The organism is Algibacter sp. L4_22 (assembly GCF_023473045.1).
Classification (GTDB): domain Bacteria; phylum Bacteroidota; class Bacteroidia; order Flavobacteriales; family Flavobacteriaceae; genus Algibacter.
In genome coordinates, this window is the sequence record NZ_JAMCOK010000005.1 from 230,687 (window position 1) to 346,029 (window position 115,343).

Below are 115,343 nucleotides of genomic sequence, written 5' to 3' on the forward strand. Positions count from 1 at the left end.
GGAGGTTACTCCTAAATCTTTAAAACCTCAAGCAGATGTTCAAGTTACATTCAAAGTTAAAAATACTGGTAAGCGAGCAGGGGATGAGGTTGTGCAAATGTATATTAAAGATAAGATAAGCAGTGTAACTACTTACGAATCTATCTTGCGTGGTTTCGATCGTATTCATCTAAAACCAAACGAAACTAAAACGATAAAATTCACATTACATCCAGAAGATTTAGAAATTTTGGATATAAATATGAATTGGACGGTGGAACCTGGTGATTTTGAGGTTTTAATAGGAAGTTCTTCGGAAGATATTAAGCTGAAAGATGGTTTTAAAGTTGAAGCTATTGGTAATTAAATTATCGTTTTTATAGGGTACATAAACTCTGTATATACTTACAATTAGATTTTAAAATTGCTTTTTATGAAGATATGCATAACTGAAATGCAAAAATAGTATTAGTATTGGTCAAATATTTGGAAGATTTCACTCTTTTCTTGTAGTACTATTGTAAACCGAATATCAATACACAAGTATAAAAATCCACAATTTTATTTTATCAGTATTTATGGAAGCAAAACAAAACGTACTTAAAATACATGAAAAGGACAATGTTATTGTCGCACTAACAGATTTAAAAAAGGGAGATAAAATTACCTTTGAGAATCAAGTGTATGAACTTCAAAATGATATTTCTGCGAAGCATAAATTTGTTACCGAATCTTTATCGGAAGGAGATCCTGTATATATGTACGGCGTATTAGTGGGTAAAGCTAAAAAAACTATTGTAAAAGGTGATTTAATTAGTACAACAAACCTTATTCATGATACTGAAACTTACGATGTAGATGATTCCAAAGAAAAAGAAGTTTGGCAATCTCCCGATGTTTCTAAATTTATAAATAAAACATTTAACGGGTATCACAGAGCCGATGGTAAAGTAGGAACCGAAAATAATTGGTTAATAATTCCATTAGTTTTTTGTCAGAATAGAAATGTAGAAGTTTTAAAACAGGCCTTAGTAGAAAAACTAGGTTATGGTAAAAAACAACATTTAGGTTTAGATGTTGATGCTTTAATTAATGATTATAAATCTGGCGTTTCCGCGGAAGCGATACTAGAAAAAAATATATTAAAAGAAGGAGAAGATACGAGTAAAAACTTGTTATTTCCTAATGTAGATGGTGTTAAGTTTTTAACACATGATGGTGGTTGTGGTGGTGCAACATCAGATTCTGTAGCGCTTTGTACACTTTTAGCCGGTTATATTAATAATCCAAATGTGGCGGGTGCAACAGTTTTAAGTTTAGGTTGCCAACATGCACAAGCTAGTATTTTACAAGATGCTTTATCTAAAATGGCAAAGGAAAACGCTAAGCCAGTTTTTGTTTTAGAACAGCAACAAAGTGTATCGGAAAAAGAATTACTTGCCGATGCTGTAAAGAAAACTTTTGTTGGTTTAATGGAAGCTAATAAAGCAGAGCGTAAACCAGCCAATTTATCTAAACTTGTAATAGGTTTAGAATGTGGTGGGTCGGATGGATTTTCAGGAATCTCTGCAAATCCAACTTTAGGTTATGTGTCCGATTTAATCGTCGGTTTAGGAGGAGCAACGGTACTGTCTGAATTCCCTGAATTGAATGGTGTAGAGCAGGAGTTAATTAATCGCTGTACAAGTGCCGATAAGGCCAAAAAGTTTTCGCATATTATGTCTACTTATAATTCTAAAGCAGAAGCTTTAGGAGCGGCATTTTCAATGAATCCTTCACCTGGAAATATAAAAGATGGTTTAATTACCGATGCTATAAAATCTGCGGGAGCTGCTAAAAAAGGCGGAACATCTCCAGTACAAGATGTTTTAGATTATACGGAGCAAGTTGTAACTTCAGGTTTAAACCTATTATGCACACCTGGTAACGATGTAGAATCTACAACAGGTTTAGCAGGTTCAGGTTGTAACGTTATTTTATTTACTACAGGCTTAGGTACTCCAACAGGAAACCCAATTACTCCAGTTATTAAAGTATCGAGTAATACCAAACTTTTTGATAAAATGAGTGATATCATTGATTTTAATACGGGGTCAATTATTGAAGGCTCAAAAACAATTGAAGAGGTTGGCGAAGAGCTTTTAGACTTTGTAATTGAAGTAGCTAGTGGTAAACAAACAAAAGCAAGACAATTACGTCAAGACGATTTTATTCCGTGGAAACGTGGTATGTCTTTATAAAAAATAAACAACAAAAATTAAGCATATAAAAATGACAAAATTCAGTTTAAAAAATAAAGTAGCCCTTGTAACAGGTGGCGGTAGCGGTATAGGTAAAGCTATATCTTTAACTTTTGCTGAGCAAGGTGCAGAAGTGCATATTCTAGATTTTAACCTTGAATCTGCGCAAGAAACTGTCAAAGAAATTGAAGCATTAGGGGCAAAAGCAACAGCACATAAATGTGATGTTGCTAACCAAACTAATGTGGAAACTATTGTAAATACCATTACCGAAAACGGAGCTATTGATATTTTAATTAATAATGCGGGTATTGCACATGTTGGAAATATTGAAGGTGTAGAAGAGGCCGATTTAGACCGTTTGTACAACGTAAATATCAAAGGTGTTTACAATTGCATTAAAGCATGTTTACCTGCTTTGAAGAAAACAGGTAACGGTGTTATTTTAAACCTAGCATCTATTGCATCTACGGTTGGTATTAACGATCGTTTTGCATATTCTATGACAAAAGGTGCGGTATTAACCATGACGTATTCTATTGCAAAAGATTTCATAAAAGATGGTATTCGTTGTAACTGTATTGCACCAGGACGTGTACATACACCTTTTGTAGATGGGTTTATTAAAAATAACTACCCAGGTAAAGAAGAGGAGATGTTCGAGAAATTATCGGCAACTCAACCAATTGGGCGTATGGGGAAACCTCAAGAAATGGCAGATTTAGTGCTGTTTTTATGTTCGGATGAAGCTGGCTTTATCACAGGATCTAATTATGCTATCGATGGTGGTTTTGTAACACTAAACGGTAATTAAAAATATATATTTACAAACATAAAATAACTTATACAGATGAAATTAATAAGATTTGGAGCAGTAGGAAGCGAGCAACCAGGTGTTCAATTAGAAGATGGGACAATAATCGATGTATCGGCATTTGGAACAGATTATAATGAAGAGTTTTTTGGAAACGATGGTATTGGAAAACTAAAAACTTGGTTAAAAGATAACCAACAAAGTTGTCCTTTAGTAGGTGATGATGTACGTTTAGGTGTGCCTTTAACAAGACCATCAAAAATTGTTTGTGTTGGGTTGAATTATGCACAACACGCGGCAGAAGCTGGTATGGATATTCCTAAAGAACCTGTTTTGTTTTTTAAATCAACAACGGCATTAGTTGGCCCAAATGATGATGTAATTATTCCTAAGAATAGTGAAAAATCAGATTGGGAAGTAGAGTTAGCTATCGTTATTGGTAAAAAAGCATCTTATGTAGAAGAGGCAGACGCTATTGATCATATTGCAGGTTACGTTTTGCATAACGATGTAAGTGAGCGCGCTTTTCAAATAGAAAAATCTGGACAATGGTGTAAAGGTAAAGGTTGTGATACATTCGCGCCAGTTGGACCTTTTATTGCTACAACAGACGAAATTAAAGATCCGAATAATTTAAACCTTTGGTTGAAAATTAACGGAGAAATGATGCAGAATAGCTCAACATCCGATTTTATTTTTAACGTACAACACGTAGTAAGTCATATTAGTCAATTCATGACATTACTTCCTGGAGATATTATTTCTACGGGTACGCCATTTGGTGTTGGTTTAGGTTTAACACCTCCAACATACTTAAAACCTGGCGATGTTATGGAATTAGGTATTGAAGGTTTAGGTGTTTCTAAGCAATCGGTAAAAGCATACAAAAAATAATGAAAATAGATGCCCATCAGCATTTTTGGAGTTACAATCCAGTTAGAGATAGCTGGATTGATGCTTCTATGGAAGTAATAAGAAAAGATTTTCTTCCTAAGGATTTAAAACCTATTTTAGAAGCCAATGCTATTGATGGCTGCATTGTGGTAGAAGCCAATCCGTCGGAAGCCGAAACCAATTTTTTATTAGATTTAGCTCATAAAAATCCTTTTATAAAAGGTGTTGTAGGTTGGGTAGATTTATGTGCAGATGATGTAGAAGAACGCTTAAAGCACTTTTCTGAAAACAAGATTTTTAAAGGGGTTCGTTATTTACTACAAGTAGAAAATGAAGACTTTGTTTTACGAGAAGATTTTCAGCATGGCATTAGTAAATTAAGTCAATTAAACTTAGCTTACGATGTTTTAATTTTTCCGAAACATTTGGCAAATGTGATAAAGTTGGTCGAGAAATTTCCAAACCAGCAATTTGTGATAGATCATATTGCAAAACCACAAATTTCAAAAGGATTAGACCCTAGTTGGGTAAAAGATATTAAGAAACTAGGGACATTTAAAAATGTGGCTTGTAAAATTTCTGGTATGGTTACCGAAACAGAGAATTTTAATTTTGAACCAAAGGATTTTACACCGTTTTTAGATACTATGGTTGCCGCTTTTGGAACCGATAGGTTGTTATTTGGCTCCGATTGGCCCGTATGTTTATTAGCGAGTGAGTATAAAAGTGTTTTACAAATAATTGAAAATTATTTTATTGATTTTTCGGAAGAAGAACAACGCCAAATTATGGGCGGAAATGCCATAAAAATGTATAATTTGTAAATTAAAACTAAAATTTAAGATGGATTTAAATTTAAAAGATAAAGTCATTATAGTTACCGGTGGTTCTAAAGGTATCGGGTTGGGGATTGTTGAGTCCTTAATACATGAAGGAGCCAATCCTGTAATTATTACGCGTAACAAAGCTAGCGCGATTGATGCTATTGAAGATTTTAAAAAGAAGGGAATTGAAGTTTTTTATGCACTTGCAGAACTTACCGATCCTGAACAATGTAAAAATGCTATAAACGAGGTCGTGAAGAAGTATGGGCGTATTGATGGTTTAGTCAATAATGCAGGAGTTAATGATAGTGTTGGTTTAGAAACCGGAAATTATAACGATTTTATTCAGTCTTTAAAACGTAACGTAGGACATTATTATTCAATGGCACAGTATGTACTTCCTGAACTTAAAAAAACTAAAGGAGCTATAGTAAATATAGGCTCTAAAACAGCAGATACAGGCCAAGGCGGTACATCTGGATATGCTGCAGCAAATGGCGGGCGTAATGCATTAACTAGAGAATGGGCGGTAGAGTTGTTACCATATAGTATTCGTGTAAATGCTCTAATAGTTGCTGAATGTTATACACCGCTTTATGATAAATGGATAAGCACTTTTCCTGATAAAGAACAACGATTATTAGATATTACAAAAAATATACCTTTTGGAAATAGAATGACAACAGCCGAAGAAATTGGAGATACTGTCGCTTTTTTATTATCGAGTAAATCAAGCCATACTACAGGTCAATTACTTTATGTAGATGGTGGTTATGCACATCTCGATCGCTCTCTATAAAAACCTATAGCCAATACACTTAAACTAACTAAATTTATGAACAATACAACCAAAACACCCTTAGTTTCTAAGAAAGTACTTATTCCTTTTATTTTAGTAACATCATTATTCGCCCTTTGGGGATTTGCCAATGCGGTAACCGACCCTATGGTAAATGCCTTTAAAAAAGTATTAGAATTATCAAATACACAGGCGTCTTGGGTACAAATGGCTTTTTACGGTGGTTATTTTTGCATGGCTTTACCGGCAGCGATGTTTATGCGTAAATATTCGTATAAAGTAGGCGTTTTAATAGGTCTGGGTTTATATGCCGTAGGAGCCTTACTATTTTATCCGGCAGCTATTACCGAGCAATTTTGGTTTTTCTGCTTAGGGTTATATGTATTAACGTTTGGTTTAGCCTTTTTAGAAACTGCTGCAAATCCATATATTTTAGCAATGGGATCTAAAGAAACTGCGACCCAACGTTTAAATTTAGCACAATCTGTAAACCCTATTGGATTAACCGCAGGATTGTTGGTTGCAAAATATTTTGTTTACGATAGATTACAATCGGATGATATTGCCGATTTCTCAGCTTTAGATGATGCTAAGAGAGCTATGATTAGAGTGGCAGATTTAGCGGTTATTCGTGATCCATACGTCGCTTTAGGTTTGGTTATTTCTGCTGTATTCGTATTGTTTTTGGTTAGTAAAATGCCACAAACTAAAGAAGAGGGAAATATGCCGAGTTTGGGAGATACTTTTAAAAAATTAGGAACAAATAGTAAATATGTATTAGGAGTAGTTGCACAAATATTATATGTTGGTGGTCAAATTATGACATGGACTTATATTTACCAATATGCGGAAGCAATTGATTTAGCTAACGTAGATGTGGTAGGTTACGAAAAAATAGACGTTTTTGCTTATCAGTTTGTTGCATTTGTATTATTTACAGTCGGTCGTATTGTTGGTACAGGTATGTTACGCTTTATGAGTCCGGGTAAATTATTAATGTCTTTTGCTTTATTAGCAGGCGCATTTGTTTTAGGAGCTATGTTTATTGAAAGTATTTACGGCTTGTATTGTGTTGTAGGTATTTCTTTTAGTATGTCGTTAATGTTTCCAACAATTTATGGTATTGCTTTAAACGATTTAACAGAAGAACAATCTAAAGTAGGTTCTGCAGGATTAGTAATGGCCATTGTTGGTGGTGCATTGTTACCTATGTTACAAGGGATGATTATTGATGCCGGAGGAAGTGGTGTTTCTGATACAACCATAATGGGTGTTGCCGAAGTTAATTTTTCTTTTGTATTGCCTTTATTATGCTTTGTTTATATTGCTTGGTATGGTGCGCATGTATTTAGAAAGCACGAAAATAAAGTAGATTAAATTTAATGAAATTTTATTATGAAAAAACATTGTTTCGCTTTAGATTTAGTAGATAATGCTAATTTAATTGAAGAATATAAGGCTTATCACCGAGCTGTTTGGCCGGAAATTATAAAAAGTATTAAAGATTCTGGTATTGAGGATTTAGAAATTTTTCAAGTCGGAAATCGCTTGTTTATGATAATGAAAGTAAACGAAAGTTTTTCTTTTGAAAAGAAGAACGATACGGACGCTAATAATCCTAAAGTTCAAGAATGGGAAACGCTTATGTGGAAGTATCAACAAGCGTTGCCGATAGCTAAAAAAGGAGAAAAATGGATGTTGATGGAGAAAATATTTCAGCTTTAGAAATAGACTTCGTTTTAATATTCAATAAAAATTATTATAAAACAAATGCGACTTTGATATTAATTCAAAGTCGCATTTGTTTTTCTTTAAAGGTTTTTTCTTCCAGTTTTTTACTTCAAAAATAAAGTAAAACTTAAAGCACCCTGTGCTCCAATTACTAGAGACTGTTCAATATCTGCTGTTTTTGAAGGTCCTGCAATAAAAACTCCAAAATCGTTAGATGTTTCACTTAGTTTAGCATAGGCTTGGTGCATGTATGGTACTATGCTTTCTTTTGAAACTATAACAACTAAATGCTTTGTTATAAAAGGAAGCGCCCGCATTGGTAGCTGTTTGTCACTTACCCAAACGGCACCATTTTCGGCTACTGCCAAATCACTTTCTAGAATTAAAATATCAAGATCTTCTAAATCCTGAGAGTTTTTAATAGTCGTTAAATCTAGAGTATTAAAGGATTCTGTATTAACTAAAGTTGAATATTTAACTTTAGCATCAGGAAATAAAGTTTCCATTTGAGAAATTACCGCATCATTAGATATTGTTTTGATGACATTTCCGCCAACAACTTCAATTTTTTTGGTGAATTCTTTTATTAAATCTAAGCCTTCATCAAAAATAGACATATCAATATCTGGAAGGTGTAAAAGCTCTGGTTTATTTGCGCTAATTTTGCTTAATATTTGATCTCTGCTACTCATTCCTTAGTCTTTTTTATCTTTATTAGCTTCTCTCTTTTTGTACCAATCATCAAAACTTTCTTTTGGTCCTAATGGTAAATCTCTAGCTTTTCCCCAAGCATTTGGTTTGGAGTTTATTAACGATTTTGGTAGTGTTCTTAGCGACCAACGTGCTATTTTTCCAACCTTTTCAAATTGAGATGGTTTAGCAAAAACTTGTCCCATAATTTCCATCGATTTCTTTTTGATGAAAGGTTGTGGCGTTTCTTTTGTAATAATTTGACGCCATTTATAAAGTTGCGTATGTATGTCAATTTTCACCGGACAAACATCAGAACAAGATCCGCAAAGCGTAGAGGCAAAGGGTAATGTACTATATTTTTTTAAATCTTTTCCAGGAGATAGAATAGAGCCAATTGGTCCAGGGATTGTCGCATCGTAACTATGGCCACCACTGCGTCTGTAAATTGGGCAAGTGTTCATACAAGCACCACAACGAATACAATGTAGAGAGGCTCTAAAATCGGGTCTAGCCAATTGTTCTGAGCGTCCGTTATCAACAATTATAATGTGCATTTTTTTGCGATCGGCTGGTTTTTTAAAATGCGACGAATAGGTGGTTATCGGTTGTCCAGTTGCAGAACGTGCTAATAATCTTAAAAACACACCTAGATGTTCTTGTCTTGGGATAATTTTTTCGACACCCATACAAGCAATATGCACTGGAGCTAAATGCGCACCCATATCGGCGTTACCTTCATTAGTGCAAACAACAAACCCTCCTGTTTCAGCAATGGCGAAATTCACACCTGTAAGAGCTGCATCTGCTTCTATAAATTTTTGTCTTAAATGTTTTCTAGCTTCTCCTGTTAAATATTGTGGGTCACCATCACAAGGTTTTGTTCCTAAATGCTCCTGAAACAATTCATCAACTTCGTGTCTGTTTTTATGTATGGCTGGCAGTACAATATGGCTTGGCGGCTCTTTGGCTAACTGTACAATACGCTCACCCAAATCTGTATCAATCACTTCAATACCATCGGCTTCCAAATATGGGTTTAGATGACATTCTTCCGTTAACATCGACTTACTTTTAACTACTTTTTTAGCGTTATTTTCTTTTAATATTTTAAGAACAATTTGGTTATGTTCCTCGGCATCTGCTGCCCAATGGACTTCAATGCCGTTTTTATTGGCATTGGCTTCAAATTCTTGTAAATAAACATCTAAATTAGAAAGCATGTGGGCTTTTATACCGTGACCAAGATTACGGAGTTCTTCCCAACCTTTTACTTCGTGTACAGATTTATCACGTTTATGGCGAACAAACCAAAGGGCTTTATCATGCCAATCGACTTTTTTTTCGTCTTTATTAAAAATGCTAGCTAGTTTAGAATGACTCATAATGTTTTGTTTTATGAAACTTTTGGCGGTTTAAATTAAATTGTGCTGTTTAAAATTTCGGCAATATGCAGAATTTTTAGTGGCTGTTTATTTCTGTTTATTAAGCCTTCTAAATGCATTAAGCATGAGGTATCAGTAGCTGTTATTACTTCAACACCACTTTCTAAATGATCTTTAATTTTATCTTTTCCCATTTTAACAGAAATGGCTTCTTCTGTCACTGCAAATGTGCCACCAAAACCACAACATTCATCACTTCTTTTTATAGGCATAATTTCTACCCCTTTTACTTCTTTTAGTAATTCTTCAATGTATGAAAAATATGGACCAACCACTTCAGAACATGAGCCTAAACGTAAGCCTCGTAAACCATGACAGCTTTTATGAACTCCAACTTTATAAGGGAATGAAGCACCTATATCTTTTATTTTTAAAATATTCAATATAAAATCACATAGTTCGTAAACATTATTTCGAACATTAATAACATCATCGGTTTGTGGAATAATATCGTAATGTTTTTTTACATGATATGCGCAACTTCCAGAAGGTGTAACAATGTAATCAAAGTCTTTAAAATTTTCTACAAAATTGTTGCAAGCTCCAACAGATTCATACTCGAAACCAGAATTTGCCATGGGTTGTCCACAGCAGGTTTGTCCCGAAGGGTAAACAACATCTACCTTTAGCTTTTCTAGAAGTTCTAGGGTTGCTTGACCAACTTGCGGATAGAGTTGATTGATATAACAGGGAATAAATAAACCTACTTTCATAAAATTTTTAATTTAAATGACTTTGGCTTTTAAAATGTTTCAAATGTGGTATTGAAGCTATTTAATTGCGTTGCACAAAATTAGGAGGAAAAAGAATACCAGTCTTCCTAAATTTTGATCGTGTATGATACTATTTTTGCTTTGTTTTTATTAATCTTTATATAAACAGCAAATTAATCGTGCTTTGTTTTATGTTTTTCAAGATATTCTGAAGGTGTGTAGTTCATGACTAATTTAAACTGCCTGTTGAAATTTGAAATATTATTAAAACCCGATTCGTAGCAAATTTTTGATATATTGAATCTGTTTTCTAAAAGGAGTTTACAAGCATAACCAATTCGAATTTCGGTAACATAACGAGAAAATGTTTTTTTATTCACCCGTTTAAAATAGCGACTAAAAGCAGATGGATTCATGTGCGCAATTTCAGCGGCTTTGTTTAGTGTAATGTTTTGGTTGAAATTTTTAAAAATATAAGCCTGCACATTATCTTGAGTATTACTTTTAGCCGCTTTAAACGAATTAATAAAACCTTGACTTGATAGTTTTTTAGTGTTGGTGTGCTTGGCCAAAGCATGTAGAATATTTAAAAAAGCCATAGTTTTTTCGAAACCTTCCAATTCGAGCATGTTTTTAATATCGTTAATCAGTTTTTTGTTAACATTTAAAAACTTGATACCGTAGCGAGCCCGTCGAAATAATTCTAGAATATGAATCATTTCGGGTGTTTCAAAAAATTTAGGTCCTAAATAATTTTCTTTAAAATGGATAGCAATCGCTTTTGCTGCTTGTTCCGAGGTATGTTCAAAGTAACCATCGTCATTAAGCCACATGTGTGGTAAATTTTCTCCAATAAGCACCACGTCTCCAATACCAAACTTTTCAACACTATCGCCAATAAAGCAAGTACCTTCACTTTTTAAAACCACAACAAGTTCTAGCTCGGGATGGTAATGCCATATTTTTAAAAAATAAGGATATTCGTTAATTTTTGTGGTAAACGAACTATTGGTTAGGTTACTACGATCTAAAAGATGAAGTTTCATTTTTAAACTGGTATGGTTAGTATTTAATAAACCCAAAATAACAAAAAAGGATTAATAAGGCAAAAATAATATTGCTATTGTTTTGTTGATTATGATTTTGAAGGAGAAACTACAGTTTGTTTAGAGTGTTGTTAAATATCCTAATTGTTGATAATAATTAAAAATACAATGCTTTTACCAAGGTTTTTTAGAGATAACGCCAAAAGCCGTTTTATAACGACTAGCTATTGTATTATAAAAACTGTTGATAACTTCTATGTAAGGATTCAATCAAAAATTCTACTTTTGTTGTACCAATTTCATAGTTAAATTGGTCTTAATCAAAATTTAATAGTAATTATGTCTGATACAATAGAAAAAGTAAAGTGCTTAATTATAGGATCGGGACCTGCGGGATATACAGCAGCAATTTATGCCGCTAGAGCTAATATGAGTCCTGTGTTATATCAAGGAATACAACCAGGAGGTCAATTAACAACAACAAACGAAGTTGAAAATTTCCCAGGTTATCCAGAAGGAGTTACAGGACCTCAAATGATGATGGAATTACAAAAACAAGCAGAACGTTTTGAAACAGATGTGCGTGATGGTTGGGTTACTAAAGTTGATTTCTCTGGTGATGTACATAAAGTTTGGGTAAATGATACTAAAGAAATACACTGCGATACTGTAATTATTTCAACAGGAGCTTCGGCTAAATATTTAGGTATAGAATCTGAACAAAAATATTTAAAGCTAGGTGGAGGTGTTTCTGCTTGTGCTGTTTGCGATGGGTTTTTCTATAGAAACCATGAGGTTGTTATTGTAGGAGCAGGAGATTCTGCTTGTGAAGAAGCTCACTATTTATCTAAACTTTGTAAAAAAGTTACAATGTTAGTGCGTAGAGACGAATTTAGAGCGTCTAAAATTATGGCTGCTCGTGTTAAAAACACAGAAAATATTGAAATTTTATTCAATACGGAAACAGAAGAAGTTTTAGGTGACGGACAAGTAGTTACTGGAGTAAGAGTTTCAAATAATAAAACGAAAGAAACTCAAGATATTCCTGCAACAGGATTTTTCGTAGCTATTGGGCATAAACCTAATACAGATATCTTTAAAGACTTTATTGATATGGACGAAACAGGATACATTAAAAATGTACCAGGTCGTGCTTTAACAAATGTTGAAGGAGTCTTTGTTTGTGGAGATGCTGCAGATCACGTATACCGCCAAGCTGTTACAGCTGCAGGTACGGGATGTATGGCTGCTTTAGATGCAGAACGTTATTTAGCGGCTAAAGATTCTACTTTTGAAGTAAGCACTTCAAACTATAACTAAGAGTCTTTCAAAATAATTTTTTTAAAACCGAAGCTATTAGCTTCGGTTTTTTTATTCCTTGAGAGTTTTAGAATGAAGTTTTTATTCGAAAGAATTCGGGATTTGTTATATGGTGCTTAGTATTCTCAAGATATGGCTAACATGCTTTTAGAAGAGGGTATTTATGTTATAGGGTTCTTTTATCCTGTAGTACCAAAAGATAAGGCTCGAATAAGAGTACACTTATCTGCAGCACATACTAAAGCCCATATGGATAAAGCTGTAAATGCTTTTATAAAAGTTGGTAAAAACTTAGGTGTGATAGATTAAATTATAATTTTTAAATAGTGGGAGCTTTTTATAATTAGCGTTTCAAAGCAAAATGACCTCGCAAATCAAAAGCATTTCCATTCTGAATTATTTGAGCCAAATACCAGTAATCATCCGATGGCATATTATAGCCATTAAAAGTCCCATCCCAACCATCGGATGAATGGGTGAGTGTTTTTAATAGTTTGCCATAACGATTATAAATATATACAACGGTTCCTGGTAATTGATTTGCTCCAACTACGTGCCAAGTATCATTAAATAAATCGTTGTTTGGTGTAAAGAATTTAGGTATATCAAAAATAAATACACTTCTAGTTTCGTCCATGCAACCATTTAAATCTCGGACGGTTACAAGGTGCTCACCATAAGGCACATCTGTAAAAACGTTAGAGGTTTGTGATTCACCATCGTCTAGAATATAAACATAATCGCCAATTCCTCCAGAACGAATATTTACTGTTATGCTATTAGGGTCTGTAAAATTTGTTGTTGGTGGTGCAATATCAATAATAGCAGAATCTGATTCTGCAACTATAAAATCAGCGCTGTTAGAACAAGAATTACCTATAGGATAAGATCTTGTTACGGTTACACTGTAATTTCCAGGAGCATTTGGTTGAATAATAATTTCTGATGTTGTTTCTCCAGTAGACCATAAATAAGTATCGCTAGATTGACCTGTATTAGCACTAACAGTAATAGGGGAATCGTTACAGATAGGAATAATTTTATCTATATCAATAAGAGGTAAAGGATTAATATATGTGTTAAATTGAGTAATGTCGTAACATTTAGTAACACTAGACTCTAATCTAGCATAAATTGTTTCTCCATTTTCTGCGGTATATAAACTACTTATAGTATTTATCTTTTCGTCGGCATCGGTAACATTATTGTAATAGGTAATTACGTGCGTACTTGGGTCTTGACTGCCAAGAATAATTGAATTAGCATTCGTTAAATCGAATTCAAAAAGACCATCGAAATCATCATCACATTCTATTAAATCCGCAGGAGTACTTGAGGCCCGTGGATTAACATAGACTCTTAAGTTAAAGGACGTAACAATGTGGCAGCTGTTAGCAATATCAGTCACTCGTGCAAAAAGTGTTTGATTTAAATTAGTGTATTTATACATGCTTTCCAGAGGTAATTCATTTCTTTCCGCTGCTTCTTCGGTTTCATGGTATGAAATAGTAACGGTGCTTGTATCATCTACTAGGTGCAAATCTACTTGTGATAAATCGTAAGTATCAGTTGTATTATCGCAAATCGAGATTGTACCTATGTTTAATATTTCTGGCGGAGGATTTACATTCAAATCCTGCGGAATAACACTAAAACACCCTGTTAATGTATTCGTTACTTTTATGTATACTGTTTGTGTATTGGAATCAAATGCTGTTGGATCTAAAATTTCATTTGTGTTATCAAAACCATTATCATTTATATCATTAAGATTTTCATAATAATTAATTACAAGGTTTGATTGAATTCTATCGTAAATTTCAAACTCGGCATCTTCTAAATTAAAAGATGTAATGCCATCATAATCTTCATCACAACTTATTAATGGTCCTGTAACTTCAGATATATCTGGTGCAGAAATGATATTTAAACTAAGTGTTTCTACTACAAAACATAAGGAATCATCACTTTCAATTCGCACATATATAGTTTGTGGGTTTACAGCGTTGGTGTAATTCGAGTCCGTTAAGGCATTCGTATTGTTTTCAGCTTCTAACTCGGTTAAGTGATAGGAAATGTTTAATGCATCTGGTATATCTTTTGTTATTTCTTCTGTTTTTGTATCAAGGTCGAATACTGCAATTTCGTCGTTGCTAATATCATCACATATTAAATATTGAACTGGTGCATTGTAAACTGGTTCAGGGGCTACTTGAATAGTAAACGATGTTGTTTTAAAGCAATTGGCATCTGTGATATTCTGAACGCTAACATAAATGGTTTGCGATGGTGTTGTGTTGTTGTAAATACTGTTTTTATCAATAGGCATTGTAAGTGCAATATCTTCAAAATAATAGACTTCTTTTCCGAGTTGCCCATTTAAAATTTCGGTGTCCTTTTCAACTAATAAAAAGTCCGCCGTTCTATCTCCGTCTACTTCGCATATTTCATAGTTTGTAATTTCTGGAGGGTTGGGTAATGTATTAACAATAATTTGTTGTTCAACAATATTATAACAACCAGAGCTACTAGTGCTACTTTCTACTCTAACGTATACGGTTTGCGATTCAGCATTATATGATGTTGGCGTTTCTATTGGATTTGTTAAATTATTTGCATCTTCTAAGCTGGTATAATAGCTGAAGATGAGTATCGAAGGATCTACAACTATTTCGCCATTTTTATCTTCTAGATTAATAATAGAAAAAGCATCGTCATCGTCGTCGCAAATTACAAAGTCGGAAGGGGTTGTAGCGGCTGGAGCTAGTAGTATTTCAATTTGGAAAGGATTAATTGTTGCGCATCCTGTTGCTACATGTTCTATACGAGCATATATTGTTTCTAAACTATTTGTATTCGTGTAGAAAGGTGGTAGTTGGTTTGTGTTGTTTTCAGCATGCGAAAGTTCGCCAAAATAAGTTGCTTCAAAATTAGGGTTATCATTTAATACAATGTTGTCTAATGAATGTAGATCAATACTAACAAAACCATCATCGTCGGAATCACAATATGGTAAAGGTACGGATGGTTCAAATAATAAAACGGGATTAATAACTAATGTAATATCCGAAAACTCAGAACAACCACTGTCGGTATCTTCTATAGTAATAAAAAGTGTGGTAGGACTTTCAGCAGTAAATAAAGCTGTTTTGTCAAGCGCATTTATATTGGCATCCCTATCTGTTTCTTCTTCAAAAAAGCTAACAACAATGGGGTTAGGTAATTCGTTTGCAATATAAGTTTCTACAGAGTTTAGATTGAATTGTATTATGTCGTCTGGGTCTTCATTTGTATCACAAATTGCGAAGAACCCCGTGTCCGTTCCAGTTAAAAGTAAATTTGTATGCACTTCTAGCGGAACAATTGTTGGACAACCGGTTGAATCGTCAACAATACGAACATATAGAATTCTATATCCAGGTTCGGCTACTGCATTTGTGTATTGATAGTTCGTTTCGTCTGCTATAGGATTACTACCAGTTTGTGCATTATTAAGACTTTCGTGGAATGTAACTGTAACACCTGTTAGACCTCCTAGAATATCTGCTATAGATTGTGTTAAATCGAAACTGGCAGAACCATCTAGATCACTATCACAAGCATTTAAAAATTGTGTATCTCTATTTACAACAGGGCTTATGGTGATATTAATATTAAGTTCTGTGTAGTTTAAACAACCTGTTTCAGGGTTAAGTATTCTAGCATAAACGCGTTCGTTTGGAGTATTTATGTTTTGATAAGGCGTTGGTATTGGGTTTGCACCAGTATCCGCATCTGGTTGGCTGTAATGATAGGTTACCAATAAAGCGCTGTTTCCTTGGGTTATTTCGGTGTCTTTTTGAGTTAAATCAATTATGGCATAACCATCAGATAAATTATCTGTATCACAAACTTCTAAATCTGTAGGTTCAGTTATTATTGGTAATGGATTAACAATAAGATCGAAGTTAGTATAAGCAAAGCAACCAGAGCTTGTATCTTCAATACGAACAAAAATATTTTGTGGGTTTGATAAGGAATTCGGTATTGGTGTTAATATTCTGTTGGTGTTAGTTCGTGCTTCCGTTTCAGAATAGTGATACGAGAAGGTATAGTTTGTAAACGGAATATTAGCAATTAATTCAGCCGATTTTGTTGATAGATCGAAAATTTCAATTTCATCACCACTGCTGTCATCGCATAATTCGTAATCTGTAATTGGTGTAATTGCTTCTTCAGTATTTAAAACGACAACTATTTCATCTTCTTCAATACAGTTACTTCCATTTAAAGTGACAGTTACTTCAACTCTATATGTCCCACTTTCAATAGCAGTGTAGGTTGGCATTAAGGCTCCAGTGATTTCAATATTATCCTTAAACCATTTATAAGAAGCAAAAGAATTATTAATATCACCATTCAAAAGCGCCGAGCTTTCACAGCTAGTAATATCATCTCCTAAATCGAGTATTTTAAAACTGTCTCCTTCAATAAATACAGCAGAATCAAAAGTACCATCTGTTTGATCTGCAATAACCAGTTTTACATGGTAAGATACATAAGGTGTAATTGTTGTAGATGCAGTTAAAACGGTTGTTCTACCTATATAATTTGTGTCTCCATTATTATAACCTGCAAAATATTCCTCATTTTCGGCAGCACATGCGGGTAATAAATTAGGGTGAACGGTGCTTGTGTTTACAGGTGTTGTTGTACCAGGAATAATGGCTATGTTTTCGTAAGGAGCAGCACTTCCTGTTTCTTTTATTAGAAAAGCAAAACCATCGGAAACTTGACATGGATTTATACCATCATAATCTTCGGAAGCAAATAGATAGTTAAATTGAAATTGTCCAGAAATTGAAACAATATCAAACTCAATTGATGTTGCATTTTGCGTGTTTGATGTTCCTAAGGCAGTTTCTAGATCGGGATCTGTTCCCCAAACGGAAGAGCCTTCACTTAGTGGAGGTGTAATAAGTTCGTTTCCACCAGAATTTGCAGCTCCAGTAGATAGCATAATGCCACGTTCAAAAGGGAAGTTAGAGCCCGCACGCTCAAAATAACCATAACTTTCAAAACCATACGAAGACCCGTTTATAACGGATTGAATATTTGAAATATCAACACAGCCATCTACTAAATTATCTTCAACTAGAGATTGTAATCCTACACTACTGTCTACAGATATTTTTTGTGCATTAGAAAATTGACTAAAACATAAGACTGAAATTAAGAAAGAATAGAAAAACCTCATGTTTAGAAAGCTGTTATCAGGATTTGAATAGTTGCTATTAATGTATCAAAAGTATTCGTTTTTCAATTGAAATTTTAAAAATTAAGGTAAACTGCAATTTAATAAGGTTTTAGGGCTGCTAGGTTAATACTTTAACGTAAAATGATCTTTAAATATTCTACCATCTTCAAGTTTAATTGAAAACCAATAATCATCACTTGGTAATTTGTGACCATTAAATAATCCGTTCCAACCATTTTCCAAAGGGCTTAATGTCTTAATTAATTTACCAAACCTGTTATAAATTGTAATCTCGGAGTTGGGTTGGTTTTGGCTCGAAATACCGTAAACTTGCCAAGTATCATTAAAGCCATCATTGTTTGGTGTGAAAAATTTAGGAAACCCTATAACAAATACCTTTTCATTTACAACACCACAATCGTTTTTTGCGTCTTTAACAGATACGTTATAAACACCTGGACGGACGTTTTCAAACACAAATTCACTTTGGTATGGAACCACCACCACATTATTACTGTCAATTAATCGATACTCATAAATGCCTTCACCAGAAGTTGATACGGTAATGGTGTTGTTGTTAGAAACATCTTCTACTTTTATATCGTTAATTTCCGCAATGCCAGAAGCTTCAACGGTTATTGTTTTCGTTTTTGAGCAACCCGTGGAGTTTGTTACAGTAACATTATAAACACCAACTTCATTAACGTTTATTGTATAAGTGGTTTCTCCTGTAGACCAATTGTAGCTATAATTATTAGGCGAATCGTTTACTATACTGGCATTAAGTTCTATGTACTCAGGGTATGTGTTTAAGCAATAATATAAAAGAGCATCTGAGTCAATTTCTGGTAATTTAGCCACTGTAAGTTCAACCTCACTAATACCATAGCAATTATTGGCATTTTCTACTCTAGCAAAAATAGTTTGGTTGTAGGCTACTGTATTGGTGTAGTTTGAATTTAATTCATTTGTTTCTAGTAGAGCATCATCATAGGTTTTATAATAAAAGATATTTAAACCAGCTGGAAGTCCATTAATAACTTGGTTATCGGCATCGTTTAAGTTGAAAGTTTCCAAGCCATCTTCTACACCATCATTATCGCATAAAGCAAGCGCCGCATTGTTTGAATTTGTTGTGCTTACTGCCAATGTTAATTCAGAAAAACTAAAACATCCAGTTAGTGTATTAGTGACTTCAACATAAATAATTTGTGGATTTTGGCTGTTTAAAAAAGCATCACCATTTATTTCTAACGCTTTAGCATTATCTGTAAAAAAACGTACAGATCTATCCGGTGTGTTACCTGTTAAATTTGCTTCAGCCTCAGTTAAATTGAAATTTGTAAAACCATCAGCCGTGCCATCTTCATCACATTGAAGTAAAGTATCGTTATATGCTTCCGGATTAGGATTTGCAATTAAATTGAAAGAGGTTATACTTCTACATAACGGATTTATTTTATCTTCAATACGAACAAATATAACTTCGTTAAAAGCCGTTGTATTGTAATATGAATCAGGATGCGGATCTGTTTTTGATTCAGCATCAGCTGAAGATTCATAATAAGTAAGATTGAAATTATTAGGGTCTTGTCCATCTAAAATTTCACCGTTTTTTGAAGATAAGGTGAAAGTTATGCGTCCGTTTTTATCATTTCCATCGTCTAGATTATCACAAAGAACATAATCTGATGGTTCTACAAAACGTGGTCCTGTGTTTACAATTAGGTCAAATTCTGATATTTCGAAACAGCCCGTAGAATTGTTTGTAATTCTAGCGTATACGGTTTGCGGATTGGAAGTATTTGTATAAGGCGAGCTCAGTGGATTAATGCCTATTATAGCATCGCTTTCAGAATCATGATATGTAATGATAGCATCCGTTTGGGTTCCTGTAATTAAAGGTGTATTTTCTTCTAAGTTGAAGGCTGTAAAACCGTCATTATAAGGTAAGGTAACATCGCAATTTTCAATATTTTTTGAGATAGAACTTGCTGTTGAAGCATCTGTCGGTGGGTCTGAAAACTCGGCAGTTCCTGTCCATTCTAAATTAAAGGCACTATTACCAATAGGTCTATCTATAACTATAAAATAGGTATCTCCAGCTGTTACATTAAGCCAACTTACAAAACTGTTACCGTTAGCGCCTGGTCCTTCAGAAGTATCACTAGCGGTGCCATCCATACCTGTGTAATTATTGGTGGCTCCAGAAGAAGATGGGTTGGTGGTAGAGCATCTAATTGCTAATCCTAAATTATTACAGTCGGCATTTGGACCAAATACAAAAAAATCGTAATCTTCGTTTATAGAACTGCTAGAGGGTTTTAGTGTAAAGCCAAGTGTACCATCGGTTATTGGGGTAACTTTTAGCCAAACACTATTGTTTTCTTGACTGCTACAGTTTTGTCCAAAACCGAGTTCTTGAGTACCAATTCCGTTTACATTTAAGTTAATGTTAGAATTACCACATACTATAACAGCATCGCTACAATCTGTAGGGTTTTGAGCAGAAATGTTTATTTGAAAAGCAAAGCTTATCAGTATAACAAGGGAGAATTTATTTATTTTCAAAAGTTAATATTTTAAAGTGAAATGGTCTTTGTATATACGGCCATCTTCCAATTGAATAGCAAACCAATAATCATCGGCAGGTAATAATGCGCCATTAAAACGACCGTTCCATCCGGTGTCTTCAGGGCTTAATGTTTTTAATAATTTTCCGTAGCGGTTATAAATTAAAATTTCCGAGTTGGGTTGATTGTCACTTGATACACCGTAGATTTTCCATGTATCATGAAAACCATCATTATTAGGTGTGAAAAACTTTGGAAATCCTATAACATGTGCTTTTTGATTAACAGCACCACAATCGTTTTTTGTATCCTTTACCGAAATGGTATAAACACCAGGGAAAACATTTTCAAAAACGGGTTCACTTTGGTATGGAGCAATTACCACATTATTACTATCTAATAGTCTATACTCATAATCACCTTCACCGGAAGCTATAACAGTAATACTATTGTTTTTAGATACATCTTTAATTTCAATATTATCTATGGTTGCAATATTGGCTCCTTCAATAGTAATTATTCTACTTTTAGAACATCCAGCAGCATTTGTAACGGTAACATTATACGTGCCTGTTTCATTGATATTTATGGTGTATGTATTCTCAGATGTCGACCAATTGTATGTGTAATTGTTAGGAGTATCGTTTATTAAACCTGCACTAATAGCAATGGTTTCTGGGAATTTATTAATGCAATAATAAAATAAAGCTTCGGTTTCTATTTCGGGAAGGTTATTAACTGTAAGTACAATTTCGCTTATGCCATAACAGTTATTAGCATTTTCTATACGTGCATAAAGGGTTTGTGAGTAAGCTGTTATATTGGTGTAAATGTTGTTTAGGTTGTTTTCTTCTAATAAGGCATCCGTATAATTTTCAAAATACAAAATAGTTAAACCAGCAGGTAATCCATCTGTAAGTTGTATATCGGCATCATTTAAATCAAAGGTTTGAAAACCATCTTCAGTTCCATCATCATCGCATAAAATTAACTCGGCATCTTTAGAATCGGTGGAGCTTACAGCAATGGTTAATTCAGAATAATCAAAACAAGTGGTTGCTGTATTATAGACTTCAGCATAAATAATTTGTGGGTTAGATGTGTTATTATAGCTCGTACCATCTATTTCTATAGTTCTGGCGCTATCTGAATAAAAACGAGTTTCTAAGTCTGCCACATTTCCTGCTACAGCTTCGTTGGCTTCGTTTAAAACAAAGGTAGTTCTGTCGTCTTTTAATCCATCTTCATCACATTGTAATAAAGTGTAATTGAAGGCTACGGGATTTTCGTTAAAATTCACATAAGCTTCTCCTTCTAAAGCACAGTCGCCGTTATTCGGGTCGATATAAACTTCGTAATGTCCGCTGGTATCTATAAATAGGTTAGCACTAGTTTCAGCAAGCGGTAAACCATCTACAGACCAAGTATATGTGGCGTCAGTAATATCATCGGCTGCTAGGGTATAAGTATCGTTTTCGCACAAATCTAAATTAACAGTGCTTTTTTCATTTTGAATAATATCAATTTTTGTATTGAAAAAAGACTGAATAAAAGGAGGTAAACCTTGCGAGGATAAGTTAGGCGATAAGTTTACGGCATTATGCTGATAATTACTTGCTACTCCTAATTCGTTTGGATTGTTTATTACCGCTAAATATGGTAAACCTTGTCTGTAAGTAGAACTTAGTGCCCTATAGATTTTTCCGTTTGGAGCAAGTTGTAAACCACCTCGAAAAAGTTGTCTATCATCCAGAACTACAGCAGAATTTATAATATCTGGTGCGAGTAAATTATATTGAATAAGCTTCGATTCATGGTTGGCAGGGTTTTCATTGTTTTGGGGATTACTGTTATCCGAGAAATCGTTATATGTGCTAGCATAAAGTAACTCACTATTAGGAGAAAATTCTAGACCATAGGCTTTATTTGCAGAACCTGATATAGGTATAAGTACCTGGTTGCTAACAATTCCTGTCGCTACATCAAAATCGTATAAATACATACCGTTTTGTACGTTACTGCATGCCATCTTAGTGCCATCTGGAGATAGTTTTAAATAGCCTCGATAATCTATAAAAATGGAAGACGGTAATTTAAATGTCGATTTAATAGGAGCGTTTTGTACGCCAGTGTTATCAACTTCGTAAGCATAAAAAGTGTCTAAATCTCCCTCGTTTCCATCGACCGATGCAAAAGCAATAACCCAAATAGAATTGGTGATACAATCTTTTAAAACGGCGGTTATTTTCTCAGAACAATCGTTTAATAAATTAACGTTTTTAGTAGTAACTTCTCCCAAGCCACCATCTAGTGTAATATCAACTTCAGAATAATTTAATCCAAAATGGGTTTCGTTATTATTGTGGTCGTCTACAGTAAAAATGTAGTAAATATTTTCATCGTCTGGTTTGGGAACAATAATAGCCGATTGCGTACTCGAAGGATCTCCAAATAAACCACTACCATTGTTCATGATATCGTGGTTTCTATTCCAAACAGTTGTTCCATCTGTATAGAAAAGTAAATCTCCAAATTCATCAGAAATAGTTGCACAACCTTCATATGTGTTTAATTTTCCATCGGATAAAGTTGAAATACTATTAGAGGCTAAATCAAATTTAATGCCGCTGTTGTAACCAAAATACCAGGTAGATGCTTCACTTTGAGCGTAGATGTTAAATCCAACTAAAAAGAATAATGCGAGTAGTATGTTTTTTTTCATCTAGATAATAGCAATAGCTATCAAATATATTACAAATCGCGCTTTTTTAATAATTTAAACGATAAAAATACAAATAGTGCGGTCCAGCCAAGAACAATAGCGATTTCATACCAATGGACTAAATAATCGTAAGCTAGTTCTGCCTTTTCAGGGAATTTGGACATTGCCACGCGTTGAAAAGGTTGTTCTATTAAATTATACATAGATTGTAAAGGGAAGAAGTTTTGGATTTTAGTAGCCACATGATGATCGAATTGCCATGTAATTAATCCGAAAATAATCCATTCAGAAATAAACAAAATAAATAAGAATGCTAATGCAAAAGCAGAACGTTTTACGAGCATTCCTAAAAATAAACACAAGCTGAAAAAACCTAATAATTTTACGAAATAAGCCAATAGAAAATTGGTTTCTCTAATAATAATTCCGAATTCGGTATAGCTAGAATAATACAAGCCAATACAAAGTGATATAAGCCCAATTAACACTGTAGAAATTAAGGAGAAAAAAGCAATAGCATAGAATTTGGATAAAATAAATTCCTTTTTGCTTAAGCCGTCAATTAAGTTTTGTTTTATGGTTTTGTTACTGTATTCGTTACCAATCATGCTTACCACTACAATAGCGAAAAAGAACTTAAACTGCGAAGCAAAAAAGGTGGTTAAATGCCAAATTATTGGAAAGTTAAAAACACCTAGTTCTCCAAGCTCTAAGGTGAAGAAACCAAAAACATTTATTTTTATAGATGATAAAAGAATTACGAAAAAAGGTAAAATAAACGAAACAAAAATTAAAATTTTGCTAGTTCTATTTAATAAAAGCTTTTGTAATTCTAGGTTTAAAAGTCGTAACATGTGCTTTGCTTTTGGATGTATTAGTTGTTGTCGGTTAATTGTAAAAATTGTTCTTCTAAACTTTCTTTACGCTGCACTAAATGTGTGAGGATAATACCGTTTTCAAAAAGTTGTTTATTGAAATCTTCAGAACTTAAAGGTTCTTTTAGAAAAGCAGTAATCAAACCATCTTCAGTTTTTGTATGCGTAAATGATGGATGGTTTTCAATAAAGGCTAATAATTCATTTGGTTTATTACATTTCAATTCAAAAAAACCATGACTAGAAATCATTTCATCTACACGGCCAGAATATAGTTTTACACCTTTACGTAAAACAACTACATGCGAGCATACTTTTTCAACTTCATCTAATAGATGTGAAGCCAATAAAATAGTGGTGCCTTTAGATGCTATTTCTTTAATGATTTCTCTAATTTGATGAATACCCTGCGGGTCCAATCCGTTTGTAGGTTCATCTAAAATTAAAATTTCAGGATCGTTTAATAGGGCAGAAGCAATAGCTAAGCGTTGTTTCATTCCTAAAGAAAACGTACTGAATTTATGATCTTTTCTATCTAAAAGGCCAACAACTTCAAGTTTTTCTTCAATTTTATTTAAACCAACACCTTTTATTTTACAAACCAATTTCAGGTTTTGTGCAGCCGTCATGTATGGGTAAAAATTAGGGCGCTCAATAATGGCTCCTACCTTTTTTAAAGCATCGTGTGTTGAGGTGTTGCCATCGAACCAGTGAAAACTACCTTCTGTTTTGTTTACTACATTTAAAACAATGCCTAAAGTGGTCGATTTTCCGCTACCATTTGGGCCCAGAATGCCGTAGACATTGCCTTTGTTAATGGTGAAAGATAAATCTTTAACGGCTGTTAAATAACCGAATTTTTTGGTGAGATTCTTGATGGTTAATATAGATTCCAAACTATGTAGTTTTTAAAGCCTGAGTTTTTAAACGTTGGCATGTGTTAGTTTTTTAGTACGACGACCCGTTTTCTAATTTGTTACAAGAAAAGAAATAAAAGCTTTAAAATATATTGAATCGCATCATAAATTAATGATTTCAATTTTTAATTAAAAAATAATAATCAGATTAGATCACTTTAATTAATAGAAAAATATTTTATTTTTAGATATATTTACATTCTATGGAAGATTTAAAAATATCGAAAAGGAAACCATCATATCCGATAACGCCAAAATTGCATGATTATCTCTCGGAATATAATAGGAATACAAAAATCCCTATTTTTTACGACGATTTATTGCGTTTTCAAGGCTCGATAGTGGTTTATGATAAGGATGATAATGATACGCTCTGGATTCGGGTGTATTACAATGAGTTTGAGCGTGAAGAAATTGAGCATTCTCTAAAAAAAGTATATACCATTTTACATTCTGATGGAAACGAAAATATTTTTCAGTTTTTAAGTGTGGATGCTATAGATTTTTGCACCTTCGGAAACTCTAAGCCTTTCCGTATAAAAGTTCGTAATATTTTAAACGATAATTACACTTATTTTTATATAAAAATAGCAGATGCATCACGAATTTACGGGCTAGAATTAGAGCATATGCTTTCGCCTTATAATTTGAATTTTCTAATTTACGAAAACACGTTAATTGAAGAGCATATTGTTGGAATTCCAGGCGATGAGTTTATAAAAAACTTTTTACCAAAATGCAGTAAATCGGAGAAAACGCAGATAGCTAAAGAGTTTGTAAAGTTTAACGAACGTTGTATGATAAGGCTTTTAGGCGATATGAGATCTTATAATTACGTAATTGTGCCTACACACGATTTTGATCATGTAGTTTATAATATTCGCGCAATAGATTTCGATCAGCAATGTTATGAAGGAAAACTTAATATTTACAGGCCACAATTTTTTAAAGAAAATTTAAAAATGGTAGAGCTGGTTACCGAGAGGGTACAAAAACTCTCTATCGATCAATATAAAATAGAAGAGCGTTCCATATTAGTAAAAAGGTTCAAAAGTTTTCGTGATAGAATAGAGGCATTATTGACTTGTATGGATGAAGATACCATTTCTAACGAGGAGAATATCACTTTATTAAAAACTAAAATTTTCGATTATACCCAGGATATCGAATTTAGAAATTGTAAAAATATGGGAGATATTTTAAGGCATACTTTAAGGTTTTTAACCCATAATTACGAGAATGTAAACATAAAAGGCTTTTATAACTAAGTTGCAGCTAGGTCGTGTAAACTTGTCCGCGGTGCGGTTTTAAAGCATCACGAATCGGTTTCATATCCGCCTCATCAACTACTAAAAAAGCAATGCAATGCATTTCACTTAAAACCTCAATACCCGTAATGGTTATGTCGAGTTTTTCGAGTTTGATATATTCTTTTAAATGGATTACGTGGTGTTCTGCTATTTTTTGACCATTCGGCCCTCTAAAATCCCAGATAAGTTTAAGTTTACGCATGCTTATTAGTGTGCTAAATTAGTTTCAAATATACTTTAAAAAGTGTAATATATTTCTTTTTTAAACGTTTGTTAAAGCAACTTGCTTTATAGCTATATATTACTATTTTTGTTTTTATTAAAAATTTATATTTTCAGATGAAGTTTAAATATTTTTTTATTCTAGTTTCGTTCTTTTTATGTTTTTTATCAAATGCACAAACAACGGGTGAAGAAGTTTTATTTGAGGTTGGTGGCGATCCGGTTTATGTATCTGAGTTTATGAATGTTTATAATAAAAACTTGGATTTAGTACAAGATGAATCAAAGAAAAATGTAGATGAGTATCTCAAACTTTTCACAAATTATAAGCTTAAATTAAAGGAAGCTAAAACTCTTGGGTTAGACGAAAAACGAACTTACAAACGTGAGTTGCTAAGTTATAGAAAGCAGTTGGCTAAAAATTTTATGACGGATAATACGGTTACCGAAGCTTTAGTAGAAGAGGCTTACAATCGTATTTCTAACGAGGTTAAGGCACAACATATTTTAGTGTTATTAGCCGAAGACGCTAATCCTACAGATACTTTGGCTGCTTATAATAAAATAAACAAATTACGTGAAGCAACTTTAGCTGAAGGTTTTGCAAATACAATGAAGCAAAAAGCCGATGGAAAAACAATAATTGCAGAACAATTGGGCTGGTTTAACGGTTTTAAAATGGTTTATGCTTTTGAAAATGCAGCGTTTAATACTGCAGTTGGAGAAACTTCTCAGCCATTTAGAACGCGTTTTGGATACCATATTGTTAATGTACAGGATAAACGTAAATCTCGTGGCGAGCTTACCGTAGCGCATATTATGATCGTAAAAAAGGAAGGCGATGTAGGAGCAGAAGATCCTGAAACTAGAATTCAAGATATTTATAAAAAAATAAATCAAGGTGAAGATTTTGAGGCTTTGGCTAAGCAATTTTCTGATGATAAAAGTTCGGCTTCAAAAGGCGGATTAATGCCTGCGTTTTCTGGCGGACAATTAAGTGCTACAGAATTTGAAGATGTTGCCTTTGGATTAAAGGAAATAGGCGAAGTATCCAAACCTTTTAAAACCCAATACGGTTGGCATATTGTTAAATTATACAATAAAAAGCCAGTTGCAGATTTTAAGGAATTAAAAACAGAATTGGTTCAGAAAGTAAAACGTGACGAGCGTTCTAAGCGTATTGATAATGCGTTGTACAGTAAACTAAAAGAAACGTATAAAGTAAGTGGTGAGCAACCAAATCTTGATTATTTTGTATCGGTTTTAAATGAAGATTATTATAAACGCAAATGGAAATTACCATCGAGTTTTGAAGCAACAAAAACCTTGTTTACAATAGGCGAGAAGGAATTTAAATATAAAGATTTTGGTGATTTTTTAGTAAAAACCCAACGTAATCTACGTAATAACACACCTTTTAAAGCTATTGTAGAAGAAAAGTATATAGAATTTTTTAACATGAGTTTAGTGGATTATCACGAAGAAAATTTGGAGAATGTAAATCCAGAATTTGCAAATATTATTATGGAGTATCGTGATGGTTTATTGCTTTTCGACTTAATGGAAAACACCATTTGGAATGCTGCAAAAACAGATTCTGTTGCGATTCAAGAATTCTACGATTTAAATAGAAGTAATTATATTTCACCAAAACGAATAGATGCCGTAGTCGCTTCTTCATCGAAACAAAAAACATTGAAAAAAGTTTCGAAATTACTTTCTGAAGATATGAGTTTAGAGCGTATTAAAAACTTAGTGAATAGTAACGATGCCGTTGAAGTTATTTTTACTTCAGGAATTATGGATGCAGAGCATCAAACAATACCAAAAGGGTTTAAGTTTAAAAAAGGTGTTTCTAAAATTTTCAAGCATAACGATGCTTTCGAAGTTATTCAGGTTAAAGAAATTTTACCAAAAGCTCAAAAAACTCTAGAAGAGGCAAAAGGCTCTGTTATTTCAGATTATCAAAACGATAAAGAAGAAAAATGGGTAAAAACTTTAGCCGATAAGTATAAAGTGGTTATAAATAAGGACGTATTGAAAAAGGTGAAATCTCAAATAGAAAAACAATAGATGCAAAGAATAATCATTTTTATAATTTTAGCGTCATTAATGGTATCCTGCGATTTTTTTAGAAACGAGGAAGATAATCGCACACCAATTGCCAGAGTTAATAATTCGTATCTATACGAAGAGGATGTCTCACAATTAGTTTCCGAAGCCACTACAAAAGAAGATAGTGCAGTTTTAGTTGATAACTATATTAAAAATTGGGCTACAAAGCAACTGCTTTTAGATGGCGCTTTGCTTAATTTAAGTGAGGAGAAACAAGCAAGATTTGATAAATTGGTGAAACAATATAAAACAGATTTATACACTAAGGCATATATTGAGGCTTTAGTTAATAGAAGTATTGATACTGTAGTTGATCGAAATAAGGCAGAAGCTTATTATGACCTAAATAAAGATGTTTTTAAGTTGAATGAAGAATTAATTAAATTTAGATATATTCATGTAGATGAAAATATTATTGATTACAGTGGTATTGTAAAAAGATTTAAGCGTTTCACTGAAACCGATAAAAAGGAGTTAGATTCTATGTCTATTCAATTTAAATCCTATTCGTTAAACGATTCTATTTGGATAAAAGTAAGTCAGGTTGTTAGTAAAATTCCTGCTATTACACCCGAAAATAAAAATCAACTGTTAAAAAAATCTAATTTTGTACAGCTCAAAGATTCATTAGGAGTATATTTGATGCAAATTAATGATGTTTTAGGAAGAAATGATACGGCGCCGCTGGAATTTGTAACGCCAACAATTAACCAAATTGTTAAAAATAAGCGTAAATTAGAACTGATTAAAAAATTAGAAAAAGACATTACTAAGGATGCTATTAAAAATAAAGAATTTGAAATTTATAAATAACTTGAAATTTATTACTGTTGCTTTACTATGTATAGGAAATGCAGCATTTGCACAAGAAATTATTGAAGAAGAAGTTGACGTAAAAGTGGACTCTACGAGTTTAGCTCAAAACGTGAAAAGCGAGGTGCAAAGCGATTACAAAAAGCAAAAAGTAGATGCGGTTGCTGCGGTTGTTGGAGATTTTATTGTTTTAGAATCTGATGTTGATAAAACGTATTTGCAATTAGAAGCACAAGGTGTTAGTGTAAAAGACATTGAGCCGTGCCAGTTATTTGGAAAACTATTAGAAGATAAATTGTATGCACACCATGCTATACAAGATAGTATTATAGTTTCTGATGCGGAAATACGCAGTATGGTGGATTACCAAATGGAGCAGTTTTTAGCTGAATTAAATGGTGATATGACACGTTTGTTAGCGCTTTATGAAAAAGATAGCGAGAAAGCGGTTCGAGAAGAAATGTTCGAAATCAATAAGAAGAATAAGTTAGCTAAGGAAATGCAAGCTAAAATTGTTTCGGAAATTGAGGTGACTCCAGAAGAAGTTCGTTTATTTTTCTCAAAAATATCTAAAGAAGATCGTCCAACGTTTGGAACAGAACTTAAAGTAGCTCAAATTGTTTCGGAACCTAAAGTATCAGAAGATGAAGAGCAACGTGTAATAGACAGATTAAAACAGTTTAAGGCCGATATTGTTGAAAAAGGTGCAAGTTTCCGTTCTAAAGCGGTATTGTATTCTGAAGATCCTGGTTCTGCTAGTCGTGGTGGTAAATATACCTTGAATAAGAAAAAACCTAGAATGGTTAAGGAATTTAGACAAGTGGCATTTGCACTTCAAGAAGGTGAAATTTCTGAGCCATTTAAATCTGATTTTGGTTACCATATTATAACGGTAGATAAAATTAGAGGTCAAGAATACGATGTAAGTCATATTTTATTAACGCCTAAGGTTTCAGATGAAGCTATAGCGGAAGCTAAAGAACGTCTTGAAAAAGTTAGAGATCGTATTGAAAAAGGTGATATTACTTTTGCAGAAGCGGCTCGCGAAGCAAGTGACGAAAAAGAGACACGTAATGATGGCGGACAATTAATAAACCCTGCAACACAGGATTATAATTTCGAATTAACTAAAATGGATCCTGAGTTATATTCTCAGATTCAAGATTTAAAAGAAGGCGAAGTTAGTTTAGTTTTAACAGAGCAAGATAGAACAGGGAATATTAAGTATAAAATATTAAGAGTAACCGATAGAATAGATGAGCATGAAGCTAATTATGCTAGAGATTACTTAAAAATTAGAGAACTTGCTTTAGACGAAAAGAAAATTAAGGCCATCGAAGATTGGCAAAAAGAAAAAATAGCAGATACTTATATTAAAATTGGATCTAAATACAGAGATTGCGAGTTTTCTAGTAACTGGTTAAAAAACTAATTCTATGACCGATGTTGCTGCCATTGAACAATTTGTAAATAAATTTAAGGCATTAAAAACCGAAGTTGCTAAGGTAATTATTGGTCAAGATGCTGTTGTAAATCAAATTTTAATTTCTGTTTTCTCAGGAGGTCACGCGTTACTTATTGGTGTGCCTGGTTTAGCAAAAACCTTAATGGTAAATACAATAGCGCAAGCTTTAGGATTAGATTTTAAACGTATTCAGTTTACACCAGATTTAATGCCTAGTGATATTTTAGGTAGTGAAATTTTGGATGAAGACCGTCATTTTAAATTCATAAAAGGGCCTATTTTTGCTAACATCATTTTAGCAGATGAAATTAATAGAACACCTCCTAAAACACAAGCCGCACTTTTAGAGGCTATGCAAGAACGTTCTGTAACAGTTGCGGGACATCATTATAAATTAGATTTGCCTTATTTTGTTTTGGCAACACAAAACCCAATTGAGCAGGAAGGAACATATCCTTTACCAGAAGCACAATTAGACCGTTTTATGTTTGCTATTAATTTAGATTACCCCACTTTTGAGGAGGAAGTTCAAGTTGTAAAAGCAACCACTAATGATGAAAAAGTAACGGTTAACGCCTTGTTTTCTTCAAAAGAAATTGTCGATTTTCAGCATTTAATTCGTCGTATTCCTGTAGCAGATAATGTTATAGAATATGCAGTTTCTATGGTAGGGAAAACGCGACCAAATAGTGATACAGCTCCAGAAATTGTTAAAAATTATTTAGATTGGGGTGCAGGCCCAAGAGCTTCTCAAAACTTAATTTTAGCAGCAAAAACACATGCAGCAGTAAATGGTAAGTTCTCTCCAGATATTGAAAATGTACAAGCTGTGGCTGAAGGGATTTTAAGGCACAGAATTATTAAAAACTATAAAGCTGAGGCTGAAGGTGTTTCAGAAATAGATATTATTAAAAGTTTATTTTAAGTTTTAATTGAATTAAAACGGTTTAATATACTTATTGTATTCTCCGGGTTTAGAGGTTTGCTATAAAAATCAATAACGTTACAGTAGTTTTTAGCTTTTTCTTTATCAAAAACACTTGTACTTGACGTTAAAATAATAATTTTCGATTTGTGTTGGGTAGAATTAAGACGTTCTAAAAATTGCCAACCGTCTATATTTGGCATGTTCAAATCTAATAGAATAAGGTCTGGTTGATGTTCATAAATAGAATCAAGAGCTTCTTTGGGATTTGTAAACATCATATACCAGAAAACTCAATAAGAATTTTTGAAATCATGTTTGTAGTAGGATTGGTTATCCACTAAAAAAAAAATAAAATTAGATGCCTTTAAATTTATAATCTTTTTTATTATCAGAATTCTTAATACTATTTCTGCTCTTTTTTCTTCCTACTGTATTAAGTTTTTGAAAATCCAATAATTTAATTAACAAATTCTCAGTTTATAATTAAGTTTATTTAAATTAATTTAAAGAATCATCAAGTATAATTATAAAACATTAGGATAATCATAATCATATTAAAATCTGATGTCACTATAATAATTTATTATCATAGCTGATTGCATTACGTGAATTCTTTTTAAAACTTTGCTATAAATTTTTTATGTTTGCAGAACTTATAAATAAGTTACACGGTTTTAGATATCTTGTGAATTAGAGGTATGTAATCCATAACGGCAAAACGTGTTAATACAACACGGGAAGTTGTTGGAAATACCATAATACTTTCTGATAAAAACGTAAAACTATCATTGGTAAAAGAAACGATAATATAGATTTGTACGAGGAAAGAACTATATCGTTTTCGTTATCCATTTGTATTGTTTGTAAGGATACAATCTAATAAATGACTCTTATAGCCATTTATGTAAGCAGAAGAAGAGAAAATTATTATTTTATAAAGCTGTATTTAAACTAAATAGAAAAATATTATTTATGACCACTTATAAGGATTACATCAAGCAGATCGAAGAAAGAAAAGATCTAGGACTTCACCCACAGCCTATTGATGGGGCTGAGTTACTAAGCGAAATAATAGGGCAAATAAAAGATTTGGATAATGAGTATAGAGAAGATTCTCTTAACTTTTTTATCTATAATGTTTTACCTGGAACCACAAGCGCTGCTGGTGTAAAAGCTAAGTTTTTAAAGGAAATTATTTTAGGTGAATCGGTTGTTAAAGAAATAACACCTGCTTTTGCTTTAGAACAATTATCACACATGAAGGGTGGACCTTCAGTTGAAGTATTGTTAGATTTAGCTTTAGGTACAGATGCTGCTAAAGCTCAAGAGGCTGCAAAAGTATTAAAAACGCAAGTTTTCCTTTACGAGGCAGATATGGAGCGTTTAGAAAAAGCTTACCAAAATGGTAGTGCTATTGCTACGGAACTTTTAGAAAGTTATGCTAAAGCAGAGTTTTTTACAAAGCTTCCAGAAATTGACGAAAAAATTGATGTTATAACATTTATTGCTGGAGTTGGCGATATTTCTACAGATTTATTATCTCCAGGAGGAGATGCGCACTCACGTTCAGATAGAGAATTACACGGTCAGTGTTTATTTGAGCACAACATAGAGCAACAAAACGAATTAAAAGCAGTACAAGCGCAACATCCTGATAAAAGAGTGATGTTAATTGCTGAAAAAGGAACAATGGGCGTTGGTTCATCAAGAATGTCTGGTGTAAACAACGTAGCATTATGGACTGGTGTAAAAGCTAGCCCATATGTACCATTTATAAATATTGCTCCGGTAATTGCTGGAACAAACGGAATTTCTCCAATTTTCTTAACTACAGTTGGTGTAACTGGTGGTATTGGTTTAGACCTTAAAAACTGGGTGCAACAAAAAGATGCAGAAGGAAATACTATTCGTGATGAAGATGGGGAACCAGTTTTAAAAGAAGAGTATTCTGTAGAAACAGGAACTGTACTTACTATTAATACCAAAGAGAAAAAATTATATAACGGAGATAAAGAGTTAAAAGATATTTCTGCGGCATTTACACCACAAAAAATGGAGTTTATGAAGGCAGGTGGTTCTTACGCTGTTGTTTTCGGTAAAAAATTACAAACATTTGCTTCTAAAGTTTTAGGTGTAGATGTAGTACCTGTATATGCGCCATCAAAAGAAATTTCTATTGAAGGGCAAGGTCTTACAGCTGTTGAAAAAATATTCAATAAAAATGCTGTAGGAACAACTCCAGGTAAAGTTTTACATGCAGGTTCAGACGTTCGTGTAGAAGTAAACATTGTAGGTTCTCAAGATACTACAGGTTTAATGACGTCTCAAGAATTAGAAATGATGGCTGCTACAGTTATCTCTCCAATTGTTGATGGTGCTTACCAATCTGGTTGTCATACAGCTTCTGTTTGGGATGATAAGTCTAAAGCAAACATTCCTAGATTAATGAGCTTTATGAACGATTTTGGTTTAATTACCGGTCGTGATCCTAAAGGGAAGTATTTCCCAATGACAGATGTTATTCATAAAGTATTAAACGATCTTACAGTAGGAGATTGGGATATTATTATTGGTGGAGATTCTCACACACGTATGTCTAAAGGTGTTGCTTTTGGAGCAGATTCAGGAACGGTTGCCTTAGCATTAGCTACAGGTGAGGCTTCTATGCCTATTCCGCAATCTGTAAAAGTTACTTTTAAGGGGCAAATGAAATCTTACATGGATTTCCGTGATGTAGTACACGCTACACAATCTCAAATGTTAAAGCAATTTGGAGGAGAAAACGTATTCCAAGGAAGAATCATTGAGGTTCATATTGGTACACTTACTTCAGATGAAGCCTTTACATTTACAGATTGGACTGCAGAGATGAAAGCAAAAGCTTCTATCTGTATTTCTGAAGATGATACTTTAATTGAATCTTTAGAAATAGCAAAAGGTCGTATCCAAATCATGATTGATAAAGGTATGGATAATGCAAAACAAGTTCTTAAAGGTCTTGTTGATAAAGCAAATACTAGAATTACTGAGCTTAAAACGGGTATCAAACCATCTTTAAGACCAGATGCAAATGCTAAATATCATGCAGAAGTTGTTATCGATTTAGATGAAATCGCAGAACCAATGATTGCAGATCCAGATGTAAATAACGACGATGTTTCTAAACGTTATACACATGATAATATTAGACCATTATCTTATTACGGAGGAACTAAAAAAGTAGATTTAGGTTTTGTAGGATCTTGTATGGTTCACAAAGGTGATATGAAAATATTAGCTCAAATGTTAAAGAATGTTGAGGCTCAATATGGTAAAGTTGAATTTAAAGCTCCTTTAGTTGTTGCTCCACCAACATATAATATTGTTGATGAGTTAAAAGCAGAAGGCGATTGGGATGTTTTAGTAAAATATTCAGGTTTCGAATTTGATGATAGCGCACCAAAAGGTTTAGCACGTACTAAGTATGAAAACATGTTGTATTTAGAACGTCCAGGTTGTAACCTTTGTATGGGTAACCAAGAAAAAGCAGAACCAGGAGATACGGTTATGGCGACATCTACACGTTTATTCCAAGGTAGAGTTGTAAAAGATACTGGTGAGAAAAAAGGCGAATCTTTATTATCATCTACTCCAGTTGTAGTATTATCTACAATTTTAGGTAGAACTCCTACTATGGCAGAATATGAAGCCGCTGTAGACGGTATTGTTTTAACGAAGTTTAAGCCTTCAACAAAACAATTAGTTAGATAATCAAAATATAAATTTTTTATAATTAAAAGCCTGAATCTTAGATTCAGGCTTTTTTTGTTTTATAGAGTCAATTATACTTTTTTTCAAGTCAATAAAAACAATTGTAATATTTTAAATTTGAAGTTAGAGTGAAGACATCTTTATGTCTTTAATTTTATTAATTTTTGGAGTTAAATATTTAGAACAGTGAATATTATTTTAGAATTATTTAACGTTATCAAAATGTGAAAATATGATTATAATAATTCTATATTTTGTACATTGTAGTAATTAAAATTCAAATAACAAAAAAACAAATATTTTATGGCATTTGACATCGACATGATTAAGGAGGTTTATACCAAAATGGCAGAGCGTGTAGACAAAGCACGAGGCATTGTAGGCAAACCATTAACACTTTCTGAAAAGATTTTATATTCTCACCTTTGGGAAGGAAACCCTACCAAGGCTTTCTCGAGAGGTAAGGATTATGTAGATTTTGCGCCAGATAGAATTGCTTGCCAAGATGCAACAGCGCAAATGGCACTTTTGCAATTTATGCAAGCCGGAAAATCTTCAGTAGCTGTGCCAACAACGGTACATTGCGATCACTTAATTCAGGCAAAAGACGGAGCAGCAACAGATTTAAAACATGCGAACAGTGTAAGTAGCGAAGTTTTTAATTTTTTAGAATCTGTATCTAATAAATACGGAATAGGTTTCTGGAAACCAGGAGCAGGAATTATTCACCAAGTAGTTTTAGAAAATTATGCTTTTCCAGGAGGTATGATGATTGGTACCGATTCTCACACAGTTAACGCTGGAGGTTTAGGAATGGTAGCCATTGGAGTTGGTGGAGCCGATGCTGTAGATGTTATGGCAGGAATGGCTTGGGAACTTAAATTCCCTAAATTAATAGGTGTGAAGTTAACTGGTAAATTATCAGGATGGACAGCACCAAAAGATGTTATTTTAAAAGTGGCCGGAATTCTTACTGCAAAAGGAGGAACTGGGGCTATTGTAGAATATTTTGGTCCTGGAGCAACTTCAATGTCTTGTACAGGAAAAGGAACTATTTGTAACATGGGAGCTGAAATAGGAGCTACAACATCTACTTTTGGTTATGATGAGTCTATGGAACGATATTTACGTGCTACAGACAGAAACGATGTTGCCGATGCTGCAAATAAAGTTAAAGGATATCTAACTGGTGATGCTGAAGTTTATGCAAACCCAGAGCAATATTTCGACGAAGTTATTGAAATTAACTTATCAGAATTAGGACCATTATTAAACGGACCTTTCACACCAGATTTATCTACACCAGTAGGTAAAGACATGAACAAGAAAGCAACAGCTAACGAGTGGCCATTAAAAGTAGAATGGGGATTAATAGGGTCTTGTACCAACTCATCTTACGAAGATTTATCTCGTGCATCATCCATAGCACAGCAAGCCTTAGATAAAGGTTTAAAAATGAAATCGGAGTTAGGGATTAACCCAGGATCGGAACAAGTGCGTTATACTGCCGATAGAGATGGTATTATAGGTATATTTGAAAAACTAGATGCTAAAATATTTACAAATGCTTGCGGACCATGCATTGGACAATGGGCAAGATATAGCGATCCTAAAAACGCACCAAAAAACAGCATTGTACACTCGTTTAACCGAAACTTTGCTAAACGTGCCGATGGAAACCCAAATACACATGCATTTGTGGCCTCTCCAGAGATCACAGCAGCTATTGCTATTGCAGGTCGTTTAGATTTCAATCCATTAACCGATAAGTTAATTAACGAGAATGGTGAAGAAGTGATGTTCGATGAGCCAACAGGATGGGAATTACCACCAAAAGGGTTCGAAGTAAAAGATAACGGATACCTTGCTCCAGAAGCAGATGGTAGCCACGTAGAAGTAAAAGTAGCCGAAGATTCGGAGCGTTTACAATTACTTACACCATTCACACCTTTAGGTAACACCATTAATGGCGCTAAATTATTAATAAAAGCCTTAGGCAAATGTACCACCGATCATATTTCTATGGCAGGACCATGGTTGCGTTTCCGTGGGCATTTAGATAATATCTCTAACAACTGTTTAATTGGAGCCGTTAACGCATTTGGAGAAAAAACTAACTTTGTTAAAAATCAATTAACAGGAGAATTTGGTGGCGTTCCAGATACAGCAAGAGCATACAAAGCAGCAGGCGTAAAAACAATTGTAGTTGGCGATCATAACTACGGCGAAGGATCTTCTCGTGAACATGCAGCCATGGAGCCAAGACACTTAGGAGTAGCGGCAGTTATTGTAAAATCGTTCGCTCGTATCCACGAAACAAACCTTAAAAAACAAGGGATGTTAGGTTTAACTTTTGCTAATGAAAGCGATTACGATTTAATTCTAGAAGATGATACTTTCAACTTCACAGATTTAAACGCATTTGCTCCGGGAAAACAATTAACATTAGAAGTTGTTCATGCCGATGGAAGTAAAGATGTTATTAAACTAAACCACACTTATAACGATGCTCAAATTGCATGGTATAACGAAGGTTCTGCTCTTAACTTAATTAAGAAAGAGAATAACGCTTAATTAATAAATTAGACCTGCAAAGGACGTATGCTGAATTTCTTTTCAGTATAAAATTCTTGTAGGTTCTTTAATAATATAAAAATCCGGCTCTCGAGCTGGATTTTTTGCTTTTATATTATATCTGTTAGGGCGTTACCACAAGGGTCGGGCTTTCACTACTCGCTTTTTTGTGTTGCATAGGTACAACAACACAAAAAGAGCTCAAAGCATGCCGTTCAATCCCTAACGCAAGTGTTTGCTGGGATTTAGTTTTAATTTAAATACTGGATAATACTAAAAAAGTGACTTGATTAAATAAATACTACCTGTTTTTGCCTTGCCAAAGATTCTTTTCTATTAGTTGTTTATCAATTTTCGCGACAATTTCAAAATTCTTTAAGCCATTCCAGTTTGGTGCAATTAATAAATGCTTTGGTGATTCGCTAATAAAACGTTCTATTATAATATCTGGTCGCAACAAGGCTACAAAATCGGTTATTAAATCGATATACTCTTCCGCAGAATATAAACTGAATTTTTCTGGAGTTTTTTTAAATTGGTGCGCCATCATAGTATGTTTTACAATCTGTAAATGGTGCAGTTTTAAACTGTTTATTGGCAATTTAGACAATTTGGTGGCATGGTTTAAAATATCGTCCTTGGTTTCTCCTGGTAAACCAATAATCATATGTGCTCCTAAATGTAAACCCTTGTTTTTTGCAAGTTCATATGCATCAACAGTTTCTTGAAAGCTATGGCAACGGTTTACATCTTTTAAAGTTTTGTCTAAAGTACTTTCTACTCCAAACTCTAATGAAATGAAGTACTCTTTAGATAAACTAGATAGAAAATCAATTAAATCTGGATTAATACAATCTGGTCTTGTACCAATAACCAGCCCAATTACTTTAGGATGATTTACAGCTTCATTATATAATTGCTTTACTAAATTAATATCTGCATAAGTATTGGTGTAGGCTTGGAAATAAGCTAAATAGCGTTGTGTTTTATATTTTTTTGAGAAGAATGTGATGCCTTCATCTAATTGTTGTGTGATGCTTTTTTCTGGTTTGCAATAGTTTGGATTAAAGGTGTTGTTATTGCAATAAGTACAACCTCCTATACCTTTAGACCCATCTCTGTTAGGACATGTAAAACCTGTATCTAATGAAATTTTTTGAACGCGTTCGGAAAACTGCTCTTTGATAAAAGATGAGTAATCGTTGTATCGTTTATTGTTGTTATTGAATTTCATTTGATAAACAAAATTAGTGATTATCCTTTAATAATTATTACTATAAAATGGATTTCTCCCTTCGTAGAAAAGATAAAAGAAGTAACAAAAAAAGACTGCCTTTTTAGGCAGTCTTTTTAATCCAAAAATCTAAAAAAGCTTTTTATTTCTTAACTAATATAGGTTCCGGAATTTCAACACGGTCGCTATACATTTGCCATACTTTAAAACCTCCTGCAACATTTGCAATATGAGTTACACCGTTATTTCTTAAAATTAATTCGGCTAAATAACCTCTTAATCCTTTTTGACAGAAAACAATAACTTTTTTATCGAGACTCTTTATAAAATCTACAGATTGTCTTAATTCATCCAAAGGATAATTTACGGCTCCAGGAATCGTTCCTTTTCCGTATTCTTCAGCCGTTCTGGAATCTACTAGTAAATAGCCTTCGTTTAAATTATTATCTTTCATTAAAAGTTCCAAATCCTCTACAGATATTTGTTCACTTCTATTGTTTATAATATTTTCGGCTACAAAACTTGTAACTACCACAGGGTCTTTTGCTGGAGAAAATGGAGGTGCATATGCTAAATCTAATTGTGCTAAATCTGTAATTTTTAATTTAGCATAAATGGCTGTACTCAATACATCTACACGTTTGTCAACTCCAACTTCTCCAAAGAGTTCTGCTCCTAATATTTGTTCGGTTTCAGGGCTGTAATAAATCTCTGTGATTAAATCCTTTTGTCCTGGATAATAACCTGGTGTAGAACCAGCAACCGTTAAAACGGTTTTAAATGGAATACCTTTTTGAGTTAATGCTCTTGCATTCATTCCAGTTCTTGCCAAGGTATAATCAAATACTTTTACTATAGCTGTTTTGTAAGCGCCTTTAAATTCAATTGTTCTACCTACTGCATTAGCTCCTGCTGCACGCCCAGCTTTATTAGAATGTGTTCCTAAAGGAAAGTAATCATACTCATTTGTTTGTAAATTTTTAATCGATACATTGTCTCCTGCAGCATATACATCTTTTATAGATGTTTCCATTAATTCATTTACTTTCAATGCACCATTATCAATGGCTTCAGCACCTTCTGCAAGTAATAAGTCTGTATTTGGTTTAATACCCACACTTAAGATTACAAAATCGGTTGGAATGCTTTTTCCAGCTTGAGTAACTACTGCTTTAATTTTTCCGTTTTTGTCAATATCGAATTTAGAAACAAAGCTTAATGTTAGAACTTCAATACCTTTAGAAGCTAATACGTTTCCTGCAAAGATTCCGAATTTTTGTTGCCACATATTTAAAACATGCGAATCGCCTTCAATTAAAGTAACTTCTTTTCCAGCCTCTTTAAGGTTTTCAGCAACTTCAACACCTATTAAACCTGCCCCAATAACGGTTATATGTTTGGATGTGCTTGCTAATCCTTCTTTCGTGATTTTATCATAATCAATCATAGAGCGGCAAGTAGACCAATTACTGGCTAATTTTATATTACCTATTGGAGGCACAATAGATTTTGCTCCTGTGGCAAAAATTAGGGTATCATAAGTATAACTGTTTGTCTGAGAATAAACTGTTTTGTTTTGAGTGTCAATTTTTATAATTTCTTCGTTTAAATGGACATCAATATTAAATCGGTTTTGAAGTAATTCTGGTTTTACTACCATTAAATTGTCTCTACTCTCGATAACACCTGAAAATGCATATGGCATCCCGCAGGTTGCATAACTAATATTGGCTCCTTTTTCAAACAAAAGAATTTCAGCTTGTTCGTTTTCACGTCTTGCTTTTGCTGCTGCAGATGGACCTGCAGACAAACCTCCGATAATTATAATTTTTTTCATCTATATGACTAATTTAGATGCTAATTTCAGTCAAATATTTTACTTAGTATGTAATATTTGTTACTATAACGATTTCTTTAATTGATATTTTATTATATTTTTTGTGTATTCGCTGTTTTAGTTTATTAATCATGAAATTCGGCTAGCAACTAATAAGCAAAATAGAATTAAAGAAGCCCAAACAAGGCTTAATGTTCTAGCATATGTATTTGGGCGTTACCCGAAAAGGGTCGGGCTTTCACTACTCGCTTTTTTGTGTTGCATAGGTGCAACAACACAAAAAGAGCTCAAACAGGCCGTTCAATCCCTAACGCATTTAAGTAGGCTAAAAACAGAATGTAATGGCTGTATTACCCTATTTTAGAATTTAATTAGCGAAAAATTATTCATTTGATATACCGTTAGCACACTCATGGCCGACAATGCAACTTTAACTTCTGGTAATAAATCGGCTTTATTGTAACCACTATAAGACATAGATTGACCACAAACAAAAACATCAACACCAATATCAGAAAGTGATTTAATTAAGTGTTCATTAGGGTTTTCTACTTTAAATTTTTCATTATAAACATTAGAAGATAGAGCATCTTTTGTTGATCCTCCATGCAAAACAAGTGCTAAGTGTATGTTTTCTTTAGGAATACCATACCGTACATGCATGTTATAATAACGATGTAAACTGGCTATTATATAATTTATTTTACTAGCATCGGTTTGTTTACTATCAATATCAAAAATTGCTTTTAAATCTTGCGCAGGATCCGGCAGTAAGTCTAGATTTTCTACAGAGAAAACGGGGCCTATATTATCAAAAACAGGACCTGTTGTTGGCTTATTAGTTTGCGCAAAAGAGAAGTTAACTTGAATAAGGAATAAAACGAATATAAATAGATATTGAAATTTAATTTGCATTTTTATTTAAAAATAATGGTTCACAGCTAAAATATTAATTTTATTAACGCAAATAGATTTTTATTTTGTCTAGCATAAATGCATAAAAAAAAATAGGGTAGAAGGAATTATTTTTTTTGTAATGTGAACAAATAAAAATTCTATATCAAAGTAATAAATAAAGCTTTCATAATGTATAAAACAGTGGTTTTATCTTATTTGATAAATAGAGCAATAACTATGTTCTTTATCACCTAAAACATTTAGACTTGCTAGAAATGGTATAGTATCATCTTTTGCTAAACCTATTGTTTTAGAAATACGTCTTTAAGGATAAGATACGTTTATAGCTATCACTGCCACGCTCAGGTAATTTTATTCAGCAATTAAAACGTTGTTTTTTTCAATACTTAATCCAAAATTTGTATTGGCATATATTAGGAGAACTAATTTTTATTTGTGCATTAATTGTATAAATACCATCTTGTTTAGCCGTAAATGTGTTTGAGGTTACATCAAATTCATCAATACTATCAACTTCTTCACTATCAAATGTTATTTTAGAATTTACAAGAGTAAAGGCTAATATTTTTAGTCCTCCACTAGAGAAAGATGCCTTTACTGCAGTAGGCAATACTGCTTTTAAAATTTGTTCTGCGGGCACTCTATTAATCGTATTTATTATAAGATTAAATTGTTAAATATAAGTAGTTTAGGTGTTTTTTTGTCTCTTTTAACTATAGAATAGGATTTGTTTTATTTCTAGGGTCTTGTTTTAATAGTTTGGTCGTGCTAAAGTATAATAAGGGCTCGTTTTCTTCAAAATATTCAGCTTGTTCAAAAAATGTTTCTAAAGACACTGAGAATAATTCTACCAAGTTGGTTCCAGCATAATCTCTTAAAACTTTATTGTCGTTAGATTTTACTTTTTCAAGTTTAACTTCGGCGTGTTTTCTCCAATTATTAAAATCCTTCTTTTTAAATATTTTTGATAGATAGGAACGTGAAGTATTTTCAAAAATTAAACAATGCCCAAATTCATGAATGCATAGGTTTAAAGCATCATCGGGTATTTTAAAACCCCTTTCTATAGCTGGCCAAGACATGTTTATTTTTTTAGTATGTAAATTAACATCACCATCAAAGAGCGCTGCATTGTTTTTATAAGAATAAGGTTGGGGCGTAATAAATATATTATTGAATACTTTAAGAGTATCTGTTTTTAGTCCAAATGTGAGTTGGGCAAAGGCACTAGAAATAATAATTTTCATCTTATTATTAACAACAAATCCTTGGGTAGAGTTAAAAGTTGTAGTTCGGATAAAAAGAAGTGTGCGTATTTGAAAATTATATTTATTAACCTTAGAAAGGTTTTGGTAATATGGACTGTAAACTGATAAAACTTTATCGCATTCAAGCTTTGTCTTTTTTGTAAAAAGTAAGGCTATAAGTTTGTGTTTTATATTCAAATTGATTCGTTTTTGTTAAGAGAATTGTTTTTTAGAAAACAAAATAGTTATTAAAAATTTTACTATTTTTATTTTGTTACTTTTTTATTAAAGCAATACTAGTTTTCTAATTAAGTAGTAAACTTAATATTATTTATGTTCTCTATTTTATAGAATACATAATTTCTTAACATTTTATTCTCTGTTGCAATTATTCAAAATAGTATTTTTACAGTCTAATTAACCTTTAAGGAAACACTTTAAAGTATCTATTGCAATTGTTATTTCCGAGACATCGGGAACCAAATCTTATTTTTATGAATTCTAGAGCAAACCAGCTAAAAGCTTTCGATCGTTTATTAACCATAATGGACGAGCTACGTGCGCAATGTCCATGGGATAAAAAGCAAACCATGGAAACGCTTCGTCATTTAACCATAGAAGAAACTTACGAACTTGGCGACGCTATTTTAGATAAGGATTTAGAAGAAGTAAAAAAAGAATTAGGTGATGTGCTTTTACATATTGTGTTTTATTCCAAAATAGGTAGTGAAACTAAAGATTTTGATATTGCCGATGTTTGTAATTCTATTTGCGAAAAATTGATACATAGGCATCCGCATATTTATAGCGATGTAAAAGTTGAAAATGAGGAAGATGTTAAACGAAACTGGGAAAACTTAAAACTCAAGGAAGGAAAAACGAGTGTTTTAGAAGGTGTTCCAAAAAGTTTACCTGCATTGGTAAAAGCCAGTCGTATTCAAGAAAAAGTGGCTGGAGTAGGTTTCGATTGGGAAGAGCCTGGCCAGGTTTGGGAAAAAGTAGAGGAGGAACTCAGCGAGTTTAAAGTTGAGGTAGAAGCAAATGACCAAGATGCTATGGAAAGTGAATTTGGCGATGTTTTGTTCTCTTTGGTAAACTATGCTCGTTTTAAAAATATTAATCCAGAAAATGCTCTAGAACGTACTAATAAAAAGTTTTCTAAACGTTTTCAATATCTGGAAAGCAAAGCAAAAGCATTAAACAAACCTTTAGCAGATATGACGCTTGCCGAAATGGATGTTTTTTGGGAAGAGGCTAAAAAACTATAAACCATAAAAACAAGCCTTTTTTGGGAATTGTATTTATCTTAACATGCTAAATTTGCTGTTAGGGCTTAGTTTTTTTATATTTGCACCATGGTAAAAGGTATACATGAAAAGAGAAATATTAGAATCTTCAACTTTAACTTTCTAGTTTTTAGAACTCAGTCGGATAAATTTATTCCTCCTGGACTTTAGTATCAAGCCAATCTCCTTACTACATTTTTTACACTTTTATTATTTACTTATACTATGTAGGTGAATAATTAATTGCGTTAATTATTTTTTCTATTTACCTAAATTCTAGGTATAATCATAAATAATATCATTTAATGAATATTACAACATTTGATGCCTTTTCGAGGCTATCAATTAATGATATATCCCGTATTTCGAAATTTTTGTATGAACACTCAGGTGAATTTAAAGACACCAAAAGTGCTATTCGAAAATCAATTATGTATGCGGCAAAAGAAGTTCCAGGTCTTGGCGGTTACGTTTTCATCATGGAAAATAAAGGTGAAATACTTGGCGCCATAGTTGTGAATAGAACAGGTATGAATGAATATCTGGCAGAAAACATACTAGTTTACATTGCTGTAAAAGAGTCGTGTAGAGGTGAAGGGATTGCTCAGAAATTAATATCACACACTATAAAATATTGTAGAGGCGATATAGCGATACATATAAACAAAGAAAATCCTGTTATTAAATTATTTGAAAAACAGGGTTTTAAATCAAGAAATATAGAAATGAGATTAGAAAGATAATCTATTTTTAAAAAACACAGACAAATGAAAATTATACGAGTAAAAAGAAACACAACTTACGAAAAAATACATAGTGTTAAAATGGGAGAACTTACAAGTAAAGTTACTCATATTAAGAAATACTTATTTGGTTTACCTATAAAAACGTTGCATAAATATCGTGAAACATATTATGGTGAAGTTAAAGATGATAAAGATTGTATTCTTTTTGTATAACCGAATTTTTTAATCATTAATAAAATATATATTAAATGAAAGTACTGGTAATTGGAGCAGGAAACATGGGGCTTACTTATGCGGAAGGCATGTCTAAATCTAGACTGCTAAAAAAGAGAAATATTATGGTTTTGGATAAATCTGAAGAGAAATTGGAGGAGCTTAACCAAATATCACATTTTGACGCATTTAAAGAGTTGGAAGACTGCGTACCAAAAGCAGATATTATTTTTATTGCAGTAAAACCATACCATGCGGAAGGTGTTTTTAAAGCCATTAGCAAATTGGTAAGCTCACAACAAATTATTGTCTCTATTATGGCGGGTGTAACTATAGCCTCTATAAAAGAACTAACAGGTTTAGATAAAGTAGTGCGGGCCATGCCAAATTTGCCAGCGCAAATAGGTAAGGGTTTAACATCTTATGTAACGTCTCCAGAAGTTTCTAGAATAGAAATGTTAACTGTGGAAAGTTTATTAGATACCACCGGGAAATCAATGCGAGTTTCTAGTGAAAATCTTATTGATGCTTCTACTGGAATTTCTGGTAGCGGACCAGCCTATGTATTCTATTTTATGCAAAGTATGATGGAAGCGGCACTGCAAATGGGGTTTTCTAAAAACGACTCGTCTGTTTTGGTAAGTCAAACATTTACAGGTGCTATTGAGCTTTTTAATCAATCTAATTTATCACCAAATTCTTGGATGGATAAAGTAGCATCAAAAGGCGGAACTACACGTGCAGCGTTAGATTCTATGGAAGATAATAATGTTAATGAATTAATAAAAGAAGCCGCTTTTGCAGCATTTAGCCGTGCTGTAGAAATGGGAAAAGAACACTAAAAATGTGTAAACAAAGAATAGTGATTAAGGTTGGTACAAACGTAATGACCAATAAAGATAATAGAATTGTAAGACCGGTTTTACAACGATTAGTAAAACAAATAGCAGAACTTTATGAGCGTGGTATCATGACGATATTAGTGTCTTCTGGTTCTGCAATTGCCGGAAAAGAAGTTATTGGAAAATCTAAAATTAAAGATAAAACAGTAAGACGTCAAGTATATTCATCCATCGGGCAACCCAGAATGATGCGCCTTTATTATGATATTTTTCATGATTATGGATTAAAATGTGCTCAAGTACTGCCTACTAAACGAGATTTTAGTCCAGGCGTACATAGACAAAATATGATTAATTGTTGCGAAGGATTACTTTCTGAAGGGGTAATTCCTATTGCTAACGAGGATGATGCGGTATCGATAACCATGTCTATGTTTTCAGATAATGATGAGCTAGCAAGTTTAATTGCGCAGCTTATAAACGCTGATAAGCTTATTATTTTAACAGATATAGACGGGCTTTATACAGGCCATCCAGAAGCAGCGAGTAGTGATTTAATAAAAAATGTGAATCCAGAAGAAGATCTGGATAAGTATATTCAAAAAAACACTAAAGCCGAAGGAGAAGGCCGTGGCGGTATGGGGTCGAAGCTAGATTATGCACAACAAACGGCTGCCAATAATATTCCAACTTATATTGCTAATGGTAAAAAAGACAATACTATTATTGATATTATAGATGGAAAAGCAGTAGGCACAAAAGTGTCTCTTTAAAATAAAAAATACAATGAAATTAATTTCAGAAAAAATAAAAAATAGTGTTTTAAAAAGCATGGAGATTCTTTTAAAGGAAAACGAAGAGGCTTTATTAAATGCGAATAAAAAAGATATAGCGTCTTTTAATCAAGAAGATCAAGCTATGTATGATCGCTTAATTTTAAATAAAAAGAAGATCGACGGCATGATTACCGCCATAGAAGTGGTTCGAGAACAGGAAGACCCTGTAAATAAAATTATCAGTAGAAAAGAATTTGAAAACGGTTTAGATGTAGTGAATAAAACGGCTCCATTTGGAACCATTATGATTATTTACGAGTCTAGACCAGATGTTACTGTAGAAGCTACCGTGCTTGCTTTTAAAGCCAATAATAAAATATTGCTTAAAGGAGGTAAAGAAGCTGTGCATAGCAATAGGGCTATTATTAAGCTTTGGCATAAGGCACTTGAAGAAAATGGATTAAGTACAGATTATATTCAAATGTTAACTATGAATAGGTTAGAAACTCAAGCTTTTTTGAAAAACCCTACCGAGCCGTTAGATTTGATTGTGCCAAGAGGTGGCGAGCAACTTATTAAGTTTGTTAAAGAACATGCTACCTGTGCTGTTTTGGTTAGTGGGCGTGGAAATAATTTTTTATATGTTGACGAAGCTGCAGATTGGAAAAAAACTATTGGAGTAATTTTAAATGCTAAGACTCAGAAAATTTCGGCATGTAATGCTTTAGATAAAATTTTAGTAAGTAAAAAACTTCCTGATTATGCTGGTAGAATTTTAGATTTAAATGAAATTTTAAAAGATAGTGGTGTAGAGGTTTTAGTTGACGACGAAACGAAATCGATTTTAACTAATGAAAAGTTAATAACTGATAATTCGATTTGGTATCAAGAATTTTTAGAAATGAAATGCTGTATTGGATCGGTTGATTCTGTTTTTGAAGCTATTGAAAAAATAAACGAATATTCTGGCGGACATTCTGCTACTATAATGACAACAAATAATGATGTTGCAAAAACTTTTATGGAGCAAGTAGATTGTGCTGTAGTATATCAAAACGCATCTACTCGGTTTACCGATGGCGGACAAATTGGTGTAGGAGCAGAACTTGCCATTAGTACAGATAAATTGCATCACCGTGGGCCTTTAGGTCTTAAAGAACTCGTTACCAATAAATATTATGTTTTTGGAGACGGCCATGTTCGCGTTTAGTTTTTAGAAAACGTAATTTGGTATTAAAAAAGGCAGCTTAGAATTTCTAAGCTGCCTTTTTTAATTTTTAAACTGATATTATTTACTAATAACGCTCTTTAATTTTTCTTAACTTTTCTTTCAAAAGAACAAGAGTATCTTTATGCCCTTTAATGTTATTATGAACATCTTTAACTAACGGGTTATCATCATCAACATTAGTGAAAAATTGTAAGTTGTTCTCTAATTGATTGATTTGCGCTTTTACTTCATCTATTTTTTTACGGACAAATAAACGTTCGTTATCTAAATTTCTGGTATCACCATCAGTAGAAGTCAAACTATCTAGTTTGTTTTCATATTTAATCATTTCGATTTCAGTTTTATCCATTTTTAAACTGGATAATACATCGTCTATGGTTTTTTGAAATTTGTCTTCAATAAAACGTTTGTCGTTTGGTACGCGACCCAAGTCTTTCCAAGTATTAATATGTACTTTAATGACTTCAACGTCTTTGTCCTTATCATCCGATGGTTCTAAGGCTTTAAGCGTGTCTAGTAATTCTGCCTTTTTATTAAAAGCATCTATCTGCTCTTGGCTTGCAGCATTACGTTTCGCGTGTATTTTATCAAAATAATGATTACAGGCTGCTTTAAATTGTTTCCAGATTTTGTCGCTATCTTTTCTTGGTACATGACCAATTTTTTTCCAATCACCTTGAATTTTTTTCATCAAAGGCGTTGTTACAGCAGTATCTTCACTTTCTTTATTGTCTTCGGCAATTTTAATCAATTCCAATTTCTTCTGTAAATTGGTATATTGTTCCTTTTTTAGGTTTTTATAATAAGCGTTTTTGTTTCTGTTAAAGTTTCTAACAGCATCTTTAAACTTAGCCCAAGTATCTTCGTTTACTTTTAACGGAACTTTCCCTGCATTAAAAAACTGATTTCTTAGCTCTTCAATAATTTTAATACGCTTTTGCCATTCACTATGTGAGCCTGCAGGCTGCGCTGCAACAAATTCAATATTTGCAATTATTTCAAGCTTACTCTCTAAGTTTTTGTCGTAAACCTTATCAATTTCTTTGTAATAAACTTGGCGTTTATCGTTTATAATTTTTGTAGCGGCTTTAAAACGATCCCAGATTTCTTCACGGTGTTCTTTGCCAACAGGTCCGAGTTCTTCTTTCCACATTTTGTGTAATTCTTGAAGTTCTCTAAAAGATCTCATTACGTTATCATCCTGCGCTAATTCTTCGGCACGCTCAATAATTAATATTTTCTTTTCTAAATTATGCTTAAAATCTAAATCTCTTAAGTCTCTATTAAGGTGTAAAAAGTCGTAAAACAATTCTACATGGTGATGGTAACTATTCCAAGCATTATTATATTTATCACGAGGGATTGGGCCTGTAGTTCTCCAACGTTCTTGTAATTCTTTAAAGTGCTTGTAGGTTGTGTTTATGTTTTCTTCAACATTTATTAACCCTTTTAGCTCTTCAATTATTTCAAGTTTGTCTGTTAAATTTTGTTTTAGGTTTTTCTCTAAACTTTTATAGTGATTGTTAAGTTTATTTCGATATTCTTTATAGGCTGCTTTATAGCGTTTTTCAACAGGAGACGAGTAGTAGAAATCTATTTCATTTCCGCCTTCATGCAAAAAATCTTCTTTTTTCTCTTCAACTAAAGCTTGATGTTTTGTTTTAAACTCAGCATTAATACCGTCTACATGCGATTTTATGGCTTGAACTTTTTGAGTAGAAACAAGTTTTTCTAACTCAATGGCTAAAGCTTCTAACGACATGCTATCATACTCTTTTACCTCAATGCTATGCCTGTCTTTGTTTCCTTCATCTTCCGCGTCTTCCGCATTAGATTCTTCAATTTCATTAAGCACTTCATCATGCTCACTTTCTGCTTTCAAAGGTTCAGTTTCAACTGCTATAGTTTCTTCCGTGTTTTCTTCAACTTTAGGTGTTTCAGAAATTTGTGAATCTTCTGGTATTACAGCTTCAATAGGTGTTGTTTCAGGAGTTGTAGATTCACTTTTTATAGGATTAACGTTATCAGCGTTTTCCACATTAGGATTATTTAAGTCAGACATTTTAAAATGTTTAGGTTCGATGTTTTTACTCTAGAGTTTAAAGATACTAACAAGTCTATTATTAACAAAGGCTTAGGTGTGGATATTTTTTATAAATCCCAAATAGCCCACGATTTCTCGGCTTGGAGTTTTAACATGTTTAAGCCGTTTACGGTAACAGCACCGTTATCTTTACCTTGTTTTAAGAATTTAGTTTGATCTGGATTGTAAATTAAATCGAATAAAATATGTTTATCCGTTATGCCGTTGTACGGAATATTTGCACAAACATCGATATCCGGAAAAGTACCTAAAGGCGTACAATTCACAATAATTTGATGATCGGTTATAATGTTTTCTGTTAAATCATCATAAGTGAAAGTAACCCCTTTCGATTGTTTTCTAGACACATATTTATAATCGATTCCTAGTTCTTTTAAACTGAAAGCCACAGCTTTACTTGCTCCGCCAGTTCCTAGAATTAGTGCTTTTTTATGATACGATTTGATAAACGGTTTTAATGTATTTTTAAAACCATAGCAATCGGTGTTGTAACCCACAAGTTTACCTTTTTTTGTAACTTTTATAGTGTTTACAGCGCCAATAGCTTTAGCCTTTTTGTTTATTTTATCAAGAAAAGGCATCACGGCTTCCTTGTAAGGAATAGTAACATTAAGGCCTTTAATATTTTTTGTGTTTTTTATGATTGAAGGAAATAGATCAATATTTTCTAAGTCGAAATTTTCGTAAGTAGTGTCTGTTATATTTTCATTTTCAAATTTTTCTTTGAAATAATTTCTTGAAAATGAATATGATATATCCTTGCCTAAAAGTCCTAGTTTTTTCACTTGATAATTTTTTAATGTTAATCTTTTAAATGTCTTGTTTTTTGTCCGTACCATTCTAGGGCTAAAACGAGGGCTATACCAACTATAATAAAGCCAATTGCTAAATAAGTATCTGTGTTTAATTCTGGAAAAAAACGTTGATAATTTTGAACGACTTTGGATCCTGTTGAATCGAAAAGAAAACTACCATTACTATCTAGCTTGTAAATGGTTTTTTTCCATGGCCAAACAACACCTAAAGAGCCAATGATAAACCCTAATATTGCAGAGGTTGTAATACTTTTATAATGTTTTAAAATATAACTTAATAGATGAGAAAACGTAACTAAACCAGTAACAGAACCTAAAGTGAAAACGGCTAAAACTTTTAACATTCTAATGCGTTCAGGGTTTGTCGTAAAGCTAAAATCACCATTAAACATTTCAGAAAATGTATCGTAAAGTGCATTGACTGAATCGACTAAAAGGAGTACATAATTACCGAGTAGAATAAGAATGAATGAGCCAGAAAAACCAGGTAACGTCATTCCCGATACGCTAATAATACCGCAGAAAAATACAAACCAGAGGTTGTCATTTTCCTTAGCAGGACTTAAAAAACTAATACCTACACCAAGTAAAATACCAATAGCTAAAGATAAATATGTTTTGTAATTCCGATCTTTAAAATCTTTATTAATATAATAAATGGAGCCGATTATCATTCCGAAGAAGACACTCCATACATAAAGTTCATAATGTTTTATAAGGTAATCTAGGATTTTAGAAACACTAAAATAACTAACAATCATTCCGAAGAAAAGCAGACTTAAAAAACGACCATTTATATAATTGTAAAAACTATTAAACCTGCCGTTAATGAATAACTTAAAAGCCTTGCCATTTACTTTTTTTAATGAGTAAATAAACTCTTCGTAAAAACCAGCAACAAAAGCCACAACACCACCAGAAATTCCGGGAACTTTATTGGCAGCTCCCATGCCTAATCCTTTTAAGATTAGAAAAATTTTATCGGTAAGTGTTCTGGTGCTTTCCATAATTATTTTTTGTTCCCTACTTTTTCAAGAATAAAAATGGTTAAAAACCCTATAATCATTAAGATTAAAGAAAAGAGTAATTGATTATTTCCATCGAAAGAAAAAGGTGATACGCTTTCTTGTAAAACGGCCGATTTGATTCCTTCGGAATTAGTATGCCAGGTTAAGGTTTTTTTCCATGGCCAAACTTTGTTTAGTGAACCAAAAATGAATCCTGTAAGTATCGCTAAAGTGACGTTATGGTAATTTTTGAATAACCATTTTAATAAATGACTAAAACTTAATAACCCAACAAGAGCTCCACTAGCAAAAATTAATATTTTTTTGATGTCAAAATCATGAAAAGCATCACTAAGTGCTTTGTATGCACCTAGAATTATTAAAATGAACGCTCCAGAAATCCCTGGTAAAATCATGGCACAAATAGCAATAGCACCCGCAATAAATAAAAACCACGGGTTCTCGTTATTTGATGAAGCTGGAAGTGTTGTAATGTAATAGGCAATAAAGGCGCCAATTATTAAACTAATAATGACAGCTAAATTCCATTTTCTAATCTGTTTTCCAACGAAAAAAATACTGGCTACAATAAGTCCAAAAAAGAAAGACCAGATAAGTACAGGATGATTTTCTAATAAGTATTTGGCTAATCGCATTATCGATACAAAACTGACCATAATACCTGTCATTAATGCAAGTAGAAAGTTGCCGTTAAGTTGTTGCCAAAATGGTTTTATGCCTTTAGTAAAAAGGGATTTAATTAAAGAAGCATTTATATTGCTTATGGTATTGATTAATTCCTCGTAAATACCAGAAATAAAAGCAATTGTACCTCCCGAAACGCCTGGAACAGCATCGGCTGCTCCCATAGCAAGGCCTTTAAGCGAAATAATTAAATAGTCTTTTAAGCGTCTTTGCATGTTTTGATTTTTTACGTAAAAAACCAAAGGTATGTATTTTAATGAAAATGTTTATATAGAATATAAAACTTACTTGGAATTTTGTTTTAGCAAGCCTTGTACAGAGATTTTTGTGTATATCTCAGGAAAAAGTTCTTCAATAATAAAGCTATATTCTTCATTTAATTTTATAGCATTTTTTAGGTGAAACGTACCTTTATCGGTTTCATGAAGTGCTAAATATAATCCCGCAAGACGATATTCTAATTCTGCGCTATCTGAATAGAACTCTACAGCTTGTTCAAAATTATCAATTGCCGCTTCTGGTTCGCCTAATTTAATTAATAAATCACCTCGTGTTAACCAAGTGTTTAGTTCGTAATTGCCGAGTTCTAGTGTTTTTTTGTATCCGCGTTCTGCTTCTTCATAAAAATTTAAACGTTGATTTATTTGAGCATAAAGTTTCCAATACACAACATTTTCGGAGTCTATATTAATTGCTTTATTTATAAAATAGAGAGCACGTTGGTAATTTTTTCTTCGGTTATAAAATTTAGTAATAGCTATCCAACCTTTATCTAATAAAGGGTCTTCATGAACAGTTCTATCATAATATTGTAATGCTAAATCGTCTTTTTTTAATTTTTCATAGCAATTTCCAATATGCAATAGAGCAAAAGAAGTTGGATCGTCTAATTTTAAAGTAATAGAGTAATTTTCAATAGCGTCTTGATAACGGCCTAATTTCTCTAATACTTTACCGCGTTCTATATATGCTCCAATAAAAGTATCATCTGAAATGATAGCAAAATCAAAAGCTGCCAATGCTTTTTTTAGTTTCTTTAGAGCGAAATATTGAATACCTAATTGGTGCCAAGCTACTTCGCAATAAGGGTTTTTATCTAAGAATGTGTTTAAATACTTTATAGCTTCTTCATTTTCATTTAAATACTCGAAGCAATAAATAATGTTGTAGAGTGCCGAATAATCTTCGATATCACTTTCAAGACATTTCATGAAGTTGATTTTGGCTTCTTCAAATTTATCTAAAAATAGATATTCCATACCTATCAACGAATATAAATCTACCACATCATCTGTTAATTGTAGCGCCTGTTTTAAAACTTCAATGGCTTTTTCATGATTATCTTTTTTAGAAAAAATATTAGCTTTTTGAATGTAGATTTCTTCATTTAGAGGATCAATGCTATAAAGTTCGTCAAGCAATAATTCGGCTTCTTTAAGTTTATCTTCAAACACAAAAACTTCTACCCGAAATAATTTTAAATTAATGGATGTAGGGTGCTGGTCCAAGCCTAATTTAATTGCTTTTTTAGCCAAAGCAATTTTTCCTAGGTTTAGATAATGATGAATGATATTCTCAAACTCTTCTGAATCGAAAAATAAAACATGATTTGTTTTAAGCATCGATTCAAATTTCGTTAATGGTAAGCTATTATTGTGGTCGTGACCAAACTCCATAAGCACTTTTGTGAGGTTTCTACTTTATTAAAGTTAGCATTCTATTCGTGGTTTACACTAAAACGACACTAAATGTTTTTAACAAAGTAATGAACATTTTTTATTTTTTTGTAAAAAATAAAATCTATTACGCTGTAAATTAAGTGTTTAAGTGTTTTTTATTTCGTTTAAAATATTTATTATTTTAGTGCAACCTTCAATGATTTCTTCGTTAGAAATGGTTAAAGGAGGTGTTATTCTAACTGCTTTAGACTCGAAAAGTAGCCAAAATAATATTAAACCGTCATCTTGACATTTTAAAATAAGTGTATTTGTAATGTCATCTGAAGGTGTGATTATAGCTAACATAAGTCCGATACCTCTAATCTCTTTTATTAGAGGGTGAACTAGTAGTTTTCTAAAAAGTTGTTCTTTTTCGAGAGCTTCTTGCATTAAATTACTCTCTGTAATTTCGGTTAGAGTTGCTAATGCCGATGCAGCAATTACTGGATGACCTCCAAACGTTGTAATATGGCCTAGTTTTGGATTGTCTTGAAGTAAATTCATTAATCCTAAAGACGCTGTAAATGCACCAATTGGCATACCGCCTCCTAAACCTTTTCCAGTTACTAAAATATCAGGAATGCAGTTGTAATGTTCGAAGCCAAAAAGTTTTCCTGTTCTACCAAAACCTGGCTGAATTTCATCTAAAATTAAAAGAGCTCCAACAGCATCACATTGTTTTCTGATTTTTTCTAGATAACCGTTTTTTGGTTGAATAAATCCTGCGCCACCTTGGATGGTTTCTAAAATAACACAAGCTGTCTTTGTTGTTATTTCGTTTATATGATCTTCATTATTGAAATCTATAAATTTAACATCGGGGAGCAGCGGTCTGAAAGCTTGTTTGCGTTCTTCAAAACCCATAATGCTCAACGCTCCCATGGTGTTGCCATGGTATGCTTTGTTTGCTGCTATAATTTCACTTCTGCCAGTTGCTCTCCTCGCTAGTTTTAGAGCGCCTTCTATGGCTTCGGTCCCTGAATTAGTTAAATAAGTAGATTGTAAAGATTGTGGTAAATGTTTCGCTAAAAGTTTGGTAAGCTCTACGGCTGGTTTTTGTATGTATTCGCCATAAACCATAACGTGTGAGTATTTGTCCAATTGATTTTTTATTGCTCCTATAACCTTTGGATGCTGGTGTCCTAATGGACAAGCCGAAACTCCTGCAACAAAATCTAGATAGGCTTTGTTGTTGGCATCATAGATATATGAACCGTTGGCATGGGAAATTTCCATGGCTAATGGGTGAGGAGTGGTTTGGGCTTGGTGGTTTAGGAAGTCTGACTTCATTAATTCTAAGTTATTTCTGAGAGGATATTCATTTTTTGTAGCCTTGATATCTATAATATCCTCTTATTTTAGATACATCTCCATGTTATAATCCAAAACAGTATTAGTGCTTACAGATACATCAAAACCGTTAAAGTAACCGATTAAAAGTTGTAAGGAATTGACACCTGAGTAGTAATCTATGTTTTTTTTGGACGACGCCATAATTAATTCATACATATTTATTAGGGTTTTTCCATCTTTATATGTTAATGATATAGGGTAGTTTATTGGATTCCAGTCTGTTATGCCTTTCAGGATTTTGAGTTGGTTTAAGTTCTTGCTGTTTTTATTTTTTTGTAAATCTAAAACATAAGTTTTATCCAAATCGGTCAAATCGTTATACTCAAACTTAATATATACACCCATAACTACTGTTTTAGGAGCACCAACAGCTTTAACCATATTAAATTGATTTTTATTAATTTCAGTTAAAGTGAATGGTGGTCCTCCTCTTAAAGTTAAGTCGGTAAACTTAATGATAAATTTAGCTTTATCTTTTTTTCCTGAATTACTTATCCGATCCAACAACTCCTCATCAAAAAAGTTCTCCTGCGGCACATAATCTTCCAAGCCTTGAATAACAGGTAATTCAAAAGGTTCATCTTCTTTAAATAAATCATCAACGCTCATAGGACGTTCATCTTCTCGCCAGTCGAAACCTTTTAGGAATTTATCTTTTTCTTGATAATCTTTTTCAGGGAATAGTGTGCCATCAACAGTATTTAATCGCGTATATTCTTCAATGTCACTATTTGCAAATAACATTTTTATACTGCCTGATTTAGCTTTGTCGATACCTATTAATTCTTGTTTTTCATCACGTGTATAGAATATAGATTCAGCATTTTTATTAATATTTACTTCTCTTAATTCATTAGCATCGTTAAATAAACCAACTAGAGTTATACCAAAAATCTGATTGTACCCATTTTCGCTTATAGTGTCTTTACTAATGATAAATGCGTTATTGAAAACACGAAGTGAATCTAGTTTTTCTGTTTTTGAGTTTGAAATTAAATGAATGGTATCACCTGTCATTTGGTTTGCGTTATTCCAAAGAATAGGTCGTCGCTTAGTTGAAAAGGCATCGGTAGATGAAAAACGATCTAAATTAATGAGTTCAGTAAGCCCTGTTTTTTGATCCGCATGAATAGAATCGGCTTTGGCGCTAATATCTGTTTTAAACAATTTAGCATTATAGTAAGCACGAGTAATTCGGTTTTCTGGTTTACCGGTAACCATTATTTTATCGGCATGAAGGTATACAGAATCTTTTTCTTGAACTGTGGTGACTAAAGCACGTTTAGTTATAAAAAGTGAATCTTTAGCTCTGAAAACTTCGGCGTAATGGCCTGTTACAATGCTATTATTAATGGTATCCGTAATTTTAATATTGTTTGTTGCAGAGGCAAAACTTTTTGTGTTGTCAAAATATAGACTATCACCTTCGATAATACGATCATCATAATATATCTTAGAATCTTTTAGAGCATAGCCGGTTTTATTTTTTGTATCATAGAAGCCTTTTTCACAATAGGTTTTACTGTCTTCTGTTATTATTGTTGATGGACCAAATAAATAAGCAAGTCCAGTATCTTCATAAAAATCGAAATAATTTGAGTTTACTACAGTTCCATCACCTGTTAAAACAACGTCATCAACAAATTGAAATTTTTTGTCCTTCATATAATAACGACCAATTTTACTGGTAATAGTACCTGAAGAATCTTTGACTACATTACCGCCACTTTTATAAAATGATTGCTGTTTAATACGATCGAAATATAAAGTATCTGAAGAAATGGTTGAATTAGGGCTTTTTAAAATAACTTCACCACTCGCAAAAGCTAATTGAGAGGTGCCACTGTATTCTACATATTTAGAAGTCATGGTGATGGTGTCACCCTGTTTTACAATAACGTTTCCGTAAGCTTCAACAAAATTTTCACCACTGTAGTAAATTGCTTTATCGCACCACATATTACTACCTGCATGAACAATGTGTACTTGTTGCATGCTGTTACGCGTTAGTACTTTTGCTCCAGGATAATTTTCTTCATCTACATTTAATCGCCCGGCATATTCAATTTTTATTTTCTTTTTATCTTGAGCGTTTAGTAGTACCGAAAGTCCAAAAAGGAAAAATATGAAAATGTATATATGTTTTATTCTTATCAAAATGAAAATGTTTATAGCAAAAATAACGATAATAATGATGTTTAATTATGCGTTATGTTTTTTTTAATAAAAAAGACCTGACAGTTTCGAGAAACGAGTCAGGTCTTAAAAATTATTTTAAACTTTTTTTATTTACTTCTAAATATAGTTTGTTTTCTATCTGGTCCAACAGAGACAATAGTGATAGGGATTTCTAGTTCTTTTTCTAAAAATTCTATATATTCGTTTAGAGCTTGTGGAAGTTGAGATGCTTCAGACATTCCTGTTAAGTCTTCGTTCCATCCACTAAAGTCTGTGTAAATAGGCTCTACGTTTTCAGGTTCGATGTTGTAAGGGAAATGCTCGATAACTTCTCCTTTATATTTGTAAGCGGTACATACTTTTAAGGTTCTAAAACCAGAAAGCACATCGCCTTTCATCATCATTAATTGCGTTACACCATTTACTTGGCAAGCATATTTAAGTGCAATTAAATCTAACCAACCACAACGACGCGGGCGACCAGTGGTTGCTCCAAATTCGTTACCAATTTTAGCCATGTTTGCACCATCTTCATCAAATAATTCGGTAGGGAATGGGCCAGAACCAACACGCGTTGTGTAAGCTTTGAAAATCCCGAATACCTCGCCAATTTGACCTGGAGCAACACCTAAACCAGTACAAGCACCAGCGGCGGTTGTATTACTAGATGTTACAAATGGATATGTTCCAAAGTCAATATCTAAAAGAGATCCTTGTGCGCCTTCGGCTAAAATAGTTTTACCTGCTTTTTGTGCTTGGTAAACATATTCTTCAGAATCTATAAACTTAAGAGATTTTAAAACTTTAACAGCTTCAAAGAATTCTTTTTCAAGTTCGGCTAAATCATATTCGATTTCAACGTTGAAAAAAGAAATCATAGATTGGTGTTTATTAGCCAAATCTCTATATTTTTCTTTCCAATTGCTTAATTCTAAATCACCAACACGTAAACCGTTTCTTCCGGTTTTATCCATGTAAGTTGGGCCAATACCTTTTAAAGTTGAGCCAATTTTGGCTTTTCCTTTAGAGGTTTCGCTTGCCGCATCAAGTAATCTATGTGTTGGTAAAATAATGTGTGCTTTTCTCGAAATAACTAGCGATTTTCTGTAATCTACGTTTTGTTCTTCAAGTTTGTCAAGTTCACCTTTAAAAATTACTGGGTCTATAACCACACCGTTACCTACTAAATTAGTAGCATCATCATGGAAAATTCCTGATGGAATAGTGTGTAGAACATGTTTTCTTCCGTTAAAAACCAAAGTGTGTCCTGCATTTGGGCCACCTTGAAAACGTGCAATAATGTTGTAGTTAGAGGTTAGTACGTCAACAATTTTTCCTTTGCCTTCGTCTCCCCATTGTAATCCAAGTAGTAAATCTACTGCCATTGTAAAATTAGTTAGTTGTCTTTTTTGCTATCGGGAGTTTTCTTTGTCCCGTAGAAATAGAGTGAATGATTATTTATCTCAATATCGAAGACTTCTTCGATAGTTTTTTTAATAGATTGAATTCGAGGGTCGCAAAACTCGATAACTTCACCAGTATCTGTTAAAATCACATGGTCATGCTGCCTGTCGAAATATGATTTTTCGTAATGCGCTTGGTTTTGCCCGAATTGGTGCTTTCTAACCAAACGACATTCTAGAAGTAACTCTATGGTATTGTATAGTGTAGCTCTCGAAACACGATACTTTTTATTTTTCATATTAAGATATAGAGATTCTATATCGAAATGGTCGTTGTTATTATAAATTTCTTGGAGTATAGCATAGCGTTCGGGAGTTTTGCGGTGTCCCTTTTTTTCTAAAAAGCTTGTAAAAACGCTTTTAACTATGTCTTGATTTTTAGTATCTACTTTTGTATCCATAATTTCATCGCAAATTTACACATTTTTTACACTCTAGTAACCTTATCAATGCCATTAATTTTTTTAAGACGGTCTAAAAGTTTTTTCAAAAGGGTTTTATTCTTAACTACAACGTCAATTTTTCCAGAAAAAAGCCCGTCTTTACTTTCAAAACTAATGCTTTTCATATTAACGCTCATATTTTCAGAAATTATGGTGGTAATATCGTTCACCAAGCCAATATGGTCAATTCCGGTAAGTGTAATATGTGCCGAAAACTCTTGCTGTGAAGAATCTATCCACTTCGCGGGCATTATTCTGTAGGAGTAATTAGCTTGTAAACTCAATGCGTTTGGACAATTCATTTTATGAACTTTTATACCATCGGAAACGGTTAAAAATCCAAAAACATCATCGCCAGGTATGGGATGGCAACAGGTTGCTAATTTATAATCTAATTTTTCTTCTTCTTTGTTAAAAACAACGGCATCATATTTAGATGTAATTTCATCTTTTTCTAATTCGTCTGTATTAATACTTGCTTTACGTGTAATTTTACTTTTAAGAAAACTCATTAAAGCATTACTTCTAGAAGAAGCATAAGCTTTTAGCATGGTATTATCTATGGTGCCGAGGCCCATTCTGTAAAATAAATCCAGACTCGTTTTTAACTTGAAATAGTTAACCATTTCGTTAATAGAATCTTCGTTTAAATTAACTTTAAGCTGTTTTAATTTTCGTCTTAAAATTTCTTTACCATCTTCTCCTACACGTTTTTTATCTTCTTTTAATGCAGATTTAATTTTACTTCGAGCACGTGCTGTAGTCGAATAATCTAGCCAGTTTGGATTGGGTTTTGCGTTTTCTGAAGTTAAAATATCGACTTGATCTCCACTTTTTAGTTCATAACTAAGTGGTACCAATTTTCCGTTAACCTTTGCTCCACGTGTTTTCATACCAACTTCGGTATGTATATTAAAAGCAAAATCTAGTGTGGTAGCTCCTTTTGGCAAAGATTTTAAATCGCCTTTTGGAGTAAATACAAATATTTCTTTTGAATATAAATTAAGTTTGAATTGCTCAACAAAATCTACCGCATTAGTATGCGGGTTTTCTAAAGCTTCTTGTAATCTGTTTATCCAACTTTCTAGGTTGTCTTCTTTTTCTCCGTTTTGTTTATATTTATAGTGAGCAGCATAACCTTTTTCGGCTATTTCATTCATGCGTTCACTGCGTATTTGTACTTCTACCCAACGTCCTTTAGGTCCCATTACTGTAATGTGAAGCGCCTCGTAACCCGTACTTTTTGGTGATGAAATCCAATCGCGAAGGCGAATAGGGTTTGGTCTAAAATGATCGGTAACGATAGAATATATTTTCCATGCTAGAAATTTTTCATTCTGAGGGTTGGCATCACATTTATATATAATCCGGATGGCAAACTTATCGTAAACTTCATCGAAAGAGACACCTTGAGCCATCATTTTCTTCCGAATAGAAAAAATAGATTTTGGACGCCCTTTAATGGTGTAGTGGAGCTTTTCTTTATCTAAAGAATTTTTAATAACATCACTAAACTGTTCAATATATAAATCTTGATCTTTTTTACTTTCTTTAGTTTTGTTTAAAATATCGTTATAGTCTGCTGGTTCTAGATATTTTAAACCCAAATCTTCCAATTCGGTTTTTATATTATAAAGTCCAATTCTGTGTGCTAAAGGTGCGTAAATATATAAGGTTTCCGAGGCTATTTTAATTTGCTTATCTGGACGCATAGAGTCCATAGTTTGCATATTGTGTAGTCTGTCGGCTATTTTTATTATAATAACGCGTACATCATCATTTAGTGTAAGTAGCATTTTTCGGAAGTTTTCCGCTTGAAGCGAAACATCCATGTCCTGATCTTTACTTAGTGATGATATTTTTGTAAGGCCGGCAACTATGGTTGCAATAGTTTCACCAAATTCCTTTTCAATATCTTCAATGTCATAATCTGGGCTATCCTCAACAACATCATGGAGTAGTGCGGCAGCTATAGAAGTGCCATCTAAACCAATTTCTTGAGCCACAATTTTAGCAACAGCGATAGGATGGAAAATATAGGCTTCTCCAGATTTACGACGTTGGTCTTTATGTCCATCTACGGCAACTTCAAATGCGCGACGAATAAGTTTTTTATCATCATCGGAAAGCGTAGTATAGCTCACTTTTAAAAGCTCTTTGTACGCTTTAGTAATGGCCGCATTCTCTTTTTCTATATATTCCTCTGTCATAAACTAAAAGTAATAAAACAATTTTAATAGCCAACCCTAAAAAACACTTTTTTTAATCTATTTTTTATTTTATTTCACTTAAAAAAGTGACTAATTGTTTAACTGCTTTGCCGCGATGGCCAATACTATTTTTTATGCTTAAATCCATTTGGGCAAATGTATTACTGTGGTTGTTGGGTTTAAAAACGGGATCGTAACCAAAACCTTTTTCGCCATGTTTTTCGGTAGTAATTTCACCTTTGCAAATTCCTGTAAACGTTTTTAGCTCTCCATTTATATGTAATGCAATTACGGTTTTAAATTGTGCCGATCTATCTGGTTTATTGTTCAATTCGGTTAAAAGTTTATTGGTGTTATCGTAAGCGTTACGTTGTTCTCCAGCGTAGCGCGCAGAATAAACACCTGGCTCTCCATTTAAGGTGTTAACTTCTAAACCGGTATCATCGGCAAAGCAGTCGTGATTGTAATTTGTTTTTATGTATTCTGCTTTTTGTATAGCATTGCCTTCTATTGTATTTTGGGTTTCGGGAACCTCCTCAAAACATCCAATATCTTGTAAACTAAGTAGTTTAATATAATCTGGAATTAAAGCTTGAACTTCTTTCAGTTTGTTTAAATTATTTGTTGCGAAAACGATTTTCATTTAAAATGTAAGTTTTTTATTATACGATAGGTGCTATTTAGTTTAACTTAATGAGAAAAAAGGTTAATATGTCTGTGAAATTTCATATTTTGCCGATGTTTGTTAGTGTTTGTTGCCCCAAATAATAATATATACACTTCCTCTATAAAGAGTTTTTGAATATTTTAATAAATATGTGGCTTCACTGCAATAATAACAATCTATTTTAAATTAGTATTAAAATAAAAAAATAATTTTTGTTTAAGTTAAATCAGTTTAGATTGATTTGTAATAATTCTTAATGAAGAAACTAAAAAATTCTATAAAAAAAAGGTATTTACTATTTATATCTTCACTTATATTATTAATAATTGTTATTGTGTTTATTGTTCAAAAGAGCATTAACTCGCAAATATCAGATTCTTATTTAATAAATGTTGCTGTAAAACAACGTGCGTTGAGCCAACGCATAATTAAACAGGTATTTAATGCTAATTATAGCCAAGACTTAAACGCAAATAAAAACTCAATTAATACATTAAAAGGGCTTAAAAAAGAATGGGATAGCCTACATAATTATTTGCAATCTGTAAATAATAAAAATGCAGATAATAGCAAATTAGATTCTCTTCTAAAAATTAATAAAACTTCTTTTAACCCGATATTATCTTCTATAGAAAATTCCGATTTAAAGTCATTAAATCAAGGAGTAAACAATATTTACGAATTAGAACATCGTTACTTAAAAAATGTAGATGCCTTAGTTGTACAATACCAAAAAGCCGAAGAAAAACATTTCAAAAAATTTAAGAATGTTATCTATCTTCTTGCATTAATTATGCTTTTATTTTTGCTAACTGGTTTTTTTAGTTTTGTTCGTCCTGCATTTCTTCTATTTATTAAGAAACATAAAGACCTTATAAAATCTAATGAAGAGTTGGTTTTATCTGAAGATAAAATAAAATCTAATATGTTGGAGCTTAAAAAACTTAAAACAGAATTAGAAACTCAGGGAGAATATAATAGAATTTTTATAGAGCAGGCTCCAACTGCTATTGCTATGTTTGATAATAGCATGTGTTATTTAGCGGTTTCTCAAAGGTATATAACAGATTATAAGTTAGAAGGACAACAGATTGTGGGGCGTTCTCATTATGATGTTTTTCCGGAAATTGGTGATGATTGGAAAGAGGATCATCAAAAGAGTCTTAAAGGTGGATTTATTGATAAGTGCGATGAAGCTCCTTTTGTGCGTTTAGATGGATCTGTACAATGGATTTATTGGGATGTGCAACCCTGGTATATTTCTGAAGGAAATATTGGCGGATTAATTATGCATACAGGCGATATAACTCACATAAAAGAAAATGAGGAAGAACGGATTCGTATAGAGAAAATATTAGATAAAACTAACGAGGTTGCCCGCATTGGAACATGGGATATAGACTTGATAAAAAACACTGTTTTTTGGAGTAAAGTAGTTTTTGAAATACATGAAGCGCCCGATGATTTTGTGCCAAGTTTAGAAACAGGTGTGGATTTCTATAAGGAAGGAGAGAGCAGAAACACATTAAAAAAAGTAATTAAAGAAGCCAAGGAGCAAGGTCGCTCTTTTGATGTAGAGTTAGAGCTTATAACATTAAAAGGGAATACTGTTTGGGTGCGATCTACTGGACAAGCAGAAATTGTAGATGGTACATGTATCCGCCTTTTTGGGGTGTTTCAGGATATTAATAGTGAGAAAAATTCGGAAATAGAGCTAACAAAGCTCAAAATTGCTTTGGAAGTTAAAGATACATATAATAGAATTTTTATAGAACAGGCGCCGACAGCTATTGCTATGCTCGATAATAATATGTGTTACCTAGCGGTTTCGCAACGTTATATAGAAGATTATAATTTAGAAGGACAACAAATAGTAGGTCGTTCTCACTATGATATTTTTCCCGAAATTGGTGACGATTGGAAAGCAAATCATCAAAAAGGTCTTAAAGAAGGTGTAATAGACAGGTGTGATGAAGCTCCTTTTGTACGTTTAGATGGATCGGTACAATGGATTTATTGGGATGTACGTCCATGGTATATTTCCGAAGGAAATATTGGTGGATTAATTATGCATACGGGTGATATTACGCATCTTAAAGAAAATGAGGAAGAACGCCTCCGTATCGAGACAATATTAGATAAAACGAATGAAGTTGCGCGCATTGGAACATGGGAAATAGACTTAATAAAAAACACCCTTTTTTGGAGTAAAGTAGTTTATGAAATACATGAAGTGCCCGAAAACTTCGAAGTGGATGTAGAAACGGGTATTAATTTTTTTAAGGAAGGGGAAAGTAGAACTAAGATTGAAAATGCAATTACTGAAGTTTCAGAATATGGAACCTCTTTTGATGTAGAACTAGAATTAGTAACAGCAACTAATAATATTATTTGGACACGTGCTATTGGGCAAGCGCAAATTGTGGATGGTAAATGTATACGGGTTTTTGGAATATTTCAGGATATAAATAATGAGAAAAACACAGAAATAGATTTAAAAAAAACCAATGCAGAGTTGCAATCTGTGTTTAATTCTGAAGTAATAGCCATGGTATCTACAGATGCAGATGGCATTATTACTCATTTTAATCGTGGAGCAGAAATTTTAACCGGATATTCAGCATCTGAAATAATTGGATTGCAAAGACCAACATTTTATCATCTGCAAGAAGAGTTAGATGCATTTAGGATTGATATTGCAAAGTTATATGGTAAAAATCCTATAGGGTTTAGTGCGCAATTAGAATTATCTAAACATAATGCATATGATACCCGAGAATGGACTTATCTAAGAAAAGATGGATCGACAATATCGGTTCAATTAACATTAACATCAATTAAAGATGAACAGGATAAACTTATTGGTTATTTTGGTGTTTCAACAGATATTTCTGAAAAAATAATTGCTCAGAATGAATTATTGAGAAAAAATCAACTACTCAATTTTGCAGAGGAGATTACTTTAATGGGGCATTTTCAATGGAGTAAAGCTATAGATAAGCTTGTATGGTCTGATAGTCTATATAACATATTCGAGTTAGATAAAGATACAGTAGAATTGTGTTTTAATACTTATTTAGATTATGTTCATCCAGATGATAGGGAGCTTGTGGCTGCTCACCATAATAAAACTATGGCTGGTGATGTATTTGATAATTTTACACACCGTATATGCACGAATGGTAAAGTGAAAATTATTAGGCAGTTAGGGCAGGTTATCACTAATGCTCAAGGCGAAGTTATAGAAATTGTTGGTAGTATTCAGGATATTACCGAGCAAAAAATGGCAGAGAATAAGTTTAGAGGTTTGCTAGAATCTGCTCCAGATGCTATGGTGATAACCAATGAACAAGGAGAAATACAACTAATAAACAAGCAGGCAGAAAAATTATTTGGATACCATATTGACGAGTTATTAAATAAACCTGTAGAAATACTTATACCTAAAAGATTAACAGGTTTATATTCCGAACATCGTATGAGCTTTTTTGAAAACCCCGATGCGAGATCATTAGGAGAAGAGAAAGAATTGTATGGTTTAAATAAAGAAGGCAAAGAAATACCAATACAAATAAGTTTAAGTCCTTTAGAAACAGAACAGGGTTTGTTATTATCGGCAGCCATACGTGATATTACAGTACAAAAATTAGCAAAGAGTGAGTTGTTGCGTAAAAACCAACTGCTTAATTTTGCGGAAGAGATTACCTTAATGGGGAATTGGGAATGGGACACTGTTACAGATAAGGTAGTGTGGTCCAGTAATATGTATAATATTTTTGAACTAGATAAAGAAATAGATAGTTTAAATTTTGATGTCTATTTTAGCTTTGTTCATCCTGAAGATAGAGAAATTGTAACCCATTATTTTGATAAAACAAGAGAAGAGAAAAGCCTTAAAAGTTTTACCCATCGTATTATAGCAGGTGATGGTAAATTAAAAATTATTAAGCTTTTAGGTGAAGTTGTTACCGATGTTTTGGGTAATATTATTGAAATGATTGGTACTTGCCAAGATATTACAGCTTCTAAGGCTGCCGAAAGAGAATTGTATGATGCAAACATGCAGTTAAAAGCGATATTAAATTCTGGACCACTCGCAATTGTATCGATTGATAATGATGGAATAATTAATCACTTTAATCATGGTGCAGAGCTTTTGTTAGGCTATTCAGCTTCTGAAATGGTTGGATTAAAACAACCAGAAATTTATCATTTAGAAGAAGAGATGCTAAGTTTTAAGGAAGATATAGCAAAAAGATATAATAAAGATCTTTCTGATTTTAGCCCTTATTTAGAATTAGCTAAACATAATGTATCCGATACAAGAGAGTGGACTTATCGTAGAAAGGATGGTTCTACTTTTCCGGTAGAGTTAACATTAACAGGTATTAAAAATGATTTAGGTGAAAAAACGGGGTTTTTAGCCGTATCCTTTGATATCACAAAAAGAAGAGCAGCAAAAAACGAACTGTTGAGACAAAACCATATATTGAATTTTGCCGAAAACATTACCCTAATGGGGAATTGGCAAGCGGATATCGTTACTAATAATGTAAAATGGTCTGCTAATCTCTATAATATTTTTGGACTTGAAAAAAATACAGAAACAACCCTTGATACCTACCTTAGTTTTACACACCCGGAAGATAAGGACAGGGTTGCCGACCATATGCGTGATACCGTTGAAGAAAAAACATTCACCGATTTAGTGCACCGAATTCAATTAACCGATGGTACCATAAAAATTGTGCAACTTTTAGCTCATGTTTTTACAGATAATTTGGGAAATGTTACAGAAATAGTTGGTACATGTCAAGATGTTACTGTGCAGAAAATGGCAGAAACCGAACTATTGCGTAAAAATCACTTTTTAAGTTTTGCAGAAAGAATAGCCAAGATGGGAAATTGGCAATGGAATGTGGTTACCGATACTTTAAAATGGTCTTTTAATATGCATGGGATTTATGGGAGTGATGAAAGTGAAACAGATTTAAATTACGAGTCGTTTTTCAATTTTGTTCACCCAGAAGACCAAGCTGTAGTTGCCAAATACGTAGAGATTGCCTATACAGAAAAAAAGTTTCCAAATAATTTTATACATCGTATTATCACTAGCGACGGGGAAGTGAAAACAATACATTCTTTAGGAGAAGTAATTCTTGATGATCAAGGAGATATTCTTGAAATGATTGGAACTACCCAAGATATTACCGAGCAAAAAATGGAAGAAAATAAGTTTAGAGGCTTATTAGAATCGGCTCCAGATGCTATGGTAATCACTAATGAAGACTCAAAAATCCAAATGATTAATAAGCAAGCAGAAAAAATGTTTGGTTATAAAATTGAAGAGCTATTTAATAAGTCTGTTGATTTACTTTTACCACAACGTTTTTTAACAGGGTGCGAATCTAAAGTAGATACAGTTTTAAGCGGTCTAGAAGGAACTGAATCATCTGGGGAGGAAGATTTAACTGCTATGAATAAAAATGGGGAGGAATTCCCTGTTCAAATAAATTTAAGTCCATTACAAACAGAAGATGGTATTTTAATTTCGGCCGCCATACGCGATATTACAGAACAAAAATCTGCTCGAAATAAAATAATTAAAGCTAAAAACGATTTGGAAATTTTAGCGCAAAAGTTAATTAAAAACAACGATCAATTAGCCGATTTTGCACATATTACATCGCATAATCTACGAGCGCCTGTAAGTAATCTTAACTCGCTTTTAGGATTGTACAATACAGCAACAAGTGAAGATGATAAAGCGTTTTTGTTCGAGAAGTTTGAAAAAGTTATTGATCATCTTACACAAACGTTAAATACTTTAGTTAATGCTGTAAAAATTACAAACAACACATCTAAAGAATTTGAATCTGTTAAGTTTAATGATGTTTTGAATAAAACAAAAGATATTCTTACTGGACAGATCATGAAAAATGAGGCTGTAATTACAAGTGATTTTTCTGAAATGGCTAAAATAAAATACGATACCATATATTTAGAAAGTATTTTTCTTAACTTAGTAGGGAATTCTCTAAAGTATAGATCGAATGAAAGAATACCAGAAATATTTATTAAATCTGAAGTAATAAAAGGAAAAGTTAGATTAATATTTAAAGATAATGGCTTGGGAATAGATTTAGAGAAGCATGGGCATAAATTATTTGGTTTAAACAAAGTGTTTCACAGACACCCAGAAGCCAAAGGCGTAGGCTTATTTATGGTTAAAACACAAGTTGAAGCATTGAATGGTACTATATATGCAACAAGCGAAGTAAATAAAGGTACCACTTTTACTATTAATTTTAATTAATTGAATTATGATGAATGCCCCTATTAATATTTGCATAATTGATGACGATGATATTTATAAGTTTACGGTCGTTAAAACACTAGAACTCCTCGAGTTTGAAAAAAATATAAAGGTTTTTGCTGATGGCGAAGAAGCTTTAGAATTCTTGGTAGAAAACCTAAATAAAGACAATGAACTTCCAGATGTTATTTTTCTAGATATTAATATGCCAATTATGGACGGGTATCAATTTATGGAAGAGTACGTTAAGATTAAATCTAAGTTAGGTAAAAAAACAGTGATTTATATGGTGTCTTCCTCAGTAGATCCTGTGGATATCGAGAAAGCTAAAAGGATTAGTGATATATCAGACTATATCATAAAACCGATAGAGCCAGGTAAACTTAAAAGCATTATGGAAAAATTAATTGTAGAAAATAAATAACCCTTTTATTGAGTATCAGCAACTTGGTATAAATTATTTTTAAACGTTGTGATTCATGACCAAAATCATTTAAAATAATTTCGAGCTATGCTATATTTGATAATCTAAAACATAAACTATGACAGTAAATTTTGAATACGTAGGTGTAGATGCGAGTGAAACATTATCGGCTTTCACTGAAGAAAAATTAGAAAAACTTTTTAGTAGATATGAGTTTTTAATAAGTGCAACCGTTCATTTTAAGCAAGATGATAATGCTCATGATACTGGTAAAATTTGTAATATAGAATTAAGCTTACCAGGACCACGAATTTTTGCAACATCGAACGAGCGTAATTTTGAAGTATCGGTTCGTGAAACCGTTAGCGATTTAGAACGCCAACTTAAAAAGCGCAAAGAAGTTTATAAAACATATTAAAAAGTTGATTGTTTAACCGTTTTAGTACATTGTATTAAAACGGTGTTAATATGAGGTTTATTCTATTTATGATGATATGGTTCATTTCTTAAAATAGTAAAACCTCGGTATAATTGTTCAATAAAAAATAAACGAATCATTTGATGGGAAAATGTCATTTTAGATAATGATATTTTCCCATTTGCTTTTTTATAAATCTCATCAGAAAATCCGTAAGGTCCGCCAATTATAAAAACCAATTGTTTGATTCCAGAGTTCATATGTTTTTGTAAATAGTCAGAAAAACCTACAGAATCGAACTGTTTTCCGTTTTCATCTAGTAGAATTAGCACATCAGTATTACTTAATTTCTTCAAAATAAGTTCGCCTTCTTTCTGCTTTTGTAAGTCTTCACTTAAATTTTTAGAATTTTTTATATCTGGTATAATCTCTAAAGAAAATTTAATGTAAAACCCCAAACGTTTCTGATAATCAGCTATTAAGCTCAAAAGTTGTTTGTTGTCTGTTTTTCCTATGGCAATAAGTTTGATAGTCATATAAGCAAAATTACTGTTTAGTATTTATGAATAATGTATTTAATTAAAAAAAAATCTTAAATTTCGTAAAAGTAAAATTTATTTTTAGTAAATCAATTTCTTACTTTTGTGGCAAACCAAAACAAATATGATTACACAGGAGCAATTTGATACAGAAGTGAAAATGATAATTTCTAATGCTATTCGTGAAGACGTTGGCGATGGAGATCATAGTTCTCTTGCTTGTATCCCTGAAAATGCAAGAGGTAAAGCAAAACTGCTAGTTAAAGATAAGGGTATTATTGGTGGTGTTAATTTTGCGAAAAAAGTTTTTGCTTATGTAGATAAGAATTTAAAGCTAGATGTTCGTATTGAAGATGGGACAGAAGTAACCTACGGAGATATTGTAATGTATGTTGAAGGATCTTCTCAATCTATTTTAAAAGCAGAGCGTACGGTTTTAAATGCCATGCAACGTATGAGTGCTATTGCAACTAAAACAAGAATGTTTGTTGATTTGGTAGAAGGAACTAAAACTAAAATTTTAGATACTAGAAAAACCACACCAGGAATTCGTGTTTTAGAAAAATGGGCTGTAAAAATTGGTGGTGGAGAAAATCATAGATTTGCACTTTACGATATGATTATGTTAAAAGATAACCATATTGATTTTGCAGGCGGTATAACAAAAGCGATTACCATGGCTAAAGAATATTTGCACGAAACTGGCAGAGATTTAGAAATTATGGTGGAAGCAAGAGATTTAAGTGAAGTTGAAGAAATTTTACAATCCGATGGTGTTTACAGGATTTTAATAGATAACTTCGATTATGAAGATACTAGAAAAGCTGTGAAATTGATAGGAAATAAATGTTTAACAGAATCTTCGGGGAATATTAATGAGGCTACAATTCGTCATTATGCCGAATGTGGAGTTAATTATATTTCTTGCGGTGCATTAACGCATTCTGTACATAATATGGATTTAAGTTTAAAAGCTATGAAATAGTTTTTAATTTTTTAAAATATATAAAAGGGTGTCTGTATAGACGCTCTTTTTTTATACCTTGCTTTCAGTAAATACTTTATTAACTTTGTATTCTATTTAATTTTTTATTAATGACAAAACCCATTGAAGACAAGCTGGATAAAATTCCTATAATTAATATCTTGGTGAGGTTTTTAAAAAGATTAAAATTACCAGGACTAGAGGGGCTTTCGTTTTACGATTTAGTAGAACTTTACGTTATCGGGGTAGTTAAAGGCGCATTAACCACAAGAGCTAGTGCAATTGCTTTTAGTTTCTTTATGGCTATTTTTCCGTTTTTACTATTTGTATTAATCATAATTCCTTATGTACCAATCGATGATTTTAAAATAGAATTTTTAGTATTTCTAGAATCGTTTTTACCGCCAAATACTTCCGATTTTTTCTTCGAAAATATTTTTGAAAATATCGACCAATCGCAACGTGGTGGCTTATTATCCTCTGTGTTTGTTCTATCCATTGGTTTAATGGCAAATGGTGTAAACGCCGTATTTTCGGGCTTCGAGAATTCTTATCATGAGCAACTTACACGTAATGTGTTTAAACAATATTTGTATGCCTTGGGTATTGCGTTAATATTGGCATTTTTATTAATAATTACCATTGTAGTTTTAGGATATTTTCAGATTTATGTAGTGCAAGGCTTGTTTGAAGCTTTGGAGCATCGCGGTTACGAAGTTACTAATCAAGGCTTGTTTTGGGCAGATGTTGTAAAGTATTTATTTTTTGTCCTTATGGTGTATCTGGCAACAGCTACGTTGTATTATTTTGGAACAAAAGAAGGGAAATATTCTAATTTTTTCTCAATAGGCGCTCTTTTTACAACCTTACTTATTATATTGACATCTTATTTGTTTGGAATTTATATTGAAAATTTTGGACAGTACAATAAACTATACGGGTCTATTGGCGCGTTATTAATATTAATGTTTTACTTATGGCTCAATTCTAACATTTTGTTATTGGGTTACGAGTTGAATGCCTCCTTAAATAAACTTAGAAAAAGCTGTTAGTTATGAAGAAATATATTTGGTTAATTACAATTTGCATGTTATCATTATCAACGCAAGCTCAAGACATTTTTGGGAAATGGAAAACGGTAGATGATGAAACAGGAGCACATAAATCTATAGTTGAAATTTATGAGAAAAAAGGAAAGGTATTTGGTAGAGTTATAGAAATACTAGAGCCTTTTGATAAAAATATGTTGTGTCAAAACTGCGAAGGCGATTATGAAGACAAGCCAATTTTAGGTTTTGAAATTATTCAAGATCTTGAAAAACATGGAGATCATTATAAAAACGGGACTGTTTTTGATGCTGAAAATGGAAAAGAATATAAATGCAGAATAATGCTAGATAAAGAGACAGATAAACTTCAAGTTCGTGGTTATATTGCATTTTTATATCTTACACAGCACTGGATTAGATATAATTAATTGTTCAATTAAAGCATTAATACTTTGCATTACATAGACGTTATAATTCCCATTCCGCTTCAGCAATTATTCACCTATAGCATTACAGCTTCGGAGTTCGATTTTTTAAAAGCAGGTATGCGTGTTTCTGTACCTTTTGGGAAATCTAAAATTTATACGGGTATTGTTTATCGAGTTCATAATGATGCACCAATAGCTTATGAGGCTAAGGAAATTCAACAGATATTAGATGAATCGCCGGTTGTAAATGAAAAACAATTAAAATTATGGGATTGGATTTCTAGCTATTATATGTGTACGCTAGGCGAAGTAATGAGAGCTTCGTTACCAAATGCTTATATTTTAGAAAGTGAAACTGTAATTTCTAAGAATAATAAATCCACGATAGATGAATCTATTTTAAAGGATGATGAGTTTTTGGTTTTTGATGCGCTCAACCATCAATCCTCTTTAAAAATTCAGGATATTTCTAATATTCTAGGTAAAAAGAGTGTGCTATCAGTTATTAAAAGGTTAATTGAAAAAGAAGCCATTTCTGTTGAAGAAGAAGTTTATGAAAAATACAAACCAAAATTAGTACGCTATGTTAAACTGCATACCTTTTATTCTACAGAGAAAGAGCTGCATCAATTATTAGATGATTTAAGTCGAGCGCCTAAACAACGCGAGGTGGTAATGACTTTATTTTCTATTTCGGCTAAAACAAGAAAACCGGTAAAAGTATCTGATTTATCTACTGAAAGCGGAGCGTCGTCTTCTATTATAAAATCGTTAATCGATAAAGAAATTCTTGAAGAATATTTTATACAAACAGATAGAGTCCAATATTCGGGTGAAGAAAATGAAGATTCTAAAAAATTAAATAGTTATCAAGAAACAGCTTTAGCTGAAATAAAAGAAACATTCGAAAAGCATCAAGTTACGTTATTGCACGGCGTAACATCTTCTGGTAAAACCGAAGTTTATGTAAAGCTAATTGAAGATGTATTAAGTTCTGGTAAACAGGTTTTGTATTTGTTGCCTGAAATTGCTTTAACAACTCAGTTGGTTACTCGACTTCAGAATTATTTTGGAGATCAAGTAGCGGTGTTTCATTCTAAATATTCATCTCATGAGCGTGTTGAGGTCTGGAATCAAGTTTTAGAACTTTCCGCGAAAGCGAAAATAGTACTAGGAGCGCGTTCTTCAATATTTTTACCTTTCGATAATTTAGGGTTAATAATTGTAGATGAAGAGCATGAGCAGTCGTTTAAACAATTTGATCCTGCACCACGTTATCACGCGAGAGACACGGCTGTAGTTTTGGCACATATACATAAAGCTAAAGTGTTGTTAGGATCTGCTACGCCAAGTTTAGAGAGTTATTTTAATACACAGCAAAATAAATATGGTTTTGTGGAACTTATGCATCGATTTAATGATGTATTGATGCCTGAAGTTGAATTGGTTGATATTAAGGAAAAGCAGAAGAAGAAACGCATGAAAGGGCATTTTAGCGATAGACTTATTGCGGAAATGACAGAAACTTTAACGGAAGGTCATCAAATTATTTTATTTCAAAATCGTCGTGGATTTTCACCTATTGTTGAATGTAGTACTTGCGGAGAGTCTCCCCAATGTCCAAATTGCGATGTGAGTTTAACATATCATCAATATCGAGATCAATTGCGTTGTCATTATTGTGGCTATGTAATTCCTATGCTTAGAAAATGTAAGGCTTGCGGTAGTCCAGAATTAGATAACAAAGGATTTGGAACCGAGCAAATTGAGCAAGAGGTAAAAGTGCTGTTTCCCGAGCATAATGTTGCGCGTATGGATTTGGATACCACACGAGGTAAATATGGCTACGAGAAGATTATAACCGCCTTAGAACAGCAAGAAATCGATATTTTGGTTGGAACGCAAATGCTTACCAAAGGATTGGATTTTAGAAATGTAAAATTGGTTGGAATCATGAATGCCGATAGTATGTTAAACTTTCCAGATTTTAGAGCCCACGAACGTAGTTTTCAACTCATGTTACAAGTGTCGGGTAGGGCAGGGCGAACAGAAGAACGTGGTAAGGTTTTAATACAGACTTACAATCCGCATCATAATATTTTACAGCAGGTTTCTACAAATAATTATATCGATATGTTCAAGGAACAAATGAACGAGCGGTATAATTTTAAGTATCCACCTATTTACAAGCAAATAAAAATCACGTTAAAACATAAAGATTATAATCGGGTAGAAATTGCTGCAGATTGGTATGCAACATCGTTAAGACAAGTTTTTAAAGACAATGTTTTAGGCCCAGAGTTTCCGCCGGTGTCAAGAATTAGAAATCAGTATCACAAAAATATTTTGGTAAAAATTCCTAAGCAACAATCTTTAGGAAAAACAAAAGAAGCTATCATTAAAATTAATAATAGCTTCTTGAATGTAAAAGATTTTCGCTCGGTGCGTGTAATACTTAATGTTGATAATTATTAATCCAATTATAAAAGTTGGGGCTCTTTTAATTAGATTTCTCGATAATAATCGAGACTTTATCTAAATTAAATATTGTTTAACGCATCTACAAGTTGTGTTTTCTTATTTCTACTTAAAGGAATCTCGTAAGCACCAACTTCAACGTTTTTGCTGTTAAATCTGTCAATTTTATCAAGATTAACAATATATGATTTATGGATTCTTAAAAATTTGCCTTCTGGTAATTCAGCTTCAAAAGATTTCATGGTCGATAAAACCACTAAGCTGTTTTCTTCAGTTACCAATTTTACGTAATCACCAAGGGCTTCAATCCATTTAATATCTTTAATATAAACTTTACGTTTTTTAAGATTACTTTTTACAAAAATGTGTTCACCATCTTCTTCATTAAAGTCTAAAGTCAATCTATGTTGCTCTAAAGCTTTATCTACAGAGGTGTTAAAGCGTTCTCTAGTAATTGGTTTATGTAAATAATCGGTAGCATCATAATTAAATGCTTTAAACGCATATTCTGTTTTACCGGTTACAAATATAATTTGTGGTTTGTTGTTTAGTACATCTAAAAGTTCAAATCCGTTTAGTACTGGCATTTCAATATCTAAAAAGATTAAGTCTACTTGATGAGAGTTTAAACCATTTTTAGTTTCTAATGCACTACTGTATTCTGCTATTAAGTTTAATGAGGGGTGGTTCTCTACTAATTTAACAATAGAAAGACGTTGTATGGCTGAATCATCTACTACTACACAGTTTAATGTCATAACATTTTAATTTATTTCGGTTAAGATATCGACAATAGTACGAAAAATTCGGCTAAAAACCAAAAAACATCGGCAAACTGTTTATTTTAACATTTTTTTAACATGGTAAATATTCGTGTATGTATTAAAAATAAACACCATTAAGTTGTGTAATATATAAAAATTAATTACTTTTGCAGCCAATTTTTAACAATAAAAATAGATTTTTATGAATCATTATGAAACTGTTTTCATCTTAAATCCCGTTTTATCTGAAGATCAGATAAAGGAGACAGTGCAGAAATACGAAGATTTTCTTGTTTCGAACGGCGCTAAGATGGTATCAAAAGAAAACTGGGGGCTAAAGAAGTTAGCTTACCCAATTCAAAACAAAAAAAGTGGGTTTTACCACTTATTTGAGTATCAAGTAGCCGGAGAGGTTATCAATCCATTAGAAGTAGAGTTTAGACGTGATGAGCGTTTTATGCGTTATTTAACAGTAGCGTTAGATAAACATGCTATTTCTTGGGCAGAAAGAAGAAGAGTTAAACTTAAACAAAAAGCTTAATTATGTCATCAATAGAACAACAATCCAAAGGAAAAAAAGACGGCGAAATTAGATATTTAACGCCTCTAAATATTGAAACTAATAAGCAAAAGAAATATTGTCGTTTCAAGAAATCAGGTATCAAGTATGTAGATTATAAAGATGCAGACTGGTTATTAAGATTTGTAAATGAGCAAGGTAAAATTTTACCTCGTCGTTTAACAGGAACATCATTAAAGTATCAAAGAAAAGTGTCTGTAGCTGTAAAAAGAGCACGTCACTTAGCTTTAATGCCTTATGTAGCTGATTTATTAAAATAAAATACCGATAACAATGGAACTTATATTAAAACAAGACGTTGAAAATTTAGGATTTAAAGACGATGTTGTAACAGTTAAGAACGGTTATGGTAGAAATTTTTTAATTCCTCAAAAACAAGCAGTTTTAGCTACTATTTCAGCTAAAAAAGTATTAGCAGAAAATTTAAAGCAACGTGCCTTTAAAGAAAAGAGAATAGTTGATGATGCTAACGTAATTGCAGAAGCATTAAAAGCTTTAGAAGTTAAAATTCAAGCAAAAGTTGGTACAGGTGATAAATTATTTGGATCTGTAAATAACATTGATTTAGCTGCTGCTATTGAAAAAGAAGGTCAATCAATTGACAAAAAATTTATTACAGTTACTACTGTTAAACGTTTAGGTAAGTATACTGCCGCAGTTCGTTTACACAGAGATGTAAATGTAGATTTAGAATTTGAAGTTATTGCCCAAGCAAACTAATTTGTTAACATATAGTTAATAAAAGTTTACAATAAAATTAACCACTCCTTTGGAGTGGTTTTTTTTTGCTCTATTTTTACTTGCATTATGCTCGCATAATGAAAAACTAAAAAACTTTAACTCAATCTTCACACAATGAAAAAAACAAAACTATTAATTTTCTTTTTATTTATTGGCGCTATGGCTTTTGCACAAGTCACGACTTCAAATATTAAAGGACTCGTTTTAGATCAGGGCTCGGTACCGTTGCCAGGTGCAAATGTTCTTGCTATTCACACACCAACAGGCACAAAGTATGGTGCTGCCAGTAACTTCGATGGTCGATACAATTTATTGAATTTAAGAGTTGGAGGTCCTTACACTATTACTATTAGTTATGTTGGTTACAAAGAGCAAACGTTTAAAAATGTATATTTAACATTAGGGAAAACCCAAAATGTAGATGTTACTTTATCTGAAGATAACGAGCAATTAGATGCTGTTGTTATTCAAGGAACAGGAGGAACTGGAACTTTTGGAAGTGATAGAACTGGTGCGGAAACTAGTGTTGGTCGTCGAGAACTAACACGTTTACCAACTATTTCTCGATCACAATCGGATTTTACAAGATTAGAGCCAACTGCTAGTGGTGGTTCTTTTGGTGGTAGAAACGATCAGTTTAACAATTTCTCATTAGATGGTGCTATTTTTAATAATCCATTCGGATTAGATGCGGCAACACCAGGTGGGCAAACAGGTTCTCAGCCAGTTTCATTAGATGCTATTGAGCAAATTCAAGTATCTACAGCTCCTTATGATGTTACACAATCTGGTTTTACCGGAGCATCGGTAAATGCAGTTACCAAAAGCGGAACAAACGAATTTCACGGTACAGTTTATGGGTTTTACAGAGATGAAACTATGACTGGTAAGAAAATTAGAGGTGAAGATGTGGCTAGACCAGATTTAAACCAAACACAATATGGTGTTAGTATTGGAGGCCCGATTATTAAAGATAAATTATTCTTTTTCGCAAATTTTGAAAAAGATGAACGTGATGATTTAGGAACTAATGGATGGACACCAAATACGGGATCTGGTGGAATTACAGAATCTAGAGTTTTAGAAAGTGATTTAATTGCTGTTCAAACGGCTTTAAGAGCTCAAGGATATGATCCAGGTGATTATCAAGGGTTTACTCATGCTTCAGAATCTACAAAAGGTATTTTTAAAATAGATTGGAATATTAATGATAATAATCGTTTAGCTGTTATCTACAATTTTTTAAATGCATCTCAAGAGAAGCCAGCGCATCCATCTGCTGTTAATCCACGTGGACCAAATGCAACTACTTTACAGTTTCAAAACTCAGGTTACGAGATAAATAATAATTTAAAATCTATACAGGTTGAGTTAAATTCAACGCTATCAGAATCATCAACTAATAAATTACAAATTGGTTATACCCATTTTGATGATTTTAGAACACCGTTTTCTACACCTGCTCCAGTTATAAATATATATAAAGATGGTTCGCCATATATTATTGCTGGTCACGAGCCGTTTTCAATTAATAATAAGTTAGATCAAAAAGTATTTCAATTTACAGATAATCTAAATTTCTTTCAAGGTGATCATACTTTTACAGTTGGAATATCTTTCGAGAAGTTTGAATTTGATAATTCATTCAATTTAAAAGGTTATGGTTTTGATGTATTTGGGAATGTAGATATCGCAGATTTTGATGCTTCTAGTTATGATTTTGCTGCAGCACAAGCTACGTTTAATTCTAGAAATGCCATTGCAGATGGTGAAGATGGTGGCTGGTTGTTATCTGAAACAAACGTAGGTCAAATAGCTTTTTATGCACAAGATGAATGGAATGTTTCCGATAAATTCAAATTAACTTATGGGGTACGTTTTGATAAACCTCTATATTTTGATACTGCGGAAAACGCTCAAAAATTTATTGATACAGATAATGGTGAAATTTATTTACCAGACACAGAGTATTTTGATCCTAACACTGGAGAGCCTTTATTAATAGATTCTACCAAAATGCCTAGTACAGATTGGTTAATATCTCCAAGAGTTGGATTTAATTATGATACTAATGGTGATAGTTCTTTTCAATTAAGAGGTGGTACAGGTTTGTTTACAGGGCGTCTTCCTTTTGTTTGGGTAGGAAATCAAATTAGTGGTGTAGATACTTTTTTCTATCAAGCTGTAGATCCAGATTTTAAATTTCCTCAAGTATGGAGAACAAATTTAGGATTGGATAAAAAACTTGAAAGTGGTGTTGTTTTAACTGCCGACCTATCTTACACAAAAGACGTTAATGGTGTCCATGTTCAAAATTGGGGATTAAACAAACCAACAGGACAATTACAAGGTGTAGATAACAGAGCTGTTTATGGGGATAGCGATCATGCAAAAGTAACATTGCCTTGGGGTGAAGTTACTAATGGTAACGCTTACGTAATGACAAACTCTAACAAAGGGCGTATTTGGAACGCATCATTAAAAGCTCAAAAAACGTTTGATAACGGTATATATTCTATGCTTGCATATAGCTATCTAGATGCTAGAGATGTAAATTCTATTGAAGCAGAAATTACAGGAGATGCCTTTACGGGTAATCCTGCATTAGGTAATGTAAATAATGATGTATTATCACATTCTAAATATGGTGATAAACATCGTTTTATTGGTGTGGCTAGTAAAAAATGGGATTACGGAAACGATAAATGGTCTACCACTTTATCAACATTTTTCGAATATGCTCAAGGAGCACGTTTTAACTATGTTTATGGTGGAGATATAAACGGAGATGGTTCGTCAATTAACGATTTAATTTATATTCCTACTACTGGAGACATAGCATTAATGCAATTTGCTGGAACAGGAGATGCTGCAGCCTTAGAATCTTATATTCGTCAAGACGATTATTTAAGTGATAATAGAGGTCAATATGCAGAGCGTTACGGTGCATTAGCGCCTTGGAGAGGTAAATGGGATGTTAAGTTTATGCAAGATTACAGAATTAAAGTATCTGAGGATAAGACAAACACGATTCAATTTAGTATCGATATTTTGAACTTTGGTAATTTATTAAATTCAGATTGGGGAATTATACAACAACCTAATAATGTACAGCCAATAGGTGTAACTTTTGATGAAACTACGGGAGATCCTGTTTATTCTTTTAATAGCAATCAAACAAAAACTTTTGGTTACGATTCTAGTTTAGCTTCTAGATGGCAAGCCCAAGTAGGTTTACGTTATATTTTCTAAGATAATAACATATATATTCTTAAATTTGCGCTCCTTAACTAAGGGGCGCTTTTTTTATGTATAAAATGAAATATATAGTAATACTTTGTCTTTTTTTAGCGAGTTTCTCGTGTAAAGAAAAGACTGAAAAACAAACAGAAACCAATAACAAGTCGGTATTAGTAAGTCGGTTTGCTTATCAATCTAATAAAGCACCAATTATAAGTGTGCACAGAGGTGGAAAGTCTATAGAGAACTATCCCGAAAACTGTTTAGAAACCTTAAAATACATAAACGATAGTATTCCTGCTGTTTATGAAATTGATATCGCTAAAACTAAAGACAATGTACTAGTTTTAATGCACGATAATAGCTTAGGTAGAACATCTACAGGCGAAGGTGATATTACAAATTATACCTATCAAGAATTATTACAGTATAATTTGGAAGATGATTTTGGTAACGAAACTACTTTTAAAATTCCGTTGTTTAAAGATGTGCTCCTTTGGGCGAAATCAAATAATGTGATATTAACTATTGATATAAAAAAGAGTGTTTCTGTAACACAAGTTGTAGCCTTAGTTGAAGAAACTGGAGCAGAAGATATTTCGGTTATTATTACTTATGATATGAAACAAGCTAGTGCGGCCTATAAAGCGTCGACAGATTTGTTGTTATCAGTTTCGGCTAGAAATGAAGAGGAACTAGATTGGTTGTTACATTCCGAAATTCCAACGGAAAACATGATTGCTTTTACAGGTACACGATTGTCATCGGAAGCATTTTATAAAAAATTACACGATTTAGGAATAACCTGTATGCTAGGAACTTTAGGAAACTTAGATAAGCAAGCGCAAGCCAAAGGTGACCATCTTTATCAAAAATGGGTAGATATGGGTGTTGATGTTATTGCAACAGACAGACCATTTGCGGCCGCAGCAAGTTTAAATATTACAAAATAAAACATATAATTCTCCTTGATTCGGGAATAAAAAGATTTTCATGAAATATTCAAGATTAACAAAAGAACAGTTTGAAGAATTACACCAAGAGTTTATAAACTTTTTGGCAACGCAATCGGTTACTGCCGATGAGTGGACCAACCTAAAAGAAAATAAACCCGATTTAGCAGAAATTGAACTCGATGTGTTTAGCGATTTAATCTGGGAAGGCGCATTAAACAAAGCGGAATATCTTGAGCATTTTGCACCACAACACATGTATTTATTTTATTTAAAAGAAAAAGAAATGCATGCTATTGTAGTTAACGTGAAAAATGATGTTGATATAACTACACAAGAAGGTTATGATTGGCTTCGTGAAAATTTAATGGACGAAAATGTCGAGTTTTTACAAGCAGATAAAGCATACTCCGATGATAAAAACTTAGATAAGTTTAAAATGATTGAGCAAGGTGCTTCTATTACTAAAGGTGAATTGTATCAGTATTTTTATAAGTTGATTAATTAATATTTTCAATTAAATTTTATTTTAGTTGAAGAAATAAATAATAAAAAACAATCCTGTTATAGGTAAATTAAATATGGCTCAAAAACCAAGCATACCAAAAGGAACAAGAGATTTTAATCCAGAACAAGTAGCAAAACGAAACTATATTTTTAATAGTATTCGTGGTGCTTTTGAAACCTTCGGATTTCAACCTATAGAAACGCCAAGTTTTGAAAACTCTGATACCTTAATGGGAAAATACGGAGAAGAAGGTGATCGTTTGATTTTTAAGATTTTGAATTCAGGTGATTTTTATAAATCATTAACAATGGATGACGCTGTTACACTCTATGGTTTAGAAAAGTTTTATAACCTTCTAAATAAGGCATTGAATTGTGATAATGGAAGCTTTGAAAGTAGTATTGATCATGAACTGAAAAGTGTTTATGAAAATGCCGAATATTATGAACAAATTAAAAAGTATATTTTAAATATAAAAGAAATTGATTTTTCGACATTATCTCCTTTAGATGATGGTTTTAAGAATAGAAGTCGAAAGATAATCTTATTGAGATGTGCTCGACTATTTATTTTAGACTCAAAAACTCACATATCAAAAATCTCCGAAAAAGCATTACGCTACGATTTAACCGTGCCTTTTGCTAGATATGTGGTACAACATCAAAACGAGATTGAATTCCCTTTTAAGCGTTATCAAATACAGCCTGTTTGGCGTGCAGATAGACCTCAGAAAGGTCGTTTTAGAGAGTTTTTTCAGTGCGATGCCGATGTTGTTGGTTCTAAATCACTTTGGCAAGAAGTGGAGTTTATTCAACTTTACGACACCGTTTTTTCAGCATTAAAACTAGAAGGCGTTACTATTAAAATTAATAACCGAAAAATACTTTCAGGTATTGCAGAAGTTATTGGAGCTAGCGATAAATTAATCGATTTTACAGTAGCTTTAGATAAGCTTGATAAAATAGGCGAGGAGAAGGTAAAAGAAGAAATGCGTTCTAAAGGAATTTCAGAAGAAGGTATTACAAAACTTCAACCGTTATTCACCCTTTCAGGTGATTTTGAATCTCAAATTGAAAGTTTAAAATCAATCTTAAACACTTCCGAAGAAGGAAAAAAAGGTATTGAAGAATTGGCTTTTATTAATGAAGCTATTTCAGAATTAGGTTTAAAAACAGCAACTTTACAACTTGATGTTACTTTAGCAAGAGGTTTAAATTATTACACAGGTGCTATTTTTGAAGTGGCTGCGCCAAAAACCGTGAGCATGGGCTCTATTGGTGGTGGTGGCCGTTACGACGATTTAACCGGTATTTTTGGGATGAAAGATGTTAGTGGCGTGGGTATTAGTTTTGGATTAGATCGCATTTATTTAGTACTTGAAGAGTTAGGTCTTTTCCCAGAAACGGTATCAAAAAATATAGAGGTTTTATTTATCAATTTTGGAGATAAAGAGGCGCTGTTTAGTTTAAAAGCTATTAAAACCTTAAGAGCAGAGGGTGTTAATGCCGAGCTTTACCCTGATGCAGCTAAAATGAAAAAACAAATGAATCACGCTAATAAACGAGCTATTCCATTTGTTGTTTTAGTAGGCGATGAGGAAATGGAATCTAATACATATACGTTAAAGAACATGGTTTCTGGCGAACAAGACAAAGTGACTTTGGAAACTTTAATTTCTAAAATTAAATAGTTTCCAAAGCCACTCTGGTTTAATTATTATAAAACAATATTGAAAGAACAATGGTGTTAATAAGGTATCTTATTGCACCATTATTTTTTTAGAGATTTTTCCAAGTTCGGTATTCACGCTAAGAATATATATTCCAGATTTTAATTGTTGGGTTTTATATTCTAAATGGTTATTACTAGTTTCTGTTTTAATTTCAACAATATTTTGACCTAATACATTGTATAATTCTACAGTTTCAATATGTTGTGATTTTGGGTTTTCAACAATAATTTTGTTTTCTGTATTAGTGTATGATATTGCAACGTTGTCGTTGTTAAAATCATTTGTAGCTAACGTAACTTGTTCCGAGAAAGTGATTTCAAATCGGTTTAAATATTCGCCTGCAGCTAGGGAAATATTGTAATCGCCTTCTTTTAAATTATGACTAATATTTAATTCTTTATCGTAAAGATAGATGTTTAGGCCTTCAGGGAAGTTTTCTAATTTATCTATGCTAATTGTATTTACTCCAGCAGTTTTTGTATGAATGCCTAACGGAATTTTGGTAGCTTCATCTATCATATCAATAGCTTGAATACCAAATTTGTCATCACCAATTAACCAATACATATCATCTGATAGTTGATCGATATCTTGGGCATCAAATCCCGAATCGTAACCTGAAGTAGCATGCTCATCTGCCGTTACTAAAAGTTGTCTGTGAATTTGGTTTACAGAGTTAAAACCAATTCTAAGTTTTGGTCTTGTATCATCTTCTGCAGCTATTTTAGTATGTGATGATTTAGCAGATGTATTGTCTGAATTGTTTTCTATATGAAATGCACGTTGTCCATTATTAAAATTTATCTCGCCCGTAGTTTCCGCCATCATAAAGAAAGCTTGACCAACTGGAATATATTGTTTAGGCGTTTTTAAACTTAAAACGTCTTCTGTTGTTTCAAGATTGTTATCACCTACCCATACTGCTGGAATACCACCAGCAAGCGAATATGTTGCGTATCCACCTTGGAATTCACCAGAACTATGTGTGCCTCCACTGTAATGTTCTTTAAAGTAAATAATACCTGTTGTAACTCCAGAATTAGATTCACTATTATCCAATATAAATTGTTGTGCATCAATAGGAGAAGGATATGGGTTACCAACTAAATATTCGTTTCCGGCATAAACTGGAATATTTATATCACCATTATTTGGTTTGCCTTCAATTTTATAATCTTGTAATGTTTTTTCGATTCCAGTTCCTGTCCCTTTCATGGTAAAGCCTTCGCCTGCTTTTAGAGTTCCTGTGCATCTTACATGTTGCCAAATTGGAGTATCGTAGTTTATTAAGTTGCAATATTTCCAAATCCAGTAATCAGCAATAGATGTTTCTGTTCCGTTATATCCTGATCTTAAAAAACTAACATTTTTAATTATATCTGTTAATTTATAATTGTTGTTGTTTGTTAAGTTATTAGTTTGCCCAACAGGAGACGACCAGTAATTATAGGTGTAAATATCATCTTCAAGTTGTTTGTTTTGCAATATTTTACCTTGGCTAGATGGGGCTAGGGTACTTTGTAAACCTTGTACTAATTGAGATTTTCCTTGTAGGTCTATTATGCCGTTTAAATTTAAATACCAACTAATATTTAATTCAGAGTTATTTCTAACAGTATAAGTAATAGGGTTTAAGTTAGCATCTTTATTATCTATAATTAAGCCCAAATGCTTTTGAGAATTAGCGTAAAACACATCGTTGTGTTTAATGTTTACAATAGACCAATCGAAAGTTAAAGCATCTGCACCAGAAATACCTTTGTTAAGGTTGTTTATAGCAGTTTCTAAAGAGCCAGATTGAGTTGTTATAAATGGTAACGGCGCCGATTGTTCGTTAATTATTTCAATATTATGAATTTGTGCGTGTGCAGTATTATCGTTTATGGTTTTAGCAGAATCGAAAAGCATATTGTCTTCAATAATATCCATACGGTAATATCTTTTCAAGTTTTCCCATTGCAAAGGAGTTGATGTGTTTGTTACAGCATCAAAATCGGTAATGTTTTTTGGTAAAGCACTACCTTTCACAATACCGTTATTGTCTTCTATTTCTTGGTAAATCATTTTCTGAAGTTCATCAGAGGAAAGCGCTTTATTAAATAAACGAAATTCATCTAGAGCACCATGAAAATAATTACTGCTATTATCAGGATATTTACCGATAGTAAAACTTGAAGTATCACGTTTTATACTAGTAGAAGCCGTTAATCTCGATGCTTCCACTTGTCCGTTAATATATAAATTAAAGGAATTTGGCTTGTGTGTGATAGTAATATGATACCATTGATTAGGATTTAAAAGTGTTTTACTTGTTAGGGTTTTTGAATTAGCGAAAGCAGAAACGCTTTTATTGGCATTAAGTTGAAGATAAAATATTCTTTGACCAGCAATGATTTGAATACCTGTTGATGCATTGTCAATTTTAACCCAAGTCATTAAAGATACTTCTTCCCATGAGTTTATTACGGCAGGTTCTGAGGCATAATCATCTAGGCCATCAAAATAGAGTTCAAATTTTCCATTTAGGTTAATGGATGGATTGACAGTTGTTAAATTATTTTCGGAAGCAGTATTCGAAATATTTTTAGCAATGCTGTTTGTTAAACAAAATGCATTTAAGTTTTCTGGTAACGCGACTGCATATATTGCTATTAGAATAATAGTGTATTTTTTTAACCAGCTTGATTTGAATGTCGTTTTCATAAGTAGAGCATTTTTATCGCTATTAAATCCTTAGGGAGATTATTTTGGAGTTAATTAAGGTAACTCGGTTTAGCTTTTTATCAGGGTTTGGGGTCAATATTTTGGAACTATATACGCTTTAGAAAAGCGATAACTAAGTTTAATAAAACGTTAGTTTTTTTTATTAGTTCTTATGTTTTAAATTTCTGAGCCATATTATATATGTTTTTTACTATGTGTTGCATTTTTCTTACTTCAAACATAGTTAATATTCTATTTATGACGTTTAAATGTCGAAATAATCGATGAAATACATTTCGTTTAAAAAAATATAACCGTTGAAATACTCTTTTTGTCGTTAAAGTGTTTTTGTGTTGAAAAAATATGTGTTTTTAACTACACAAATAATTACAATATTTTGGAGGAGTAAAGCTTGAAAAAAGGAGTTGTTAATAATTTATGTAAGGGAAAGATAGTGGTGAGTTTAAAACCACTTTATGTTATAAAAAAAGCCTTTACAATTTTGTATTGTAAAGGCTCTATCTGGAAGATTTTGAATTTATTTTTAGTAAATCACGAAGCATTTTTACGGCGCTTTCTGCTGTAATATCACGTTGCGGTGAGCCAAACATCTCGTAACCCACCATGAATTTTTTAACGGTTGCACTGCGTAATAATGGCGGATAGAAACTCATATGCCAATGCCAGTGATCATTTGCTTCTCCATCTGTAGGAGATTGATGAATACCACTAGAATATGGGAATGAGGTATTAAACAACTTATCGTAAGCTTTGGTTATTACAGAAATAGCTTCAGCATAAAGCAAAGTTTCGTCTCCTGATAATTCTGAAATATTTCTTTGATGTTTTTTAGGAACAATCATAGCTTCGAAAGGCCATACAGCCCAAAACGGAATCAATACAACAAACCCATCGTTTTCAAAAATAATACGTTCTTGCTTTTCTAATTCTTGTGTTAAATAATCGCCTAAAAGGCTGTTTTTATTATTGTTAAAGTAATTTAGTTGCTGTGTGTTTTTCTTATCAACTTCGTTTGGCAGCGTAGTTTGACTCCAAATTTGACCATGTGGATGTGGGTTACTACAGCCCATTACAGCGCCTTTATTTTCAAAAATTTGAACGTAATTTATTAAATCAATTGCAGCGAGCTCATTGTATTCGCGTTGCCAAGCTAAAACCACTTTCTCAATTTCACTAGGCGTCATATCTGCTAAACTCTTTGAGTGATCTGGGCTAAAGCACATAACTTTACATATACCTTGCTCGCTTTGTGCTTTTAACAAACCATCTTCCACTTTAAAAGCTTTAGAGTCGGTTTGCAACGCGGCAAAATCGTTTGTAAAGACAAAAACATCATCGTATTTCGGATTTATTTCACCATTTATTCTTTTATTTCCTGCACACAAATAACAGTTTTCATCGTATGATGGACGCACTTCGTTATTTACGGTTTCGTTTTGCCCTTGCCAAGGGCGTTTAGCACGATGAGGAGAAACTAAAACCCATTCTCCTGTTAAAATATTATAACGTTTATGCGAAAAATCTTGTAAATCATTGGTCATTTTAATGTCTGTTAAATTTCAAATTATTTTATAAGATGTGTGCCATCTGAAAGTTCTACAGTATAGATAGAACAGTCTTTATCGAACTCATTTTTATAGGCTTTTGCTACCGAAGTTTTAAAACCTTCAACGGCATCTTTTGCTATTAAATTAATAGTGCAGCCACCAAAGCCACCACCCATCATACGTGCACCTAAAATATCTTTATTTTCTTTGGCTCTTTCAACTAGAAAATCTAATTCAACACAACTTACTTTATATTGGTGTTGTAAACCATCGTGCGAGCCATAAATTAATTTTCCTAATGTTTCTAAATCGCCATTTTGCATTGCTACAGAAGCATTTTCGGCGCGTTTATTTTCTTGAATTACAAACAATGCTTTTTGATAGTTTACTGGTGTTACTTTATCTTTTACTTTTTGTAAATCGATTTCAGTGGCATCTCTTAAAGCTTTTATGTTTAACATTTTAGAAATACTTTCACATACCGATCGTCTATCATTATAAGCACTATCAGACAAGCTATGCTTCACGTTTGTGTTAATTAACATCAGTTCATGATTTTTAAAATTAATTTCAAAAGGTTTAGCTTCTATCGAACGGCAATCTAAAAGTAAGGCATGGTTTTTAATACCGAACATACTCGCGTATTGATCCATAATACCGCAATTAACGCCCACATAATTATGTTCTGCTTTTTGCGAAATAAAAATCATTTCAGTTTTGGTTAATCCCAAATTAAAAAGTTCATTTAAACCAAAAACTACGCTATTTTCTAAAGCAGCAGAAGATGACATACCTGAACCTGAAGGGATATCACCACCAAAAACCATATTAAAATTTTCTATAGTTTTCCCCGATTTCTGAATTTCAGCAATAACACCTAATACATAATTCCCCCAACTTTCTTTATCCATAGGAGCAATTGAGTCGATTGAAAACTCAATAGTATCATTAAAATCTGAAGCACAAACTGTTGATGTATTACTTGAGTTTTTACCTATAGCAGCAATAATACCTTTGTTTACGGCGGCAGGAAACACAAAGCCGTCGTTATAATCGGTGTGTTCGCCAATGATATTTATTCTACCAGGTGAAAAAATCATTAGAGGTTCTTGATTAAATTTATCAAGAAAATCTTGTTTAATGTTATTTACTAAAGTGGTGTTCATAATTTAGTGGTATTATGTTAGTTTAGTTTAAGGTTCCAGTTTAACTGATATGTTTCTTTTGGGTTTAAAGTTTTTAATCCTATTTTATTATTAAAACTATCTGATACGCCTGTTGTTGGTTCTATGGCGATTACATTGGCTAGAGGAGGTGTGTAGGCTTGCAGAAAGCTATCTTTTTCAGTTGAATTAATAACTAAGTTGTACTTAGGCGTTGTGAAAACAACTTTAGTTTTATCTAATTGCCAGCAATCATCAAGTTGTTTATCTTTTATTTTAATTTCAGAATTATCAGGGTTGCTTATCGTTCCGGTAGTTATCATACGTTTGCTAAAAGCCATTTTTTTAGAACTTTCAAAAGCTAGTGAGCTTTCATGCAAATTGTTGCTTAAAAAATAAGGATGCCAACCTAGCGTAAAAGGAAACGACTTAGCATCGGTATTGATAACGGTAACATTTAAATCTAATGAGGTTTCTGTCAATATGTATTCTAATTGAATTGAATAGGTGAATGGAAAGCCATCGGATTTTTTATCTTCCTTATATAATAGTTTTACAGATGCGCTATCCTTAGTTGAATCTTCATCTATGATTTTAAAAGTTTTATTGAAAACTAAACCGTGTAGTGCGTTATTATTTGGAACTTCATTAATTGGAAACTTATAATTTTTATCTTCATAAGAATAAACACCATCTTTTATTCTGTTCGCAAAAGGAAAAAGAACGGAAGAGGCATAGGTGTTTTTATATTCTAAAGGGCTTAGGTCTTTTATTAAAGTGTTCCCAGAAAGGATTAATTTTTGTAGACTAGCGCCATCATTTATACGGATTTCAGCAAAAACTGTTTTTTCAGAATTCAGTATTTCAATAGTGGTTTTGGTGTGGTTTATTGTGTACAAAATGTTTAGTTTTTTATAAAATTGTTTTACAAATATACGAATTAGACCTTTAAACACAAGGGTTTTTGTTTAAATAAATGTATTTTTTACAAATAATAATAGTTTCTGTATTTATTTTAAATATATTTGGATTTTAAAACAAACTAAACCAAATAAAAGTATGATGCAAATTCTATCATTTTTAGGCTTTACAGTCTTGGTTGCTATTATATCCTATTTAGCAACACGAAAAACAAACGAAGATTCTTCCGAGGGATATTTTCTAGGAGGAAGAAGTTTAACCGGTGTTGTTATTGCTGGGTCTTTATTACTAACTAATCTTTCTACAGAGCAAATAGTTGGTTTAAATGGATCGGCATATAAGTAAGGTATTTTAGTTATGGCCTGGGAAACCTTAGCCGCTATTGCAATGGTGATAACGGCAGTATTTTTATTACCAAGATATTTAAAAGGAGGAATAACAACAGTACCACAGTTTTTAGAAAAGCGTTATGATAAAATAACAAAGACCATAACCTCAGGTTTATTTTTAAGCGGTTATGTTGTGGTATTATTGCCAATTGTGCTTTATTCTGGAGCCTTAGCAATTAATTCTATGTTTAATGTACCAGATATGTTGGGTGTTTCTAAAACAACAGCACTTTGGATAACCGTTTGGGGCATTGGTATTATTGGTTCTATTTATGCCATATTTGGCGGGTTAAAAGCAGTTGCTGTTTCTGATACTATAAATGCTGTGGGTTTATTAATAGGAGGACTGTTAATTCCGTTTTTTGGATTATTAGCTATTGGAGAAGGTAGTGTAGGTGATGGGATTTCTACATTAATGGAAACACATCCTGAGAAATTCAAATCTTTAGGAGGTCCAGAATCGGCTATACCATTCGGTACCATTTTTACAGGAATGATGTTGGTGTAATTGTTTTATTGGGGAACCAACCAAGCTATTATTCAACGAGCTTTAGGTGCCAAAAATTTAAAAGAAGGTCAAAAGGACTATTATTAGCTTCAGGAATTAAAATACTAAGGCCTTTAATTGTTGTGTTACCAGGTATTATTGCTTTTCATATGTTTGGCGGTAACTTAGAGAATCCAGATGAAGCTTATCCAAGACTAGTAACAGAAGTATTACCTGCAGGATTAGTTGGCTTCTTTGCTGCTGTTTTATTTGGTGCTATTTTAAGTTCTTTTAATTCGGCATTAAATAGTTCGGTAACTTTATTCGGGATCGATATTTATAAATCTCACCTTAATAAGGAAGCTACCGAAAAGCAAACTGTATTTGCAGGAAAATCGTTTGGAATAGTACTTGCTATTTTATCTATGTGTATTGCGCCATTAATAGCTAATGCTCCCGACGGGTTATTTGGTTATTTACAAGAAGTAAATGGCTGTTACAGTATTCCTATTTTAACGATAATTGTTGTTGGCTATTTAACTAAATATGTACCAGCAATAGCCGCAAAAGTGGCAATAATATCTGGTGTTGTGTTATATAGTTTAAGTCAATTTGTGATAAAACCGTTTGTTGTAGGTGTCGATAATTATCCCCACTTTTTGCACGTCATGGCTATTTTGTTTGTGCTAAACGTTATTATTATGTTAGTGATAGGTAAGCTAAGCCCACGAAAAGAACCTTTTGTTTTGAAGTTTACTAAGCAAGTCGATATTACACCTTGGAAACATTTAAAATCTGTAGGTATTGTTATCTGTATTATAGTGATTGGTATTTACGTGTATTTCTCGTAGAAAAAATATTCTAGTATAAAGGCGTTCATTTTTAATGGACGTTTTTTTGACTTGATCCCCTTAATCTGTATGTGTAATAGAAATTCTTGAAATCTATAAAAAGCAAAAAACCTTTAAATCAATTGATTTAAAGGTTTTTTTTGTGACCGGGCTGGGGCTCGAACCCAGGACCCTCTCCTTAAAAGGGAGATGCTCTACCAACTGAGCTACCAGGTCATTATTTCAAAATAAATGCTAACAGTAATTGTTAGCGGGTGCAAATATAACATCTTTAATTAAAAAAACAATTAAATTTAGAATTAAACTTAAGTTTTTATTAATAAAGTCTAATAAAAAAACCTACAAATCTTTCAATTTATAGGTTTTTGTGACCGGGCTGGGGCTCGAACCCAGGACCCTCTCCTTAAAAGGGAGATGCTCTACCAACTGAGCTACCAGGTCATTATTTCAAAGTTGTTAACATTGCTGTTAGCGGGTGCAAATATAAAACCTTTCTTTAATAAAACAACACTTTTTTTAAATAAATTTCGTTTTTTTGCATCTGTAAATCGTATGTTTTTAAAAATCAATTCTTAACAAAAAAATGATAATAATTTTAATGGGGTATATGGCTTCCGGAAAGTCAACAATAGGAAAGAGATTAGCAAAAAAACTAAATTATGAATTTATTGATTTAGATGATTTAATTGAATCTAAAGAAAACGCATCAGTTTCAGAGGTATTTAAATCTAAAGGCGAAATCTATTTCAGAAAACAAGAGGCGCTTTATTTACGTGAGCAACTTCAAACTAAAGAAAATATTATTTTATCTGTTGGTGGAGGTACACCTTGCTACAGTAATAATATGGATGCAATTTTAAATGAGGTTAACGCAAAAAGTGTTTATTTAAAGGCCTCAATCCCTACGTTAATTGAAAAATTAATGAATAAAAAGGCAACACGTCCGTTAATTGCACATATCGAAACAGAGGAGGATATGGCTGAATTTATCGGTAAACATTTATTTGAGCGTGCTTATTATTATAATCAAGCCAATATTAAAGTGGCTATTGATAATAAATCTAAAAAAGAGGTTACAGAAGAAGTTTTCGATACCTTATTCTAAAACAGCTTCAAAGTTTTTACCTTCTAAAATAACATTAACGTGTTCATGTAACGAGGTCGAAAGCGAAATACCTTTATAATCTGCCTTTACAGGGTATTTTTTATGGTTTCTGTTTACTAAAACAGCCGTTTTAAATTGCTTTAAAGGCACATTTAAAAAGTGTTTAACGCCATAAATTAATGTGGTTCCGGAGTTTAAAACATCATCTACTAATACAATAGATTTGTTTTTGTAATCTTCGGGGTCCATAGACGTTTTAATCTCCTGCCACGGATTTTTTTTATCGATACTCACTTTACATAGTGAAACATTAATATCAGAAATTTTTTGAAGGACCAATTTTAATTTCTTTGCTAAAATATAGCCATTACTGTCTATGCCAGCTAAAATAACCTCGGTTTCGTCCATATTGCTTTCATATATTTGAAAAGCGATACGACGTATTTTATGGTTAATTTCTGTATGGTTTAAAATAATGTTACTTGAGGCAGTCATATTCGGCTAACTTTTTAAAGTATAAAATTAAGTTTTTTATTTGTTTTGGAGCTGTTATTGGTTATTAAAGTTGATTCTAGAATAGATTATTCTAAACTTTAAAATAGAAAAGACGTTATTCCTCTTCATCAAAAGCAGTATCTTCATTATAACCATCAATATCACGGCGGTCTTTTTTAGTAGGACGACCAACACCTTTTTTACGATAATAATCTTTTGAGTATTTTAAAAGCTCCTGCGCTTCAAACTGTTCCTTAGGCGTTGTATCCGTTCTATATAAATCTACAAGTTTGGCTCCAACACGGCTTGGAGGAATATCGTTAACCTTTAATTGGTAATTTATTTGGTTTTTCCGCAGTTCAACAATATCCTGTGGATATACTTCTCTACTAGGCTTCACTGAGGCTTTATTAATTTTAACTTGCCCCTTTTTACATGCTGTTGTAGCTAGGGTTCTTGTTTTATAATATCTAATACACCACAAATATTTATCAATCCGCATATAATTATTGTAAAAACTTCGTTAATGTTGTTGTACAAGATTAAATATTCTTGAATAAAGTGTATCTTGCGCGTCAAAAATACGCAATAATGAGTTTAAGAAAAATAAGTTTTTTAATATTAAGTTTAGTTTTAGTTTTTTCGGCCTGTAAGAAGGATGACGACGCTGATGACGTGGTTGTTGTTGAAGAAAATGATAGAACAGAACAGCAAGTTGAAGATAATGAAGCTTTACTTACGTATTTAGAAAGTCATTACTTTAATGCAAGTGATTTTCAAGGAGAAGATGTAAACCCAAATATTGGTGATTTAGAATTAACAGAATTATTAGATGGTGAGACTTTACCAGAAGGTAGCATTTTGTTAAGTTCTTTATTGAATAATGCCGATGCAGATTTTGTACTAGATGCGAAAGAAGTGGTTTATGCAGAAACTGATTATATTGTATATATTTTACATTTAAATGATGGTGGTGGCGATGAATCTCCTAACTTTTGTGATGATGTGAGAGTGAGATATGAAGGATCTGGACTTGATGGTACTGTTTTCGATAGCGCTGTTAACCCTGTGAATTTAGATTTAATAGATTTAATTCCGGCTTGGAGAAAAGTTTTAACCGACTTTAATTCAGCTGAAACTATTGCAGATGCAGCAGATGGCACTGTAGCTTACTCTAACCATGGAGCGGGCGTTATGTTTCTTCCTTCAGGACTTGGTTATTTTTCTTCTAGTTTAACAGATATTTCAGCTTACTCACCTTTAATTTTTAAATTCGATTTATTGCAGACTACTGTAAACGATCATGATTTTGATGGTGTACCATCTTATCTTGAAGATTTAAATGGTGATGGTGAATTTATAGTTAATTATGATGATTTAGAAGATACTACAGACGATGATACTGATGGTGATGGAACACCTGATTATGCAGATACAGATGATGATAATGATGGTGTTTTCTCTATATATGAAGATATAGATGAAGATGGTAACCCAGGAAATGATATTGGTGCTAATGGCATTGCAAAATATCTAGATATTACAGAAACAGAATCTAATCAAGATTAATTAGATTTTTAATTCATAAAAAAAAGGAGTAGCTAATCGCTACTCCTTTTTTTGTGGTTTCTTTTCTCCTTTTTTAGGCATTGGGCCGCGTAAATGAATTACTAATCCGTTAAGGAAATTACGTAAAACTTGATCGCCACATTCCATGTATTTTGGATGATCATCACGTCTAAAAAAGGCTCCTAGTTCACTTTTAGAAATTCTGAAATCTACAAGTTCCAAAATTTTTACAATTTCATCATCACGAAGCTTTAGAGCCACGCGTAACTTTTTTAAAATATCATTATTTGTCATATTTTCAATAGCAATTGCTGTTTTTATAAATTGAAATAGGCTTTAAATCGTCCTTTTGTCGATAATCGTAAAATTAAGATATTAAAACTTAAGTTAACTTAATATTTTAAATAGAATTTTTGTTAGTGTTTCTTACTTAATTTACAAAAAAGGCTGTTTTAAAGAGGAATTCAACCAAAAGGGTGCATTTCATCGATTCTGATTTTATAAATAATGTAACCTGATGTTTTTTAATTTATTAATAAATAATTTTTATAATAATTTGAAATATTGATAGTTGGCGTTATATGTATAGCGGTTAACACTTATTCTATAAGGTGTTTCGAAAGCTTCTTGAAATTTTTGTTAATAAGGCTTTAAAAGATAAAATGCGATTTTATTAGATGAAATTTTTTAAAATATTGATGAAATAAATAAAAATCACGATAAAATACCTATGTCTTTTCGATAAGTTACATTATATCCCCGATTAGTTTTTAATCATTCTGTGTAAATTTAGGGTATAACCCTCAATAACAGTTTAAAATGATTAATCGAGCCCAGAAATTGCATCTCCTCTCCGAAATGATTGCTTTTGCAAAGTATGATAAAGATATAAAAAGAATTGAATATAATTTTTTGCTAGGTGTTGCCAAACAATTAGAAATAGCACGCGAAGATTTTGAATATTTAGTAGAAAATCCTATTGATTACACACATTTAAAATCTCATAGCGAGCGTATCGTACAATTTCATAGACTCGTATTATTAATGAATATAGAGCAAGTGCATTGTGATGGTAATAATTCAGCAAGCGTAATCAAATTATATAATTTTGGATTACGAATGGGTTTAAGTCATGAAGCTATCACTAAGGTACTTTATTTAATGGAAAGCTTTCCTAATAAAATAGTACCACCAGATGTGTTAATCGATGTATTTAAAACACAATACAATTAGTCATAATTATAATCCTATTATTTAAGATTTCCAGCTAAGGAAAAGCTATTAAGTGTTAATTTTAGTTGAAAAAGTATGGGATTAAGGAAAAGCTAAAGATTTAACCCTTTAGCTTTTCTAGTTTGTCTTGCGAAGCTTTAATTTCATCACGTAATTTAGCCGCAACTAAAAAATCTAAGGCTTTTGCGGCTTCTTCCATAAGTTTCCGTTTCTCTCTTATTTTCTTTTCTAATTCACCTTTGGTTAAATATTCGCTTTCTGGCTCAGCTGCTCTTGCGGCTTCTAACTCATAACTGTATGTGCTTACAGAGTTTTTAGTTAACATATTATCCAAACTCTTATTGAGTGCCGTTGGCGTTATGTTGTGCTTGGTATTGTAAGCTATTTGTTTTTCACGACGGTAATCGGTTTCATCCATCGTTTTTTGCATGCTTTTAGTAATTTTATCGGCATACATTATAGCTTTTCCGTTAAGGTTTCTCGCTGCTCTACCAACAGTTTGGGTTAATGATCTAGCAGAGCGTAGAAAACCTTCTTTATCGGCGTCTAAAATAGCTACAAGCGATACTTCAGGTAAATCTAAACCTTCACGAAGTAAATTTACACCAACTAAAACATCAAATAAACCTTTACGTAAATCCTGCATAATTTCCACACGTTCCAAAGTGTCTACATCACTATGTATATAACGACAACGAATTTGAATGCGGTCTAAATACTTGGTTAACTCTTCCGCCATACGTTTGGTAAGCGTGGTTACTAGAGTACGCTCGTCTTTCTCTACCCGTATTTGTATTTCTTCAATTAAATCATCAATTTGATTTAAACTTGGTCTAATTTCAATAATTGGGTCTAATAATCCTGTTGGACGAATAACTTGCTCCACATAAACACCATCGGTTTTTTGTAATTCGTAATCGGCTGGTGTGGCACTTACATAAATTACTTGGTTTTGAATGGCTTCAAACTCTTCAAATTTTAAAGGTCTGTTATCCATTGCAGCAGGTAGTCTAAAACCGTATTCTACTAAATTTTCTTTTCGACTTCTATCGCCTCCGTACATGGCATGTACTTGAGAAATGGTTACGTGACTTTCATCTACAACCATTAAATAATCGTCCGGAAAATAATCTAGCAAACAGAAAGGTCTAGTTCCTGGAAGTCTACGGTCTAAATACCGTGAATAGTTCTCAATACCTGAGCAATAGCCTAATTCTCGAATCATTTCTAAATCGAATTCAGTACGTTCTTTAAGGCGTTTGGCTTCTAAATGTTTACCTATTTCTTTAAAATAATCGTATTGTTTTACTAAATCGTCCTGAATATCTGTAATGGCACTCTGTAAAACATCTTGAGATGTTACAAACATATTTGCTGGATAAATTGTGATTTGCTCGTATTTTTCAACAATTTCATTAGTTTGTATATTAAAAGATTCAATTTCTTCAATTTCGTCTCCAAAAAAGTGAATTCTAAAAGCATCATCAGCATAACTAGGAAAAATATCTACCGTGTCACCTTTTATTCTGAAATTACCATGTTTAAAATCTGCTTCTGTTCTAGAATATAAACTTTGCACTAAAGTATGGAGTAGTTTTGTGCGCGAAATTTCTTGATCTTGTTTTAATGAAATAACGTTTTTCTGAAACTCTACAGGATTTCCAATACCATAAATACAAGATACAGATGCTATAACAATTACATCACGACGACCAGAAAGTAGAGCAGAAGTGGCGCTTAAACGCATTTTCTCTATTTCTTCATTTATAGATAAATCTTTTTCAATATATACCCCAGAAACAGGAATATAGGCTTCGGGTTGATAATAATCATAATATGATACAAAATACTCTACCGCATTATTCGGGAAAAATTGCTTAAACTCTGAGTATAACTGAGCAGCTAAGGTTTTGTTATGTGCTAAAATTAGCGTTGGGCGTTGTACTTCTTCAATAACGTTAGCAACAGTAAAAGTTTTTCCAGACCCTGTAACACCTAATAAAGTTTGATATTTTTCATCTGCATTTAAACCTGCCGTTAGTTGTTTAATTGCGTTTGGTTGATCGCCAGTTGGCTTAAATTTTGATTCAATCTTAAACTTCATTTTACAAAATTAAGCAAAATAAATGTGTTATCGTTTTAAAGTGAAATGTCCACTAAAATGTCGTCCATCTTCAAGTTGAACATTAAACCAATAATCATCAGAAGGTAAAGCATTTCCATTAAATGTACCATCCCAACCTATTGAACCTGCTAAGAATTGTTTAAGTAGTTTTCCGTAACGATCGTAAACAAATATTAAAGAGTTTGGCTGTACTTGAGAGTTTAGGCCTTTTACTTGCCAATAGTCATTATAGCTGTCTCCATTAGGTGTAAAGAATTTGGCATAGCCAATTACCGAAATATTTAATTCTGCAGTTCCGCAAATATCATCTTTTACATAAATGGTGTAAAAGCCTGGACGTACATTTGTAAATACAGGTTCCGATTGGTAAGTAATAAAGTTTGAGCCGTCTTCTCTTAAGGCATACTCATAATCTCCAGAACCTAAATTTATAGGGTCTATGGTTACGGAGTTGTTATTAGAGATATCTATAATGGTAACATCATCTTGAGTAATATTTGCAAGCTCCGAGGCTGTAACTATAATATCTCGGGTGCGTGAGCATCCTGTTCCATCTGTTTTGGAAAGTGTTACCGAGTATGTTCCGGCAACGGTTACATTATCTAAAGTGGACTGGTTGGATAAAAATGTACCATCCTCAAAATACCACTCGTAAGTAAAATTATCTATTACGCTAGCTTCAATAGGATCTAAGTTTACACTGAAAGTTGGATCTGATGTACAAACAATTAAAGGCGAGTCTACGGTGAAATTTGGAAGCGGATTTACAACTAATTCTATTGTAGTAGTTGCCATGCAGATTGTATTAGCTGGATTAGTAACTTCAACTAAAATATTTTGAGATTCTGAGTTTAAAGGATTTGGTAAAGATGAATTTGTTACTGAAACTCCAGACTCGTCTAGATATGCATAATTGATATTCATACCAGTTTGCGATCCTAAAATAGTATTAGAAAAGGTAGAGGTATCGAAAGGATACATACCATCATCATCAATGTCTCCAGATTGGCCATCACACACGATAATTGGGTTTATAGGGTTAGCAATAGGACTTTCGTCAACTATGAATTCTACTGCAGTTTCATCGAAACAAGGGCCATCGGGAGCCGAAGAAGTCGCATTTGTAACTCGAACTGTTATGGTTTGATTACTGGTTAAAAATGTAGATGAAATAGGACTAATAACAGGCGTGCCATTAGAATATAATAAAGGATCTCCAGCGGTATCAAAATATGAAATATCAACATCCGCAGGATTTTGTGTTCCTAAAACATCATTTTCTAAGTTTGAAGTATCAAAAGGGTAAGCGCCATCAGTATCATCATCGCAAGCTCGGTTTATTGTAACAGGGTTTGCAATTGGTAAAGGTTCTACGGTTAATAAAATATGGCCACCTAAACCTAAGCAATCGTTAGATATATTGCTATCTACACGTACGTAAATAGTTTGCGAATTTGGATATCCAATATTTCTGTAATTAGAAATATCTGTAATTTCATTTATTTCAGCTAAAGCATCAGCTTCATTTCTATAATAACGCGGAGGTAATGGGGTTTGACCGGAAGGAATTAAACTTAATAAAGTTGTATTTACACTACTAAAACCGAATGTTGCAATACCATCTCTTTGGTTATTGTTGGCTGTATCATTTCCGTCAATATCAAGAAAATCATCACATTGATTAAAAGTTATTAATAAGCTAGAAGGTATTACTGTTGTTGAAACATTAAGTTGGATTTCTGCAATATTTCCGCAGTTAAGTGGATTATCTACCCGCGCCCAAACTATATCGTTACTAATTGTTCTATTTAGAAAAGTGGTAGGGTCTGTAATAAAATCAAGACTCGTTTCATCCCCTAATTTAGCAGCTGCTTGGGTTAAATAGTAGCTGAATGTTTCGTTTACAGCATTTGATGAAATTTCATTATTAGCTTCGGTTAAATTGAAATAACTATAACCAAGTGTTGTTGGATCAGCATCATCACATTGAATTAAAATAACAGGCGAATTAACATTTGAAAGCGCATTCACAGTAAGCGTCATACTTTCTGAATATAAGCCACAGCTATTTCCGCTTCTATCTAATTTTACACGGTATTGATTGCTGTTAAAGGTTAATGGTGTATCTGAAATACTTAGAGTTGCCGTTTGTGAGTTGCTGTAGTTAGTATCATCAATAATGGTGTTCCAAGTGGAGCCATCTGTACTTACTTCCCATTGAAATGTTTCTGCTTCATCTGAAATTATCGTAATGGAAGCATCGTAAGATTCGCAAATAGCTACATCTGCAGGTTGTGTTGTTATGGATATTGGAGCATTGGTTAAATAACTGAAATCGGGAATTGTGTAACCGTCTGAAGTGTTATTAACTAATCCGTTTGTGTCTACAGTAATAGTTGCAGTGTCTCCAAGGTAGTTATCCATATTTGCATCTGAAAAGCCGGCTTCAATAACATCGAAACATGTATCTCCGTCGGAATCTAAATCAATATAGCTAAATACAGTGTCGTTGTCAAAATCACTTAGAGTATATCCTATTTGGTTACTGTCTGCTGAGGTTTCTGCACGATCTATCCATCCGTTTGTACCAAAGCTAGGTCCATCATCAATCCCATCCAAATCGTTATCGATAACATTAGTACCTAATACACCTGTTTCAATTAAATCATAAATACCATCATTATCACTATCTAAATCATAAACATCAAGTACGCCATCGTTGTCAGTGTCTATTAGTGTTGCCGTAATATCATAAATATCATCTAATCCGTTAGAATCTGCATCTATATTTGATAGCGTAACAAATTTGCCTTGATTTTCTATAAAATCAGGAATACCGTCATTATCGCTGTCTAAATCTAAACTATCGTCAATACCATCTAGGTCATTATCTTTTCCAACACAAGTTGCAGCAATTTGAAACGTAGCTTGATTGCTATTTGTGTCTGAAATATTTTTATGAATATAAGTTATTTGGTTTACGCTATGAGCCGAAAAAGTGAAAGTTGCAGCTCCAAAAGCTAATGATGTTTTTGATTTAAATCTAATTTCGAAAGCCGAAATTTGCGTTATTCCCGTTTCGTAAATACCGTCAAAATCGCTATCAATTAGAAGTTGATCATCAGGATCTAGAAGGGTAATAGTTCTTGTGCTGGGCACTCGAATAACAAATTCCTGATTAGTATTGAGTGTACCACTACCAGTAAAAGTGTTGTCAGGATAGTTTACCAATAAATTAAGTGGTTTGTTAAAGCTTAATTGGTAGGTTGTGTTACTTTCTGGGTCACCGGTTTTAATAGATACCTCACTGGTAAATACGCCATCACTATTTCCTGAAATTGGTGTCGTAGCTGTATTATTGGTAACAGTTGTATTTCCAGAGAAAGTATATGCGCCTATAGGAATGCTACCACTATTTATATTTGATAAATTAATAATTTGATTACCATAAGATTCCGTACAGTTTAAAATACCATCGTTATCGTTGTCAATATCTATATTGTCTGGTATACCGTCGGTATCTCCATCATCAGGACAAATACTTACAGGTACATCGAGAGATTCGAGTTTTAAACCCGAACAAAGTAATTCTCCAACAAGTTTGTAGGTTCCAGAAACGGTTGGTATAATTTGAAATGTTGTAATTCCTGTTGTAACAAAGCCACTACCCGAGCCATCGTCAAAAAACCATTCGACACTATCAAAGTTGTCCATGTTAGCAACTTCTAAAGTTACATTTGGAATACAATTTCCTAGGCTTTCAAAAACAGCATTGAAATTAATTTCTGGAGGTGTTGGAAAACCTGAATAAAAACTACCAGAGGTTGCCGCTCCGTTAAAATTGAAATAAGCACAGTATAATTCGTCTGTACTTTGTACAGAAATGTTTCCAGTTAGTCCTACTACTTTATAAGTGACGTAATCTGGTTTTCCTGTAACTGCAATTGGTCCTGTTGTGAAAAAATTACTTAAAGCTGTGTTATTTACCGTAACCGTTGCTCCGGCCTTAGTAACAATAGAAATACCTCCTTCAAAATCTGTACTTCCTATAGATTCAATATTCGCGATATTATTTAAATTCCCGCGTGTTTCACAGCTTAATGGTGGTACAAAATACATACCTTGGTTAGCTTCGCTTGGTGTTGCTCCAATACCTTGATAAGCAAAAACGGATTGAGATGTTTCTACGTACATATTGCCGTTAATATATTGATCGCCTTCAATTAAATAATACTCGCCGGCATTTATAGTGGCAATTGCAGCATTTCCGTTTATACTAACTGAAGTATTATCGTAATGTGCTACAATAAGAATGTTTTCCCAACCATCATAACCATCACCTTTCACAAAAATATATTCTGTGCCTACCTTATCTAGGCCCACAATTTGATCGATACCATAATCTCTACCATTACCGTTATGAAAACTACCATTTGCAGATCCGCAGTTTACAACAATGGGTTTATCGGAGTTAACTAAAGTCCCAATTAATCCATCAGTGTTTATAGTGCTTTCATTGCTGTTAGTTGCAATAGTATAGCTTTCTCCTTTGTTTAGATTAACCGTTATTGGGGTTGTTCCTGAATAATTTTCTATAATTAAACCCGCTGGTAAATCACTAAATACAACTTCTGTATTATTTTCGGTAGCCATTACAGAAGCAAAATTGAGATAATTGTCTTGGGGGTTTTCGTTGGTGTAAGTTCCAATTCTAAAAGTTTCTCCACGGGCGGCTAAACCTTTACTAACTAGTGCTCCAGCTTGTGCTCCAGTGGTTGCAGCATTCATTCTAACCGAGGCATAAATACTATTTTGGGCCTCTATAATATAGCCTCTATTATTGGTAACGGTGCTTGTTTGTGCAGGTGGCATGAATAACTGACTATCACCATTGCCTATAAAAATAACTACAGGAGATGAATTTGAAACTACCCCAGATATATACGTTGATGTGGGTTGTCCAACTGGAATAATAGTGTAAGCGACATCGGTTACAGAAGGTGTAGATAAATATATATACTGATCTTGAGGTAAAGCATTATCAGAATCGGCGTAGGTTAAAGGTGGTATAAAATGCGTTTTACTTAGTTGGGCAAAACTTGCTAGACAGAAAAGAAATATAACTAAGAAAGATATTTTTTTTAAAAATGTCAATTTATTCATCTACAGTTACGGAAGTTAATGTTAATCTTTATTTTGAGAGTTTGGAAAGGTTAAATATAACCTTAAATATAATTAGACTGAAAAAGTATTGTTTGGTTTATTCCATTTTAAGAGAAATTTAGGAAAGAATAATAGTTTCAGAACAATTTTACTTTTAAACGGCTTATAAATTTGTTATAATACTTAGTTTTTATTGATGTTACGTCTTAATTGATTAGTGGTTTCTTTTTAGATAAAAACAAAAAAAAGGTAACATTTTATAATGCTACCTTTTAATACTTATTATGTTAATTGATTTATTTTTCTTTTTTCTGAATTTTAGAAGTGTTCGCTAGTTTATTCACTATTATTTTGGGGTTGTTATATAGGTAAACAGAACTTGATCCAGAAGCTTCCAATGTAATAGTATCTGTAACTTCTAAGATAGTTTCACTTGCTATTTCCGAAGTTAAATAACAGTTTTTTATAGTGAAGTTTTTACCATTAAACTCCGAGTTGTTATCCGCTCTAAGTGTTAAATCATCACAACCACCTTCAATTTCTGCATTTGCTCTTTGGTATAAATCGGCTTTTAAAATTGGAGAATTAATTAAAGCTTCCAATCTACTATTTCCATTTAGAATAACTTTAGATGTTTTGGCGGTTAAATTCAATTTAGTTTTAGATTTATCTAATCCTTCAAAATTGAAATTGTCCGTTTTTATTGTTAGTCCTACTTCAGAATTACCCGACACAATCAATGTAACATTATCAGCGTTTATTGTTGAAAGGCTATGCACTTCTGCGTCATCCCGAGTTTCAATAGTCGTTAAAAAATTATCGTAAGCAACTTTAATTTTAAGTCGTTTTTTTGATGTAATCCGCTTTGTTAAATCTAAATTAAGGATGCTATCACGAACATCGAGAACAAAAAACTCATGAAGATTTTCATCAGCTTCTATTTCAATCGATGGCTCTTTAGCGTAAACTAAATCGATTTCAAATCCTTCATCAATTATTATTGTCTTAAAAGAATTTACAGGTGTTTGTTGTATGGTTACATTTCTATTACCTTTTACTTTTTCTACACTTTGGGTATGGCCAAAAAAGCAAAAACTTACTGCTATTAGTAGCGTAGGGAATTTATGTTTCATTTTATATATGAATTAATTATTAGAACAAATATAAAACAAAAACCATCCCAAACTTATATTTTAGTTTGGAATGGCTTTAATTAGGGCCTATAAAGGAAGAAAATTATCTCTTACTTATATTTCCAGATGAATTATTAGATTTGTCAACCTTTTCTGGATTTCCATAATATTTTACGTCACCACCACTAGTGGCCTTCGCTACTAATATTTTTTCTGTGTTTACACTAATATCAGCACCGCTTGTTGCTTTAACATTGCTATATTGTGTTATTAATTCTTTGGCTTCAATATCGCTTCCGCTAGTGGCTTCGGCATTAAATTTTTCGGTTTTACCGGATATATTTAAATCACTTCCGCTAGTGGCTTTACAGCTTAAAATTGTTGAGTTTACATTTAATGTCATATCGCTTCCGCTTGTTGTTTTCAAATCTAATTCTTCAACTGTTAAAGTGTTTGTTGATGTAACATCGCTTCCGCTAGTTGCAATAATACTTGAAATATCTTTAAAACTTACAGTCACTTTTTTTGAAATACATCTACCTATATTTTCTTTAGTATGAATTTTTAAAACGCCATCTTCAACTTCTGTTAGAATTAGTTCTTGCAGGTTCTCGTCTGTTTCAACAATAATACTTTCGTTGTCGCTTTGTGTTAAATAAACATCCAAACCTTCGGTCGCTTTAATAGTCGAAAATGGTTTGGTAACTGTACGTGTTTCTGTTTGTAAATTGCCATTTCCTTTAACTCCGGAGTTAATGTTGATATCGAAATTACAGGAGAATAAGCATAAACTTAAAAGTGTTGTTACAATAATTTTTGTTAGTGTTGTCATGATTGTTCGTGTTTTGATTGATGAAAGTTTTATTTATGATTATTAGTCCAAATATCTTTTAAATTAGGTTTAATTAATAACTTAAATATCTGAACTGTTGTTTTTTATTGATGAATTGAAACTAATTTCATTTTTTTAGTGGAATTAAAGCTTCAATTGTTAATCTTCCGTGTTAATGTGAATGCCGTTTTTGTCAATTTTGAGTTTAACCTCTTCCGATTCTGCATTTATACCGTTTTCATCTATTTTCAAACGGTTCTCATCAGAGTTAACTTCAATACCTTCCTCATTTATTTTAACGTTTGGTGTATTAATTTCAATTTCTAAATCTTCATTTTCTTCTATAGGGCAGTCTAAACATTCAACTTCATTATCAAGAATTTTAAGATCATAATTCACATGTTCTCTTCTAATAATATTACCATCGTAGTTTCTGTAATAGATGTATGATTCTGTGTTTTTCTTGAAATTAACAATCATATTTTCTGGAATATATAAAACTACATCAACTTCTTGATCACTAAATTTATTTTTAGGGTCTGTTGTAAAATAAGAATCTAAAAGCAAAACATTATTTTTAAGTTCAAAATTGTAATCAATATTTTTTGCACGAGCTCTTGCTTTTTGATAATCACGACCATCGGCACTTTTTTCTAAAGCCACGGTGATGACTGAATCCGTAGTCGACTTCACTCTAATATCAATATCCGAAGAATAGATTATTTTATTCCCGTCATCGTCATGTGCTAATTTAAAATCACTGTGATTACGATATACGCTTGAACTAAAATTATCGTTACCAATCATTTTAATACTTAGTGTATCAATATTTGTAATTGGCAATTTGGTTTTTTCAATGTAAGTTTCATCAAAGGCGTGTTCACTAGCTTGGCGGATACCAATAACAATTAATCCAATTACAGAAATAAACCATAAGCCTAGTAAGGTGAATTTAGCAACATTACCAATAGATTTTAAATTGTTTACTAAAATTTTTAATCCAAGATAGAATAGAAAAAAGAAAGGAATACCAACAGCAAATAGCGTAAGTAGAGAAACAAACCAAATAGGAGTTTCGCCGGCATTAACAATATCTACCAAATCTAAACCAGGTATGTGTACAAAGTTGGCAACACCTACCGAAAACAAACCAATAATTAAAGCAATTAAAGCAGCGGCACCAATAAAAATCAATAAGATTCCTATAAATTTAGCAATCACTTTAAAAAAGAACATAATAATATCGCCAATAGTCTCGAAAAAACTTCTAGAAGACGATTTTATTTTACTGCCTTGTTTTTCGAAATCTATGTTTTTTGTAGCGTTAGAAACAGTGTCTGAAACATTTTTTGCTGCTCCAGAAACAGAATCGGTTACGTTTTTAGCGACGTCGGTTACGGTTTCGGATACATTCTCAAAGCCGTCTTTAATTTTTTTTTCAATGTTGCTAATGTTAACAGGTTCGCCAGTCATCATTATTTTTTCGGCTGTTGTTTTAGCTTCTGGAACTAATACCCAAAGTAAAATATAAAGTAGAAGCCCTGTACCAAATCCGAAAAACAATAAAACCCAAACCAAACGAATCCAGATAGCATCTATACCTACATAATGAGCTAACCCAGAAGATACACCACCAATATACGAGTTGTCGGTATCACGAAATAGTTTTCTAGAAGTCGCTTTTTTTCTGGTATAAGTTTGCTGAGGTTCATCTTCAAAAATCTCATCATCCACCAAATAATCTTCCGGTTGGCCCATGATAGAAATAACTTCATCAACTTCTTTTACACGAATTACTTGGCGCTCAAGTAGAACACGTTCGTTAAAAAGTTCGGCAATTCTAGCTTCAATATCGGCTATAATTTCAGATCGACCTTGAGAGTCTGTAAACGAACGTTTTATAGCCTCCAGATAACGTTGCAGTTTTATATAAGCATCTTCATCTATATGAAAAAATATACCTGCTAAATTTATATTGACTGTTTTATTCATTTTTTTGGTGGTTTTTGGCTAGTTACTAGGGTTACTGCATGGTGTAGTTCACTCCATGTGGTATTTAATTCTTTTAAAAAAAGCTTCCCGGTTTCGGTTAAGCCATAATATTTTCGTGGTGGTCCGGAGGTCGATTCTTCCCATCTGTAATTTAAAAGACCTGCGTTTTTTAGTCTGGTAAGCAAAGGGTAAATAGTACCTTCCACAACCAGCAATTTGGCATCTTTTAGCGTGCTTAGAATTTCGGCAACATAAGCGTCTTCGTCCTTCAACACAGAAAGAATGCAAAATTCTAATACGCCTTTACGCATTTGTGCTTTTGTGTTTTCTATTTTCATTTGATGTTTTGGTGTTTTAGAAGTTGAATGTAATTCGCATTAAACTTTAATTGATTTTTCTAAAAAATTTAAGTGAATTAATTCATGTTTCTAAAGCGATTTAAAGTTAAACTGTTCATTTTTTGATTGATGATTGATTATTGATGAAATTATTTTGATGCTTCCAATGAAAATTGAAAGTCTATTTATTTTAAAAACTGAATGGTTAACGGATAATTGTAAATCTCGCCATCTCTAGCTTTTAAGCTTGCAATTACAATCAAAATTAGTTCTATAATGAAACCAATAATTGCAAAAGCACCCAGTAGGCCACCTATGTAAAGTAAAGCTGATGGCTTACCAATGTTGATATGGAAATTCTGGAAACCGTTAAAATCTATAAAATTGAAACCATTAAAAATTTTGAAAATAAAGAACGGAACAGATAACGTACCCAAGATTATAGCATAAAGCAAAATGCTAATTTGAAAATTAATAGCCTGTTTCCCATGGCGATCTATAAAGTCTGATTTATCTTTATTTGCTGCCCATAAAATAATAGGTCCAATAAAATTTCCGAAAGGAATAAAGAACCTACTAAAGGTTGATAAATGGATAAAAGTTGCGATGTTTTTTTGATGATTGTCTAGCATAATATTAAAACATATAATAGTTTCTTATGCAAATATATGTCTAAAAGAAGGTACTTTGTAACGCATAGTACTAAAAATTAACATTATTTTAACATTTAAGACTGAAGATATTTTTCATAACTTCGTGAAAAATTAAATATTTTAAAATGACATTAACACCAAGAAAACTAAATGCTTACACCATGTTTAAGTTGCCCGCTGCTTATATATGTGGCGTAAGAACTAAACATATAGATAACAATAAATGTTTAGTAACTGTTAAACATAAGTGGGTAAATCAAAACCCGTTTAAGTCTATGTTTTGGGCAGTGCAAGGTATGGCGGCCGAGTTTGCTACGGGGGCTTTAATGATTGGCAAAATTCAAGATTCTGGCAAACGTGTATCTATGTTAGTAACATCGCAAACTGCAACATTTACAAAAAAAGCTACCGGACGCATTATATTTACTTGTAATGATGGTCTTTTAATAGATGAAGCCTTAAAAAAAGCTATTGAAACTGGTGAGGGGCAAACCTTATGGATGGAATCTGTTGGGAAGAATGAAGATGGTGTAGAAGTTTCTACCTTTAAATTTGAATGGAGTATTAAGGTGAAGCAGCCTAAAGTAGCAGTCTAAGCTTTTTACATGCTGAAATTTAAATTTTAAATAAAATTTTGTAACAATATCATAAATACTTCAACATATAAACAATTAATCTTTTAAACTTTTTTTAAAATGACAGCACACGAAATTGATTATAGAATCTACGGAGAAGAAATGCAATACGTAGAAATAGAACTCGATCCGGAAGAAGGAGTAATAGCAGAAGCAGGAAGCTTCATGATGATGGATAGTGGTATACAAATGGAAACTATTTTTGGAGATGGTTCTCAGCAAGATTCAGGATTTTTAGGTAAAATATTAGGAGCTGGAAAACGGATTTTAACAGGAGAAAGTATGTTTATGACGGCTTTTTACAACAACCTAACAGGTAAGCGTAACGTATCATTCGCATCTCCATATCCAGGAAAAATAATCCCGATAGATTTAACAGAATTTGGCGGAAAATTTATCTGTCAAAAAGATGCTTTTCTATGTGCAGCAAAAGGAGTGAGCGTTGGTATCGAGTTTTCTAAAAAATTAGGTCGCGGGCTTTTTGGAGGCGAAGGTTTTATTATGCAAAAGCTTGAAGGCGACGGTATGGCGTTTGTTCATGCTGGCGGAACTATGGCTAAAAAAGAATTAAAATCTGGAGAAATATTACGTGTAGATACCGGTTGTATTGTAGGTTTCGATCAAACTGTAAATTACGATATCGAATTTATTGGAGGTATAAAAAACACTGTTTTTGGAGGCGAAGGTTTGTTTTTCGCAAAATTAGAAGGCCCTGGAACTGTATTTATACAATCTTTACCATTTAGTCGTTTAGCTGGTCGTGTTTTGGCATCTGCACCACGTTCTGGTGGTAATTCTAAAGGAGAAGGTAGTGTGTTAGGTGGTTTAGGCAATTTGCTAGATGGTGATAATAGGTTTTAAAAATAATTACCTCTATACGTTAAAGAAGTAATTGTTAATTCCTATAAATTATATCTGCGAGACCAATGAAGCGGGATGAAAAGTGTTTTTTTATCGACAAAACAGGATAAATTAAATGTTAAAGTTCCTTTAAAACGATTATATAGTTAGATATTTTATTAAATTTATAAAATAAAATCCCTCGAGCCTATAGTATAAATTTACTATTTATTACAAACCTAAAACCTAAATAACATTATGGCAAGAGCAATGCTTGAGTATACTAAAACGGTGCTTAATAAAGTTAGTTTCGATACATCGTTGTTTTGTAAAGAAGTAAAAAAGGCGTTAAGCCGATTATTACCTTACGAGATTGAAGAACTTAAAATATTCATACAATCAATCGTTCATCAAAACCCAGAATTAAATCAATGCTTGGTATATCTAGACCATTAAAATTATAAGCGGCCAAACGGTCGCTTTTTTTTTTGATTAAAATATAAATTAATAATTTGGGCGTTACCCTATCGGGTCGGGCTTTACGTTACAAGTCCTCGACCTACCGATTACAAACGGTAGGCCTGTGGGCTTTTCACTGCAATCCCTAACGCAGGGCTAAATCAAAAGGTTCTTTCTTTCAAAGCAGCATAGTGTTAAAAATAAAAATTCCGCAAGTTTTTCATATAAAATCAATCTAAACTTTTTTACATTTGCGCAACTATAACTTTACCATTGAAAAATATTTTTGTATTTATTCTACTTATTACGTTTGTAATAAAGCCTCTGTATAACATATGTTATTTGGCTTATTACGAAATAAACGTAGATTATATTACCGAAGTTTTTTGTGTTAATAAAGATAAAGTAGAACTAGCCTGTAATGGTAAATGCCATTTAGCAAAACAATTACAAAACGATACAAATTCTCAAGACGATAGTAAAACAGTAAAATTATTATCAGAGTTTCTATTTGCGCTCTATCTTCAAAAAAGTGAAAAATTCAATTTTCAAGACACTCAAATACTTCTAAATAAAAAGGTAAATATAATTTGTAATAAGAGTTATGCTTACAATTTTGAGTATAACCATTTCCGTCCACCAATGGTATAATTGATTTCTTAAATAGGCAAACTCTGCCTAATATTTACTTTTAAAATCAATTTAACAACACTATAGCAGCCGTCAAAAAATAACGACAGAAAGGCTGTTATAATCATATACCATTACAAATGAAAATTTTAAAATTTGCATTTGCGCTTTTATTATGCGCAACAATTTCTTCATGTTCATCAGACGATGATAATAATACAGAAGACCTTTCTGGACAAACAGGAGATTTAATACTTAAATTCGATAACGGTGTTGGAGACCAAGATTTTATTTTTGGTACAACTTATACTAGAACAAACAGAGAATCTTACCAATTAACAACTTTAAAATACTTAATAAGTAACGTTAGTTTAAAAGACGATATGGGTAACGTATATACATACCCAGCAGAAAATAACATTTTTATCGTTAGTGAAGCAAACGGAAACACCGCAGGCGAAATCTATATCACTTTAGAAGATGTAGATGCAGCAAACTATACCGAAGTTACTTTTGGAGTTGGTATCGATCAAGAACGTTATGCTTCTGGAGCAGATGGTCAAGGAGATTTTCTTACCACTGCACAAGATGAAGGTATGATGTGGTCGTGGGCAACAGGTTACAGGTTTACTAGATTAGACGGGACGTTTACATCTGCAACCGAAACCGATGCCGCTTTAAACATTCACATGGGGAGTGTTGGTACTGCTGTAGATAACTATAAAGAAACTACCATAACTTTACCAAACGAAGTTTTAGTAAGAGAAGATAAAACACCAGAAATACATATTAAAGCAGATATTTCTCAAGTATTCGATGGTGCAACTACTGTAAGTTTTGATGATGGTTATGCACAAGTGCATACCGATCCTATTGCAACAGGAGTAATAGCGACTAATTTAAACGGAGCGTTTTCTGTACACCACGTACATAACGACTAATTTTTTAGATAATAATTTCCTCGGTACAACCTACCGAGGAAACTTATTTGTTTTAACGAACAAAGGAGTGTCATTATTAATATCAAAGAAGTAGCATTTACTTCGTTGGTTTAACTCTTAATCAAATGAAAAAAATAGTTTTTATTGCATTGGTAACAATCAGTGTGTTGGCTTGTTCTAAATCATCCGATACAGAAGTTTACGTTCCTGTATTTTTAAATGTAGAGCAACCGGCTAATTTCCCAGAAATGGTTTATAATCTAGATAATAATCCGGTAACCGAAGCAGGTTTCGAATTAGGAAAAAGCTTGTTTTACGATGGTAAACTCTCATCAAACGATGCTATTCCTTGTGCGTTTTGCCACGAACAAGCTTTTGCTTTTACACATCATGAACATACAGTTAGCCATGGTGTAAATGGAGGTATTGGAACGCGTAATGCTCAACCTATTCAAAATTTAGCGTATCAATCGGAGTTTATGTGGGATGGCGCAGCAACACATCTCGATTTTCAACCTATTATTCCATTAACTTCAGAAGTAGAAATGGGAGAAACCTTGAGCAATGTGCTAAGTAAATTAAGCGCAGATGCGTATTATCAAAAGCAATTTCCAAAAGCTTTTGAAGATGGAGAAATAAACAGCGAAAACATGCTAAAAGCATTATCGCAATTTATGCTCATGATGGTATCTTCAAATTCAGATTACGATAAATATATAAGAAATGAAGACGGTGTAACCTTATCCGAAATTGAGTTGGATGGTTTAAACAGTTTTCAAAATAAATGTGCAACGTGCCATGCTACCGATTTATTCACAGACCAAAGTTATAGAAACAATGGCTTGTCAATAAACCCGAAGCTTGATGATAAAGGGCGTTACGATATTTTTGAAGACCCAACCGATTTATATACATTTAAAGTGCCTAGTTTGCGTAACATAGAGTTATCATTACCATATATGCACGATGGACGTTTTTCTACTTTAGAAGCTGTTTTAGATTTTTATGATTCTGGAATGACCGATAATGGTAATGTAGATGAAATATTTACTAGAGCAGATGGTAGTTTGGGCATAAGCCTTTCAGATTACGAAAAAGAAAGCATTATTGCATTTCTTAATACATTAACAGATAATGAGTTTTTAACCGATGATAGATTTTCAGAATATTAAAAAAGTAATTGTTTTGTCAGTTGCTTTTATGCTTAGCATATTTGTATTACAAGCCCATGAAATAGATCCTCCTTTTGGCGTACATGAGCATGTTTCTGAGCCCATGAGCGTAATGTGCGATTTATGTGGTTGTTCTACAAGTTCAGGGAGTTTTGGTTTTGGTACATTAAGCAATGCTAATTTTGTTGGCATACGCTATATCTATCAAAACTTTGAATCTAGAGATGGCATTTTTTCCAATTCGCCAACAACTAAAGAAACTTTCAATACGTATCAATTATGGGCGCAATTGCCAATTAATGATGCTTTTTATATAAGTGTAAATGTGCCTTACCAAGATTTAAATAGAGAATATTCTGAAGGAAATACAGAAAACCTTAATGGTTTAGGTGATAGTAGTGTTATGGGCTGGTACAAATTGCAGTTTTATAAAAAGGAAAGCGATTCTTTGACTTTTAATACAGAGCGTGAAGCATCGGGACATTCATTGCAATTCGGTATTGGAGCAAAATTACCAACTGGTAAGTTTGAAGAAGCCCTAGCCGATAACGTAAATCCAGGATTTCAAGTAGGAACTGGTAGTGTTGATGGTGTTTTTGCGGTGGGTTATAATTATGGCGCTAATAAATTTGGGGTTAATACACTTATAACGTATTACGTGAAAGGTGAAAACAAAAACGATTATCAATTTGGAAACCAATTTAGTTATTCGGCTAATTTATTCACGACATTTCCGAAGGAAAAATATAATATTATGCCATTTGTTGGTGTGTCTGGAGATGTTTACGATAATATTACTCAATACGGAGAAACTTTAGCAGATACTGATGGAAAGATTCTAAGCGGAACTATAGGCTCAGAATTTGCTATTGAAAAGTTTATTTTTGGAGCAAATTACACTACGCCGCTAAGTCAGAATTTATTTGGAGGCAATGTGAAATCTAAAAATCGTTTCTCACTTTATGTTAATTTTGCTTTATAGTAAAGTTATTCTATATGCATTGCATTCAAAACAAAAAGATTCACAGAAAACTTAAAATCTCTGTGAATCTTTTTTGTTTTATTTATACTTCAAAGGTATAGGTTTTACTTCGGCAATGGGCTAATTATTTTTACATTCTGAAAAGCAATAGCGCCACGAACAACTCCAGAGATAACATCTTGCAAAGCTTCAATAATCTGCATTTTTAATTCACTTTTATGGTAAATTAAGCTCACCTCTCGTGCAGGTGTTGGATCATTAAAATAGTGTAAATTCTCCTTTTCTTTATCGTTAATTTCTAATGTATGTAAATAGGGCAGTAGTGTCATGCCTAAACCTTCATTCGATAACCTAATTAAGGTTTCAATACTACCGCTTTCTAATTGAAATTTTTCTTCCGTTTGGTTTTTAAAAGTTTTACACAAGTTAATTACGCCATCACGAAAGCAGTGGCCATCTTCTAATAGCAACATATCATCAACTTCTAAATCTGATACATCAATCTTTTTGTTACTATGTAATCTATGGCCTTTAGGAATGTAAGATACAAACGGCTCGAAATAAAGTACACGTTCCTTTATATTTTCATCTTCCAAAGGTGTTGCAGCAATGGCAGCATCTAAATGGCCATCTTTTATGCGTAACATAATTTCTTCGGTGGTTAGCTCCTCAATTTTAAGTTTTACTTTTGGATGTTTTTTTATAAAGTTTTTCAAAAACATAGGCAGTAGAGTAGGCATTACGGTTGGGATAATCCCTAATTTAAATTCACCACCAATAAAGCCTTTTTGTTGATCTACAATATCTTGAATTCTATTAGA

90 protein-coding genes, 2 tRNA genes and 2 pseudogenes (2 of these 94 running past the window's edge) are annotated in these 115,343 nt (G+C 32.7%); 48 read left to right on the top strand and 46 right to left on the bottom strand.

Annotated elements, in window-relative coordinates; all coding sequences use genetic code 11:
* The 8 genes from M4I23_RS14435 to M4I23_RS14470 form a co-directional block, all read left to right on the top strand.
* Window positions 1–346, top strand: partial view of a glycoside hydrolase family 3 N-terminal domain-containing protein gene (locus M4I23_RS14435; protein WP_249754896.1) — the end only. It extends 2,081 nt beyond the left edge of the window; 346 of the gene's 2,427 nt are visible here — the last part of the coding sequence; its start codon lies beyond the left edge, outside the window; its stop codon occupies window positions 344–346.
* A gap of 211 nt (window positions 347–557) precedes the next feature.
* Window positions 558–2,219: a UxaA family hydrolase gene (locus M4I23_RS14440; protein ID WP_158848605.1), complete on the top strand. Its 1,662-nt coding sequence runs from the start codon at window positions 558–560 to the stop codon at window positions 2,217–2,219.
* 31 nt (window positions 2,220–2,250) lie between these two features.
* The gene (locus M4I23_RS14445; RefSeq protein ID WP_249754897.1) at window positions 2,251–3,033 is read left to right on the top strand and encodes an SDR family NAD(P)-dependent oxidoreductase; all 783 of its coding nucleotides are present in this window, start codon (window positions 2,251–2,253) and stop codon (window positions 3,031–3,033) included.
* A gap of 36 nt (window positions 3,034–3,069) precedes the next feature.
* Window positions 3,070–3,927: a fumarylacetoacetate hydrolase family protein gene (locus tag M4I23_RS14450; RefSeq protein WP_249754898.1), complete on the top strand. Its 858-nt coding sequence runs from the start codon at window positions 3,070–3,072 to the stop codon at window positions 3,925–3,927.
* Window positions 3,927–4,751 carry an amidohydrolase gene (locus M4I23_RS14455; protein WP_249754899.1) on the top strand — a complete coding sequence of 275 codons (825 nt, stop codon included), beginning with the start codon at window positions 3,927–3,929 and terminating at the stop codon, window positions 4,749–4,751. The genes M4I23_RS14450 and M4I23_RS14455 overlap by 1 nt, the downstream gene beginning before the upstream one ends.
* Before the next feature lie 19 nt (window positions 4,752–4,770).
* Window positions 4,771–5,550: an SDR family oxidoreductase gene (locus M4I23_RS14460; RefSeq protein ID WP_158848614.1), complete on the top strand. Its 780-nt coding sequence runs from the start codon at window positions 4,771–4,773 to the stop codon at window positions 5,548–5,550.
* A 36-nt stretch (window positions 5,551–5,586) separates the two neighbouring features.
* A complete protein-coding gene (gene fucP / locus M4I23_RS14465; protein WP_158848616.1) occupies window positions 5,587–6,927 on the top strand; it encodes an L-fucose:H+ symporter permease in 1,341 nt (446 codons plus the stop codon).
* An 18-nt stretch (window positions 6,928–6,945) separates the two neighbouring features.
* Window positions 6,946–7,275: an L-rhamnose mutarotase gene (locus M4I23_RS14470; RefSeq protein ID WP_249754900.1), complete on the top strand. Its 330-nt coding sequence runs from the start codon at window positions 6,946–6,948 to the stop codon at window positions 7,273–7,275.
* A 110-nt stretch (window positions 7,276–7,385) separates the two neighbouring features.
* Here M4I23_RS14470 and M4I23_RS14475 read toward each other — a convergent pair whose 3' ends face one another.
* The 4 genes from M4I23_RS14475 to M4I23_RS14490 all read right to left on the bottom strand — a co-directional run bounded on the left by M4I23_RS14475 (window position 7,386) and on the right by M4I23_RS14490 (window position 11,175).
* The gene (locus M4I23_RS14475; RefSeq protein WP_158848620.1) at window positions 7,386–7,973 is read right to left on the bottom strand and encodes an LUD domain-containing protein; all 588 of its coding nucleotides are present in this window, start codon (window positions 7,971–7,973) and stop codon (window positions 7,386–7,388) included.
* A gap of 3 nt (window positions 7,974–7,976) precedes the next feature.
* Complete coding sequence (locus M4I23_RS14480; RefSeq protein ID WP_249754901.1) at window positions 7,977–9,356, bottom strand: lactate utilization protein B; 1,380 nt, start codon at window positions 9,354–9,356, stop codon at window positions 7,977–7,979.
* A 35-nt stretch (window positions 9,357–9,391) separates the two neighbouring features.
* Entirely contained in the window at window positions 9,392–10,129 is a 738-nt protein-coding gene (locus M4I23_RS14485) for a (Fe-S)-binding protein (RefSeq protein ID WP_249754902.1), read from the bottom strand.
* 173 nt (window positions 10,130–10,302) lie between these two features.
* Window positions 10,303–11,175 (bottom strand): AraC family transcriptional regulator, encoded by an 873-nt coding sequence (locus M4I23_RS14490; protein ID WP_158848626.1) that lies wholly within the window; start codon window positions 11,173–11,175, stop codon window positions 10,303–10,305.
* A gap of 339 nt (window positions 11,176–11,514) precedes the next feature.
* Between M4I23_RS14490 and trxB the strand changes: the two genes are divergently transcribed.
* Both trxB and M4I23_RS14500 read left to right on the top strand, forming a co-directional pair.
* Window positions 11,515–12,495: a thioredoxin-disulfide reductase gene (gene trxB / locus M4I23_RS14495; RefSeq protein ID WP_158848628.1), complete on the top strand. Its 981-nt coding sequence runs from the start codon at window positions 11,515–11,517 to the stop codon at window positions 12,493–12,495.
* A gap of 102 nt (window positions 12,496–12,597) precedes the next feature.
* Window positions 12,598–12,804 (top strand): annotated as a pseudogene (locus M4I23_RS14500) (glycine C-acetyltransferase); the annotation flags it as partial.
* Between the two features lie 34 nt (window positions 12,805–12,838).
* Here the strand turns inward: M4I23_RS14500 and M4I23_RS14505 are convergent.
* The 5 genes from M4I23_RS14505 to M4I23_RS14525 form a co-directional block, all read right to left on the bottom strand.
* Window positions 12,839–17,731 (bottom strand): T9SS type B sorting domain-containing protein, encoded by a 4,893-nt coding sequence (locus M4I23_RS14505; RefSeq protein ID WP_249754903.1) that lies wholly within the window; start codon window positions 17,729–17,731, stop codon window positions 12,839–12,841.
* Between the two features lie 123 nt (window positions 17,732–17,854).
* The gene (locus tag M4I23_RS14510) at window positions 17,855–20,302 is read right to left on the bottom strand and encodes a T9SS type B sorting domain-containing protein (protein WP_249754904.1); all 2,448 of its coding nucleotides are present in this window, start codon (window positions 20,300–20,302) and stop codon (window positions 17,855–17,857) included.
* Window positions 20,303–20,305: 3 nt separating this feature from the next.
* Window positions 20,306–23,026, bottom strand: a complete 2,721-nt coding sequence (locus M4I23_RS14515) for a T9SS type B sorting domain-containing protein (RefSeq protein ID WP_249754905.1) — start codon at window positions 23,024–23,026, stop codon at window positions 20,306–20,308.
* 29 nt (window positions 23,027–23,055) lie between these two features.
* The gene (locus M4I23_RS14520) at window positions 23,056–23,880 is read right to left on the bottom strand and encodes an ABC transporter permease (protein WP_158848636.1); all 825 of its coding nucleotides are present in this window, start codon (window positions 23,878–23,880) and stop codon (window positions 23,056–23,058) included.
* 20 nt (window positions 23,881–23,900) lie between these two features.
* A complete protein-coding gene (locus M4I23_RS14525; RefSeq protein WP_158848638.1) occupies window positions 23,901–24,797 on the bottom strand; it encodes an ABC transporter ATP-binding protein in 897 nt (298 codons plus the stop codon).
* A gap of 224 nt (window positions 24,798–25,021) precedes the next feature.
* Between M4I23_RS14525 and M4I23_RS14530 the strand changes: the two genes are divergently transcribed.
* Window positions 25,022–26,086 carry a hypothetical protein gene (locus M4I23_RS14530; RefSeq protein ID WP_158848641.1) on the top strand — a complete coding sequence of 355 codons (1,065 nt, stop codon included), beginning with the start codon at window positions 25,022–25,024 and terminating at the stop codon, window positions 26,084–26,086.
* Window positions 26,087–26,093: 7 nt separating this feature from the next.
* On the opposite strand, the gene M4I23_RS14535 is transcribed toward M4I23_RS14530, so the two are convergent.
* Complete coding sequence (locus tag M4I23_RS14535) at window positions 26,094–26,330, bottom strand: hypothetical protein (protein WP_158848643.1); 237 nt, start codon at window positions 26,328–26,330, stop codon at window positions 26,094–26,096.
* A gap of 137 nt (window positions 26,331–26,467) precedes the next feature.
* Here M4I23_RS14535 and M4I23_RS14540 point away from each other — a divergent pair, with 137 nt between their 5' ends.
* The 4 genes from M4I23_RS14540 to M4I23_RS14555 are packed head-to-tail and all read left to right on the top strand — an operon-like array spanning window position 26,468 to window position 31,668.
* Complete coding sequence (locus M4I23_RS14540) at window positions 26,468–28,423, top strand: peptidylprolyl isomerase (RefSeq protein ID WP_249754906.1); 1,956 nt, start codon at window positions 26,468–26,470, stop codon at window positions 28,421–28,423.
* Window positions 28,424–29,278 carry a peptidyl-prolyl cis-trans isomerase gene (locus tag M4I23_RS14545; protein WP_158848646.1) on the top strand — a complete coding sequence of 285 codons (855 nt, stop codon included), beginning with the start codon at window positions 28,424–28,426 and terminating at the stop codon, window positions 29,276–29,278.
* Window positions 29,262–30,710 carry a peptidylprolyl isomerase gene (locus M4I23_RS14550; protein ID WP_306799995.1) on the top strand — a complete coding sequence of 483 codons (1,449 nt, stop codon included), beginning with the start codon at window positions 29,262–29,264 and terminating at the stop codon, window positions 30,708–30,710. Before M4I23_RS14545 ends, M4I23_RS14550 begins: the two co-directional genes overlap by 17 nt.
* Window positions 30,711–30,714: 4 nt before the next feature.
* The gene (locus M4I23_RS14555) at window positions 30,715–31,668 is read left to right on the top strand and encodes a MoxR family ATPase (RefSeq protein ID WP_249754908.1); all 954 of its coding nucleotides are present in this window, start codon (window positions 30,715–30,717) and stop codon (window positions 31,666–31,668) included.
* Here M4I23_RS14555 and M4I23_RS14560 read toward each other — a convergent pair.
* The gene (locus M4I23_RS14560; protein WP_249754909.1) at window positions 31,665–31,949 is read right to left on the bottom strand and encodes a response regulator; all 285 of its coding nucleotides are present in this window, start codon (window positions 31,947–31,949) and stop codon (window positions 31,665–31,667) included. The two genes, M4I23_RS14555 and M4I23_RS14560, sit on opposite strands and share 4 nt — an antisense overlap.
* Window positions 31,950–32,643: 694 nt before the next feature.
* Here M4I23_RS14560 and M4I23_RS14565 point away from each other — a divergent pair.
* Together M4I23_RS14565 and M4I23_RS14570 are read left to right on the top strand one after the other, a co-directional pair.
* Window positions 32,644–35,421 carry a bifunctional aconitate hydratase 2/2-methylisocitrate dehydratase gene (locus M4I23_RS14565; protein WP_249754910.1) on the top strand — a complete coding sequence of 926 codons (2,778 nt, stop codon included), beginning with the start codon at window positions 32,644–32,646 and terminating at the stop codon, window positions 35,419–35,421.
* Window positions 35,422–35,724: 303 nt separating this feature from the next.
* Complete coding sequence (locus tag M4I23_RS14570; protein WP_158848660.1) at window positions 35,725–37,995, top strand: aconitate hydratase; 2,271 nt, start codon at window positions 35,725–35,727, stop codon at window positions 37,993–37,995.
* 301 nt (window positions 37,996–38,296) lie between these two features.
* Here the strand turns inward: M4I23_RS14570 and M4I23_RS14575 are convergent, their stop codons facing one another.
* The 5 genes from M4I23_RS14575 to M4I23_RS14595 all read right to left on the bottom strand — a co-directional run bounded on the left by M4I23_RS14575 (window position 38,297) and on the right by M4I23_RS14595 (window position 43,429).
* Window positions 38,297–39,229, bottom strand: coding sequence for a TIGR01212 family radical SAM protein (locus M4I23_RS14575; RefSeq protein ID WP_249754911.1), 933 nt, complete (start codon window positions 39,227–39,229; stop codon window positions 38,297–38,299).
* A gap of 142 nt (window positions 39,230–39,371) precedes the next feature.
* The gene (locus M4I23_RS14580; protein ID WP_249754912.1) at window positions 39,372–41,066 is read right to left on the bottom strand and encodes an FAD-dependent oxidoreductase; all 1,695 of its coding nucleotides are present in this window, start codon (window positions 41,064–41,066) and stop codon (window positions 39,372–39,374) included.
* 360 nt (window positions 41,067–41,426) lie between these two features.
* Window positions 41,427–41,981, bottom strand: coding sequence for a DsrE family protein (locus M4I23_RS14585; protein WP_249754913.1), 555 nt, complete (start codon window positions 41,979–41,981; stop codon window positions 41,427–41,429).
* Window positions 41,982–42,363: 382 nt separating this feature from the next.
* Window positions 42,364–42,624, bottom strand: a complete 261-nt coding sequence (locus M4I23_RS14590) for a hypothetical protein (RefSeq protein ID WP_249754914.1) — start codon at window positions 42,622–42,624, stop codon at window positions 42,364–42,366.
* 73 nt (window positions 42,625–42,697) lie between these two features.
* Window positions 42,698–43,429: a zinc-dependent peptidase gene (locus M4I23_RS14595; RefSeq protein ID WP_262922292.1), complete on the bottom strand. Its 732-nt coding sequence runs from the start codon at window positions 43,427–43,429 to the stop codon at window positions 42,698–42,700.
* 296 nt (window positions 43,430–43,725) lie between these two features.
* On the opposite strand from M4I23_RS14595, the gene mazG reads away from it, so the two are divergent.
* From mazG to M4I23_RS14625, 6 genes are all read left to right on the top strand, one after another.
* Complete coding sequence (gene mazG / locus M4I23_RS14600) at window positions 43,726–44,499, top strand: nucleoside triphosphate pyrophosphohydrolase (protein ID WP_158848670.1); 774 nt, start codon at window positions 43,726–43,728, stop codon at window positions 44,497–44,499.
* A 323-nt stretch (window positions 44,500–44,822) separates the two neighbouring features.
* The gene (locus M4I23_RS14605) at window positions 44,823–45,260 is read left to right on the top strand and encodes a GNAT family N-acetyltransferase (protein ID WP_249754915.1); all 438 of its coding nucleotides are present in this window, start codon (window positions 44,823–44,825) and stop codon (window positions 45,258–45,260) included.
* A gap of 24 nt (window positions 45,261–45,284) precedes the next feature.
* Entirely contained in the window at window positions 45,285–45,476 is a 192-nt protein-coding gene (locus M4I23_RS14610) for a hypothetical protein (RefSeq protein ID WP_158848674.1), read from the top strand.
* 35 nt (window positions 45,477–45,511) lie between these two features.
* On the top strand, window positions 45,512–46,318 hold the full coding sequence (gene proC / locus M4I23_RS14615) for a pyrroline-5-carboxylate reductase (protein WP_158848676.1): 807 nt from the start codon (window positions 45,512–45,514) through the stop codon (window positions 46,316–46,318).
* Between the two features lie 2 nt (window positions 46,319–46,320).
* A complete protein-coding gene (gene proB / locus M4I23_RS14620) occupies window positions 46,321–47,091 on the top strand; it encodes a glutamate 5-kinase (protein ID WP_158848678.1) in 771 nt (256 codons plus the stop codon).
* Window positions 47,092–47,104: 13 nt separating this feature from the next.
* A complete protein-coding gene (locus M4I23_RS14625) occupies window positions 47,105–48,304 on the top strand; it encodes a glutamate-5-semialdehyde dehydrogenase (RefSeq protein ID WP_249754916.1) in 1,200 nt (399 codons plus the stop codon).
* An 85-nt stretch (window positions 48,305–48,389) separates the two neighbouring features.
* Here M4I23_RS14625 and M4I23_RS14630 read toward each other — a convergent pair whose 3' ends face one another.
* The 11 genes from M4I23_RS14630 to M4I23_RS14680 all read right to left on the bottom strand — a co-directional run bounded on the left by M4I23_RS14630 (window position 48,390) and on the right by M4I23_RS14680 (window position 62,964).
* Complete coding sequence (locus M4I23_RS14630) at window positions 48,390–50,387, bottom strand: DUF349 domain-containing protein (RefSeq protein ID WP_249754917.1); 1,998 nt, start codon at window positions 50,385–50,387, stop codon at window positions 48,390–48,392.
* An 89-nt stretch (window positions 50,388–50,476) separates the two neighbouring features.
* A complete protein-coding gene (locus M4I23_RS14635) occupies window positions 50,477–51,214 on the bottom strand; it encodes a shikimate dehydrogenase (protein ID WP_249754918.1) in 738 nt (245 codons plus the stop codon).
* 17 nt (window positions 51,215–51,231) lie between these two features.
* Window positions 51,232–52,251: a DUF368 domain-containing protein gene (locus M4I23_RS14640; RefSeq protein WP_249754919.1), complete on the bottom strand. Its 1,020-nt coding sequence runs from the start codon at window positions 52,249–52,251 to the stop codon at window positions 51,232–51,234.
* A gap of 2 nt (window positions 52,252–52,253) precedes the next feature.
* The gene (locus M4I23_RS14645; protein WP_249754920.1) at window positions 52,254–53,171 is read right to left on the bottom strand and encodes a DUF368 domain-containing protein; all 918 of its coding nucleotides are present in this window, start codon (window positions 53,169–53,171) and stop codon (window positions 52,254–52,256) included.
* A gap of 69 nt (window positions 53,172–53,240) precedes the next feature.
* Window positions 53,241–54,632 (bottom strand): lipopolysaccharide assembly protein LapB, encoded by a 1,392-nt coding sequence (locus M4I23_RS14650; protein ID WP_158848690.1) that lies wholly within the window; start codon window positions 54,630–54,632, stop codon window positions 53,241–53,243.
* Window positions 54,633–54,779: 147 nt separating this feature from the next.
* Complete coding sequence (locus tag M4I23_RS14655) at window positions 54,780–55,964, bottom strand: aspartate aminotransferase family protein (RefSeq protein WP_249754921.1); 1,185 nt, start codon at window positions 55,962–55,964, stop codon at window positions 54,780–54,782.
* Between the two features lie 63 nt (window positions 55,965–56,027).
* A complete protein-coding gene (locus M4I23_RS14660) occupies window positions 56,028–58,184 on the bottom strand; it encodes an OstA-like protein (RefSeq protein ID WP_249754922.1) in 2,157 nt (718 codons plus the stop codon).
* 128 nt (window positions 58,185–58,312) lie between these two features.
* The gene (locus M4I23_RS14665) at window positions 58,313–59,590 is read right to left on the bottom strand and encodes an adenylosuccinate synthase (RefSeq protein ID WP_158848697.1); all 1,278 of its coding nucleotides are present in this window, start codon (window positions 59,588–59,590) and stop codon (window positions 58,313–58,315) included.
* 11 nt (window positions 59,591–59,601) lie between these two features.
* On the bottom strand, window positions 59,602–60,069 hold the full coding sequence (locus M4I23_RS14670) for a Fur family transcriptional regulator (protein WP_158848699.1): 468 nt from the start codon (window positions 60,067–60,069) through the stop codon (window positions 59,602–59,604).
* A 26-nt stretch (window positions 60,070–60,095) separates the two neighbouring features.
* Complete coding sequence (locus M4I23_RS14675; protein ID WP_158848701.1) at window positions 60,096–62,321, bottom strand: bifunctional (p)ppGpp synthetase/guanosine-3',5'-bis(diphosphate) 3'-pyrophosphohydrolase; 2,226 nt, start codon at window positions 62,319–62,321, stop codon at window positions 60,096–60,098.
* 64 nt (window positions 62,322–62,385) lie between these two features.
* Window positions 62,386–62,964 carry a non-canonical purine NTP diphosphatase gene (locus M4I23_RS14680; RefSeq protein ID WP_158848703.1) on the bottom strand — a complete coding sequence of 193 codons (579 nt, stop codon included), beginning with the start codon at window positions 62,962–62,964 and terminating at the stop codon, window positions 62,386–62,388.
* A 280-nt stretch (window positions 62,965–63,244) separates the two neighbouring features.
* On the opposite strand from M4I23_RS14680, the gene M4I23_RS14685 reads away from it, so the two are divergent.
* The 3 genes from M4I23_RS14685 to M4I23_RS14695 all read left to right on the top strand — a co-directional run bounded on the left by M4I23_RS14685 (window position 63,245) and on the right by M4I23_RS14695 (window position 70,146).
* A complete protein-coding gene (locus tag M4I23_RS14685; protein ID WP_249754923.1) occupies window positions 63,245–69,304 on the top strand; it encodes a PAS domain S-box protein in 6,060 nt (2,019 codons plus the stop codon).
* 10 nt (window positions 69,305–69,314) lie between these two features.
* Window positions 69,315–69,728 (top strand): response regulator, encoded by a 414-nt coding sequence (locus M4I23_RS14690; RefSeq protein ID WP_158851789.1) that lies wholly within the window; start codon window positions 69,315–69,317, stop codon window positions 69,726–69,728.
* Window positions 69,729–69,846: 118 nt separating this feature from the next.
* Window positions 69,847–70,146: an HPF/RaiA family ribosome-associated protein gene (locus tag M4I23_RS14695; protein WP_158848707.1), complete on the top strand. Its 300-nt coding sequence runs from the start codon at window positions 69,847–69,849 to the stop codon at window positions 70,144–70,146.
* A 62-nt stretch (window positions 70,147–70,208) separates the two neighbouring features.
* On the opposite strand, the gene rlmH is transcribed toward M4I23_RS14695, so the two are convergent.
* On the bottom strand, window positions 70,209–70,682 hold the full coding sequence (rlmH, locus tag M4I23_RS14700) for a 23S rRNA (pseudouridine(1915)-N(3))-methyltransferase RlmH (RefSeq protein ID WP_158848709.1): 474 nt from the start codon (window positions 70,680–70,682) through the stop codon (window positions 70,209–70,211).
* Between the two features lie 127 nt (window positions 70,683–70,809).
* Here rlmH and nadC point away from each other — a divergent pair, with 127 nt between their 5' ends.
* The 4 genes from nadC (at window position 70,810) to priA (ending at window position 75,622) form a co-directional block, all read left to right on the top strand.
* Window positions 70,810–71,670: a carboxylating nicotinate-nucleotide diphosphorylase gene (gene nadC, locus M4I23_RS14705; protein WP_249754924.1), complete on the top strand. Its 861-nt coding sequence runs from the start codon at window positions 70,810–70,812 to the stop codon at window positions 71,668–71,670.
* A gap of 110 nt (window positions 71,671–71,780) precedes the next feature.
* Window positions 71,781–72,722, top strand: a complete 942-nt coding sequence (locus M4I23_RS14710; protein ID WP_158848711.1) for a YihY/virulence factor BrkB family protein — start codon at window positions 71,781–71,783, stop codon at window positions 72,720–72,722.
* A gap of 2 nt (window positions 72,723–72,724) precedes the next feature.
* Window positions 72,725–73,147: a DUF2147 domain-containing protein gene (locus M4I23_RS14715; protein WP_158848713.1), complete on the top strand. Its 423-nt coding sequence runs from the start codon at window positions 72,725–72,727 to the stop codon at window positions 73,145–73,147.
* A 24-nt stretch (window positions 73,148–73,171) separates the two neighbouring features.
* Window positions 73,172–75,622, top strand: coding sequence for a primosomal protein N' (priA, locus tag M4I23_RS14720; protein WP_249754925.1), 2,451 nt, complete (start codon window positions 73,172–73,174; stop codon window positions 75,620–75,622).
* A 65-nt stretch (window positions 75,623–75,687) separates the two neighbouring features.
* Here the strand turns inward: priA and M4I23_RS14725 are convergent, their stop codons facing one another.
* Window positions 75,688–76,383 (bottom strand): LytTR family DNA-binding domain-containing protein, encoded by a 696-nt coding sequence (locus M4I23_RS14725; RefSeq protein ID WP_158848717.1) that lies wholly within the window; start codon window positions 76,381–76,383, stop codon window positions 75,688–75,690.
* Between the two features lie 208 nt (window positions 76,384–76,591).
* On the opposite strand from M4I23_RS14725, the gene rpsF reads away from it, so the two are divergent.
* The 7 genes from rpsF (at window position 76,592) to hisS (ending at window position 84,101) form a co-directional block, all read left to right on the top strand.
* Window positions 76,592–76,930, top strand: coding sequence for a 30S ribosomal protein S6 (rpsF, locus tag M4I23_RS14730; protein ID WP_158848719.1), 339 nt, complete (start codon window positions 76,592–76,594; stop codon window positions 76,928–76,930).
* Window positions 76,931–76,932: 2 nt separating this feature from the next.
* The gene (gene rpsR, locus M4I23_RS14735) at window positions 76,933–77,229 is read left to right on the top strand and encodes a 30S ribosomal protein S18 (RefSeq protein WP_042498218.1); all 297 of its coding nucleotides are present in this window, start codon (window positions 76,933–76,935) and stop codon (window positions 77,227–77,229) included.
* A 13-nt stretch (window positions 77,230–77,242) separates the two neighbouring features.
* Window positions 77,243–77,689 (top strand): 50S ribosomal protein L9, encoded by a 447-nt coding sequence (gene rplI, locus M4I23_RS14740; protein ID WP_158848721.1) that lies wholly within the window; start codon window positions 77,243–77,245, stop codon window positions 77,687–77,689.
* Window positions 77,690–77,824: 135 nt separating this feature from the next.
* Window positions 77,825–80,962: a carboxypeptidase regulatory-like domain-containing protein gene (locus M4I23_RS14745; RefSeq protein ID WP_249754926.1), complete on the top strand. Its 3,138-nt coding sequence runs from the start codon at window positions 77,825–77,827 to the stop codon at window positions 80,960–80,962.
* A gap of 65 nt (window positions 80,963–81,027) precedes the next feature.
* Window positions 81,028–81,903 carry a glycerophosphodiester phosphodiesterase family protein gene (locus M4I23_RS14750; protein WP_158848725.1) on the top strand — a complete coding sequence of 292 codons (876 nt, stop codon included), beginning with the start codon at window positions 81,028–81,030 and terminating at the stop codon, window positions 81,901–81,903.
* Window positions 81,904–81,943: 40 nt separating this feature from the next.
* The gene (locus M4I23_RS14755) at window positions 81,944–82,411 is read left to right on the top strand and encodes a DUF6495 family protein (protein ID WP_158848727.1); all 468 of its coding nucleotides are present in this window, start codon (window positions 81,944–81,946) and stop codon (window positions 82,409–82,411) included.
* Between the two features lie 73 nt (window positions 82,412–82,484).
* Complete coding sequence (hisS, locus tag M4I23_RS14760) at window positions 82,485–84,101, top strand: histidine--tRNA ligase (RefSeq protein ID WP_249754927.1); 1,617 nt, start codon at window positions 82,485–82,487, stop codon at window positions 84,099–84,101.
* Window positions 84,102–84,170: 69 nt separating this feature from the next.
* On the opposite strand, the gene M4I23_RS14765 is transcribed toward hisS, so the two are convergent.
* From M4I23_RS14765 to M4I23_RS14780, 4 genes are all read right to left on the bottom strand, one after another.
* Window positions 84,171–86,846 carry a LamG-like jellyroll fold domain-containing protein gene (locus M4I23_RS14765; RefSeq protein ID WP_249754928.1) on the bottom strand — a complete coding sequence of 892 codons (2,676 nt, stop codon included), beginning with the start codon at window positions 86,844–86,846 and terminating at the stop codon, window positions 84,171–84,173.
* Between the two features lie 518 nt (window positions 86,847–87,364).
* A complete protein-coding gene (locus M4I23_RS14770; RefSeq protein ID WP_249754929.1) occupies window positions 87,365–88,408 on the bottom strand; it encodes a UDP-glucose--hexose-1-phosphate uridylyltransferase in 1,044 nt (347 codons plus the stop codon).
* 23 nt (window positions 88,409–88,431) lie between these two features.
* Window positions 88,432–89,580, bottom strand: a complete 1,149-nt coding sequence (galK, locus tag M4I23_RS14775; protein WP_249754930.1) for a galactokinase — start codon at window positions 89,578–89,580, stop codon at window positions 88,432–88,434.
* Window positions 89,581–89,597: 17 nt separating this feature from the next.
* Window positions 89,598–90,476: an aldose 1-epimerase gene (locus tag M4I23_RS14780; protein ID WP_249754931.1), complete on the bottom strand. Its 879-nt coding sequence runs from the start codon at window positions 90,474–90,476 to the stop codon at window positions 89,598–89,600.
* 163 nt (window positions 90,477–90,639) lie between these two features.
* On the opposite strand from M4I23_RS14780, the pseudogene M4I23_RS14785 reads away from it, so the two are divergent.
* Window positions 90,640–92,225: pseudogene (locus tag M4I23_RS14785) on the top strand (solute:sodium symporter family transporter).
* A gap of 143 nt (window positions 92,226–92,368) precedes the next feature.
* Here M4I23_RS14785 and M4I23_RS14790 read toward each other — a convergent pair.
* A tRNA-Lys gene (locus tag M4I23_RS14790) sits at window positions 92,369–92,441 on the bottom strand.
* A gap of 152 nt (window positions 92,442–92,593) precedes the next feature.
* A tRNA-Lys gene (locus M4I23_RS14795) sits at window positions 92,594–92,666 on the bottom strand.
* Between the two features lie 142 nt (window positions 92,667–92,808).
* Here M4I23_RS14795 and M4I23_RS14800 point away from each other — a divergent pair.
* A complete protein-coding gene (locus M4I23_RS14800; RefSeq protein WP_158848739.1) occupies window positions 92,809–93,330 on the top strand; it encodes a shikimate kinase in 522 nt (173 codons plus the stop codon).
* Here M4I23_RS14800 and M4I23_RS14805 read toward each other — a convergent pair.
* Window positions 93,322–93,825, bottom strand: a complete 504-nt coding sequence (locus M4I23_RS14805) for a phosphoribosyltransferase family protein (protein WP_249754932.1) — start codon at window positions 93,823–93,825, stop codon at window positions 93,322–93,324. The genes M4I23_RS14800 and M4I23_RS14805 overlap by 9 nt on opposite strands.
* Window positions 93,826–93,940: 115 nt before the next feature.
* Window positions 93,941–94,327 carry an RNA-binding S4 domain-containing protein gene (locus tag M4I23_RS14810; RefSeq protein WP_158848743.1) on the bottom strand — a complete coding sequence of 129 codons (387 nt, stop codon included), beginning with the start codon at window positions 94,325–94,327 and terminating at the stop codon, window positions 93,941–93,943.
* An 89-nt stretch (window positions 94,328–94,416) separates the two neighbouring features.
* Between M4I23_RS14810 and M4I23_RS14815 the strand changes: the two genes are divergently transcribed.
* The gene (locus tag M4I23_RS14815) at window positions 94,417–95,394 is read left to right on the top strand and encodes an FKBP-type peptidyl-prolyl cis-trans isomerase (RefSeq protein WP_249754933.1); all 978 of its coding nucleotides are present in this window, start codon (window positions 94,417–94,419) and stop codon (window positions 95,392–95,394) included.
* 39 nt (window positions 95,395–95,433) lie between these two features.
* Here the strand turns inward: M4I23_RS14815 and M4I23_RS14820 are convergent, their stop codons facing one another.
* A complete protein-coding gene (locus tag M4I23_RS14820) occupies window positions 95,434–95,688 on the bottom strand; it encodes a DUF1456 family protein (protein ID WP_042504819.1) in 255 nt (84 codons plus the stop codon).
* Window positions 95,689–96,213: 525 nt separating this feature from the next.
* On the opposite strand from M4I23_RS14820, the gene M4I23_RS14825 reads away from it, so the two are divergent.
* On the top strand, window positions 96,214–96,627 hold the full coding sequence (locus M4I23_RS14825) for a TerB family tellurite resistance protein (protein ID WP_158848746.1): 414 nt from the start codon (window positions 96,214–96,216) through the stop codon (window positions 96,625–96,627).
* Between the two features lie 100 nt (window positions 96,628–96,727).
* Here M4I23_RS14825 and uvrB read toward each other — a convergent pair whose 3' ends face one another.
* The 7 genes from uvrB to M4I23_RS14860 all read right to left on the bottom strand — a co-directional run bounded on the left by uvrB (window position 96,728) and on the right by M4I23_RS14860 (window position 108,842).
* The gene (uvrB, locus tag M4I23_RS14830) at window positions 96,728–98,731 is read right to left on the bottom strand and encodes an excinuclease ABC subunit UvrB (RefSeq protein WP_158848748.1); all 2,004 of its coding nucleotides are present in this window, start codon (window positions 98,729–98,731) and stop codon (window positions 96,728–96,730) included.
* 27 nt (window positions 98,732–98,758) lie between these two features.
* Entirely contained in the window at window positions 98,759–103,915 is a 5,157-nt protein-coding gene (locus M4I23_RS14835; protein ID WP_249754934.1) for a T9SS type B sorting domain-containing protein, read from the bottom strand.
* Between the two features lie 296 nt (window positions 103,916–104,211).
* Window positions 104,212–105,048 (bottom strand): DUF2807 domain-containing protein, encoded by an 837-nt coding sequence (locus tag M4I23_RS14840; protein ID WP_158848752.1) that lies wholly within the window; start codon window positions 105,046–105,048, stop codon window positions 104,212–104,214.
* A gap of 103 nt (window positions 105,049–105,151) precedes the next feature.
* A complete protein-coding gene (locus tag M4I23_RS14845; protein WP_249754935.1) occupies window positions 105,152–105,880 on the bottom strand; it encodes a head GIN domain-containing protein in 729 nt (242 codons plus the stop codon).
* A 159-nt stretch (window positions 105,881–106,039) separates the two neighbouring features.
* Complete coding sequence (locus M4I23_RS14850) at window positions 106,040–107,872, bottom strand: PspC domain-containing protein (RefSeq protein WP_249754936.1); 1,833 nt, start codon at window positions 107,870–107,872, stop codon at window positions 106,040–106,042.
* Window positions 107,869–108,210 (bottom strand): PadR family transcriptional regulator, encoded by a 342-nt coding sequence (locus M4I23_RS14855; protein ID WP_158848758.1) that lies wholly within the window; start codon window positions 108,208–108,210, stop codon window positions 107,869–107,871. The genes M4I23_RS14850 and M4I23_RS14855 overlap by 4 nt, the downstream gene beginning before the upstream one ends.
* A 185-nt stretch (window positions 108,211–108,395) precedes the next feature.
* Entirely contained in the window at window positions 108,396–108,842 is a 447-nt protein-coding gene (locus tag M4I23_RS14860; protein ID WP_249754937.1) for a DUF4870 domain-containing protein, read from the bottom strand.
* Between the two features lie 146 nt (window positions 108,843–108,988).
* Between M4I23_RS14860 and M4I23_RS14865 the strand changes: the two genes are divergently transcribed.
* The 7 genes from M4I23_RS14865 to M4I23_RS14895 all read left to right on the top strand — a co-directional run bounded on the left by M4I23_RS14865 (window position 108,989) and on the right by M4I23_RS14895 (window position 114,522).
* On the top strand, window positions 108,989–109,459 hold the full coding sequence (locus M4I23_RS14865; protein ID WP_249754938.1) for a DUF4442 domain-containing protein: 471 nt from the start codon (window positions 108,989–108,991) through the stop codon (window positions 109,457–109,459).
* A gap of 99 nt (window positions 109,460–109,558) precedes the next feature.
* Complete coding sequence (locus M4I23_RS14870; protein ID WP_158848764.1) at window positions 109,559–110,359, top strand: TIGR00266 family protein; 801 nt, start codon at window positions 109,559–109,561, stop codon at window positions 110,357–110,359.
* A gap of 237 nt (window positions 110,360–110,596) precedes the next feature.
* Window positions 110,597–110,794 (top strand): hypothetical protein, encoded by a 198-nt coding sequence (locus tag M4I23_RS14875; RefSeq protein ID WP_158848766.1) that lies wholly within the window; start codon window positions 110,597–110,599, stop codon window positions 110,792–110,794.
* Window positions 110,795–111,139: 345 nt separating this feature from the next.
* The gene (locus M4I23_RS14880; RefSeq protein ID WP_249754939.1) at window positions 111,140–111,448 is read left to right on the top strand and encodes a hypothetical protein; all 309 of its coding nucleotides are present in this window, start codon (window positions 111,140–111,142) and stop codon (window positions 111,446–111,448) included.
* Window positions 111,449–111,567: 119 nt separating this feature from the next.
* A complete protein-coding gene (locus M4I23_RS14885) occupies window positions 111,568–112,368 on the top strand; it encodes an MbnP family protein (protein ID WP_249754940.1) in 801 nt (266 codons plus the stop codon).
* Between the two features lie 125 nt (window positions 112,369–112,493).
* A complete protein-coding gene (locus M4I23_RS14890; protein ID WP_249754941.1) occupies window positions 112,494–113,540 on the top strand; it encodes a cytochrome-c peroxidase in 1,047 nt (348 codons plus the stop codon).
* The gene (locus M4I23_RS14895) at window positions 113,518–114,522 is read left to right on the top strand and encodes a hypothetical protein (RefSeq protein ID WP_249754942.1); all 1,005 of its coding nucleotides are present in this window, start codon (window positions 113,518–113,520) and stop codon (window positions 114,520–114,522) included. The genes M4I23_RS14890 and M4I23_RS14895 overlap by 23 nt, the downstream gene beginning before the upstream one ends.
* A 104-nt stretch (window positions 114,523–114,626) precedes the next feature.
* Here the strand turns inward: M4I23_RS14895 and M4I23_RS14900 are convergent, their stop codons facing one another.
* Window positions 114,627–115,343: the 3' portion of a LysR substrate-binding domain-containing protein gene (locus M4I23_RS14900; protein WP_249754943.1), read on the bottom strand. It continues 222 nt past the right edge of the window; 717 of the gene's 939 nt are visible here — the last part of the coding sequence; its start codon lies beyond the right edge, outside the window; its stop codon occupies window positions 114,627–114,629.

Coding starts and splice junctions, on each gene's coding strand:
- M4I23_RS14570 (WP_158848660.1), top strand. CDS start 35,725: ATGGCATTTGACATCGACATGATTAAGGAGGTTTATACCAAAATGGCA.
- nadC (WP_249754924.1), top strand. CDS start 70,810: ATGATTACACAGGAGCAATTTGATACAGAAGTGAAAATGATAATTTCT.
- M4I23_RS14650 (WP_158848690.1), bottom strand. CDS start 54,632: ATGGAGTTTGGTCACGACCACAATAATAGCTTACCATTAACGAAATTT.
- M4I23_RS14450 (WP_249754898.1), top strand. CDS start 3,070: ATGAAATTAATAAGATTTGGAGCAGTAGGAAGCGAGCAACCAGGTGTT.
- proC (WP_158848676.1), top strand. CDS start 45,512: ATGAAAGTACTGGTAATTGGAGCAGGAAACATGGGGCTTACTTATGCG.
- M4I23_RS14885 (WP_249754940.1), top strand. CDS start 111,568: ATGAAAATTTTAAAATTTGCATTTGCGCTTTTATTATGCGCAACAATT.
- M4I23_RS14895 (WP_249754942.1), top strand. CDS start 113,518: ATGATAGATTTTCAGAATATTAAAAAAGTAATTGTTTTGTCAGTTGCT.
- M4I23_RS14665 (WP_158848697.1), bottom strand. CDS start 59,590: ATGGCAGTAGATTTACTACTTGGATTACAATGGGGAGACGAAGGCAAA.
- trxB (WP_158848628.1), top strand. CDS start 11,515: ATGTCTGATACAATAGAAAAAGTAAAGTGCTTAATTATAGGATCGGGA.
- M4I23_RS14815 (WP_249754933.1), top strand. CDS start 94,417: ATGAGTTTAAGAAAAATAAGTTTTTTAATATTAAGTTTAGTTTTAGTT.
- M4I23_RS14870 (WP_158848764.1), top strand. CDS start 109,559: ATGACAGCACACGAAATTGATTATAGAATCTACGGAGAAGAAATGCAA.
- M4I23_RS14455 (WP_249754899.1), top strand. CDS start 3,927: ATGAAAATAGATGCCCATCAGCATTTTTGGAGTTACAATCCAGTTAGA.
- fucP (WP_158848616.1), top strand. CDS start 5,587: ATGAACAATACAACCAAAACACCCTTAGTTTCTAAGAAAGTACTTATT.
- M4I23_RS14575 (WP_249754911.1), bottom strand. CDS start 39,229: ATGAAATTCAATAACAACAATAAACGATACAACGATTACTCATCTTTT.
- galK (WP_249754930.1), bottom strand. CDS start 89,580: ATGAACACCACTTTAGTAAATAACATTAAACAAGATTTTCTTGATAAA.
- M4I23_RS14505 (WP_249754903.1), bottom strand. CDS start 17,731: ATGAGGTTTTTCTATTCTTTCTTAATTTCAGTCTTATGTTTTAGTCAA.
- M4I23_RS14545 (WP_158848646.1), top strand. CDS start 28,424: ATGCAAAGAATAATCATTTTTATAATTTTAGCGTCATTAATGGTATCC.
- M4I23_RS14805 (WP_249754932.1), bottom strand. CDS start 93,825: ATGACTGCCTCAAGTAACATTATTTTAAACCATACAGAAATTAACCAT.
- hisS (WP_249754927.1), top strand. CDS start 82,485: ATGGCTCAAAAACCAAGCATACCAAAAGGAACAAGAGATTTTAATCCA.
- M4I23_RS14670 (WP_158848699.1), bottom strand. CDS start 60,069: ATGGATACAAAAGTAGATACTAAAAATCAAGACATAGTTAAAAGCGTT.
- uvrB (WP_158848748.1), bottom strand. CDS start 98,731: ATGAAGTTTAAGATTGAATCAAAATTTAAGCCAACTGGCGATCAACCA.
- M4I23_RS14460 (WP_158848614.1), top strand. CDS start 4,771: ATGGATTTAAATTTAAAAGATAAAGTCATTATAGTTACCGGTGGTTCT.
- M4I23_RS14745 (WP_249754926.1), top strand. CDS start 77,825: ATGAAAAAAACAAAACTATTAATTTTCTTTTTATTTATTGGCGCTATG.
- M4I23_RS14850 (WP_249754936.1), bottom strand. CDS start 107,872: ATGAATAAAACAGTCAATATAAATTTAGCAGGTATATTTTTTCATATA.
- M4I23_RS14445 (WP_249754897.1), top strand. CDS start 2,251: ATGACAAAATTCAGTTTAAAAAATAAAGTAGCCCTTGTAACAGGTGGC.
- M4I23_RS14540 (WP_249754906.1), top strand. CDS start 26,468: ATGAAGTTTAAATATTTTTTTATTCTAGTTTCGTTCTTTTTATGTTTT.
- M4I23_RS14715 (WP_158848713.1), top strand. CDS start 72,725: ATGAAGAAATATATTTGGTTAATTACAATTTGCATGTTATCATTATCA.
- M4I23_RS14560 (WP_249754909.1), bottom strand. CDS start 31,949: ATGATGTTTACAAATCCCAAAGAAGCTCTTGATTCTATTTATGAACAT.
- M4I23_RS14645 (WP_249754920.1), bottom strand. CDS start 53,171: ATGCAAAGACGCTTAAAAGACTATTTAATTATTTCGCTTAAAGGCCTT.
- M4I23_RS14605 (WP_249754915.1), top strand. CDS start 44,823: ATGAATATTACAACATTTGATGCCTTTTCGAGGCTATCAATTAATGAT.
- M4I23_RS14625 (WP_249754916.1), top strand. CDS start 47,105: ATGAAATTAATTTCAGAAAAAATAAAAAATAGTGTTTTAAAAAGCATG.
- M4I23_RS14800 (WP_158848739.1), top strand. CDS start 92,809: ATGATAATAATTTTAATGGGGTATATGGCTTCCGGAAAGTCAACAATA.
- M4I23_RS14750 (WP_158848725.1), top strand. CDS start 81,028: ATGAAATATATAGTAATACTTTGTCTTTTTTTAGCGAGTTTCTCGTGT.
- M4I23_RS14825 (WP_158848746.1), top strand. CDS start 96,214: ATGATTAATCGAGCCCAGAAATTGCATCTCCTCTCCGAAATGATTGCT.
- M4I23_RS14530 (WP_158848641.1), top strand. CDS start 25,022: ATGGAAGATTTAAAAATATCGAAAAGGAAACCATCATATCCGATAACG.
- M4I23_RS14820 (WP_042504819.1), bottom strand. CDS start 95,688: ATGACAAATAATGATATTTTAAAAAAGTTACGCGTGGCTCTAAAGCTT.
- M4I23_RS14680 (WP_158848703.1), bottom strand. CDS start 62,964: ATGAAAATCGTTTTCGCAACAAATAATTTAAACAAACTGAAAGAAGTT.
- mazG (WP_158848670.1), top strand. CDS start 43,726: ATGAATTCTAGAGCAAACCAGCTAAAAGCTTTCGATCGTTTATTAACC.
- M4I23_RS14490 (WP_158848626.1), bottom strand. CDS start 11,175: ATGAAACTTCATCTTTTAGATCGTAGTAACCTAACCAATAGTTCGTTT.
- M4I23_RS14610 (WP_158848674.1), top strand. CDS start 45,285: ATGAAAATTATACGAGTAAAAAGAAACACAACTTACGAAAAAATACAT.
- M4I23_RS14580 (WP_249754912.1), bottom strand. CDS start 41,066: ATGAAAAAAATTATAATTATCGGAGGTTTGTCTGCAGGTCCATCTGCA.
- M4I23_RS14565 (WP_249754910.1), top strand. CDS start 32,644: ATGACCACTTATAAGGATTACATCAAGCAGATCGAAGAAAGAAAAGAT.
- M4I23_RS14520 (WP_158848636.1), bottom strand. CDS start 23,880: ATGTTACGACTTTTAAACCTAGAATTACAAAAGCTTTTATTAAATAGA.
- M4I23_RS14710 (WP_158848711.1), top strand. CDS start 71,781: ATGACAAAACCCATTGAAGACAAGCTGGATAAAATTCCTATAATTAAT.
- M4I23_RS14835 (WP_249754934.1), bottom strand. CDS start 103,915: ATGAATAAATTGACATTTTTAAAAAAAATATCTTTCTTAGTTATATTT.
- proB (WP_158848678.1), top strand. CDS start 46,321: ATGTGTAAACAAAGAATAGTGATTAAGGTTGGTACAAACGTAATGACC.
- M4I23_RS14655 (WP_249754921.1), bottom strand. CDS start 55,964: ATGAAGTCAGACTTCCTAAACCACCAAGCCCAAACCACTCCTCACCCA.
- M4I23_RS14535 (WP_158848643.1), bottom strand. CDS start 26,330: ATGCGTAAACTTAAACTTATCTGGGATTTTAGAGGGCCGAATGGTCAA.
- M4I23_RS14840 (WP_158848752.1), bottom strand. CDS start 105,048: ATGAAACATAAATTCCCTACGCTACTAATAGCAGTAAGTTTTTGCTTT.
- M4I23_RS14695 (WP_158848707.1), top strand. CDS start 69,847: ATGACAGTAAATTTTGAATACGTAGGTGTAGATGCGAGTGAAACATTA.
- M4I23_RS14630 (WP_249754917.1), bottom strand. CDS start 50,387: ATGTCTGACTTAAATAATCCTAATGTGGAAAACGCTGATAACGTTAAT.
- M4I23_RS14675 (WP_158848701.1), bottom strand. CDS start 62,321: ATGACAGAGGAATATATAGAAAAAGAGAATGCGGCCATTACTAAAGCG.
- M4I23_RS14845 (WP_249754935.1), bottom strand. CDS start 105,880: ATGACAACACTAACAAAAATTATTGTAACAACACTTTTAAGTTTATGC.
- M4I23_RS14865 (WP_249754938.1), top strand. CDS start 108,989: ATGACATTAACACCAAGAAAACTAAATGCTTACACCATGTTTAAGTTG.
- M4I23_RS14810 (WP_158848743.1), bottom strand. CDS start 94,327: ATGCGGATTGATAAATATTTGTGGTGTATTAGATATTATAAAACAAGA.
- M4I23_RS14755 (WP_158848727.1), top strand. CDS start 81,944: ATGAAATATTCAAGATTAACAAAAGAACAGTTTGAAGAATTACACCAA.
- M4I23_RS14725 (WP_158848717.1), bottom strand. CDS start 76,383: ATGACATTAAACTGTGTAGTAGTAGATGATTCAGCCATACAACGTCTT.
- M4I23_RS14890 (WP_249754941.1), top strand. CDS start 112,494: ATGAAAAAAATAGTTTTTATTGCATTGGTAACAATCAGTGTGTTGGCT.
- M4I23_RS14690 (WP_158851789.1), top strand. CDS start 69,315: ATGAATGCCCCTATTAATATTTGCATAATTGATGACGATGATATTTAT.
- M4I23_RS14875 (WP_158848766.1), top strand. CDS start 110,597: ATGGCAAGAGCAATGCTTGAGTATACTAAAACGGTGCTTAATAAAGTT.
- M4I23_RS14485 (WP_249754902.1), bottom strand. CDS start 10,129: ATGAAAGTAGGTTTATTTATTCCCTGTTATATCAATCAACTCTATCCG.
- M4I23_RS14860 (WP_249754937.1), bottom strand. CDS start 108,842: ATGCTAGACAATCATCAAAAAAACATCGCAACTTTTATCCATTTATCA.
- M4I23_RS14555 (WP_249754908.1), top strand. CDS start 30,715: ATGACCGATGTTGCTGCCATTGAACAATTTGTAAATAAATTTAAGGCA.
- rplI (WP_158848721.1), top strand. CDS start 77,243: ATGGAACTTATATTAAAACAAGACGTTGAAAATTTAGGATTTAAAGAC.
- M4I23_RS14475 (WP_158848620.1), bottom strand. CDS start 7,973: ATGAGTAGCAGAGATCAAATATTAAGCAAAATTAGCGCAAATAAACCA.
- M4I23_RS14685 (WP_249754923.1), top strand. CDS start 63,245: ATGAAGAAACTAAAAAATTCTATAAAAAAAAGGTATTTACTATTTATA.
- rpsF (WP_158848719.1), top strand. CDS start 76,592: ATGAATCATTATGAAACTGTTTTCATCTTAAATCCCGTTTTATCTGAA.
- M4I23_RS14440 (WP_158848605.1), top strand. CDS start 558: ATGGAAGCAAAACAAAACGTACTTAAAATACATGAAAAGGACAATGTT.
- M4I23_RS14585 (WP_249754913.1), bottom strand. CDS start 41,981: ATGCAAATTAAATTTCAATATCTATTTATATTCGTTTTATTCCTTATT.
- M4I23_RS14640 (WP_249754919.1), bottom strand. CDS start 52,251: ATGGAAAGCACCAGAACACTTACCGATAAAATTTTTCTAATCTTAAAA.
- M4I23_RS14480 (WP_249754901.1), bottom strand. CDS start 9,356: ATGAGTCATTCTAAACTAGCTAGCATTTTTAATAAAGACGAAAAAAAA.
- rlmH (WP_158848709.1), bottom strand. CDS start 70,682: ATGACTATCAAACTTATTGCCATAGGAAAAACAGACAACAAACAACTT.
- M4I23_RS14855 (WP_158848758.1), bottom strand. CDS start 108,210: ATGAAAATAGAAAACACAAAAGCACAAATGCGTAAAGGCGTATTAGAA.
- M4I23_RS14470 (WP_249754900.1), top strand. CDS start 6,946: ATGAAAAAACATTGTTTCGCTTTAGATTTAGTAGATAATGCTAATTTA.
- rpsR (WP_042498218.1), top strand. CDS start 76,933: ATGTCATCAATAGAACAACAATCCAAAGGAAAAAAAGACGGCGAAATT.
- M4I23_RS14765 (WP_249754928.1), bottom strand. CDS start 86,846: ATGAAAACGACATTCAAATCAAGCTGGTTAAAAAAATACACTATTATT.
- M4I23_RS14770 (WP_249754929.1), bottom strand. CDS start 88,408: ATGACCAATGATTTACAAGATTTTTCGCATAAACGTTATAATATTTTA.
- M4I23_RS14515 (WP_249754905.1), bottom strand. CDS start 23,026: ATGAAAAAAAACATACTACTCGCATTATTCTTTTTAGTTGGATTTAAC.